Origin of the sequence: Xanthobacter variabilis, from assembly GCF_043831965.2 — a bacterium.
GTDB lineage: Bacteria > Pseudomonadota > Alphaproteobacteria > Rhizobiales > Xanthobacteraceae > Xanthobacter.
On the sequence record NZ_CM195533.1, the window covers coordinates 1,526,640 to 1,639,895 of the forward strand.

Annotated in this window: 97 protein-coding genes, 1 tRNA gene and 1 pseudogene (1 of these 99 cut by a window edge); 62 read left to right on the forward strand and 37 right to left on the reverse strand. The window is 67.1% G+C overall.

The window, feature by feature from the left end:
* Window positions 1-1,663 precede the first annotated feature (1,663 nt).
* The 12 genes from V5F26_RS06700 to V5F26_RS06755 all read left to right on the forward strand — a co-directional run bounded on the left by V5F26_RS06700 (window position 1,664) and on the right by V5F26_RS06755 (window position 16,702).
* The gene (locus V5F26_RS06700) at window positions 1,664-3,325 is read left to right on the forward strand and encodes a lipid II flippase MurJ (protein WP_394946970.1); all 1,662 of its coding nucleotides are present in this window, start codon (window positions 1,664-1,666) and stop codon (window positions 3,323-3,325) included.
* A 417-nt stretch (window positions 3,326-3,742) separates the two neighbouring features.
* Window positions 3,743-4,780 carry a tryptophan--tRNA ligase gene (gene trpS, locus V5F26_RS06705; RefSeq protein ID WP_394058993.1) on the forward strand — a complete coding sequence of 346 codons (1,038 nt, stop codon included), beginning with the start codon at window positions 3,743-3,745 and terminating at the stop codon, window positions 4,778-4,780.
* Between the two features lie 479 nt (window positions 4,781-5,259).
* Window positions 5,260-6,882, forward strand: coding sequence for a cytochrome-c oxidase, cbb3-type subunit I (gene ccoN / locus V5F26_RS06710; RefSeq protein WP_234054091.1), 1,623 nt, complete (start codon window positions 5,260-5,262; stop codon window positions 6,880-6,882).
* A gap of 14 nt (window positions 6,883-6,896) precedes the next feature.
* Complete coding sequence (ccoO, locus tag V5F26_RS06715) at window positions 6,897-7,643, forward strand: cytochrome-c oxidase, cbb3-type subunit II (RefSeq protein WP_234054093.1); 747 nt, start codon at window positions 6,897-6,899, stop codon at window positions 7,641-7,643.
* A 3-nt stretch (window positions 7,644-7,646) separates the two neighbouring features.
* Window positions 7,647-7,808 (forward strand): cbb3-type cytochrome c oxidase subunit 3, encoded by a 162-nt coding sequence (locus V5F26_RS06720; RefSeq protein WP_234054098.1) that lies wholly within the window; start codon window positions 7,647-7,649, stop codon window positions 7,806-7,808.
* A gap of 4 nt (window positions 7,809-7,812) precedes the next feature.
* Window positions 7,813-8,697 (forward strand): cytochrome-c oxidase, cbb3-type subunit III, encoded by an 885-nt coding sequence (gene ccoP, locus V5F26_RS06725; RefSeq protein ID WP_234054100.1) that lies wholly within the window; start codon window positions 7,813-7,815, stop codon window positions 8,695-8,697.
* A gap of 435 nt (window positions 8,698-9,132) precedes the next feature.
* Complete coding sequence (ccoG, locus tag V5F26_RS06730; RefSeq protein WP_394058996.1) at window positions 9,133-10,608, forward strand: cytochrome c oxidase accessory protein CcoG; 1,476 nt, start codon at window positions 9,133-9,135, stop codon at window positions 10,606-10,608.
* Between the two features lie 199 nt (window positions 10,609-10,807).
* A complete protein-coding gene (locus tag V5F26_RS06735; protein WP_370640800.1) occupies window positions 10,808-11,314 on the forward strand; it encodes a FixH family protein in 507 nt (168 codons plus the stop codon).
* A 417-nt stretch (window positions 11,315-11,731) separates the two neighbouring features.
* Window positions 11,732-13,939 (forward strand): heavy metal translocating P-type ATPase, encoded by a 2,208-nt coding sequence (locus V5F26_RS06740; RefSeq protein ID WP_394946971.1) that lies wholly within the window; start codon window positions 11,732-11,734, stop codon window positions 13,937-13,939.
* Window positions 13,936-14,085, forward strand: a complete 150-nt coding sequence (gene ccoS / locus V5F26_RS06745) for a cbb3-type cytochrome oxidase assembly protein CcoS (protein WP_394059000.1) — start codon at window positions 13,936-13,938, stop codon at window positions 14,083-14,085. The genes V5F26_RS06740 and ccoS overlap by 4 nt, the downstream gene beginning before the upstream one ends.
* Window positions 14,082-15,236: a hypothetical protein gene (locus tag V5F26_RS06750; RefSeq protein ID WP_394059001.1), complete on the forward strand. Its 1,155-nt coding sequence runs from the start codon at window positions 14,082-14,084 to the stop codon at window positions 15,234-15,236. Before ccoS ends, V5F26_RS06750 begins: the two co-directional genes overlap by 4 nt.
* A 707-nt stretch (window positions 15,237-15,943) precedes the next feature.
* Window positions 15,944-16,702 (forward strand): SDR family oxidoreductase, encoded by a 759-nt coding sequence (locus V5F26_RS06755; protein ID WP_394946972.1) that lies wholly within the window; start codon window positions 15,944-15,946, stop codon window positions 16,700-16,702.
* A 62-nt stretch (window positions 16,703-16,764) separates the two neighbouring features.
* Here the strand turns inward: V5F26_RS06755 and V5F26_RS06760 are convergent, their stop codons facing one another.
* From V5F26_RS06760 to V5F26_RS06770, 3 genes are all read right to left on the reverse strand, one after another.
* Window positions 16,765-18,261: a TrkH family potassium uptake protein gene (locus V5F26_RS06760; RefSeq protein WP_394946973.1), complete on the reverse strand. Its 1,497-nt coding sequence runs from the start codon at window positions 18,259-18,261 to the stop codon at window positions 16,765-16,767.
* 124 nt (window positions 18,262-18,385) lie between these two features.
* On the reverse strand, window positions 18,386-18,778 hold the full coding sequence (apaG, locus tag V5F26_RS06765; RefSeq protein WP_394946974.1) for a Co2+/Mg2+ efflux facilitator ApaG/CorD: 393 nt from the start codon (window positions 18,776-18,778) through the stop codon (window positions 18,386-18,388).
* A 230-nt stretch (window positions 18,779-19,008) separates the two neighbouring features.
* Window positions 19,009-19,353 (reverse strand): carboxymuconolactone decarboxylase family protein, encoded by a 345-nt coding sequence (locus V5F26_RS06770; protein ID WP_234054116.1) that lies wholly within the window; start codon window positions 19,351-19,353, stop codon window positions 19,009-19,011.
* Between the two features lie 132 nt (window positions 19,354-19,485).
* Here V5F26_RS06770 and V5F26_RS06775 point away from each other — a divergent pair, with 132 nt between their 5' ends.
* Window positions 19,486-19,863, forward strand: a complete 378-nt coding sequence (locus V5F26_RS06775) for an ArsR/SmtB family transcription factor (protein WP_394946975.1) — start codon at window positions 19,486-19,488, stop codon at window positions 19,861-19,863.
* 223 nt (window positions 19,864-20,086) lie between these two features.
* Here V5F26_RS06775 and V5F26_RS06780 read toward each other — a convergent pair whose 3' ends face one another.
* The 4 genes from V5F26_RS06780 to V5F26_RS06795 all read right to left on the reverse strand — a co-directional run bounded on the left by V5F26_RS06780 (window position 20,087) and on the right by V5F26_RS06795 (window position 25,284).
* A complete protein-coding gene (locus V5F26_RS06780; RefSeq protein WP_394946976.1) occupies window positions 20,087-22,027 on the reverse strand; it encodes an acyltransferase family protein in 1,941 nt (646 codons plus the stop codon).
* 346 nt (window positions 22,028-22,373) lie between these two features.
* On the reverse strand, window positions 22,374-23,192 hold the full coding sequence (locus tag V5F26_RS06785; protein WP_234054121.1) for an ABC transporter permease: 819 nt from the start codon (window positions 23,190-23,192) through the stop codon (window positions 22,374-22,376).
* Complete coding sequence (locus V5F26_RS06790) at window positions 23,189-24,106, reverse strand: ABC transporter permease subunit (protein ID WP_394059008.1); 918 nt, start codon at window positions 24,104-24,106, stop codon at window positions 23,189-23,191. Before V5F26_RS06790 ends, V5F26_RS06785 begins: the two co-directional genes overlap by 4 nt.
* Window positions 24,107-24,117: 11 nt before the next feature.
* Window positions 24,118-25,284 (reverse strand): ABC transporter ATP-binding protein, encoded by a 1,167-nt coding sequence (locus V5F26_RS06795; protein ID WP_394946977.1) that lies wholly within the window; start codon window positions 25,282-25,284, stop codon window positions 24,118-24,120.
* Window positions 25,285-25,639: 355 nt separating this feature from the next.
* On the opposite strand from V5F26_RS06795, the gene V5F26_RS06800 reads away from it, so the two are divergent.
* From V5F26_RS06800 to V5F26_RS06810, 3 genes are all read left to right on the forward strand, one after another.
* A tRNA-Thr gene (locus V5F26_RS06800) sits at window positions 25,640-25,714 on the forward strand.
* A 92-nt stretch (window positions 25,715-25,806) separates the two neighbouring features.
* Complete coding sequence (locus V5F26_RS06805; protein ID WP_394946978.1) at window positions 25,807-27,417, forward strand: DUF6538 domain-containing protein; 1,611 nt, start codon at window positions 25,807-25,809, stop codon at window positions 27,415-27,417.
* 2 nt (window positions 27,418-27,419) lie between these two features.
* Complete coding sequence (locus V5F26_RS06810; protein WP_394947101.1) at window positions 27,420-28,016, forward strand: hypothetical protein; 597 nt, start codon at window positions 27,420-27,422, stop codon at window positions 28,014-28,016.
* A gap of 61 nt (window positions 28,017-28,077) precedes the next feature.
* On the opposite strand, the pseudogene V5F26_RS06815 reads toward V5F26_RS06810, so the two are convergent.
* Window positions 28,078-28,338, reverse strand: a pseudogene (locus V5F26_RS06815) (BRO-N domain-containing protein); the annotation flags it as partial.
* Window positions 28,339-30,224: 1,886 nt separating this feature from the next.
* Between V5F26_RS06815 and V5F26_RS06820 the strand changes: the two are divergent.
* The 13 genes from V5F26_RS06820 (at window position 30,225) to V5F26_RS06880 (ending at window position 39,350) form a co-directional block, all read left to right on the forward strand.
* A complete protein-coding gene (locus V5F26_RS06820) occupies window positions 30,225-30,731 on the forward strand; it encodes a hypothetical protein (RefSeq protein WP_509210542.1) in 507 nt (168 codons plus the stop codon).
* A 314-nt stretch (window positions 30,732-31,045) separates the two neighbouring features.
* Entirely contained in the window at window positions 31,046-31,759 is a 714-nt protein-coding gene (locus tag V5F26_RS06825; RefSeq protein ID WP_394946980.1) for a DUF3102 domain-containing protein, read from the forward strand.
* 497 nt (window positions 31,760-32,256) lie between these two features.
* Window positions 32,257-33,198: a major capsid protein gene (locus tag V5F26_RS06830; RefSeq protein ID WP_394946981.1), complete on the forward strand. Its 942-nt coding sequence runs from the start codon at window positions 32,257-32,259 to the stop codon at window positions 33,196-33,198.
* Window positions 33,199-33,660: 462 nt separating this feature from the next.
* Window positions 33,661-34,137 (forward strand): hypothetical protein, encoded by a 477-nt coding sequence (locus tag V5F26_RS06835; protein ID WP_394946982.1) that lies wholly within the window; start codon window positions 33,661-33,663, stop codon window positions 34,135-34,137.
* Window positions 34,137-34,436, forward strand: a complete 300-nt coding sequence (locus V5F26_RS06840; RefSeq protein WP_394946983.1) for a hypothetical protein — start codon at window positions 34,137-34,139, stop codon at window positions 34,434-34,436. The genes V5F26_RS06835 and V5F26_RS06840 overlap by 1 nt, the downstream gene beginning before the upstream one ends.
* Before the next feature lie 337 nt (window positions 34,437-34,773).
* Window positions 34,774-35,031 (forward strand): hypothetical protein, encoded by a 258-nt coding sequence (locus V5F26_RS06845; RefSeq protein WP_394946984.1) that lies wholly within the window; start codon window positions 34,774-34,776, stop codon window positions 35,029-35,031.
* Window positions 35,028-35,225, forward strand: coding sequence for an AP2 domain-containing protein (locus V5F26_RS06850; protein WP_394946985.1), 198 nt, complete (start codon window positions 35,028-35,030; stop codon window positions 35,223-35,225). The genes V5F26_RS06845 and V5F26_RS06850 overlap by 4 nt, the downstream gene beginning before the upstream one ends.
* A 181-nt stretch (window positions 35,226-35,406) precedes the next feature.
* Complete coding sequence (locus V5F26_RS06855) at window positions 35,407-36,000, forward strand: Rha family transcriptional regulator (RefSeq protein WP_394946986.1); 594 nt, start codon at window positions 35,407-35,409, stop codon at window positions 35,998-36,000.
* Between the two features lie 484 nt (window positions 36,001-36,484).
* Window positions 36,485-36,925 carry a hypothetical protein gene (locus V5F26_RS06860; protein WP_394946987.1) on the forward strand — a complete coding sequence of 147 codons (441 nt, stop codon included), beginning with the start codon at window positions 36,485-36,487 and terminating at the stop codon, window positions 36,923-36,925.
* Window positions 36,926-36,942: 17 nt separating this feature from the next.
* Window positions 36,943-37,272 (forward strand): hypothetical protein, encoded by a 330-nt coding sequence (locus tag V5F26_RS06865; RefSeq protein WP_394946988.1) that lies wholly within the window; start codon window positions 36,943-36,945, stop codon window positions 37,270-37,272.
* Between the two features lie 130 nt (window positions 37,273-37,402).
* Window positions 37,403-37,672 (forward strand): hypothetical protein, encoded by a 270-nt coding sequence (locus tag V5F26_RS06870; protein ID WP_394946989.1) that lies wholly within the window; start codon window positions 37,403-37,405, stop codon window positions 37,670-37,672.
* A gap of 19 nt (window positions 37,673-37,691) precedes the next feature.
* Entirely contained in the window at window positions 37,692-38,255 is a 564-nt protein-coding gene (locus tag V5F26_RS06875) for a recombinase family protein (protein ID WP_509210543.1), read from the forward strand.
* Window positions 38,256-38,351: 96 nt separating this feature from the next.
* Complete coding sequence (locus V5F26_RS06880; RefSeq protein WP_394946991.1) at window positions 38,352-39,350, forward strand: pentapeptide repeat-containing protein; 999 nt, start codon at window positions 38,352-38,354, stop codon at window positions 39,348-39,350.
* 616 nt (window positions 39,351-39,966) lie between these two features.
* On the opposite strand, the gene V5F26_RS06885 is transcribed toward V5F26_RS06880, so the two are convergent.
* Entirely contained in the window at window positions 39,967-41,646 is a 1,680-nt protein-coding gene (locus V5F26_RS06885; RefSeq protein ID WP_394946992.1) for a methyl-accepting chemotaxis protein, read from the reverse strand.
* A gap of 420 nt (window positions 41,647-42,066) precedes the next feature.
* Between V5F26_RS06885 and V5F26_RS06890 the strand changes: the two genes are divergently transcribed.
* The 3 genes from V5F26_RS06890 (at window position 42,067) to V5F26_RS06900 (ending at window position 44,838) form a co-directional block, all read left to right on the forward strand.
* On the forward strand, window positions 42,067-43,737 hold the full coding sequence (locus V5F26_RS06890) for an FMN-binding glutamate synthase family protein (RefSeq protein WP_394059024.1): 1,671 nt from the start codon (window positions 42,067-42,069) through the stop codon (window positions 43,735-43,737).
* 361 nt (window positions 43,738-44,098) lie between these two features.
* The gene (locus V5F26_RS06895) at window positions 44,099-44,527 is read left to right on the forward strand and encodes an Hsp20 family protein (RefSeq protein WP_394059025.1); all 429 of its coding nucleotides are present in this window, start codon (window positions 44,099-44,101) and stop codon (window positions 44,525-44,527) included.
* A gap of 41 nt (window positions 44,528-44,568) precedes the next feature.
* On the forward strand, window positions 44,569-44,838 hold the full coding sequence (locus V5F26_RS06900) for a BQ00720 family protein (protein WP_234054149.1): 270 nt from the start codon (window positions 44,569-44,571) through the stop codon (window positions 44,836-44,838).
* Between the two features lie 420 nt (window positions 44,839-45,258).
* Here V5F26_RS06900 and ptsN read toward each other — a convergent pair whose 3' ends face one another.
* Both ptsN and hpf read right to left on the reverse strand, forming a co-directional pair.
* Window positions 45,259-45,723 carry a PTS IIA-like nitrogen regulatory protein PtsN gene (gene ptsN / locus V5F26_RS06905; protein WP_234054139.1) on the reverse strand — a complete coding sequence of 155 codons (465 nt, stop codon included), beginning with the start codon at window positions 45,721-45,723 and terminating at the stop codon, window positions 45,259-45,261.
* A gap of 71 nt (window positions 45,724-45,794) precedes the next feature.
* Window positions 45,795-46,388: a ribosome hibernation-promoting factor, HPF/YfiA family gene (hpf, locus tag V5F26_RS06910; protein WP_234054141.1), complete on the reverse strand. Its 594-nt coding sequence runs from the start codon at window positions 46,386-46,388 to the stop codon at window positions 45,795-45,797.
* A gap of 254 nt (window positions 46,389-46,642) precedes the next feature.
* Here hpf and ribA point away from each other — a divergent pair, with 254 nt between their 5' ends.
* Together ribA and V5F26_RS06920 are read left to right on the forward strand one after the other, a co-directional pair.
* On the forward strand, window positions 46,643-47,785 hold the full coding sequence (ribA, locus tag V5F26_RS06915; protein ID WP_394059027.1) for a GTP cyclohydrolase II RibA: 1,143 nt from the start codon (window positions 46,643-46,645) through the stop codon (window positions 47,783-47,785).
* Window positions 47,786-47,899: 114 nt separating this feature from the next.
* Window positions 47,900-48,658 carry an SDR family oxidoreductase gene (locus tag V5F26_RS06920; RefSeq protein WP_234054143.1) on the forward strand — a complete coding sequence of 253 codons (759 nt, stop codon included), beginning with the start codon at window positions 47,900-47,902 and terminating at the stop codon, window positions 48,656-48,658.
* 390 nt (window positions 48,659-49,048) lie between these two features.
* Here V5F26_RS06920 and V5F26_RS06925 read toward each other — a convergent pair whose 3' ends face one another.
* The 3 genes from V5F26_RS06925 to pdxR all read right to left on the reverse strand — a co-directional run bounded on the left by V5F26_RS06925 (window position 49,049) and on the right by pdxR (window position 53,626).
* Window positions 49,049-51,109, reverse strand: a complete 2,061-nt coding sequence (locus V5F26_RS06925; protein ID WP_394946993.1) for an ATP-dependent helicase — start codon at window positions 51,107-51,109, stop codon at window positions 49,049-49,051.
* A 108-nt stretch (window positions 51,110-51,217) separates the two neighbouring features.
* A complete protein-coding gene (locus V5F26_RS06930; RefSeq protein ID WP_234051672.1) occupies window positions 51,218-51,778 on the reverse strand; it encodes a hypothetical protein in 561 nt (186 codons plus the stop codon).
* Window positions 51,779-52,165: 387 nt separating this feature from the next.
* Window positions 52,166-53,626 carry a MocR-like pyridoxine biosynthesis transcription factor PdxR gene (gene pdxR, locus V5F26_RS06935; protein WP_394946994.1) on the reverse strand — a complete coding sequence of 487 codons (1,461 nt, stop codon included), beginning with the start codon at window positions 53,624-53,626 and terminating at the stop codon, window positions 52,166-52,168.
* Window positions 53,627-53,771: 145 nt separating this feature from the next.
* Between pdxR and V5F26_RS06940 the strand changes: the two genes are divergently transcribed.
* On the forward strand, window positions 53,772-54,419 hold the full coding sequence (locus V5F26_RS06940) for a pyridoxamine 5'-phosphate oxidase family protein (RefSeq protein WP_234051690.1): 648 nt from the start codon (window positions 53,772-53,774) through the stop codon (window positions 54,417-54,419).
* 420 nt (window positions 54,420-54,839) lie between these two features.
* On the opposite strand, the gene V5F26_RS06945 is transcribed toward V5F26_RS06940, so the two are convergent.
* The gene (locus V5F26_RS06945) at window positions 54,840-55,652 is read right to left on the reverse strand and encodes a ferredoxin--NADP reductase (RefSeq protein WP_394946995.1); all 813 of its coding nucleotides are present in this window, start codon (window positions 55,650-55,652) and stop codon (window positions 54,840-54,842) included.
* A gap of 26 nt (window positions 55,653-55,678) precedes the next feature.
* Window positions 55,679-56,014: a ferredoxin FdxA gene (gene fdxA / locus V5F26_RS06950; RefSeq protein WP_394946996.1), complete on the reverse strand. Its 336-nt coding sequence runs from the start codon at window positions 56,012-56,014 to the stop codon at window positions 55,679-55,681.
* Window positions 56,015-56,144: 130 nt separating this feature from the next.
* Between fdxA and V5F26_RS06955 the strand changes: the two genes are divergently transcribed.
* The 9 genes from V5F26_RS06955 to V5F26_RS06995 all read left to right on the forward strand — a co-directional run bounded on the left by V5F26_RS06955 (window position 56,145) and on the right by V5F26_RS06995 (window position 65,194).
* The gene (locus V5F26_RS06955; RefSeq protein WP_394946997.1) at window positions 56,145-56,495 is read left to right on the forward strand and encodes a gamma-butyrobetaine hydroxylase-like domain-containing protein; all 351 of its coding nucleotides are present in this window, start codon (window positions 56,145-56,147) and stop codon (window positions 56,493-56,495) included.
* A gap of 59 nt (window positions 56,496-56,554) precedes the next feature.
* Window positions 56,555-58,294, forward strand: coding sequence for a fumarate reductase/succinate dehydrogenase flavoprotein subunit (locus V5F26_RS06960; protein ID WP_394946998.1), 1,740 nt, complete (start codon window positions 56,555-56,557; stop codon window positions 58,292-58,294).
* Window positions 58,295-58,343: 49 nt separating this feature from the next.
* Window positions 58,344-58,577: a 4Fe-4S dicluster domain-containing protein gene (locus tag V5F26_RS06965; protein ID WP_234051665.1), complete on the forward strand. Its 234-nt coding sequence runs from the start codon at window positions 58,344-58,346 to the stop codon at window positions 58,575-58,577.
* An 8-nt stretch (window positions 58,578-58,585) separates the two neighbouring features.
* Window positions 58,586-59,539, forward strand: a complete 954-nt coding sequence (locus tag V5F26_RS06970; protein WP_394946999.1) for a HEAT repeat domain-containing protein — start codon at window positions 58,586-58,588, stop codon at window positions 59,537-59,539.
* Between the two features lie 197 nt (window positions 59,540-59,736).
* Window positions 59,737-60,648: a GntR family transcriptional regulator gene (locus V5F26_RS06975; protein ID WP_394947000.1), complete on the forward strand. Its 912-nt coding sequence runs from the start codon at window positions 59,737-59,739 to the stop codon at window positions 60,646-60,648.
* A gap of 474 nt (window positions 60,649-61,122) precedes the next feature.
* Window positions 61,123-62,475, forward strand: coding sequence for an ABC transporter substrate-binding protein (locus tag V5F26_RS06980; RefSeq protein ID WP_394947001.1), 1,353 nt, complete (start codon window positions 61,123-61,125; stop codon window positions 62,473-62,475).
* 142 nt (window positions 62,476-62,617) lie between these two features.
* Window positions 62,618-63,526 carry an ABC transporter permease gene (locus V5F26_RS06985; RefSeq protein ID WP_394947002.1) on the forward strand — a complete coding sequence of 303 codons (909 nt, stop codon included), beginning with the start codon at window positions 62,618-62,620 and terminating at the stop codon, window positions 63,524-63,526.
* Between the two features lie 53 nt (window positions 63,527-63,579).
* Window positions 63,580-64,431, forward strand: a complete 852-nt coding sequence (locus V5F26_RS06990; RefSeq protein WP_234051660.1) for an ABC transporter ATP-binding protein — start codon at window positions 63,580-63,582, stop codon at window positions 64,429-64,431.
* Between the two features lie 28 nt (window positions 64,432-64,459).
* Window positions 64,460-65,194 (forward strand): Crp/Fnr family transcriptional regulator, encoded by a 735-nt coding sequence (locus V5F26_RS06995; protein WP_394059049.1) that lies wholly within the window; start codon window positions 64,460-64,462, stop codon window positions 65,192-65,194.
* Between the two features lie 15 nt (window positions 65,195-65,209).
* Here V5F26_RS06995 and V5F26_RS07000 read toward each other — a convergent pair whose 3' ends face one another.
* Window positions 65,210-66,769, reverse strand: a complete 1,560-nt coding sequence (locus V5F26_RS07000) for a DHA2 family efflux MFS transporter permease subunit (RefSeq protein WP_394947098.1) — start codon at window positions 66,767-66,769, stop codon at window positions 65,210-65,212.
* A gap of 56 nt (window positions 66,770-66,825) precedes the next feature.
* Complete coding sequence (locus tag V5F26_RS07005; RefSeq protein ID WP_394947003.1) at window positions 66,826-68,004, reverse strand: HlyD family secretion protein; 1,179 nt, start codon at window positions 68,002-68,004, stop codon at window positions 66,826-66,828.
* A 140-nt stretch (window positions 68,005-68,144) separates the two neighbouring features.
* Here V5F26_RS07005 and V5F26_RS07010 point away from each other — a divergent pair, with 140 nt between their 5' ends.
* Window positions 68,145-68,804: a TetR/AcrR family transcriptional regulator gene (locus tag V5F26_RS07010; protein ID WP_394947005.1), complete on the forward strand. Its 660-nt coding sequence runs from the start codon at window positions 68,145-68,147 to the stop codon at window positions 68,802-68,804.
* A 46-nt stretch (window positions 68,805-68,850) separates the two neighbouring features.
* Here the strand turns inward: V5F26_RS07010 and msrA are convergent, their stop codons facing one another.
* Entirely contained in the window at window positions 68,851-69,507 is a 657-nt protein-coding gene (gene msrA / locus V5F26_RS07015; protein WP_394947006.1) for a peptide-methionine (S)-S-oxide reductase MsrA, read from the reverse strand.
* 130 nt (window positions 69,508-69,637) lie between these two features.
* The gene (locus V5F26_RS07020) at window positions 69,638-69,952 is read right to left on the reverse strand and encodes a hypothetical protein (RefSeq protein ID WP_394947007.1); all 315 of its coding nucleotides are present in this window, start codon (window positions 69,950-69,952) and stop codon (window positions 69,638-69,640) included.
* A 205-nt stretch (window positions 69,953-70,157) separates the two neighbouring features.
* Between V5F26_RS07020 and V5F26_RS07025 the strand changes: the two genes are divergently transcribed.
* From V5F26_RS07025 to V5F26_RS07040, 4 genes are all read left to right on the forward strand, one after another.
* A complete protein-coding gene (locus V5F26_RS07025; protein ID WP_394947008.1) occupies window positions 70,158-70,667 on the forward strand; it encodes a GNAT family N-acetyltransferase in 510 nt (169 codons plus the stop codon).
* Between the two features lie 51 nt (window positions 70,668-70,718).
* A complete protein-coding gene (gene ppa / locus V5F26_RS07030) occupies window positions 70,719-71,252 on the forward strand; it encodes an inorganic diphosphatase (protein WP_234051652.1) in 534 nt (177 codons plus the stop codon).
* Between the two features lie 211 nt (window positions 71,253-71,463).
* Entirely contained in the window at window positions 71,464-72,273 is an 810-nt protein-coding gene (locus V5F26_RS07035) for an SDR family NAD(P)-dependent oxidoreductase (protein ID WP_394947009.1), read from the forward strand.
* Window positions 72,274-72,500: 227 nt separating this feature from the next.
* Window positions 72,501-73,088 (forward strand): MarR family winged helix-turn-helix transcriptional regulator, encoded by a 588-nt coding sequence (locus tag V5F26_RS07040; protein WP_234051650.1) that lies wholly within the window; start codon window positions 72,501-72,503, stop codon window positions 73,086-73,088.
* Between the two features lie 33 nt (window positions 73,089-73,121).
* Here the strand turns inward: V5F26_RS07040 and fae are convergent, their stop codons facing one another.
* Complete coding sequence (gene fae, locus V5F26_RS07045) at window positions 73,122-73,631, reverse strand: formaldehyde-activating enzyme (protein ID WP_234051649.1); 510 nt, start codon at window positions 73,629-73,631, stop codon at window positions 73,122-73,124.
* 101 nt (window positions 73,632-73,732) lie between these two features.
* Entirely contained in the window at window positions 73,733-74,974 is a 1,242-nt protein-coding gene (locus V5F26_RS07050; protein ID WP_394947011.1) for a glycoside hydrolase family 2 TIM barrel-domain containing protein, read from the reverse strand.
* A gap of 323 nt (window positions 74,975-75,297) precedes the next feature.
* Here V5F26_RS07050 and V5F26_RS07055 point away from each other — a divergent pair, with 323 nt between their 5' ends.
* From V5F26_RS07055 to V5F26_RS07070, 4 genes are all read left to right on the forward strand, one after another.
* Window positions 75,298-76,221: a metallophosphoesterase family protein gene (locus V5F26_RS07055; protein WP_394947012.1), complete on the forward strand. Its 924-nt coding sequence runs from the start codon at window positions 75,298-75,300 to the stop codon at window positions 76,219-76,221.
* A gap of 114 nt (window positions 76,222-76,335) precedes the next feature.
* Window positions 76,336-76,926, forward strand: coding sequence for a Spy/CpxP family protein refolding chaperone (locus tag V5F26_RS07060; protein ID WP_234051646.1), 591 nt, complete (start codon window positions 76,336-76,338; stop codon window positions 76,924-76,926).
* 201 nt (window positions 76,927-77,127) lie between these two features.
* Complete coding sequence (locus V5F26_RS07065; protein WP_394947013.1) at window positions 77,128-78,381, forward strand: MFS transporter; 1,254 nt, start codon at window positions 77,128-77,130, stop codon at window positions 78,379-78,381.
* A 159-nt stretch (window positions 78,382-78,540) separates the two neighbouring features.
* Window positions 78,541-79,011 carry a hypothetical protein gene (locus tag V5F26_RS07070; RefSeq protein WP_234051644.1) on the forward strand — a complete coding sequence of 157 codons (471 nt, stop codon included), beginning with the start codon at window positions 78,541-78,543 and terminating at the stop codon, window positions 79,009-79,011.
* 574 nt (window positions 79,012-79,585) lie between these two features.
* Here V5F26_RS07070 and V5F26_RS07075 read toward each other — a convergent pair.
* The 3 genes from V5F26_RS07075 to V5F26_RS07085 all read right to left on the reverse strand — a co-directional run bounded on the left by V5F26_RS07075 (window position 79,586) and on the right by V5F26_RS07085 (window position 86,022).
* Window positions 79,586-80,533, reverse strand: coding sequence for a LysR family transcriptional regulator (locus V5F26_RS07075; RefSeq protein ID WP_394947014.1), 948 nt, complete (start codon window positions 80,531-80,533; stop codon window positions 79,586-79,588).
* A gap of 79 nt (window positions 80,534-80,612) precedes the next feature.
* On the reverse strand, window positions 80,613-83,282 hold the full coding sequence (locus tag V5F26_RS07080) for a DUF2339 domain-containing protein (RefSeq protein WP_394947015.1): 2,670 nt from the start codon (window positions 83,280-83,282) through the stop codon (window positions 80,613-80,615).
* Window positions 83,283-84,324: 1,042 nt separating this feature from the next.
* On the reverse strand, window positions 84,325-86,022 hold the full coding sequence (locus tag V5F26_RS07085; protein WP_394947099.1) for a tetratricopeptide repeat protein: 1,698 nt from the start codon (window positions 86,020-86,022) through the stop codon (window positions 84,325-84,327).
* Between the two features lie 298 nt (window positions 86,023-86,320).
* Between V5F26_RS07085 and V5F26_RS07090 the strand changes: the two genes are divergently transcribed.
* Together V5F26_RS07090 and V5F26_RS07095 are read left to right on the forward strand one after the other, a co-directional pair.
* On the forward strand, window positions 86,321-87,190 hold the full coding sequence (locus V5F26_RS07090; protein WP_394947016.1) for a 4-(cytidine 5'-diphospho)-2-C-methyl-D-erythritol kinase: 870 nt from the start codon (window positions 86,321-86,323) through the stop codon (window positions 87,188-87,190).
* 1,042 nt (window positions 87,191-88,232) lie between these two features.
* The gene (locus V5F26_RS07095; RefSeq protein ID WP_394947017.1) at window positions 88,233-88,556 is read left to right on the forward strand and encodes a YnfA family protein; all 324 of its coding nucleotides are present in this window, start codon (window positions 88,233-88,235) and stop codon (window positions 88,554-88,556) included.
* Between the two features lie 12 nt (window positions 88,557-88,568).
* Here V5F26_RS07095 and V5F26_RS07100 read toward each other — a convergent pair whose 3' ends face one another.
* Complete coding sequence (locus V5F26_RS07100; RefSeq protein WP_394059072.1) at window positions 88,569-89,576, reverse strand: polyprenyl synthetase family protein; 1,008 nt, start codon at window positions 89,574-89,576, stop codon at window positions 88,569-88,571.
* A 139-nt stretch (window positions 89,577-89,715) separates the two neighbouring features.
* On the opposite strand from V5F26_RS07100, the gene V5F26_RS07105 reads away from it, so the two are divergent.
* The 4 genes from V5F26_RS07105 to V5F26_RS07120 all read left to right on the forward strand — a co-directional run bounded on the left by V5F26_RS07105 (window position 89,716) and on the right by V5F26_RS07120 (window position 93,948).
* Window positions 89,716-89,943 carry a putative signal transducing protein gene (locus V5F26_RS07105; RefSeq protein ID WP_234051637.1) on the forward strand — a complete coding sequence of 76 codons (228 nt, stop codon included), beginning with the start codon at window positions 89,716-89,718 and terminating at the stop codon, window positions 89,941-89,943.
* Window positions 89,940-90,713: a tRNA1(Val) (adenine(37)-N6)-methyltransferase gene (locus V5F26_RS07110; RefSeq protein ID WP_394947018.1), complete on the forward strand. Its 774-nt coding sequence runs from the start codon at window positions 89,940-89,942 to the stop codon at window positions 90,711-90,713. Before V5F26_RS07105 ends, V5F26_RS07110 begins: the two co-directional genes overlap by 4 nt.
* Window positions 90,714-91,349: 636 nt before the next feature.
* Window positions 91,350-92,219, forward strand: a complete 870-nt coding sequence (locus tag V5F26_RS07115; protein ID WP_394947019.1) for a S49 family peptidase — start codon at window positions 91,350-91,352, stop codon at window positions 92,217-92,219.
* A 40-nt stretch (window positions 92,220-92,259) separates the two neighbouring features.
* Entirely contained in the window at window positions 92,260-93,948 is a 1,689-nt protein-coding gene (locus V5F26_RS07120; RefSeq protein ID WP_394947020.1) for an NAD+ synthase, read from the forward strand.
* 290 nt (window positions 93,949-94,238) lie between these two features.
* On the opposite strand, the gene cydC is transcribed toward V5F26_RS07120, so the two are convergent.
* From cydC to V5F26_RS07135, 3 genes are all read right to left on the reverse strand, one after another.
* The gene (gene cydC, locus V5F26_RS07125) at window positions 94,239-95,951 is read right to left on the reverse strand and encodes a thiol reductant ABC exporter subunit CydC (RefSeq protein WP_394947021.1); all 1,713 of its coding nucleotides are present in this window, start codon (window positions 95,949-95,951) and stop codon (window positions 94,239-94,241) included.
* Complete coding sequence (gene cydD / locus V5F26_RS07130) at window positions 95,948-97,807, reverse strand: thiol reductant ABC exporter subunit CydD (RefSeq protein ID WP_394947022.1); 1,860 nt, start codon at window positions 97,805-97,807, stop codon at window positions 95,948-95,950. Before cydD ends, cydC begins: the two co-directional genes overlap by 4 nt.
* A 159-nt stretch (window positions 97,808-97,966) precedes the next feature.
* On the reverse strand, window positions 97,967-98,269 hold the full coding sequence (locus V5F26_RS07135) for a YARHG domain-containing protein (RefSeq protein WP_394947023.1): 303 nt from the start codon (window positions 98,267-98,269) through the stop codon (window positions 97,967-97,969).
* Between the two features lie 245 nt (window positions 98,270-98,514).
* Here V5F26_RS07135 and pyk point away from each other — a divergent pair, with 245 nt between their 5' ends.
* Window positions 98,515-100,029 (forward strand): pyruvate kinase, encoded by a 1,515-nt coding sequence (pyk, locus tag V5F26_RS07140; protein WP_394947024.1) that lies wholly within the window; start codon window positions 98,515-98,517, stop codon window positions 100,027-100,029.
* Window positions 100,030-100,294: 265 nt separating this feature from the next.
* Window positions 100,295-100,771: a CYTH domain-containing protein gene (locus V5F26_RS07145; protein ID WP_234051629.1), complete on the forward strand. Its 477-nt coding sequence runs from the start codon at window positions 100,295-100,297 to the stop codon at window positions 100,769-100,771.
* 21 nt (window positions 100,772-100,792) lie between these two features.
* On the opposite strand, the gene V5F26_RS07150 is transcribed toward V5F26_RS07145, so the two are convergent.
* Window positions 100,793-101,683 carry a uracil-DNA glycosylase gene (locus V5F26_RS07150; protein WP_394059086.1) on the reverse strand — a complete coding sequence of 297 codons (891 nt, stop codon included), beginning with the start codon at window positions 101,681-101,683 and terminating at the stop codon, window positions 100,793-100,795.
* A 234-nt stretch (window positions 101,684-101,917) separates the two neighbouring features.
* Here V5F26_RS07150 and V5F26_RS07155 point away from each other — a divergent pair, with 234 nt between their 5' ends.
* Entirely contained in the window at window positions 101,918-103,591 is a 1,674-nt protein-coding gene (locus tag V5F26_RS07155) for an electron transfer flavoprotein-ubiquinone oxidoreductase (RefSeq protein WP_234051627.1), read from the forward strand.
* 312 nt (window positions 103,592-103,903) lie between these two features.
* Here V5F26_RS07155 and V5F26_RS07160 read toward each other — a convergent pair whose 3' ends face one another.
* The 7 genes from V5F26_RS07160 to V5F26_RS07190 form a co-directional block, all read right to left on the reverse strand.
* Window positions 103,904-104,758 carry an FkbM family methyltransferase gene (locus V5F26_RS07160; protein ID WP_234051626.1) on the reverse strand — a complete coding sequence of 285 codons (855 nt, stop codon included), beginning with the start codon at window positions 104,756-104,758 and terminating at the stop codon, window positions 103,904-103,906.
* 393 nt (window positions 104,759-105,151) lie between these two features.
* Window positions 105,152-106,861 (reverse strand): carbamoyltransferase C-terminal domain-containing protein, encoded by a 1,710-nt coding sequence (locus V5F26_RS07165; RefSeq protein ID WP_234051625.1) that lies wholly within the window; start codon window positions 106,859-106,861, stop codon window positions 105,152-105,154.
* A 314-nt stretch (window positions 106,862-107,175) separates the two neighbouring features.
* Window positions 107,176-108,543 carry a hypothetical protein gene (locus V5F26_RS07170; RefSeq protein WP_394947025.1) on the reverse strand — a complete coding sequence of 456 codons (1,368 nt, stop codon included), beginning with the start codon at window positions 108,541-108,543 and terminating at the stop codon, window positions 107,176-107,178.
* Window positions 108,540-109,376: a WecB/TagA/CpsF family glycosyltransferase gene (locus tag V5F26_RS07175; RefSeq protein ID WP_394947026.1), complete on the reverse strand. Its 837-nt coding sequence runs from the start codon at window positions 109,374-109,376 to the stop codon at window positions 108,540-108,542. Before V5F26_RS07175 ends, V5F26_RS07170 begins: the two co-directional genes overlap by 4 nt.
* Before the next feature lie 96 nt (window positions 109,377-109,472).
* Window positions 109,473-110,291 (reverse strand): polysaccharide biosynthesis/export family protein, encoded by an 819-nt coding sequence (locus V5F26_RS07180; RefSeq protein WP_394055135.1) that lies wholly within the window; start codon window positions 110,289-110,291, stop codon window positions 109,473-109,475.
* Between the two features lie 476 nt (window positions 110,292-110,767).
* Window positions 110,768-112,888 carry an exopolysaccharide transport family protein gene (locus tag V5F26_RS07185; RefSeq protein ID WP_394947027.1) on the reverse strand — a complete coding sequence of 707 codons (2,121 nt, stop codon included), beginning with the start codon at window positions 112,886-112,888 and terminating at the stop codon, window positions 110,768-110,770.
* Between the two features lie 185 nt (window positions 112,889-113,073).
* Window positions 113,074-113,256, reverse strand: partial view of an oligosaccharide flippase family protein gene (locus V5F26_RS07190; protein WP_234051620.1) — the 3' portion only. 1,134 nt of this gene lie beyond the right edge of the window; only the last 183 of its 1,317 coding nucleotides appear in the window; its start codon lies beyond the right edge, outside the window; the stop codon is at window positions 113,074-113,076.

The following is a 113,256-nucleotide window of genomic DNA, read 5'->3' on the forward strand; positions in this document are numbered from 1 at the left end:
AGCGTGTTGGCCAAGGTGCGGTGGTGCGCTGCTTCAGCAGGGGGCGGGCGTGGAACGCAGCTCGTCCCGGAGCAGTGGACGAATGGTGTTCGCGAGGCGCGGGTTGGGGACCGCGCGTGCCGCTGGCCGCGGCTGGTGAGCGAAGGGCCCGCGCCGTAACAGCCAAACGGAACGGGCCCTCAATTGCGATGCTGCTGGCAGGTGCCCCCACTTCGCGGTGCTGCTGCGTTGGTTTCCCCTTTTCCTTCCGCCAGTGCCCTCGCGGAGGTGGCCGAGGACCGGCGGACATTTGGCGCCCGAGGCGTGGCTTATGGCCGACCGTCGGGGGCGCCTCAGGTCGCGGCTCCCCTGTCCAATGCGGCAGGGCGAGGCGTGGGACGCTAAGTGCGGCGCAGCAGCGAAAGGCAGCGCCGGGGAGAGCCACAAGGTCACGACACGTTCCGCGCTGAGCTTCGGCGGGACCGGTGCGGTGCTGGCGCCCTCCCTCATCCTCCCCGGATGGGGCGGGCGAATGAGGCGCCTGCCAGCCCCAGTTTCATGAATGCTGATTCGTCCTTGCGGAAAGGGGGCAGGCCGAGTGGGCCGGACGAGCGCCGTCACCACAGGTCGAACGACTGAAGGAAGGCACCGGCAGCCGCCCAATGCCAATGAGGCAGCGTAGCCGGGTGGCGGCATCGTGGCCCCGTCATCGCTCCGCACGCCTCAGCCGGCCCCGAGGCCGCGTGTCCCAAGGCTGCATGTCCCTCAGGCGTGCGTCACTTGGAGGGAGCGCCTCTGATGCCGAGGGGCGAGATGCTCTCCCGTCCAGGTCAGGGGCCGCCGGGGGCGGTGTGTCCGGGTGGCCCTCTGGCGAGGCGCTGAGGCCGGGGGCGACCCGGGGGCCGCATTGTGGAACCGCCATCGCTGCCGCTCGCCTCGGCCGGCGCCAAGGCTGCGTGTCCCTCAGGCGTGCGTCATTTGGAGGGAGCGCCTCTGATGCCAAGGGGCGAGATGCTCCCCTTTCATGCCAGGGACCGCCGGGAGCCGTGTGTCCAAGCTGTCCTCTGGCAATACGCTGAGGCCGGGGCTGCGCCTCGGCCGGCCTGTGTCTTCCGCCTCTGGCATGCGTCTCCACGCCGAATCTCGGGCGATGCAGCCCCGCAGGTGGCAAGTGCCTAGAAAGGGAAGAAGAACTTCCGATTCCAAGGGTCGAGTTGATCTCTCAATCGCACCACGGGGCGGCAGTGCCCGCCGTCCATGCTGTCCCCTGGTGATGTCGATGATGCGGGTGAGCGGGCTGGACCTGTTGGGGCACCGCCGTTGTACGCCTCTGCCACCGGCTCCGGGGCGAGGTCGCGCCCGGCAGCCGGTGCGCAGAGAAGAGCCGGAGCGGCGCTCCTGGTTCCCTTGGGGGGGAGGCGATCCAAGAGCCCCGCCAGCGGTTGGCGCCGCCGTGTGTTCTCGCCAGCCTCTGGCAACGCCGCATTTTGGCAGCAGCGGGCGGCAAGAAAACCCCTTGCTCCGCAGCACAGGCATTGTCCGCGCGGCGCGCGTGGGAGCCACATGCAATTCCTCGCCGCTGCCCGCCGCACGCGATTCCACCGGAACAGCCACCCGTTCCGGGCCTGCGATCAAGCGGGAGCGATCCCTCGACATCGGGCGAGGGTGGGGGCATAGGCGTGCCATGTCGTCTCCCGTGCAAGCCGGCTCCGAGGGGCCCGGCGCCACCACCCCCATTGCCGCCCGCACGTCCATGGTTGCGGCGGCGACGCTGGCGTCGCGGGTGCTCGGCTTCGTGCGCGATGCCGCCACGGCCGCTATTCTCGGCGTCGGCCCGGTGGCGGATGCGCTCACCGCTGCCCTCTCTTTGCCCCTGCTGGCGCGGCGATTGTTGGCGGAAGGGGCGTTCAACCTCGCCTTCATTCCCGCGTTGGTGCGGGCGGAGCGCGCCGGCGGACCGGCTGCCCGGCGGCTGGCGGGGGCGACGCTGGTGCTGCTGGCAGGCGTGCTGCTCGCCCTCGCCTTGCTGGCGGTGGCGTTCATGCCGCAGCTGATCCGCCTCCTGGCGCCGGGTTTCCAGCCGGATGGAGATCGCGCCGACGTTGCCATCCTGTGCGGGCGGGTGGCCGTGCTCTACCTGCCGCTGGCGGGGCTCGCCGCCATCTACGGGGGTATCGCGAACAATGCCCAGCGTGTGCTGCTGGCCGCACTGGCGCCGCTGGCGGCCAACCTGACCGTGCTGGCCGCCATTTTCGTGCTGCTGCTGCGAGGGCTGGTGGCCAGTGATGTGGCTGCCTTCGCCATTGCCGGCGCCACGGTGGCTGCGGGCGTGAGTCAATGGGCGTTGATGATGGCGGCGGCGCGCGGATGCCCCGCCGCCCCCGCCCTTGGAAGGCGGGCCTTCGGGACCCACGCCGCCGACGCGGCGCCGCGCCGGCCCTTCCATCCGGCGGCGCATGGAATGCCGGCCTTGCGGGCAGGGCTGGCCGCACTGCCCTGGCGGGCGGCCTGGGCTGTGCTGCGGGCGGCGTCTCCTGCTTTGCTGTTCGCGGGGCTCAGCCAGTTCCGAATCATCATCGCCACGGCCTTCGCCTCGGGCACCGAGGGGGCGGTGGCGGCACTCAATTACGCTCAGCGGCTGATGGACCTGCCCCTGGGGCTGGTGGGGGCCAGCGCCGGTGCGGTGCTGGTGCCTCTGCTGGCCCGCCACGCGGCGGAGAAGAGCAGGGCCGGCGCCGAGGCCGCCAGCAATGCCATGCTCACCGCCCTGGCCTTCGCCCTGCCGGCCGCCATCGGGCTGGCCGTCCTGGCCCATCCCATCGTGGTGGTGCTGTTTCAGCGCGGCGCTTTCGATGCGGAGGATTCCCGCCTCACCGCGACCCTGCTGGCGGTGCTGGCCATCGCCCTGCCGGCGCAGGGGCTGGAGCGCATCCTGTCCGCCACGGCGGCGGCAGCTGGCCTCGTGCGCGGCGCTGAGCGCATCGCGCTGGCCTCGCTGGCGCTGTGTCTGGCCGCCGCGGCGCTGGCGACGCCGCTTGCCGGTCCCGTCGGGGCCGCCGCGAGCGTGGGGCTCTCCGCCTTCGCCTCGCTTGTCGTGTTCACGGCGCTGCTGGCGTGGCGCGGGGCCCTGAGCCTCGACCGGCGGGTGGTCGCCACCGCGGCGGGCCTCCTGGCCGCGGCTCTGCTCATGGGCGCGGCGGTGGGGACGAGCGCCGCGTGCTGGGTCGCACCGGCCAGCGAACTCGCACGCGCGGGCCGCCTCGCGGTCCTCGTGGGGCTCGGCGTGGTGGTCTATGGCGCGTGCGGGCTGCTGCTGAAGCGCCTGATCCGCCGCCTGGCGGCATGACGAAGCCTCTCGCGGCTTGAGCGGCGGGCGGCTCCCTTCAAGCGGCCGGGGCAAAAGATCCGGTCGGGTCGCGCGCCCGGCGATGGGCCCACGCGGCGGCTGCCGGCCACACCAACAGATGTTTTGCCGCGCCTGGGTGCACATCCATGGGCCTGCGTCCCTTGCATCGGCGCGAGAGGGGTGGCATGACGCGCCGGTTCCGTATGGGGCTGCGGCGCGGTGTCTCTGCCGCGCTTGGTTCCGTGTCCCGGCCGGCTTGGTCCGGCGGCGGTCTTCCGCCTTGGTGTTCGTCTGGCGCTGGCGCGGGGATTCCCGGCCGGCATGGCGGGTGCGGCGGGGCTCATGCGGGAACGGGGCGGTTTCTCCGCCCCTTGATCCAGGAATAGCGGGGCGCGCGGCGCCCTTCAGGAGGTCGCCATGGCGGCGGTCGCAGAACGTGTCTTTTCCGGCGTGCAGCCCACGGGCAACCTGCACCTCGGCAACTATCTCGGCGCCATCAAGCGCTTCGTGGAGCTGCAGAACAGCCACGAGTGCATTTATTGCGTGGTGGACCTCCACGCCATCACCGTCTGGCAGGACCCCGAGGAGCTGAAGCGCCACACCCGCGAGGTGACGGCCGCCTTCATCGCCTGTGGCATCGACCCCAAGGCGCACATCGTGTTCAACCAGAGCCAGGTGTCCGGCCATGCCGAGCTCGCCTGGATCTTCAATTGCGTGGCCCGCATGGGCTGGTTGAACCGCATGACGCAGTTCAAGGAAAAGGCCGGCAAGGACCGCGAGAACGTCTCGGTGGGCCTGTTTGCCTATCCCACCCTGATGGCCGCCGACATCCTGCTCTACCGCGCCACCCACGTGCCGGTGGGCGAGGACCAGAAGCAGCATCTTGAGCTGACGCGCGACATCGCGCAGAAATTCAACACCGATTTCGCCCCCACCATCGCCGCCTATGGCCATGGCGAGGGCTATTTCCCGCTCACGGAGCCGCTCATCGCCGGCCCCGCCACGCGCGTGATGAGCCTGCGCGACGGCGCCAAGAAGATGTCGAAGTCGGATGCCTCCGACTTCTCCCGCATCAACCTGACCGACGATGCCGACGCCATCGCCGGCAAGGTGCGCAAGGCCAAGACCGACCCCGAGCCTCTCCCCTCCGAGGAAGAGGGCCTGAAGGGGCGGCCAGAGGCCGAAAATCTGGTGGGTATCTATGCCGCCCTCTCGGATGGCAATAAGGCGCAGGTGCTGAAGGATTTCGGCGGCGCCCAGTTCTCCGCCTTCAAGGCGGCGCTGGTGGACCTGGCGGTGGCCAAGCTTGGCCCCATCGGCGCGGAAATGCAGCGCCTGATGGGCGATGTGAGCGCCATCGACGCCATTCTCGCCGACGGCGCCGAGCGCGCGCGGGTGATCGCCGACCAGACCATTCGCGATGTCAAGGACATCGTTGGCATGGTTCGTGCGTAGCGGCGCGCGCGAAGGTCGAATGGCCTCTTTGCGTCGGATATGAGACGCGGAGGGGTCCATTCCATGATAAATGGAGAACGCGCGCGCGGCCTGCCGCGTGCCGGAGTGGCGCCTGCAACGGTGCCGCCAAGACGACGAAGAACACTCTCGCGCTCCGGCGCGAGGTGGTCCGGCGCCAGGGGTACCCGGCGCGCCGGGCATGGCATGCCAAGGTAACTGGTGCTGGGGCGGCCCGCATTCTTGCGGCGAACGTAAGGTCATGACTGCCGAAAATGGTGGAAAAACGCCACCGTGGCGCGACGCGCCGCCGCAGTGCTCATGACCCCCGGGACATCACGTACCTTTGACATGTATCAAGGAGAAAATGGGCCTCGTGCGCATGGTGCGCTGGAGGCCGTGCGAGTGCAGTGTCACGCCTCGGCGCAAGGGGTTCTGCAATGTCGACAATTCAAGATCCAATCCCAGCCCCGGCGAAGTCCATGCGGTTTGGGGAGGCCGCGCTGCTCGTGGTCTTCGCTGCGTTGGCCTTCCTTTCGATCATCGTGGCGGCGAAGGCCTATTCGTCGGCCTACGCATTTCATGCCTATCTTTTTGCCGCGGGTTCGATTGCCGCTGTCTTCGCCATCGGCAACCGTTACATGGACCGTCCGGCCGGCGCGACGCCGCAGCTGATCGACGGCAAGCCCAACTACAATTTCGATGTGGTGCGATTCGGCGTGATCGCCGCCGTGGTCTGGGGTGTGGCCGGCTTCCTCGCCGGTGACCTGGCGGCCTGGCAGCTCGCCTTCCCCGCCTTCAACTTCGAAACCTCCTGGCTGTCGTTCGGCCGCCTGCGCCCGCTGCACACCTCCGCGGTGATCTTCGCATTCGGCGGCAACGTGCTGATCGCCACCTCCTTCTATGTGGTGCAGCGGACCTCGCACGCCCGCCTCGCCGGTGATCTGGCGCCGTGGTTCGTGGTGCTGGGCTACAACTTCTTCATCGTCATCGCCGGTACGGGCTACCTGCTGGGCATCACCCAGTCCAAGGAATATGCCGAGCCGGAATGGTATGCCGACCTGTGGCTGACGGTGGTGTGGGTCACCTATCTGCTGGTGTTCGTGGCCACCATCTGGAAGCGCCGTGAGCCCCATATCTATGTGGCGAACTGGTTCTACCTGGCGTTCATCATCACCATTGCGATGCTGCACCTGGGCAACAACGTCACCATTCCGGTGTCGCTGTTCTCGGACAAATCCTACATCTACTGGTCGGGCGTGCAGGATGCCATGTTCCAGTGGTGGTATGGCCATAACGCGGTGGGCTTTTTCCTGACCGCCGGCTTCCTGGCCATCATGTACTACTTCATCCCGAAGCGCGCCGAGCGGCCGGTCTATTCCTACCGTCTGTCCATCGTGCACTTCTGGGCCCTGATCTTCATCTACATCTGGGCCGGTCCCCACCACCTGCACTACACCGCGCTTCCCGATTGGGCGCAGACCCTGGGCATGACCTTCTCGGTCATCCTCTGGATGCCGTCCTGGGGTGGCATGATCAACGGCCTCATGACCCTGTCGGGCGCGTGGGACAAGCTGCGTACCGACCCGGTCATCCGCATGATGGTGGTCTCCGTGGCCTTCTACGGAATGTCCACCTTCGAGGGGCCGATGATGGCCGTGAAGGCGGTGAACTCGCTCAGCCACTACACGGAGTGGACCGTCGGTCACGTGCATTCCGGTGCGCTGGGCTGGGTCGCCTACATCTCCTTCGGCGCCATCTACTGCCTGGTTCCCTGGCTGTGGAACAAGCCTCAGATGTATTCCGTGAAGGCCATCGCCTGGCACTTCTGGATCTCGACCCTCGGCATCGTGCTCTACATCTCGTCCATGTGGGTTGCGGGCATCATGCAGGGCCTGATGTGGCGCGCCTACACCAGCCTCGGCTTCCTCGAATACTCGTTCATCGAGACGGTTGAGGCCGTGCACCCGCTCTACGTGATCCGCGCCACCGGCGGCCTGCTGTTCGTCACCGGCGGACTGATCATGGCCTGGAACGTGTGGAAGACCATCACCATGCCGCAGGCGGTGGCCGAGCAGAAGCTCGCCCTCGCCCCCGCGGAATGAGGGAGAAACGACCCATGGCGTCGCAAGGCACGTCCATCTGGGCCAAGCACCAGATCTTCGAAAAGCACACCTACTGGCTGATGCTGGGGATCCTCATCGTGATCTCCATCGGTGGTCTGGTGGAAATCGCTCCGCTCTTCTACCTGAAGGGCACGGTTGAGACGGTGCAGGGCATGCGGCCCTACACCCCTCTCGAGCTGATGGGGCGCAACATCTACATCCGCGAGGGCTGCTACAACTGCCACTCGCAGATGATCCGCCCCCTGCGTGACGAGGTGGAGCGCTACGGCCACTATTCCCTGGCGGCCGAGAGCATGTACGACCACCCCTTCCAGTGGGGTTCCAAGCGCACTGGTCCGGATCTGGCGCGCGTGGGCGGCAAGTATTCCGACGTGTGGCACCAGGAGCACCTGCACAATCCGCGCTCGGTGGTTCCCGCTTCCATCATGCCGGCCTATCCCTGGCTGTCGCAGACCAAGCTCAACGCCAAGCATATCCAGCAGGATATGAAGGTGCTGCGTCTGGAAGGCGTGCCCTATACGGATGAGGACATCGCCAACGCGCAGGCGGACATCCTCACCCAGTCCACCACCGATGCCGACGCGGAGGCGCTGCAGAAGCGCTATCCCAAGGCTCAGGTGCGTGATTTCGACGGAAACCCCGCCGAGCTGACCGAAGCCGACGCGCTCATCGCCTATCTGCAGATGCTGGGCACGCTGGTGGACTTCAAGCTCTACGACAACAAGGCGAACGTGAGGTGAGCCATGTCAGCGAGCTACGAATCCGTGGCGAGTTTTGCGCAGACGTGGGGCTTGGTGCTGTTTGTCATCGCCTTCGCGCTTGTGGTGGCCTACGCCTTCTGGCCCGGCAAGAAACGGAAGAAGGAAATCGAGGACGCCGCCAATATTCCGCTCAAAGAGGATTGATCCCGTGAGCACGACCGAAAACTCTCATCAAGGCCGGCTCGACACGGTCACCGGCGTCCGCACCACGGGCCATGAGTGGGACGGCATCGAGGAGCTGAACAATCCTCTGCCGCGTTGGTGGCTGTGGGTCTGGTATGCCTGCATTGTGTGGTCCATCGCCTATTGGATCATGTACCCCGCGTGGCCGCTGATCTCGACGGCCACGCCGGGCCTCCTGGGCTGGAACTCGCGCTCCGCGGTGTCGCAGCAGATCGATGACCTGCGGGCCCTGCGCGCGGAAAGCACCGCGAAGCTGGCCGACGCCTCGCTTCAGCAGATCGAGGATACCCCGGCTCTGCTGACGCTGGCGCGGGCCCAGGGTCGCGTGGCCTTCGCCGACAATTGCGCGCCCTGCCACGGCCAGGGCGGCGGCGGCGCCGTGGGCTTCCCGAACCTGAACGACGACGATTGGCTGTGGGGTGGTAGCCTCGACCAGATCTACCAGACCATCAGCTACGGCATCCGGTCCGGTGACGATCAGGCCCATGTGGGCAACATGCCGGCCTTCGGTCGCGACGGCATCCTCACCCGGCCGGAGATCTCCGCGGTTGCGGGCTATGTGCGCACGCTTTCCGGTCTGGATAAGCCCGGTGCGGATTATGCGAAGGGCAAGGAAGTGTTCCTCGCCAATTGCGCCGCGTGCCATGGTCCCGAGGGCAAGGGCAATCAGGAAGTCGGCGCGCCCAACCTGACGGACAACATCTGGCTCTATGGTCCCGACAAGGCGACCATCGAGTATGCGGTGACCAATGGTCGTGGCAACGTGATGCCGGCTTGGCATGGCCGCCTCGACCCCACAACCGTCAAGGTGCTGACCGTTTACGTCCACTCGCTGGGCGGCGGCCGCTGAGGTCTGGCCGATCGGAATGGGCTCCCCGGACGCGCGACGTCCGGGGAGCCTTTTTGCGTTCCAACGTGCGGCTTTTGTAGATGCAGCTTCGCCTTCGGGAGCGAGGTCGCGCCACCGCCAGGGACCATACTCAGGTCTGGTGTTGGCACCCGCGGCTGATGCGATGGGCGAGACATTACGGCGGAACGCCGGCTGCCGCCGCGACGAAATGTCGGTGTGGCTTTTAGACCAACTGACATTGTTCTATATTCTAGAGCATGAATGTTTGAACGCTCCCAAAGGCGTGGCCGCCGTGGGGGCCGCGTCCTTCCCCGATCTGCAGACCGCCAGTGGCGGGCCCCGGGGGAGATGATCGGCGGGGGCATCCTCCGCGTCGCCCCGTGGTCTTGGACCTCATGGTCTTGGTCTTGGGGTCAAACTTCGGCGATCGAATAAATGACTGCCCTGACGAAGCCAGAAGCCAACTCGCAGGCGTCCGATCCCGGCCCCAATGTGGTCGGGCCGGATGACGATATCCCGCTGTACGAGAGCCGGAAGAAGATCTTTCCGCAGGCCGTGCACGGGCGCTACCGCACCATCAAGTGGGCGGTGCTGATTGTCTCGCTGGCCATCTATTATTTCCTGCCCTTCGTGCGGTGGGATCGCGGCGCCGATGCGCCCAACCAGGCAGTGCTGCTGGATCTGCCGGCGCGGCGCTTCTATTTCTTCTTCCTGGAGATCTGGCCGCAGGAATTCTACTACGTCGCTGGTCTCCTGATTCTCGCGGCGCTCGTGCTGTTCCTCATGAATGCACTCGCTGGCCGCGTGTGGTGTGGCTATATGTGCCCGCAGACGGTGTGGACCGACCTTTTCATGGCGGTCGAGCGCCTGGTGGAAGGCGATCGCCGGGAGCGGATCCGTCTCGATGCCGCCCCCTGGAACCTGGAAAAGATCGTCCGCCGTACGCTGACGCACTCCATCTGGCTTCTGATCGCCTGGTGGACCGGCGGCGCCTGGGTTCTCTACTTCGCCGATGCCCCCACCCTGGTGAAGGAGCTGGTGACCTTCCAGGCGCCCATGGTGGCCTATATCTCCATCGGCATCCTGACCTTCACCACCTATGCGCTTGCGGGCCACATGCGGGAGCAGGTGTGCACCTACATGTGTCCCTGGCCCCGCATCCAGGCGGCGCTGACGGACGAATACGCCCTTAACGTCACCTATTGCTTCGACCGCGGCGAGCCGCGTGCTTCCGTCAAGAAGGCTGCGGCCGCGCGCGCGGCGGGCCAAGCGGCGGGTGACTGCATCGATTGCGGCCAGTGCGTCAATGTCTGCCCGACGGGCGTGGACATTCGTCAGGGCTCCCAGCTGGCCTGCATTCAGTGCGGCCTCTGCATCGACGCCTGCAACACGGTCATGAAGAAGATCGACCGGCCCGGCGAGCTCATCACCTATGAGAGCGAGGCGAACATGGAGGCGCGGCTTGCGGGCAAGCCGTTCGTTCAGCGCCTCATCCGCCCGCGGACACTGCTTTATGTGGCGCTGATCGGTGCGGTGTGCGCGCTCATGCTCACCACGCTGGTCAACCGGGCCACCGAGGGTGTGTCCGCCCTGCATGACCGCAATCCGCTGTTCGTGCGGCTCTCCGATGGTTCGGTGCGCAACGCTTACACGCTGCGGCTGACCAACAAGCAGCTCCAGGACCGCACCTTCGCGCTGTCCATCTCCGGCGTGCCCGGTGGACGCCTTGATGTGGTGGGCGATCAGGCTGGCGCGCTGACCATCGGCCCCGACCAGACCCGCGAGTTGCGCGTGCTGGTGACGACCCAGGACAAGCTGCCGGCCGCTGCCTCACTTCCGCTCACTTTCCAGATACGGGATGTGGCGACGGGGCGCGAGGCGTCGGTCACCGACCACTTCATCGGCCCCTAGGGAAGCGCGAGACAGCTGGAAGCCAGGCGGGAGCAAGAGCATCCGCCCGGTCTCCGGCGCCTCAATTGGCGTAGGCTTGCCTGCGCCATCAAAGCTCGCGACTTGATGCCTTCCAGCCCCGGCGCTCCCCTCGGAGCATCGGGGTTCGGGATCAGAGCAAGTGGCCGCATCGCGGCCGGGAGCGGGTGAGGAGCGATCGATGGTGGCAGCGGAACGTGGGCAGAGGCCCCCGCGGCGAATCACCGGCACCATGGTGCTGCTGGGGCTTTTGGCCTTTTTCGCTGTCGTCATGACCGTCAATGTCATTATGGCGCGGTACGCCGTCAGCACCTTTGCCGGGCTTGAAACCGAGAGCTCATACAAAGCGGGCCTCACCTTCAGCAAGGAATCGAGCGCCGCGGATGCGCAGGAAGCCCGCCACTGGTCAGTGGACGTGGATCTGGAAACCCCCGCAGGCACGGCCAGGACCGTCGACCTCAAGGTGATGGACGCCAGCGGCACGCCGCTGACCAATCTCGTCGCGGATGGCCGTTTCGCACACCCCACCGACGCCCGGCGGGACGTGGTGCTCGATCTGGTCCCCCTCGGCGGCGGGCGCTACGAGGCCAAAACCGACGCCGGGCCGGGCCAATGGGACCTGGTGATTGATTTCTCGCAAGGCGGGGAGCGGCTGTTCCGGTCCAAGAATCGGGTGCAGCTTCCGTAAGCGGCATCGTTGCGCGCGAACCTGCCTTATGCGGGGAAACGGGTGCGGCGCCGAGGCTGCGGGATGGTCGCTTCCGGTGGAGGGCCATCTCTGCCTGGAGTACGATGGCGCCGCCGGTTCGTTGCACCGGATGGGCCGTCGTACTCACTTCTATTTGAGGCCTGGGCGGATTCTCGCGCCGCGGCTTGCGGTGCGGCGGCCAAGCTGCGATGCAGAGGCGGCCGGCGAGGGGGCAAAACGTGTCGCAACCCTGCGCGCGGCCTGCCGCCACATTGTCCCGCAGGGCGTTTAGCCGGAAAACACGGCTCGGCCGCAGCGGTCGGCTGGCGAAGTTTTGGCCGTTCAGGCAACGCGCAGCGCGAAGGCCCCGAGGGGTGCCACAGGTGCGCGAGAACGCAGGCAGGTGCCGGGTGGGTCATGGCTGAGGCTGTCGATTATTCCATCTTCGTGGCGAAGGGCGATGACGGTCTCTCGCAGATGAGCCTCGCCATCGACGGTATCGACTGCGCGGCCTGCATCTCCGACATCGAAAATGGCGTGCAGTCGCTTCCCGGCGTGGTGCGCGCGCGGCTCAATTATTCCACTCACCGTCTTTCCGTGGCCTGGGGCGCGCAGGCGAGCGCGTCCGATGTGGTGGCCAAACTGGAGCAGCTGGGCTACCGCGCCCACCCCTTCGCCGGCCGGGTGGAGGAGGAGGAGGCCCGCCGCGCCCAATGGCTGCTGCGCTGCCTGGGTGTGGCCGGCTTCGCCATGATGAACATCATGCTGCTGTCCATCTCCGTATGGTCCGGCAACGTCACGGATATCACGCCCGAGACGCGCGACTTTTTCCACTGGCTCTCGGCGCTCATTGCCCTTCCTGCAGCGGCCTATGCGGGCCAGCCCTTCTTCCAGAGCGCGCTGCGCGCTATCCGCTCCGGCAAGCTCAACATGGACGTGCCCATCACCATCGGCGTCACGCTGGCGCTGGGCATGAGCGTGTTTGAAACCGCCATGAGCCGGCCCGATGCCTATTTCGACAGCGCCATCATGCTGCTGTTCTTCCTGCTGGCCGGCCGTTACCTGGACCACGAGGCGCGCCGGCGCACCCGCGCCGTGGCGGGCAATGTGGCGGCGCTGCGGGGCGAAATGGCCCACCGGCTCGATGCGGAGGGCAATCCCGTGCTGGTGCCGGTGCAGGCCCTTCAGCCGGGAGATATGTTGCTGGTGGCGCCCGGTGAGCGCGTGGGCGCTGACGGGGTGGTCGCTTCCGGCCGCTCCAGTGTCGATGAAAGCCTGGTGACGGGCGAAACCCTGCCGCGCGAGCTCGCGGCCGGTGCCGTTGTCTATGCCGGCAGCCTCAATGGCGATGGCGCCTTGCATGTACGCGTGACCGCGGGTGGCCAGAACACCCTGGTGGACGATGTGCAGCGGCTGCTTGACGGCGCCCTGGCGGCACGCGGCGCCTATGTGCGGCTGGCCGATCGTGTGGCGCGGCTCTATGCGCCGGTCGTGCATCTCACGGCTCTGGTCTCGATGGTCGGCTGGCTGATCGCCGGTGCGGATCTGCATTTCGCGGTGATGATCGCGGTGGCGGTGCTCATCATCACCTGCCCCTGCGCGCTGGCGCTCGCGGTTCCGGCGGTACAGGTGACGGCCACCGGGCGCCTGTTCCGCGCCGGCCTCCTCATCAATGCGGGCGACCTTCTGGAGCGCCTCGCGTCAGTCGACACGGTCGTGTTCGACAAGACGGGCACCCTCACGCTGCCCGAGCCGGCCTTGCGTCTACCCGAGGGGGTGGAACCGGCCCTGGTGGGGCTCGCGGGGCGGCTTGCCTTGTCCAGCCGCCACCCCCTTTCCCATGCCGTGGCGGCCCACGCGAATGGCGGTGCGCTCGCCGATGTGGTCGAGGTGCCCGGCCAGGGCGTGCGCGCCATGGTGGACGGTGTCGAGCTGCGCCTCGGCAGCCTCGCTTTCTGTCGCGCCGAGGCCCCCCACGATCTCGAACCGGATGTGTCCCTCATCGCCTTCAAAGCGGGGGAGAAAGTGCTCGTGATCGGCGTGCAGCAGGCACTGCGGCCCGATGCCGCGGAGGTGGTGGCCGCGCTCCGGGCGCGAAAGCTCGACATCCGCATTCTTTCCGGCGATCGGGCTGAAGCCGTGGCGCCGGTGGCCGCGGCCCTGGGCATCACCGAGGTCGGGGCCGGCCTGAAGCCTGCCGACAAGATTGCGGCCCTGGACGCCCTGAAGGCGCAGGGCCACCGGGTTTTGATGGTGGGCGACGGGCTCAATGACGCGCCAGCCCTGGCGGCCGCTACGGTTTCCCTTTCGCCAGCCACTGGCGCGGCAGTGACGCAGGCCCACGCCGATGCGGTCTTCCTGGGGCGGCGTCTGGCCCCGGTGCTGGCGGTTGTGGATGGGGCGCGTATCGCCTCTCGGCTGATGCGGCAGAATCTCGGCATCGCCGTCATCTACAACCTCGTTGCCGTGCCGCTCGCCATTTGCGGAGTGGTTACGCCGCTGGTGGCGGCTCTGGCCATGTCCGGCTCGTCCATTCTCGTCACCGTCAATGCCTTGCGCGCGGCGCGGCCCGGGCGCAAGGATGAGGCCCTCGACGCGACCCAGCTCAAGGAGGCCGTCGCATGAACGTCCTCGTCTATCTCATCCCGATCGCTCTGTTCCTGGGCCTTCTGGGACTCGCCGGCTTTTTGTGGAGCCTCAAGAGCGGCCAGTTCGAGGATCTCGACGGCGCCGCCGTTCGCATCCTCAATGACGATGATCTGAAGACATGAGGCCCCAGGCACAGGCTCCCGAGCCCCGGGCGGGCATGCTGGTCTGCGTGTGTGATCCGCAGTTCGATCCGCCGGCCAATGATAACGGCCCCAAGGCCATTCCCACCCTTGGGTTGGCGCTGGGCTTCGCCTTCGCCGTGCTGGCGCAGACCGTGGCCTCTGCCGCGCTGCCGCTGGCGGGGGCGATGCTGGCGCCGCCCATGGCCTCGCCGATTCCCTGGCTCACCACCTCTCCGCTCGCCACCTGGCCGTTTGCCGCCATGCTGCTCGGGGCCGCGCTCGCGTCGTTCCCGGCCTCGTTCCTGCGGGATGCGTTCGGGCGGCGCACGGGCTTTGCCCTCGGCGCTTCGCTGGGGCTGGCGGGCGGTGCGCTGCTGGTGGCGGCGCTGCTGCAGCGCCAGTTCGCCTGGGCCTGCCTGGGTGCCCTGTGGCTCGGCATGGCGCAGGGTTTTTCCTTCTTTTATCGGCATGAGGCCGCCGCCGCGAGCGGTCGTCCGGCGGCAGCGACGGCGGGCGTGCTCGCGGGCGGTGTGCTGGCGGCCCTGGCGGGACCGACCCTGGCCGGCTTCGCGGAGAGCTTGGCCGCCCCCTATTTCCTCGTGGGTGCGGCGGGCCTTGCCGCTCTGGCCCATGCGCTTTCCCTGGGCGTCGCGGTGACCCTTGCGCCCGATCCACCGCCGGTGTTCCGGCCGAAATCAGTCGCGCCGCTGGCCGCCGTTGCGGGGCCGACCCTGCTCGGTGCGCTCGCTTGGTTCGGCATGAGCGCGGTGATGTCCGGGGCGCCGCTGGCCCTGATGGGTTGCGGCATCGGCGAGGCGGCGGTGTTCGGATTCATCGCCCTGCACGTGGCCGCCATGTATGCCCCGGCGGTGCCGCTGGCGTTGGTGGGTGACCGCGTGTCTCCGGTGCTGCTGGCGGTGGCCGGCCTCGCGCTGGTGGCGGTTGCCGTGCCGCTTCAGTTGTCCGGCTCGGCGGAAGGAATCACCGCGGCGCTGCTGGCCGTGGGCGCGGGCTGGTCTGTGGCCACGGTGGGCTGCACGGCATGGCTCTATCGGGCGGGGCGACCCGGGCGGCTTGCGCTGGCGGTGCACGATGGATCCCTGTTCTCCTGCGCCATTCTGGGCGCTTTGGCGGGCGGCTTCCTGTTCTAAGGGAAGCTCTCGCCCCTGCGCCCCTTGCCGCATTCGCTCCCGACCTGTCGGACGGAGGACCGTGGCGCGCGGGCGCGGCGTGTAGCCGACTGATCGAGCGGGGCGAAGGGGGCTGCGTGCGCTGGCGGCGCAAAATGGATCCCTGTTCTCCTGCGCCATTCTGGGCGCTTTGGCCGGCGGCTTCCTGTTCTAGGTGAAGCTTTCGCTCCTGCGCTCCCTGCCGCATTCGCTCCAGCCCCATGGGCTGGAGGATGGCTGCAGGCGGGCGCCGCGTGTAGCCGACTGATCGGGCGGGGCGACGGGGCTGCGTGCGCTGGCGGCGCAAAATGGGGCCCTGTTCTCCTGCGCCATTCTGGGCGCTTTGACCGGCGGCTTCCTGTTCCAAGAGAAGCTTTCGCGTTTCCGATCCTTGCCGCGTTCGTTCCCGACCGGTCGGCCGGATGGTGGCGGCGCGCGGCACAGAGCGCAGCTGGCTCAATCGGGCGGGACGACCGGGCAGCTTACGCTGGCGGGGCATGATGACTCCCTTTTCTCCTGCTCCATCCCGGGCGCCTTGGCCGGCGGCTTCCTGTTCTGTGCGATCCTCGCGGCTGCACTCCTTGCCGCGGTTGCTCGGCCAAATCCGGCGGGAGGATGACGGGGCGGTCGGCGGCGTGTAGGAGCGGACAGAGGCCTGCGCCGGCGGGCTGCACTGCGCGGAGGTGCCCATGTCCCATCCCTCCTTTTCCCTCAGCGGCTCCACCGCGCTCGTGACAGGGTCGGTCGCGGGGCTCGGCTTCGAGATCGCGGCCGCGCTGGCGCGGGCAGGGGCCCATGTGCTGGTGAATGGGCGTGATCGCGACCGGCTCGCGGGCGCCGTCACCGCGATCATTCGCCAGGGCGGGCACGCCGAGCCGCTGGTGCTCGACGTGTTCGACGAGGCGGCGGTGAGCGCGGCCATCGCTGGGCTGGGGCCTGTCCATATCCTGGTGAACAACGCCGGCGCGCGGGACCGGCGCGGCTTTCTCGACATGGAGCAGTCGGACTTTCGCCGGCTGGTGGAACTGGACCTGATGGCGCCGGCCCACATCACGCGCGAAGTGGCGAAGGGCATGGTCGCGCGCGGCGCGGGCGGACGCATCATCAACATTACGTCCATCGCCGGACCGCTGTCACGGGCTGGGGATGCGGCCTATACGGCGGCCAAGGGAGGGCTTGAGGCCCTCACGCGCGCATTGGCAGCGGATCTGGGGCCCCATGGCATCACGGTGAACGCCATCGCCCCCGGCTATTTCCTCACCGAGCCCAATGCCGAGCTGGGCCGCGACCGGGCGGTGTGCGAATGGCTTTCCCGCCGCACCGCCCTTGGGCGCTGGGGGAAGCCGGAGGAGGTGGCGGGCGCGGCGGTGTTCCTGGCCTCGCCGGCCGCGTCCTACGTGACGGGTCACGTGCTGGCGGTGGATGGGGGCTATCTCGCCCATTTCTGAAGCGCAGTTCGCCTGGGCGCGTTGGCGCGCGTCCCCGCATGTGAGCCGGGATCGACTGCGTGCTAGCGCACCCAGAAGCGCGGCAGCAGCAGCACCAGGGCGGTGATGATCTCCAGGCGCCCCAGCATCATGGTGAGGGTGAGCAGCCAGATGGCGCCGTCGGGCAGGCTGGCGAAGTTGCTGGATGGCCCGACCACCGGGCCAAGGCCCGGGCCCACATTGGCGAGGCAGGCGATCGCCGCCGAGAAGGCGGTGGTGAGGTCGAGCCCCATGAGATTGAGCGCCACGCCCACCAGCAGGAAGGTAAAGAAGTAGAGAAAGACGAAGCCGAGCACCGAGGCCACCACATCGTCCGCGACCGGGGCACCGCCATAGCGCAGGGGAAAGACGCCATGGCGGAAGGCGATGCGCTTGAAGTGCTGGCGGATGGCCTTGCCGGTGATGGCCACGCGCATGGCCTTGAGCCCGCCGGACGTGGAACCGGTGCAGCCCCCGAGGAACATGAGCACGAAGAAGATCGTGTTCGAGAGCGCGCCCCAGTTGGAATAATCCACCGTCATGAAGCCGGTGGTGGAGATGATGGACGCGACGGTGAACAGGGCGCCGCGAAAGGCGGTTTCACCAGTGGCGATGCCCTGGAAGGTCTGCTGCAGGAAGGACGCGGCGGTGAACAGCGCCACGATGGTGAAGAACACCCGCACTTCGGAATTGGTGAACAGCCGCCGGACATCGCCGCTCAGCGCGCGCACGTAGAGGGGGAAGGGCAGGGCGGCGGCCAGCATGAACACAATGGCCACATAGTCGACCACCGGGTTCTTGAATACCATCATCGAATAATCGGAATTGGCGAAGCCGCCGCTCGACAGGGTGGACATGGCAAGGGTGACGGAATCGAACAGATTCAGCCCCGCTGCCCGGTAGCAGATGGCGCACACGGCGGTGAGCAGCACGTAGGCGACGATGAGGCCCTTGGCGATGGCCTCCGCGCGCGGCAGGAATTTCTCCGATTTGTCGGAGGATTCCGTGCGGAAGAGCTGCATGCCGCCGATGGAGAGCACCGGCAGCACGGCGATGGCGATGCCGATGATGCCGATGCCGCCGAACCAGTGCAGCAGCGCCCGCCACAGCAGGATGCCGCGGGGCTGCGCATCGAGCCCGGACATCACGCTGGCCCCGGTGGTGGTGAGGCCGCTCATCGCCTCGAACACCGCCTTGGTGAAGGTGAGCTGGGAGGCGCCCCACATCAGCGGCAGGGCGGCGAAGATGGTGAGGACGACCCACACGCTGGTGGTGAGCAGGAAGGCCTGGCGAAGATCCAGCTTCTGCGTGCCGGTGGTGCGGCCCGAGGTCCACAGCAGCACGCCCACGAAGATGGTGATGGCGGCGGAGCCGACGAAGGCGCCCCGGCTGGTGGTGCCGGAGGCGAAATCGACCGCGGCCGGCAGCAGCATGCTGGCGCCGAGAATGGCCAGCAGGATGCCGAGGGTCGCCGCCACCGGGCGCAGATTGAGAACGGAGAGGGCCTGGGCCTCCACCGTCGGAATACGCGCCGCGTGCATGTGGCCCCCGCCTAGAGCGTCTTCGCGCGAAGAAGGCGCATCAACTCAATAAACTAGTGCATTTCCCCAGTTTCGCGAAACAGGGAAATGCTTCAGCTGCGCGCCGGGTCGGGCCCGCCGGTCTTCAGTTCAGAACGCGCCGGGCGTCGGGCACGTCCAGGGAGAAGGCCGGAACCTCGATGGAGAAGGTCTCGCCGCTCTCGGTCTGCATGTCATAGCTGCCGCGCATGATGCCGGTGCCGGTGTTGAGCGGCACGCCGCTCGTATATTCGAACCGGCCGCCGGGCGGAAGCAGGGGCTCCTCGCCCACCACGCCGGCGCCGTGCACTTCCTCCACCTGCCCGTGGGCGTCGGTGATGACCCAGTGGCGCGCCTTCAGCTGCACGGTCTCGGAACCGAGATTGGCGACTTCAATCGTGTAGGCCCAAAAATAGCGGCTGTGTTCGGGCTCGGACCGTTCGGCCACGTAGCGCGGTGTCGCGGTGACCTGGATCTGCCGTGTAATGGCGCGGTACATTCCCGCTTCGCTCCCCTCAAGGCGGGGGTGGCCCCCCGCAGCCAAAAATGAATTCGCGATCTGCCTCGCGGACATAAGAACGCGCGCAGCATATCGCGCGCCGCCGCCATGTGCACGCCTCTCGTGAGTGGCAGCGGGATGCCGGCGCGGATGCGAATCGAAGGGGAAAACGAGAAGGGGCCGCCGAGGCGGCCCCTTGCAAAGCTTCACGGCGGCTGCCGCGGGGCCGATCAGGCGGCGCTGAACTGGTCGTAGGCGCGCAGGGCGTCGGCGGCATACATGAGGGCCGGGCCGCCGCCCATATAGACGCACATGGACAGCATCTCAGACACCTCGGCGCGGGTCGCGCCCAGCTCCTTCAGGGCCTTGGCATGGAAGCCGATGCAGCCGTCGCAGCGCTGGGTGACGCCAATGGCGAGCGCGATCAGCTCCTTGGTCTTCTTGTCCAGCACGCCGTCGGCGCTGGCGGCCTTGGCCATGCTGTAGAAGCCCGCCATGGCATCCGGCACTTCCTTCCGCAGCTCGCCCGTATAGCGCGAGATGTCGGCGATCAGCTCCTTGTAATCCTTGCTCATTGGCAACCCCTGACATATGATGAAGTTCTAATATCAGCTCATCATGATATGTCAATCGCGGCCATATGCTGTATGGGTGTTGCGAGGCCGGGGGCCGGAGCGAAGAGCACAAGGGTGCAAGGGCGAAGCGGGATGAGCGAGGTCGACCAGACCGAAATCGAGGGGGGCGCGGGCGGCGAAAGCGGGCGCGCGTTTGCCGACGACCGCTCGGAGGCGGCGGCGCAGTTTCTCAGCGGGCTCGCCAATCCCCGCCGGCTCCGCATTCTCTGCCAGCTCTCATCCGGTGAGAAGAGTGTCTCCGAGCTCTCGGAGGCCACCGGCATTTCACAGACGTCCATGTCCCAGCATCTGTCGAAGCTGAAGAGCGAGGGGATCGTCTCCTTCCGCCGCGAGCATCGGCATCTGTATTATTACATCTGCAATCCGGTCGTGACCGACGTCATGGCCGCGATCTACACCAACTTCTGCGCACTCGCGGCGGACGAGGAGCGGCCCGGCGCCGCGTCCTGACTGTGCGGAAGGCGGTCGCGCTGAGGCGCGGCGGGTGCGGGGCCTTCTCGCGCCCCGGGGCCCGCCGGTGTCGGGCCGCGCCCCTCTCTCGCGTAAAGACCAAGCGCGCGGGCCGCAGGCCTGCACCATGGGCAATAAGCAGCACCCCGTGGGGGCAAGCCCCGGTGCGTGACGCTGATCGGCCTTGATATCCCCCCAAGGGGCGCGGCGAAGGGCGCCGGGCTCAGTGGGATTTGATGGCCGGCAGCAGGCTTTCCACCGCCTTGTCGATGTCATCCCGCAGAACCATGGAGCCGGCCACGTTGAGATGGCCGCCATCGGCCATCACCACCTTGCCGTTGAGCACCGGGCTGCACTGGTCGCCGTCGCAGAAGTGTTCGCGGGGGATCACGACGCGCACCAGCGGGTTGCCTTCCGCCATGCGGGCAAGCGCCTGTTCGGTGGGGATGACGTGTTGCGCCCACTTCTTGGCGTCTATGCCGCAGTGCTCGGGGCTGTTGCCCAGGAAGCTTTGCTGGATCACGCAGCGTCCGCCGCCGGTCATGAAGGCCACGGGCGGCGCGATCAGCACCACCGCCCGCCCGGTGGCGGTGAACTCCTTCACCGCGGCGGCAAGGGAGGCGAGGGTTTCCTCAGGGTCGTGCGCCGCGCGCCAGTTGCCGCCGAGCACCACCAGTTTGATCTCCGGATTGTCGAAGATCGCCTTGAGAGAGCGCTCTCGGAACGCGTTGCACACCTTCTCATCCCGGGTCCTGGCCTTGTCGTCGGGCAGCCGCGAGAAGCAGCCGGAGCGCGTCATCTGGACCAGGCCGAAGCCGAGGTCGCGCGCCACGTCATCAACGGCCGGGGCATGGTGGTTGGCGAAGGAGTCACCCCAAAGCGCCATGAGCGGGGCATGCGGATCGGTGGAGCCGAACCGGCAGGTCTCGTCGGAAACGGGGACGTCACGGCCGTTCGAGCCGAGCAGGCAGGCGTCCGTGCCCTTCCACAGGGTCTTGGTCTGCCGCTCCACTTCCTCGGCCACGGCCGATGAGCGGCTGGGCAGGCCGTGGGTCCACTTCAGAATGGATCCCACGCCGATCAGGATGAGGAGGGCGCACACGCCAATGCCGATGCTGCGCATCTCGGAGCGGAACGAGGAGAAGGCGGAACGCCGGAAGGGCGCCTCCACGAACCGCCATGACAGGAAGGAGCAGAGCAGCATCACGGCGATCGCCGCCACCAGCATGAGGGTGGAGGGTTCCCGCCCGGTCACGAGCCAGAGGAACACCAGGATCGGCCAGTGCCAGAGATAGAGCGAATAGGAGATCAGCCCCACCCACACCAAGGGGGTGATGGACAGCAGGCGGCCCGCCCATGTCACCCGTCCCTGCTCCCCCGCCCACAGGATGAAGAGCGCGCCAAGGGTGGGGATGAGGGCCATGGCGCCGGGGAAGGTGGTTTGCCGCGTGAAGAATGCGGAGGCGCCCAGGATCATCAGCACGCCGGCCGCCGCCAGGAGCTCAGCGATGATCGGACGGCGAATGCGCGGCAAGAGGCCGAGCGCAAGCGTGGCCCCCAGCAGCAGTTCCCAGATGCGCCCCGAGAGATTGAAATAGGCCCGGTTGGGCTCAAGGATCGCATTACGCGTTGAATCGTAAAGCGAAAAGGCCATGAGGCCGAAGATGAGGTAGGGCCGCAGGCGCTTCAGGCGCGGATGGGTGAACGCCGCCAGCAGCAGCGGCCAGAAGAGATAGAATTGCTCTTCGATGGAGAGCGACCACATGTGCAGCAGTGGCTGCTCATGGGCATCCGGCCCGAAATAGAAGACCTTGGAGCGGAAGTAGTCATTGGCGAAAAAGACCGAGGCTGCCCGCAGCTGCTCGCCATACCGGGCAAGCACGGCCGGCGGCAGGATGATCAGCGCCGCCACCGTGGTGACCACCGCGACCAGCACGTAAGCGGGCAGGATGCGCCGCACGCGCCGGTCATAGAAACGCGTCAGGCTGAAGCCCTCTTTGTCGAGGTCCGATGCGATGATGGTGGTGATGAGGTAGCCGGAGATGACGAAAAAGACGTCGACACCCACGAAGCCGCCCGGCACCGCCGTGAAACCCGCATGGAACAGAACGACAGGAAGCACCGCCAGCGCGCGAAGGCCGCTGATATCCGCCCGATATCGCATAAACCAGGTCCGCTCCGTGGACCCGTTCCCCGCTCCGCCTCCTGCCAGAGGAACGCACGAGAATGTCCAGGGTCCCTAGAGCGCCCTCCGCTCGCACCAGCTTACGGATAACGCTCTAATGTATTGAGTTGACGCGTCTTCTTCGCGCGAACCGGCATCGACTTCGCGCGAAAACGCTCCATAATCCTTGCCGCGGAGGAGGCATTCGCCCTAACGCCGAGACCCACGGGCGCGGTCCCCTCGAGGGCCGCTCGCGTGTGCTGTCGGAGTTAGGTCAACAGCCCTTGTCGGTCAAGCCGCAGCCCTGCAGGGGATGGGGCCGCGCGCCGGAGCGCGGCCCGGATGCTCAGCCTTGAAGGGCCGCGCGCTCCTCCGCCTGCCGCAGGTTTTCGGCCCTCTTGGTGACGATGGAGGCGACGATGACCACCACCGTCACGATGGCGATGAGGATGGTGCAGACCGCGTTGATTTCCGGCGTCACGCCCAGCCGCACCTGGGAATAGATGCGCATGGGCAGGGTGGTGGCCCCCGGGCCCGTGGTGAAGCTCGCGATCACGAGATCATCCAGGGACAGGGTGAAGGCCAGCATGAAGCCCGACACCACCGCCGGCAGGATCAGCGGCAAGGTGATGGTGAAGAAGGTTTTGAATGGCGGGCAACCCAGATCGAGGGCCGCTTCTTCCAGCGCACGGTCGAAGGTGACGAGGCGCGATTGCACCACCACCGCCACGAAGCACATGGTGAAGGTGATGTGGGCCAGCAGCACCGTCCAGAAGCCGCGGTCGAAATTCACCGCCACGAACAGCAGCAGCAGCGACAGGCCGGTGATGACTTCCGGCATGACCAGCGGCGCATAGATCATCCCTGAGAACAGGCTGCGCCCCCAAAAGCGCCCATAGCGGGTGAGGGCCAGAGCCGCCATGGTGCCGAGCACCGTCGCCACCAGCGATGAGAAGAAGGCGATGCGCAACGTGACCCACGCGGCATCGATCAGCTGGTCGTTCTCCAGCAGCGCCCAATACCACTGGGTGGAAAAGCCCGCCCACACCGTGACAAGGCGTGACGCGTTGAAGGAGTAGATGACCAGGATGAGGATCGGGATGTAGAGGAACGCGAAGCCCAGGGCGATGGACGTCACGTTGAACCAGGTGAGGCCCTTTCTCATTTTCCGGCCTCCAGTTCACGCTGCTGCACGTTCTGATAGATCACGATGGGTACCACCAGCACCAGGAGCAGCAGCACCGCCACCGCCGAGGACACGGTCCAGGAGCGGTTCACGGTGAACTCGGTCCACAGCGACTTGCCGATCATCAGCGTGTTGGAGCCGCCCAGCAGATCGGGGATCACGAACTCGCCCACCGCCGGAATGAAGCACAGCAGGGCGCCCGCCGCCACACCGGGCAAGGAGAGTGGGAAGGTGATGGTCCAGAACGCCTTGGTGGGCGGGCAGCCGAGGTCCGCCGCCGCCTCCAGCAGGGTGAGGTCCAGCTTCTCCAGCGCGGAATAGAGCGGCAGCACCATGAAGGGCAGGTAGGAATAGACGATGCCGATATACACGGCGATGTCGGTGTTCAGGATCTCCAGCGGCTCGTTGATGATGCCGAGCGCCATCAGTCCCTGGTTCAGCAGCCCTTCCGGCGAGAGGATGCCGATCCACGCATAGACGCGGATCAGGAACGAGGTCCAGAAGGGCAGGATCACCAGCATCAGCAGCGTGGGCTGCATGGAGCGCGGCGCCCGCGCCATGCCATAGGCGATGGGGTAGCCCACCAGCAGCAGCAGCACCGTGGAAATGGACGCGATGATGAGGGAGGAGCCGTAGGCCTGGATGAACTCGTTCGAGAAGTCCAGCACATAGGCGTAATTGTCGAAGGAGAGCTGGGACAGGTAATCCGTGAAGCCGGCCCAGCCGTCCGAGAGATCCAGCAGCGGCGTATAGGGTGGCTGCGCGATCGCGTCCTGCGACAGCGAGATCTTGAACACGATGAGGAAGGGCGCCAGGAACAGCGCCACCAGCCACAAATAGGGAACCGCGAGGACCAGATACCGGCCGCGCCCCTTTTCTCCCGCCATGGCCATGAGCGCCTCCTTCAGCGGGTGAGCATGACGCCGGCATGGGGCGCGAACGTCACCCACACCTTGTCGTCCCAGGTGATGGGCCGCTGCACCACGCGCGAGAGATTGGGCTGGGACACCTTGATGCGCTGCCCGCACTCCAGCTCCACATGGTAGATGGAGAGGTCGCCCAGATAGCCAATGTCCCAGATCTCACCACGGAAGCAGTTTTCCGAGGTGTCGGCCGGCTCGTCCAGGGAGATGCGCAGCTTCTCCGGGCGGATCGCGATGCAGGCTTCCTCGCCCGGCTTGAGGCCCAGGCTTTGGCTCACGCGCAGGGGATGGGGCGTGATGGGGGAGGACAGGCGTGTCTCCTCGCCGGTGGCGGAGATCACCTTGCCTTCCACGAGGTTCACCTCACCGATGAAGTCCGCCACATAGCGGGTGGCCGGCTGCTCGTAGATCACGGCCGGCGGGGCCACCTGCATCAGCACGCCGTGGTTCATCACAGCGATGCGGTCGGCCACCGTCATGGCCTCTTCCTGGTCGTGGGTGACGATGAGGAAGGTCATGCCCAGGTCCATTTGCAGGTCCATGAGCTCGAACTGGGTTTCCTCGCGCAATTTCTTGTCGAGCGCGCCCAGGGGCTCGTCCAGCAGCAGCACCTTGGGTCGCTTGGCCAGGGAGCGGGCCAGGGCGACGCGCTGGCGCTGGCCGCCGGAAAGCTGGTGCGGCTTCCTCTTGGCGAACTTCTCCAGCTTGGTGAGCTTGAGCATCTCCTCCACGCGGGCGGCGATGTCGGCCTTGGGCATCTTGTCCTGCTTCAGGCCGAAGGCGATGTTGTCCAGCACGTTCATGTGGGGGAACAGCGCGTAGGACTGGAACATCATGTTCACCGGCCGCCGATAGGGCGGAACGCCGGAAATGTCCTCGCCGGCCAGGGTGAGCCGGCCCTCGGTTGGCTCCTCGAAGCCGGCCAGCATGCGCATCAGCGTGGTCTTGCCGCAGCCGGAGGGGCCGAGCAGGGCGAAGAACTCCCGCTCGTAAATGTCGAGGCTGACATTGTCGACGGCGGTGAAATCGCCGAATCGCTTCACCACGTTTTCGAAGCGAATGAGCGGCTTCTTGTCGGGATCGGCCCAGGGCTGGAATGTCCGCCGGACGGCACCGATGGTTTGATTGCGCGGTTTTTCCGCAGCCATTGAGTCCCCCGCACTGGCCTTGCTGAGAGAAGGCTATAGAGGGAACTCGCAACGCTCAAGACGTGTGCACGCGCAAAAAAGAAGCGTGCCCCGCGCAATGGCGGGGCAAAACGCCCTCCTTTTGGCCCTTCCTCCGGCGAAGCGGCTTTCCGATGAGGCGCGGCAGAGCGGGAGAGGGTGCCTGCTGCGTGACCTGTTCATAACTCCGCCTCTGGTGGGGGTGAATGAAAAAGGTGTCGCCAACACCCTTGCACTCCCCGAATCCATGTGGCAGATGAAGCCGCCTGACGGCGAGCAATGCTTCGCCGGCGTTCGAGGCGGGGATGACTTTTCCCTCCCCTCCCTTGGACGAGATGCTGCGGTAGCTCAGTGGTAGAGCACTCCCTTGGTAAGGGAGAGGTCGAGAGTTCAATCCTCTCTCGCAGCACCAGCCTATGGCGTTGACGCTCCAGAACATTTGGAAATAGAAGGGCTTCGGGTCGCTCCACTGCTACACAGGAGCGCTACACAGTGGCTCTTCCCATGCCTCGTCCAACGCACCGTCACGGCTCCTCCAACCTGACCTTTCGCAAGCGCATTCCCGCCGATCTTCGTGGCAGGGTCACGGGCCAATCGGTCCTGATCCACTTCCCCGCCCACGGCCACGAACCGGAATGCACCGTCGCGGCCACCCTTGGCGCCTCCGAGGTCACCTTCTCCCTGCGCACCCGCGATCCGCAAACAGCCAAGGCACGCACCGGCATTGCCGAGGATCACCTACAGCGCCTCTTCGTCAGCCTGAGAACCGGCCCGACGCGCCTGTCGCAGAAGCAGGCGGTGGCCCTGGCGGGGGCGTGGTATCGGGGCTTCGTCGCGCGGCTGGAGGATAACCCCGGCAAGTCGCTGGTGTTCGAGAAGCTCCAACAGGCGGTTGGCGAGCGGCTCGACGACAGCTCCGCGCTTCGAGCGGAGATGGCCCCATTCGTGGATGACCTGCTATCGGCCCGTGCCCTCGTGGTGGATGACGACAGCCGGGAGCTGCTTGCCACCGCCATGAGAGGAGCGATTAGGGATGCGGCAGGGACGCTCCTGAGGCGGGCTGAGGGCGATTACGGGCCGGATGCTGTTGTGCAGCGGTTCCCATCGGAAGCCGCTCTGCCCCGGCCGGAAATCGGTGGAGCCGCAAAGACGCCTTCAACGGGCAAGGGTGTGACCCTGACCGGCCTTGCAGAGGCGTGGGGGCGGGAGCGGCAGCCGCGAGCGAAGACATTGGAAGAGCACCTCCGGGTGGTGAAGGCGTTCGTCGCATTCGTGAAGCATGACGACGCCACGGCGATCACTCCAGAGGATGTGGTCGGTTGGAAGGATGCCCTTGTTGCCGAGGGCCGCCTTGCCGCCAAGACCATCAACGCCAAGTACCTCACGCCCCTGGGCACCGTCCTCAACTGGGGGAAGGCGAACCGCAAGATCACCAGCAACCCGGCTCAGGGCATCCGCTCCAGCGGCAAGGCCCCGCCACGCACCCGCGACCGCTCCTTCACTCACGAGGAAGCCACCACCATCCTGAAGGCTGCGCTTCACGCCTATGATGCTCCTGGCAGGAATGCCCCGGAGATGCTGGCGGCCCGGCGGTGGGTGCCCTGGCTTTGCGCCTACTCCGGCGCTCGCGTCTCCGAAATCACCCAGCTCCGTGGGCAGGACTTCCAAGAGGTCAATGGTGTTTGGGTCTTGCGCATCTCGCCCGAGGCCGGGGCCGTGAAGACGGACAAGCCGCGCATGGTCCCCGTCCACCCCGACTTGATCCGGCAGGGGCTCTTGGAGTTCGTGAAGGAGCGCGGGGATGGGCCGCTCTTCTATAAGGAGGCTCCCTCCCACCAGAAGGGCCCTGCCAAGGCTCACCCGGCGAAGACGATAGCGGGGCGGCTCGCCGGATGGGTCCGCGACATCGGCGTGAACGATCCCCATGTGCAGCCGAACCACGGCTGGAGGCACCTCTTCATGACGCTGTGCCGCGAGCACCAGGTGGCGGAGGAGGCCCGCTATTTCATCGTCGGCCACACGTTGCGGGATACCGGGCAGCGCTACGGGGAGGCATCGGCTGCGGCGCTGGCTGGGGAACTGTCGAAGCTGCCGGCCTTCGAGGTGGAGGAATAGCCATGGCCTATCTCGTCAAGGCCGCTGAAGAACACGCTCGAGCCCTGGCGCCCATCCTGCGGCTGGCTGACCGGGCCGAGATCGAGGCGCTCACTGGCCTAGAGCCCTTGGAGGTGCTCCTGCGGCACATCAAGTTCCACGAGGCAGAGGCCGTCTTCTCCGATGCGGGGGAGCTGGCGGGAATGTGCGTCGTGGGGGTGTGCTTATCGCCCATTCCCGACCATCCGCATGGGGCTTCTGTTGAGGTCGGGCGACTGTGGGGAGTCGGGACCCATATCCTTGAAGAGCGGCCAATCGAGTTCCTCCGTGCCAGCCGGAAGTGGATAGGGGCACAGCTCCAGCGTTTTCCCTCTCTCTACTGGGACATTGATGCGCGGCATTCAAAGGGGATCGACTGGCTCGAATGGCTCGGTTTCTCCGTCTATTTCGAGCCTCAGCCTTTCGGCATCCACGGCCTCCCGTTTCACTCAGCCCACATGCTGCGCCACGAATTCCACGACGGTGCACACCGGCCACCGCGCTCTTGGCGAGAGTCAAATAACGCCCGGCTGCGTCGCTGGCTTGCGTCTCGCCGGTGCGGACCTTCTCCTCGCCCATGACATAGGCGCCGTCCTTGTCACTCCGGCGTAGCCGGAGCCTCGGGATGGCGGGGAGCACCACGCGCGTCACCCAGTCCTGCCGCGCCAGCGGCGCATGGAAGGGCCGGGCCTGCGCCTTGTCGGAGCGGCCGGCCAGCCGATAGAGGCCGGGCTCGGAGATGACGGTGACGTTGGGGTTGCCGCGAGTACCCCGAGGCAGCTTCTGGGTATTCTTCTCGTCTGCGGACAGGCCCCGGAGCCACTGCCAGACGCCGTTGGACACGTCCATGCCCAGCGCCCGGCAGACGTCGGCCGCCACGAACCAGGGGGAGCCGTCGATCATCACCACGCGCACGTCGTGGCCGTTGAAGTTGAGCTGCCGGGAAACATCTCGCCAGCAAGATGGCCCATTCAGATACCGCTTCAGGGCGCTGGAGGCCTCTCGATGGGGTCTGAAATACGTTTATTTTCAATGCTTTGACTTTTCCGCCACTCTAGCCTAACTCGCACCGCCAAGCCGCAGCGTCCTGCTGTTGTTTTGGTGACAGCCACGACAGGCCGCCCAACGCTGGCGATACAGCGAGAACCTCCGCCCGTGTCCCCCGAAAGGGCATATGGCATTGGCGGAGCGGTGCGTAGCGGCACCAGTCCTCCGGCTTGCTTCCCCCTCGACGGGGAGGACCGACCGGAGACGAGGCATAAAATACGCTGGGGGCATGCAGGTGATTATCTGCTTTCCGTCCTCCTGAGAGATTCACGAACGCACACCACCGAGAGAAATTGGCAGGTCATCACTGATGGCTCGCTCGGTGTGCGTCCGTGAGTCCCTTGGGGGGTAGGGGGGCATGCAGGTGTTTCTGTAAGCGTTTCTTCAAGCTTCAAGGAAGGCTTTCCGTCAGCTTTATGGAAGCGTTCCCTCCACCGACCACCATCCTATGACCTCCTGAAATCTCCTTCCGGGGCCTGTAGGTGGTCCTCAGTGTCGTCTCGTCTTCGACCTCCTGAAAGGTATCACGCGTGATACCTTTGACCTCGTGGTCTCGACCAATCCAAAAGTGTCCGATCGGACACCTCTGCCCCTCGTGGTCTAGACCAATCCAAAATGCTCGTCGACGAGCAGTTTGACCTCGTGGTCTCTGGAAAGTTGCGCATGCGCAATTTTTGGCGACCCCCGAAAAATGTGGACCTCCACACCTTTGACCTCGTGGTCTCGACCTCCCGAGAAAGGGCTCACCGGTGAGCCTTTTGACCATCGTGGTCTCGATCCCCTGAAAAATCTAGCACGCTAGACCTTTGACCATCGTGGTCTTGGTCTCCCGAAAAAGTGTCGTTGACGACACATTTGACCCGTGGCCTCGACCTTCCCTGAAAAGTCTCACCGGCGAGACTTTTGCCCCATTGGTCTCTGAAAAGGGGAGCACGCCCCCTTTTTGGCGACCTTCCGAAAAGGGGTGGAGCTCCACCCCTTTGACCTCGTCTAGGTGGTCTCCTGAAAAAGTTCGCATGCGACCCTTTTGATCCCGTGGCCTCGACCTCCCGAAAAGTGCAACGCGCTGCATTTTTGCCCTCGGGCTCCTCCCTGCCGAGAACGGCTGATCGCTCATGTTTTGGTGACAGCCCCGACAACCCATCGCGTGAAGGATCACCCCCATGCTCGATAGCGCAGCGCCTTTTGAGGACGCCGACACCCCGGCTTGCTCCTATCAGCCCGTGACCTTTCACGAGGCATTCCGTCCGTGCCCCTCGCATCGGTCGCTCTATGACGAACTCTTCCCGGCTGACGACGATGGCGAAGACGTGCCAGGGGAAGAAGACGAAGCCCCAAGCGTCGCTGGCGCGACTGCCAAAGGCGACCAGCACAACGCCCACGTCATCGCCTACATGGCCCGTCGAGAGCGCTGCCAGCACCTCGCGACCCTCACCCGTGCCCTTCTCAAAGCCCGTCAGCATCTCGACGGCTCCCCGGGCTGCACCCGGATGGGCTTCAGCGAGGAGTGGTGTTCCCCAAGGTGGTCTTCCTCTGAGGAAGAGCTTCTAGCCCTCCCCCCAGCGGGCCTTGCCCGCCCTGACGAGCCCCTGACCATTGACGAGTTCCAGGCCATCAACCCTTGCCATGACGGACGATGGGTGCGCTATCCGAGCTGCAGCTTGCCTTGGTATGGCTGGCCTCCCGTCTTCGGTCATGACGACCCGGTTCTCTTTCGCCTCCGTGTCTGGCAGGGGGCCGCCATGGTCCGCTCTCAGATCGCTGAGGCTGGTGGTCTCGACGATGACCATGGGTGGATCAGCCGGCCGACAGGCGCCTACCGTCCCGAGTGGTGGAATGACCAGCTCCAAGCCGCCTTCATGCTCCCCTCGGAACGTGCCGCAGCCGCCACGGCCCGGAAGAAGACCGCCAACACCGAAGCCAAGCGCCGCAGCCGGGCTACGCAGAGGGTGAAGGCCGGCAAGGCCCCCACGCCCAAGAAGACCGGCCCCCGCCCTGTGGTCATGGACGGCGACTTCGCCTTCGTGCCCCTGACGAGGGGCTACACGGCCCGCCTTCCCGCCGCCGACGCGCCCCTGGTGGAAGGCCACGACTGGCATGTGTGCATCCCCGGTCCCGGCAAGAAGCCGTTCGCGCGGCGCCTCGTGGCCGGTGACGGATGCAAGCAGAAGGCCCTGCGAATGGACAAGGTCGAGGGCCTCACCGGGCCGGTGGTGGTCATCCCGCCTACAGAATTTCAAGTTTCCTGAGGGATGGCGTCAGTCACTCGCTGTTCCTTGAATGCGAGAGGATGACCTTCCAGCGGGCTTTGCCCGCCCTGATCATCCCACCTTGCGGGCACCCTGACCGGCTGAGGTCGGATAGGGGTGCCCGCATCCTCTCCCTATTGCGCCCGTCCCCATGGGCTCCCTGTCCGCGCTCCGACCGTTAGCAGCGGTCGTTGAGCGCCTCGCCACCTCTCCCCATGCCCTGGCTCGCTTCGCGTCTCCTTTCCGCGAGACGAGCGATTGCATGGGGAGAGGTCGGCATTCCGTTTCCTCACCCGCAACGAAAGGACCCGCCGATGTCATCCACCAACGCCGTCGTCATCGTTGAAGACCCCGCCTACCTCGCCCGGGAGATCAACTACAACCATCAGCAAGTGGTCGAGCACGGCAAGTCCATGCTGGCCTACGCGGCGGATGCCGGAAGGGGCCTCATCTCTGTGAAGGGGATGCTTAAGCACGGCGAGTTCAAGCCGTGGATCAAAGCGAACTGCGCGTTCTCATACGAGATGGCAGCCCGCTATATGCGTGTCGCGAAAAATGTCACGCGTGACACTTTTGACCTCGACACCAGCCTCCGCCAGTTCCTGGGGGTTGAGAGCAAGCCCGCCACCCCTTGCCCCACCCCCACCGACCTCTCCCAGGACGACGCTTCCCACGCCCTGAAGCTCCAGGCCCTGGTGGAGCGTGGTGCCACCGAAGGCGAGCGTGACGTGGCGTGGAACAAGCTGAACGCCTACGCAAAGGGGTTCGGAATGGGGCCGGAGGAGCTTGTCATCAAGGCCCAGGACATCCTCCCGGACTGGCAGAAGTCCCCCGACTTGATCGAGAAGGAACGCTACCGGGCCGAAGCCGCCACCCTCCGCGCCCAGCTTGAAGCCATCCAGGGCCGCATCAACCAGCTCCGCACGGACTGCATGAGCATGACTCGGGAGGCTCTGGAAGAGGCTTACATCGGCCTCATGCTGGAGCGGGAAGGTCTCACCAAGATCAACGAGAAGGCCGCCCGATGAACGACACGCCCCGCCTGTCCTGCACCGCAGGGTAGGCTCCTGGCGACGTGCCGCATCCGCTCGTGCGGTGCACTCGCAGGTCCGAACCCTGCCACGCCGCGCCACCACCCCTTGATGATGTCCCCAGCCGCCCAATCGCGGCCCCTCGAATGACGCGCCATCGCTCTCCAGCGAGACGCCCGAGGCCCCCCAGGCACCCACTACGTGGGCTGCATATGCGGGGTTAACATGCCCTGCGAACTCCGGTCCTGTGGTCTCCCTTCCCCGCGCTGAGGTGCGGCGGGAGGCCCTTGGCTGGAACTACTCCTTGAGCGTGTCGGGACCCATGGCAAACGCCGCCAGCCACCGCCGGCTCTCCTGTCCGCCTTTCCAGCAACCCCCTGCGACTCCACTGAGGTGGAGCCTCCAGGCCCTGGAACAGGCGCCCCAAGAGAACTACCGGCCGCGCTCGCGACGCCACGCCATAACCCTCCACATCATCAAGGAATTTTCACACCATGGCTTATGGTGACACCACTGTTTCGCGTCTCGGTCAGGTCAATCAGGCCGGCGCCACCGACGCTCTCTTCCTCAAGGTCTTCGCTGGCGAGGTCCTCACCGAGTTCGAGCGCAACAACGTTTTCAAGAAGCTGACGTTCGTCCGTCAGATTCAGAGCGGCCGATCTGCCCAGTTCCCGCTGGTCGGCCGTGCCAGCTCCGCCTACCACACCCCCGGCACCTGGATCGACGGCAGCGCCATCGACCACGCCGAGAAGGTCATCACCATTGACGACAAGCTGGTGGCGACCTCCTTCGTCGCGGATGTTGACGAGGCCATGAATCACTATGACATTCGTGGCGTCTATTCCAAGGAGCTGGGTCAGGAGCTGTCCTACCAGTACGACACGCACCTTGCCGCCGTCCTGGCCCTTGCCGCGCGTGCGTCCTCACCCATCACCGGCCGTCTTGGCGGCTCCCGCATCGCTCATGCGGACATGCTGACCGATCCGGCACGTCTGGAAGCGGCCCTGTTCACCGCCACTCAGACCCTGGACGAGAAGAACGTCACGCAGAGCGACCGCTATGCCGTGTTCCGTCCGGCGCAGTATTACCTGCTTGCCCAGCGCGACCGGCTCGTGGACACGAACCTTGGCGCTCAGGGCTCCGTGGCCTCCGGCATCGTGCAGACCATCGCCGGCCTGCCCATCGTGAAGTCGAACCACGTCCCGAACACCCAGGTGACGACCGGCCCGACCAAGTACCAGGGCGACTTCACCACGACCGTGGGTCTCGTCTTCAACAAGATGGCCGCCGGCACCGTGCAGCTCATGGACCTGTCCATGGAGAGCGACTACGAAATTCGCCGTCAGGGCACCTTCCTGATCGGCTCGTACCTCTGCGGACACGACGTTCTGCGCTCCGACTGCGCCATTGAGCTGGCGACGGGCGCGGTGGCGTAAGCCCGCCGCATGACCTGCGGTGCCCGATGATCGCCCCATCTCCGGAAGCTACGTTCATCGCGACATGGTCCCTGCCGCTCCTGTGGCTGATACCACTGGTGGCGAAGACTTTGTCGCTCAACTGAACGCCCTCATGGCGTCCCTTCGCGCCGCCGGCATCCTGTTGACCAGCGACAGCGAAGACGCCCCGGCGGAATAGCTCTGCCCCTTTGCCGTCTCCTCTCAAGGAGCCCTGAAGCCCATCCCTCAGATTTGAGGGGTGGGTGAACAGGGCGTTTACGGCCTCGACATGGCTTTCCCCATGGCGGGTTCCACCAAGCCCCTCAGGACCTATCACAGGGCCCCGAGGGCACCCCCTTTTGCGGACACCCCTACGCTCGCGTAGCTCGCCCAACACCTCGCCCGACCTCTTCAGGAGGCTGCTTCGCAGCTTACAGGGCGCCACCACCAGAAAGGATTATCATGCCCCTGCACACCATCATTACCGCTGCCATCTCGTACAGCCGAGAAGTTGGAGACATCGTCTCTTTCGCCATGCGGATCGAACACCCTGACGGAACCGTCGAGGAAGCCACCGGGCCGATTTCGGCGGCCACTTGGGGCTCCGTAGCGAACCTATATGCGGCCGCCTATGCGCTCTCTCAGGTCGATCCCGAAAGCGCTGGCACGGTCATCCTCAAGACCGGATCAACCGGCGTGGCGGATGCGATCCACGGTGTTCCTCTCGACTGGTCGAACACAACCCGCATCTCTCAGATCGAGGGGCATCACGAGCTTTCCCAGGTCGCCAAGCGGTTCCCGGATTTGCGCGTGGAAGTTCTCCACCGCTACGACCCCTTCCTCATGGAAATGCAGAGCCTCGCGAAGGCCGATGCTGTCGCTTATGGCCGGGAGCGTCTTGCCTCCTGCGGCATTATCCTTGACGCGGAGGCCGCGTGATGACGGACTTAAGCACCTGCACCTTGCGCGACATTCCCGGTTCCTACGGCACCGCTCCGGCCTCCCGCATCCCGGCTCCGATGATCGCCGCCGGCCTCTATGACCTGTCGCCCGGCACCCTCCGGCACGACGGCTCCCGCCCGCGCACCATCTTCGACATGACCACCGAGGACGGCCGGGCCGCCCATGCCGCCCTTCTGGCGGACCGCGACCGCTCTGAGGCGGCCAAGGAAGCCGCGTTGGAACGCCACGCCGCGTCCCAGGGTGCCGCTGAAGGCATGAACGGCGAAGGCATCTGACATTGGCCGTTCACCAGGAAACCGCCGATGATTATGGCCGGGTGCTGGTCTTGCTCAATGACCGGTGGCGCGTGGCCGTGTGCTCAGATGGCGTTCAGTATCTCTTGCAGCGGCGTTGCGCCGGCGCCAAGGAGCGCCCGTGGTCCTCGCAATCCTTCTGCGTGACGAAGAGCGCCCTTGAACGGTGCATCCATGAGAAGGTCGTGGTCGGCGGATTTTCAGTCGGGGCAGAGGCCCACGCCGCCATTGAGCTACTGCCTGTCCGTGCAAGCCTTGTCGCGGCTCAGCCCAGCCCGCTTGCGCCTCTGACCCGGCTTCTCCCCGAGGAGGCCGCCTGATGCCCTCACTTCAAGACATGAGCCTCGTGGACTTCCACGACGGCAAGGGGCCTCGGCACGTTGAGGGGCTGGTGTGGTCGCCCGTCTCCCGCCTCTGGGAAGCGACCATGACCGACCCGCAGGGGAACAAGATGTTCTTGGGGAGCTTCGAGACGCCTGCACGGGCTATCGAGGCCGTCGAGAGCATGACCAAGACCTTCGCCAAGCTGAAGGCGTTCACGGGCACCAAGGTGGGCGGACCAAGGCCAACCGAATGAGCGTGAAGCGCCCCTTTCGCGGGGTTTCGTGGGATGCGCTCTATAAGTGCTGGACGGCGACCATCACCGTGAACGGCAAGCGCCTCTGGTTGGGCTCCTTCGAGCGGCCGGAAGATGCCGCCCGGGCCTATGACGCCGCTGCCCTTCAGCACCACGGCAGCAAGGCGAAGCTGAACGGCCTGACGGCCTCCTGAGGGCGCATAGCGCCGTTCTGAGCACGCCTTCCCGTTCGCCCTCGCGACGCGTGCCCGGTCCAATCCCGGCACGGTGCCGCCCCCATGCGACCCGCTGACAGGTCCGATCCCTGTCCGGTGCCGCCTTCCTCTCACCAACCACCGCGATCCCGCCGATACGCGGCTTTAGAAAGGAAGGATCATGCCCACCAAAGGCGCAACTGAAATCCACCGGGAGCTTCGTGACGAAGGCATCCCGAATCCTTGGCGGCCCCGGCGAAAGCCATTACCGAACCCTTGGGCAGGCATCATTGGTGCCCCCGATGACGACCCGACCAAAATCCCCATCCTCGTGGTGGGGGCAGACGGGATGGGGCGGGCCAATAGCCGGGACGTGGCTGCCTACTTTGGGAAGCAGCACAAGAACGTGCTTCGCGACATCGAAGCCCTGCTCGCTGATGACCCATCATGTCGGCTCAATTTTGAGCTTACATCGGAAACCGTTGCCATGCCTCGCGGCGGCTTCCGACAAGAGCCCGCTTATCTCATGGACCGCGACGGCTTTACCCTCTTGGTCATGGGCTATTCCGGGAAGAAGGCTCTCGCCTTCAAACGTGCCTACATCAAGGCTTACAATGTCCTTGAAGCGGAGGCCATCGCGACCCGTGAGCAAGAGGTGAAGGCACAGCGCTACGTTGATGCCATCTACATGGCGAAGGCTGCGGGGCTTTACGGCCCCGACACGAAGGAGCCCCTTCACAAGATAATCGCCCGCATCCTGGACGGGATCGACTGACCACCAGCGACCATTGGCAGGTCCCACCCCTGCAATGTGCCGCCCCCTTTCAAGTTCTCTGCAAGATCGCGCCACGCCTCACCAAGGCGGACGCTCCCGGCGAATATTGCCCGCCCCGGCGATATTTGCCGGAAATTTTCGAGCCCCCCTCAATAGATAAAAAGAACGCGCGGTTCCCCCGGTGCCCCTCGCGCCTGAGAGGGAACACCGCGCGGCACGCGAGCGAACGGCAAGTTACGCCCACCCACGCGCAAGCACAGGCGCCCGCAACGCATGTACACGCGCCCACATGCTCGCGTTATTCCGCTTCGGTCGTAAGTTTAGTGTCGGACAAAATATGTATTGAGCATCAACAGCTTCTGAGAAAAATCAAGAAATTCTCAGAATTGTGCTTGACAGTTCCAGCGAGACGAATCAGTCTTTTCTCATGTTCGGAGCGGCGATCGGCCCACGAACACTTCCAAACAACTTGAGGAACACTGAGATGCTCACGATTGACTCGGCTATTGCGCTTGTCACCGACACCTTCGCCCCTGAAGAAGTCCTGTCCGCCGTCTGGTCCGGTGACGGCATGGAGGTGCTGGTGATGGCGACCGAGGCGGGAGAAGGCTTCGTTGCCACCGTGTGGGAAGGGGAGGACATCGACGGCCGGCCCGTCCTGTACTGCGATGCCGGCGACAAGGGCCTTGACGACTTCACCGACGCCCTTGCCCGCGCCAACGGCCTGAAGCCGTGGGCCAATCAGGACACCGTGGGCGACATGACGTGGCACACATGGGCGGGGAAGGTCGAGACAATCGACGCCTACGCCTCGGGGGAGCTTGAGCCAGGGCGGGCCGTGGCCGCTGAGGCTTGGTCGGTGGAGCGCATGGCCGCTGCCAAGCGGGACGCGGACGCCTTCAACGATGCGCCAGAGCTGGTCTGAGCCGAGGGGGACAGGACATGAGCGAGACCATGACCTTTGACGAAGCCAAGGCCCTACAGGCCGCCCTTGAGGCGAGTGTGGCCCGTGCGGGGGCGTGGCTGGACCATCTGCGGGGCGACCATCGCACCGTCCTTGGCCTCACGCCCGACGAGGTGAAGTTCTCTCGGGAATGGCAGCGGGGGAAGGCGGTCTATGACGCGGCCTTCCGGCGCCTGCGGGAGTTCAACCGGGTGTTCGTGAAAGCCTACGCCAAGGAGCTTCGGGCCGAACGGCGGGAGCGGGACCGGGTGCGCAATGCCCGCATCACCCAAGCCGCCAGAGAAGCCGCACAGGCGATGCCTCAATAGGGCTCAAGGCCCTGTGAGACGAGGCGTCCGAAAAGCCGGAATGGACCCTATCGGACGCCCTCCACACCGTCTCGCAGGGGAGGTGTTCAATGGGACCCGCCCCGGCGGGCAACGGGACAGGGGATTGGTGATGACCGCCCACATTGCAGCTTTTCCGATGGCCGCCGCAGGGGAGGCGCCCGCACCCTCGCTGCCGAGCGCAGCCGAGCCGTCGCCACAGGGGCCATGGGAGATCGAAGGGGGCCGTATCGTCTTCGCGGCCGACGATCCGATGAGCGACGAGACGCTGACCGCCGTGACGGCCGCTCGCATCACTATCGGCACCGACGAATGGTGGTCGGACGCATCGCGGGCTGAGGAACTGAGCTACGCCGTCCGCAACGGCATCGTGTTCGGCTGAGACGGGGGGGAGGATGACGATGCTGGTGGGATATGCGCGGGTGAGCACGGACGGGCAGGATGCGGGCTTTCAGAGCCAGCTTGACGACCTCAAGGAGGCCGGCTGCGACAAGCTCTTTCAGGAGCACGTCAGCGCCGTTGCCGCGTCCCGGCCGGAGCTGGAACGGGCCTTGGAGTTCCTGCGGGAGGGCGACACGCTGGTGGTGACCAAGCTGGACCGCCTCGCTCGGTCGGTGCAGCACCTGTGGACCATCGTGGAAGCCCTCGACGCTAAGGGCGTGGGGCTGGTCATCCTCAACCTGGGTGGGGAGAAGCTGAACACGTCGTCCGCCTCAGGGCGCTTGATGCTCTCGGTCTTCGGCGCCGTAGCGGCCTTCGAGCGGGAATTGCTCCTTGAGCGGCAACGGGCCGGCATCGCCAAGGCGAAAGCTGAAGGCAAGTACCGGGGCCGCAAGCCCACAGCACGGGCCAGGGCGGACGAGGTCAAGCGGCTGAGGGGTGAGGGCGTAAGCCCCACGGCCATTGCGGAGCGGCTTGGGATCGGTCGTGCGAGTGTGTATCGGTGCTTGCAGGGGGTGGGGTGAGGAGCGGGACTTTCCGCGCGGCTGTGTCGCTATCTGTGACGTTTGGATAGATGTCGGGTGCGACTTGGGGTCAACGTGAGCTTGAGATACGGTAAGATGCAGGAAATCCATGCCGATGATCAGGCAGAGAAGCGAATGCGATTAATTCAAATCCTGGCCGGGCTTCTTTCTGCGGCCGGCGCGGTTGCGGCAGCTATCGGCGTTTGGCTTCAGTTCGCCGCATACAGGGAAGAGGGGTTCGTTCGCCAATATGGCGCCTTCTCTCTGGCGTGGACGATAGTGAAAGATGGAAATGGCATAGACCATGACATTGGCCAAGGCGCGGCGCTACAATTCCTGTTTGATCAAGGCCAGTTATATGGAGATATCTCTCTAGTTAATTCATTGATTTTGTCAGTTATTCTTGGATCTGCGGATCGAGAGGCTAGACTATCCTCATCTACATTTTGTGGAACCCATTTTCTATTTGTTAGTATGATAAATGCGAATATTAGGCAATCAAATTTCACAAATGCGCATATGTCAACTGTATTTTTGCATGGAGTGCATGCCTATGGCTCGCATTTTGATAATGTATATTTTATGAAAACGTACGCCGATGACGCGTCGTTCGTGGCTGCATCATTTGTGCGGGCCGTTGTCCATGGTGGAAGCTTTAAGGGGGCGGATTTTTCGGGGGCTGATCTAAAGGGGCTGCTCACGATGCCGCTATTAGGCTCCTCCAAAAAAGGGGGCGGTGCACCTGCGTTTGATCGACCGTTCGATCAGAATATATCGAACGCCGAAGCACTGTCGGCCATTGAGCTGGATCTTCCCTTGGCTCCAGCTGATGCTATCGAAACTCCGGTGGATTTTACTGAAGCAAAGTTCGATCATGCCGACATCAGGGGGGCCGACCTGCGAAGTAGTAATATCACCCAGCGGCAAGTCGATGTGGCGTGTGCCGACGAGACGACCCAGCTCCCTGACGGGGTGAGGCCGAAAGCTGCGTGTGGTGGCGAAGAGTGGGTGGTCTCAAGGAGAGCTTTCCTTCAGGAGACTGGAGGGAGGCGAGCGGACCTGCCTGCGTGCTCCACACCAGCCCGACCCGAATAACAGAACGCATCCCGTGATGCTTGCTTGCTCGCCACTGGACTGCTACACAGAATCCATAACGGACTCGAAATTCTCTTTTATATACAATGCGTTCTGGTCGAGGATCACGTTTTCAATCCTCTCTCGCAGCACCAGCTTTCAGATCAATCAAATCTCATGTGGTCGTGCCGACGTGTCTTGGCGCGCGGTGTTAGGTGCGGTTGGGGCTCTTCAGCGGTTCGCGCAGGAGGGCGCGTCGTGCGCGCAGGGGCTTGGGAATAGGCGCAGCGGCCTTCCGGGAGGGGGCGTGCCGTTCATGCGTGAATCGGCTGCCATTTCACTCCGGGGCGCTTCACGTTGAAACGCTTGGTGAGGCTGCGTGGTCGACGATGCGCGCCTCCGGTGACGGCGTCGCGCCGGAGCGGGGGCGTGTCGGTGTGGGGCTGAGGCTTGGTTCTGCCGCCGCCTTGGCTGGTGGCCGGTTCGACGAATGTCCCGCTGGCGGTGGCCGCGGGGCCGTTACGGTTCATGCCCGCGCCGGCTTGCCGCAGACGTGGCCGCGTGCCGCTGTATCAGATGCGCGCGGCGCTGAGCGCTGCCCGTGGGCTGCTCAGCGCCGCGCGCTTGAGGTGTGTCCTCAGGCGGCCGCGAAATCGGCGACGAAGGTGTCGACCACCTGGCGCAGTTCCCGGGCCTGACCCGACAGGCCCGATGACAGCGCCATCAACTGGGACGAGGCCGCCCCCGTCATGCCCGCCGCCTGGCCGACGCCGGAAATGCTTTCCATCACCTGATGGGTGCCGCTGGCCGCCCGCTGGCAATTGTGGGCGATTTCCGCCGTGGCCGCGCTCTGCTCCTCCACGGCGCCGGAAATGGCCGAGGCGATCTCCTTGATGGAGCTGATCACACGCGCGATGCCGCCCATGGACTGCACCGAGCTTTCAGTGGCCTTCTGGATTTCCGCCACCTGCTCGGCGATGCCTTCGGTGGCCTTGGCGGTCTGCTGGGCCAGCTGCTTGACTTCCTCGGCCACCACCGCGAAGCCCTTGCCCGCCTCGCCGGCCCGTGCCGCCTCGATGGTGGCGTTGAGGGCGAGAAGGTTGGTCTGGTCGGCGATGGACTTGATGAGGTTGATGACGTCGCCGATGGCGGAGGCGGCGGCCGCGAGCTCGGAAATGCGGGCGTTGGAGGTCTGGGCCTCCACATAAGCGGAGTCCGCGATCTGCACCGAATGGGCGACCTGGCTGCTGATCTCGCGGATAGAGGCCGCCATCTCCTCGGCCGAGGCGGCGACGGTCTGGACATTGGCCGATGCCTCATCGGCGGCGCCGGAGACCACATGGGCCTGTTGCGACGTCTGCTCGGCGGTGGCGGAGAGGTTGCGGGCGGCATCGGCCACCTCGCCCGAGGAGCCCGCGAAGTTGCCCGCAAGCTGCTGCATCCGCTCCACAAAGGTGCCGGCCAGGGACTCGCGGCGGGCGAGGATCTCGCGTTCAGAGGCCTCGCGCGCCTTCTGCTCTTCCTTCAGCCGCTCGCCCTCCCGCATGCGGTCGCGCATGTAGATGACAGCCTTGCCGATGGCCCCGAATTCGTCGGTGCGCTCTGCGGTGGCGATCTCCATGCCGAGGTTGCCGTCGCCGATGGCGTGCAGCTCGGAAGAGAGATGCTCCATGGGCTGCATGATCGAGCGGTAGAGGAAGAATGCGACGATGGCCAGTACAGCGAGAACCACCGCGATGACGATGACGAGCCGGACCACCTGCGCATAAAATTCGTTTTCGATGTCGTCGATATAGACGCCGGCAGAAACAACCCAGTTCCAGGGCTTGAACATGAGGTTGTAGGAAATCTTCTCGAGCGAGGTCGAGTCGCTTCCGGCCTTTGGCGCGTAATAGCTGGTGAAGCCGCCGCCAGCCTTGGCGCTGGCCAGCTGCATCTGCACGAACAGGTTGCCGTGGGAGTCGCGGTCCTGGCTCCGGTCGCGGCCCTCCACCTCGGGTCGCGCGCCGTGAAACACGGAAACACCCTCGCCGTCATTGACGAAGAGGTAGTTATTTCCATCGAACCGCGTCCGGTGGATGATGTCGCCGGCCAGCCGCTTGGCCTCCGCCTCGGTGATGAGGCCCTTCTGCGCGGCCGCGTGAAGGCCCTGGATTTGCGTGTACGCCGCCTCGACGATCTGGCTCACGCCGGCTTTGCGCTCGTGCAGCATGCTGTCCTTGAGTGCGGACAGGAAGACGGCGCTGATCGCGACCAGGCCGATGATGAACGCCCCAAAGAGAAGAAGAAGTCGCGACCGGATCGAGAATGAGAACATAGCGTGCCCCCAACTTATTGGTGTTCCTTTAACGGGAACCCTTAATCAGAAGTGCCGGAGTTGCGCTTCTGAATCCCCTTCCAGAGATACATTTGCTGCTCCGAAATGGAAGCGTTTCCCTTGTCTTGTTTGGGGACGAGGGATGGATACACGCCTGGGCAAATCTCGCGCTGAGATGCACTGCGCGATTGTCCCCCCGCGGACTGCAAATCCGTGACGTCGGGCGGCAAAACAGGGCACGGCTTTCGCGCCCCTTACGCCCGGCTGTCCCCCGCCCATGAGCGGCTCGCCTTTGGCGCAGCCCTGCGCGCTGCCGGGTGTGGATGGGACGGGGGACAGGCCAGGGGCGGCGGGGAAGCGGGGTCGCATTCGCCTGAAAATGCTCTAGCTTGGCGCTTGTCCAAACGGGAGACCGCCATCATGACGGGCAATACCACCCCAAGCGCATGGTTGACGCCAGGGACCAAGAAGCTGCTGAGCCGCTACAGCGTCTTCATCGCCGTCACGCTCGGGGCCGTGATCAGCGTGATCTTGTCGTTCACGTCCCACCAATGGTGGCTGATCGTCTTCTGCGTGCTGTTTCCGCTGGTGCTGCTCGGCGTGTTCGACGTGACCCAGCCGGACCATTCGCTGCTGCGCAATTATCCGGTCATCGGCTCCATGCGCTGGCTGTTCGAGGCCATCCGGCCCTATCTGCGCCAGTATCTGATGGAGGACGACCTTTCCGAGAAGCCCTACAATCGTGACGAGCGATCCCTGGTCTATGCCCGCTCCAAGAACGAGGAGGACCGCCAGCCCTTCGGCACCGAGCTCGATACCTATGCCGCCGAGTATGAATGGATGACCCATTCCCTCGCGCCGACCCCCGTCAGCAAGGAGCCGTTCCGGGTGATGGTGGGGGGCGCGGATTGCAGCCGGCCTTATTCCACCTCGGTGCTCAACGTGTCGGCCATGAGTTTCGGTTCGCTCGGCGGCAATGCCATCGAGGCGCTGAATCTGGGCGCCAAGCGGGGCGGCTTCTATCACGATACCGGCGAGGGCAGCCTTTCCAAGTACCATCGCATCCATGGTGGCGACATCGTGTGGGAGATCGCGTCCGGCTATTTCGGCTGCCGCAATCCCGATGGCACCTTCTCCGCCGAGCGGTTCCGGGAGCGGGCCGCCGACGATCAGGTGAAGATGATCGAAATCAAGCTCTCGCAGGGCGCCAAGCCCGGCCATGGCGGCATGCTGCCGGGCGCCAAGGTGACGCCCGAGATCGCCGAGGCCCGGGGCATTCCCGTGGGCAAGGATTGTATCTCCCCGGCCCGCCATTCCGCCTTTTCCACGCCCGCCGAAATGATGGAGTTCGTCGGCCGGCTGCGGGAATTGTCCGGCGGCAAGCCGGTGGGCCTCAAGCTGTGCGTCGGCCATCCCACCGAGGTCTTCGCCATGGTGAAGGCCATGCTGAAGACCGGCATCCACCCGGATTTCATCGTCGTGGACGGCTCGGAGGGCGGCACCGGCGCCGCGCCGCACGAGCTGGCGGACCATGTGGGCATGCCGCTGCGCGAGGGGCTCATCATCGTGCGCAACGCGCTGGTGGGCACCGGGCTTCGCTCGCAGGTGCGGCTTGCCGCATCGGGCAAGGTGACGTCCGGCTTCTCCATGGCGGCGAACATGGCCATCGGCGCCGACTGGTGCAACGCGGCCCGCGCCTTCATGTTCTCCCTCGGCTGCGTGATGAGCATGCGCTGCCACACCGGCGAGTGTCCCACCGGCGTCACCACCAATGATCCGCACCTGCAGCGCGGCCTGGTGGTGGAGGAGAAGGCGGAGCGGGTGCGCAACTTCCAGCAGCACACGGTGGCCGCCTTGGCCGAGCTGGTGGCGGCCGCCGGCCTTTCCCATCCCAGCGAGCTCGTGCCCAGCCACATCTGGCACCGCGTGAGCCCCAACGAGGTCAAGCGCCTCGACCGCATCTATCCTTTCCTGCCTGCCGACATCCTCCTGTCGGCGCCGGATTCGACCCACTATGCGGGGGATTGGGCGGCGGCGGACCCGGACAGCTTCAGCCCCCGCCTCGCCGTGGGTCCGCGGCGGGTGGCCTAGGCACCGCCCCGCGCCCCGGCCGGCTCAAGCCGCTGGGGCGCACGGAGCAGCCCCCTAGTCTGAACCGCGTGGCTGATCCCTGCCGGGGCCTCCTCCGGGAGTGCTCCGGCATGTGTCGGCGATGGCCTGTGGCATCTCCGACACGGGGCGGAGACCTGTCCTCGCAGTCGCTTCCCGCGCTGCGGTCGGGGTTGCCCGCTCGGTTCCTTCGGCGCGGCGGCTGGCGTCTTGCGCGGGGGCAGGGTGCGCACCATATCCCCATCGTCGGGATGCCGTTGAGGGTCCCGGTGGGCGCGGCCGGATAGGTGCGCGTCCGGCAAGCCAGATTGCTTGACCAAGTCGCTTGATGAGGACTTGAGGCATGTCGCGAGTGTCTTCGTTGTCGAGCCCGTTTCTCCTGGGTTTCGACGAGGTCGAGCGGGTGCTCGACCGGGTGACCAAGAGCGCCGACGGGTATCCTCCCTACAATGTGGAGAGGATCGAAGCGGCGGCGGGGGAGCCGCTCTGCCTGCGAATCACGCTGGCGGTGGCGGGGTTTGCCGCCGATGAGCTCGAGATCACCCTCGAAGAGAAGGAGCTGACCATCCGCGGCCGGCAGATGGATGACGGGCAAGACCGCGTCTTCCTGCACCGGGGTATCGCGGCGCGGCAGTTCCAGCGCACCTTTGTCCTTGCGGAAGGCATGAACGTGCTCGGCGCTGAGCTGCGCAACGGCCTGCTTTCCGTGGACCTGATCCGCCCCGAGCCGGAGCGGCAGGTCAAGCGGATCGATATCGTCTCGCGGCCCTGAGGGCGTGGAACGGTGGCGTGCCAGAGTGAGGAGTTGAAATGATGATTGCGAATTCGGCACACGGGACGACCCCTGAAGCGATGACGCCGGAAGCCCTGGCAGGCCTGGGTGGCGGCGAGATCGCCTATGTCCGGACCATCCGCTCGGAGGACGTGAAGGCCCTCTTCCCGCAGGCGCCCCAGATCGCGCCGGGAATGACCCTGTTCACCCTCCATGCGGCGGACGGCACGCCCATTATGCTGACGGACAGCCGCGAGGCCGCGCTGGCCAATGCCATGGAGCATGAGCTGGTCACCGTGAGCGTGCACTGAGCCAGGGGCGACGTGCACTGAGACAAGACCAATCGGGAACGCCGCGCGCAAGGCGCGGCGGACCTTTGTGACATTGCCGGGCGAAGCTGCGCCTTTGCGCGCGTTGCGGAGCCGCACCGCTGGCGCGGATGGTGTGCCCTGACGTCGGCCATGCTCGCCTGATCTGCAAGCGTAGCCTGACCGGAACGCGGCTGGCGGGATAGCGGCCGCGCGCGGCCGCAGCTAAAAGCCTTCACAAGAAATCGCGCGTGCGACCCTGCGCGCGCAAGCCCTTTGCCCTCTGTACGCGCGACGGTGATTCGCCGGGGATGTGGGGGTTTGGCTGGGAGTTCGCGTGCGGACGCCGACGGGTGGCGCTGCCCCATCATGTCACCCCTGCGAGCGCTGGCTTGGCTCAGAGCTGCTCTGGCCTCGAGCCGCTCAGGCGGCGTTCGAGGCGGAGGTGGCGGTCAGCAGATTGTACATCAACGTTGCGTCGCGGGTGGCGCGCAGCTTTTCCACCACATCGGGGTCCCGCAGCATGCGGGCGACGCGGGCGAGCGCCTTCAGGTGGTCCGCCCCTGCCGCCTCGGGTGCGAGCAGGAGAAAGACGAGATCCACCGGCTCGCCGTCCAGCGATTCGAAATCGATGGGTTTTTCGAGCCGCGCGAACAGGCCCACCAGCTTGTCGAGATTCGGCAGCTTGCCATGGGGAATGGCGATGCCATTGCCCACGCCGGTTGAGCCGAGACGCTCCCTCTGCAGGAGCGTCTCGAAGATTTCCCGCTGGTCCCGGTCCACCAGCTGGCTCGCCTGCTGGGCAAGCTCCTGGAGCACCTGCTTCTTGCTGCTCGCCCGCAACATCGGGAAAACCGCGTTCGGTACGAGGAGATCGGCAAGGGGCATAGATCGGTTCCCTGCGGCTTAGGCCCGGACTTCAAGAAGGCGCGGACGCTAATCTCAAGCCGGGTTGAGGGTCAATGGACTTCCTCGGCGGAAGCGTCGATCCACCCGACATGGCCATCCGGCCGACGGTATACCACACTGACGCGCCCGTGGCCTCCGTGACGGAAGACAACCACCGGAGCACCGGTAATGTCCAGCTCCACCACCGCATCGGCCACCGACATGGTGCGCAGGCGGGTGACCTGCTCGGCCACCACGGTGGGGCTCCAGGCGTCGAGCTCCTCCTCGGTTTCCGATTCGGGCACGGCGCTCAGGACATAGCTTTGCGCCTTGGAGTTTTCGTCCGCGACCGAGGCGGCGGACAAGCGATCCTTCAGCCGCATCTTGCGCTGCTTGTAGCGCCGCAGGCGCTTCTCCAGCTTTTCCACAGCGGAGTCAGCGCAGGCGTTGGCCTCCTGCGCGTTGCCCTGGGCCTGGATGTTCACGCCCGAATCAAGATGCAGCAAGCATTCCGACCGATAGCCGGACCCTTCCGGAGACACCGTCACGTGCCCCGACCATCCGCCGTCGAAATATTTTGCGATAACTTCGGAGACACGCTCAGTGAGCCGGGCCCGAAGGGCCTCTCCGACGTCCATGTTCTTTCCCGACACGCGTAGGGCCATGCGATTTGATCCTCTTTGAGCGGGCCTTCTCGAGACGGGCCCGCTCTGTTTTACAAACCGGCCGGCTTAACAGGAGTAGGTGTCGTTTGCCGGCGTGTCAACGGAGGGGAAGGTCACGCTTCCGGGGCTGGGGATGGCGCGCCGCCCACCTTCCCCAGCGTGCCGCCTGCGACGCCGGGCAGCCGCGCGCGTCGCGCCCTTGTGCGCGGCCTGGAGGCTCGCCATTTCTGGTGTGGGAACAAAAGGGTGGCCGGGTGGCCGGATTGTGGGGGTGCATGGTGTTCGCGGCGGATCAATTCGGCGTGGTGGGCGGCGCGGAGGTCGCGGTTGAGCGCGCCATCGCCGAGTTGCGCGCCGGCCGCCCGGTGCGGATCATGGCCGGCGCGGGCTCCGATGAGGCGGTGCTGCTGCTGGGGGCAGAAGCGTTGGATGCGCATCTGGCCGAAGCGTTCGCCCGGGTGGGCGGGACATTGCGCCTGGTGCTGCCCGCCCCGCGGCTGGAAAAGCTCGGCCGGCCGGCCGCCACGGCCGGGCGCATCCCCCTCTCGCTGCCGGCGGTTCCGCAGGTGGCGGCGTTTGCGCTGGACGTGGAGGCGCGCCTGCCGCCGGGCGTCGCCGTTCAGCCTGCCCGAGACCTCGATGTTGCCGGGCTCGATCTGCTGGGGCTGGCCTTGGTGCTGCCGGCGGCCGTGATCGCCGATGTCGCGCCCGAGGCGGCGCCGGGCCTGCTGAAGGTGGAAAAGGCCGACATCGCCGCCTATCGCAAGGCGCAGGTGGCCAAGCTTCGCGTGGTGGGCCGCGCGCGGGTGCCGCTGGAGGGGGCGCCGGAGACGGAATTCGTGGTGTTTCGCGGCGGCGAGGGGCTGCGCGACCAGGTGGCGATCATCGTGGGCCGTCCGGACCTTTCGGGGCCTGTGCCGGTGCGCCTGCATTCGGCCTGCCTGACCGGTGATCTGTTCGGCTCACTGAAATGTGACTGCGGCGACCAGCTCCGCGACACGGCCCGCCTGATGGCGGAGGGGGACGGCGGCATTTTGCTCTATCTGGACCAGGAGGGGCGGGGCAACGGCATCGCCAACAAGATGCGCGCCTATCATCTCCAGTCCGAAGGCTACGACACGTTCGACGCCGACGCGGCGCTGGGTTTCGGCCTCGATCAGCGGCGCTTCGATTTCGCGGGCGAGATGCTGCGGCAGCTGGGCGTGCGGCGGGTGCGGCTTATCACCAACAATCCTCAGAAGATCGCGGCTCTTGCGGCGGCAGGCATCGAGGTGGCGGGCGACGAGCGGGTGCTGGGGCGGCCCACGGCCGAAAATGCCGGCTATCTCGCGGCCAAGCGGGAGCGCGCCGGCCATCTCATCGACCTTGAGGCGCTCGCGCAGCGGGCAGGGGGGTGAGCGTGCAATTTCCTGCGGTCCGGCGGTGCCCTTCTGTGTCATTCTGAGGGCTCGGTCAGGGCCCGGACCCGCCCCTTGAGAATGGCGGGCCGGCGGACTGGGGAGGATGCGCCGATGAGTCCAACTGCCAACAGGAAGGTTGCCATCGTCACCGGGGCCGGATCGGGCATCGGGCGGGCGGTGGCGGTGGCGCTTGCGGCGGCCGGCTACGGGGTCGCCATTGCCGGCCGGCATGGGGAAACGCTGGCGGAAACGGCCGATGCCATGGGCTCGCCCCATACCATCACCGTGCCCACCGATGTGACCGATCCCGCGCAGGTGGCGGGTCTGTTCGCCGCGGTCCGCGACAAGTTCGGCCGACTCGATCTCCTGTTCAACAATGCGGGCATCGGCGCTCCGCCGGTGGAGCTGGAGGAACTGACCCTCAGCCAGTGGCGGGCGGTGGTGGACACCAACCTCACCGGCCCCTTCCTGTGCACGCAGGAGGCGTTCCGGCTGATGAAGGCACAGAATCCGCGCGGCGGTCGCATCATCAATAACGGCTCCATCTCCTCGGAGGTGCCGCGGCCCCATTCTGCGCCCTACACCGCCACCAAGCACGCCATCACCGGCCTCACCCGCTCCACTTCGCTGGATGGGCGGGCCTTCGACATCGCCTGCGGGCAGATCGATATCGGCAATGCCGACACCGACATGGCAGGGCCCATGCGGGCGGGCATTCTGCAGGCGGATGGATCGGTGAAGGTCGAGCCGGTGATGGACGTGGCCCATGTGGCGAGTGCCGTGCTCTACATGGCGAGCCTGCCCCTCGACGCCAACGTGCAGTTCATGACCGTGATGGCCACCAAGATGCCCTTCATCGGCCGGGGCTGAGGGGCGGGGGCGTCTCGACTTCAGTAGATAGGGTTTGCCGGGGGGGGGGGGGCTCGCTCCCTCTCCACCTGCGGGAGCGGGCCTGGACCGCGTGAGCCAAAGTCACCTCAGTGGCGCAGACGCTGGAAATTCAAGACTTTTGTGACTTTCGGGGGCGTTGGGCCTTGCCCGGCTGCCGGGGCTCACATTTCCAACGTCGTGCCCCGTCCCCAGCAAGCGGGAGGAGGAGCGCCAAGGGGGCCCACGTGGGTGATGGGGCCTAAGCCGTGCCGCGTGCGCTCAATGTCTTGCTGTCAGAGCATCCGCTGGTTTAACGGAATCCAGGAAGCCCTCACGCTCATTGCATTAAGGCGCATTCCTCGCGCGATCGTGGACCTGCCTTCGCAGCCGCTATCCCCACATGCCGCGCAGGCGGGCGCGCACGTCCACCATGGCGGGGGCGAGCGGCGCGGCTCCGGTGATGGCCTGGGGCGGGGGCCAGGAATGGGCCTCGAACAGGTTCAGCATCCGGTCGGGAATGAAGCGGGTGCGGCTGGCATAAACGTGCCGGTCCCCCCGGGCGTGCTGGCCGTGGACGAAGAAGCGCTGCGGCACCATAAGGTCGAGGTCGTCCTTCGCCCGGGTCATGGCCACATAGAGCAGGCGGCGCTCCTCCTCGATCTCCTCGCTCGATCCGGCCCCGAGATCGGACGGCAGGCAGCCATCCACCACATTGAGCACGAACACGGATTTCCACTCCTGCCCCTTGGCGGAATGGATGGTGGACAAGATGAGGTAATCCTCGTCCTTCAGCGGCGGCCCGGCCTCGGCGGAGGTGGCGTCGGGCGGGTCCAGTGTCAGCTCGGTGAGGAAGCGCGCCCGGCCCGGATAAGAGGCGGCAATGGCCTCCAATTGCACGAGGTCGGCCCGGCGCATGTCCGCATCCTCGTGGATGCGCTCCAGATGGGGCTCATACCAGCGCCGGGCGCGGCCAAGCTCCGCCGGCCAGTGGGCGTCGGCGGTGCCGAGGCTCTCCATGAGGATGACGAAGGCCGCCCAGTCCGCCCCCGCGCGCGGCGGAGCGGGCAAAGCTGCCAGCGCCTGGAGCGGCGTGGGGCTCTCAGCCATGGCATCGAGGATGCGGGTGGCGGAGGCGGTGCCCACCCCTGGCAGCAGGTTCAAAAGGCGGAAGCCGGCCACCTTGTCGCGCGGGTTCTGGGCGAAGCGCAGCACCGCCAGCAGGTCTTTCACATGGGCGCTGTCCAGGAACTTCAGCCCGCCGAACTTCACGAAGGGAATGTTGCGCCGGGTCAGCTCCACTTCCAGCGCGCCGGAGTGGTGCGAGGCGCGGAACAGCACCGCCTGCTGCTTCAAAAGGGTGCCGGCCTCGCGGTGGGCCAGCACTTCCTCGGCCACGAAGCGGGCCTGGTCCGCCTCGTCGCGCACATTCACGAGGCGCGGGCGGCGGGCGGAAGCGCGCTCCGACCACAGATTTTTGGTGAAGCGCTCCTTGGCCTCGCCGATCACGCTGTTGGCGGCTGCGAGGATGGGCTGGGTGGAGCGATAATTGCGCTCCAGCGTCACCACCCGCGCCGGCGGCGAGAAGGCCTGCGGGAAGTCCAGGATGTTGCGCACGGTGGCGGCGCGGAAGGAATAGATGGACTGGGCATCGTCCCCCACCACGGTGAGGCCGCGCCCGTCCGGCTTCAGCGCCAGCAGAATGGCGGCCTGGAGGCGGTTGGTGTCCTGGTACTCATCCACCATCACATGGTCGAAGCGCGCGCCCATGTGGGCGGCCAAAGCCGGTTCGCGCAGGGCCTCGGCCCAATAGAGCAGCAGGTCGTCGTAATCGAGTACGTTCTGGCGCTGCTTGGCCTCCACATAGGCTGCGAACAGGCGCTTCAGCTCCTCGCTCCAGGCGATGCACCAGGGAAAGGACTGGCGCAGCACGGTGGTGAGGTCCGCCTCGGCGTTCAGCGCGCGGGAATAGAGGGCAAGGCAGGTGCCCTTGGCGGGAAAGCGCGTCTTGGTGGCGCTGAGACCCAGCTCGTGGCGCACCAGATTCATGAGGTCGGCCGAGTCTTCCCGGTCATGAATGGTGAAGTCGGGCGTGATGCCCAGCTCGCCCGCATATTCGCGCAGCAGCCGCGCGCCCATGGCGTGGAAGGTGCCGGCGAAGGTGAGCGCCTCGCCCACCGGCCCGGCCTTGGGGCCCAGCACCTTGGTGCAGATGCGCTCCACCCGCCGCGTCAGTTCCTCCGCCGCGCGGCGCGAGAACGTCATGAGCAGGATGCGGGCGGGGTCAGCGCCGTTGAGGACAAGATGCGCCACCCGATGGGCCAGGGTGTTGGTCTTACCCGATCCGGCACCCGCAATCACCAGCAGGGGACCGCCCACGCCGCCTTGGGCCAGCTCCGCGCTGCCATGGGCGGCGGCATGGCGCTGGCTGTCATTCAGCGTGTCGAGATGCACCCCGCCGGCTCCCATCGTCCCGTACGAATCGTTCGGATGGGAACAAATATTGAACAAGATGCCCCCGGCGGGCAAGCTGCCGCCGAGGGTGGTATCTTTGTGTGTCTCTCAATAAGTATCGCGCTCGCGGAAATGGTACCAGGCCAGAGCGAGCACCATGGCGCCCAGCACCATGGCCACCAGGGCCAGCACCAGGGCCGAGCGATCGAGCCACGCCACGGCGGGCACGCTGGCGCCCATCACCACCCCATTGAGCGCCATGCGCCAGGACGGCGCGTGGACACCGGCCACGAAAGTGCCGAGCGCCAGCAGCAGCAGGACCACGAGATTGGTGGAATCCACGTCCGCGATGGCCTGCACCGAGGGCAGGAAGACGAGGCGCATGGTGATGAGGAAGGCGGCCCAATGGAGCGCCTGGGTCCACACCAGCCGCCAGCGCTGCTTGTCGCTCTTCGCCTGCGGCCAGCCCGAATAGATGGAGACGCTGGCGATGACGACCGCCACCACGTCCCAGTAATATTCCAGGGGCCGGCGCATGAGGCTGATATAGGCGACGCCGCCGATGGTGAGGGCGAGAATCACCAGATGGGGGATCTCGCCGATCAAGAACGCCTTCCAATAGCTTCCCGAGGGGGAGGGCAGGGGATCGAGCTCGTTCACCGGCGCCATCGGAAGGGTCCTTTCTTGCGGGAGCGCGGCGCGAAAGCGGCCGCCGGGGGGGCTGGCAGTTGTCTCGCGCGCGGAGGCTTCCGGCAAGGCCTTAGAGCATTTCCCTGTCTTGCGGGCACAGGGAAATGCTCGAAATCATCGGGCCGGCGCATTCCCTGCACGCGAGCTGGTGTCCATCTTGCTCGAAACTGCTCTCGCCGGTCAGCGGTTGTGTTCCTCGCCCGCGTAACGCGTTCCCGCCAGCCTCCGTGTGAGCTTTGCGGAGGGCGCGCATCGGACAACGCCCTGCGCCAAGCGGGCGCATTGGGCATGCCAGGGGCGCGCGCCTTATGCCTGCGCGAAGGGCCATGTGCATCGCACCGGGGCTGCCGGCACCCTTCATGCGCCTCAGCGGTCGCCGCATGGGCGCGCGGCAGCGGGCGCAAGGGCTTGGCGCAGGCGGGTGAAGGCGAGCGCGAGTTCCTCCGGTGTCAGGCCGCCGAAGCCGATGAGAAGGGTGCGGGACAGGTCCCGCGTTGCGCTGTGCACGCCGCAGGCTTCGGCCGGGTGCAGGCCCACCCCCACGGCGAGCGCCGCGGCGGCGAGCCGGGCCGCGTCGGGCGCGCCATCGGGCAGGGTGCAGTAGAGGTGGAGCCCGGCGGCGCCTCCGGATACGGCCACTGTATTTCCGAAGGTCTCGCGCAGGCCGGCGAGGGCCGCATCGCGCCGGGCGCGGCAGGCGGTGCGCAGGCGGTTCAGGTGGCGCTGGTAGCGCCCCTGGGACAGGAAGGCGGCGAGAATCTGTTGGTCGAGCCAGGATTGGCCGTAGCTCATCAGGCTCTTGGTGGCCTCGGCGGCGGCCGCCAGATGCGGGGGCACAACCATGTAGCCGAGCCGTAGTCCGCAGCCGAGGGTCTTGGAAAAGGTGCCGACGAAGATGGTCCGGCGCCCCCCGTCCAGAGCCGCGAGCGCGGCGGCCGGTGGCCCCTCCAGCAGGATGTCGCCGTCATAGTCGTCCTCCACCACCAGCGCGTCATGGCGGGCGGCGGTGGCGAGCAAAGCGGCGCGCCGGGCGGGGCTCATCACCACGCCGGTGGGAAACTGGTGGGCGGGCGTGACATAGATGAGGCGCGGGCGAAGCCCCGGGGCGAGCGCGGGCACCAGCCCTTCTCCGTCCACCGGGGCGGTCACGATCCGCGCGCCGTGGGCCTCGAACACCTGGGCGGCGGCTTCATAGCCGGGATCCTCCACCACCGCCGTGTCCCCGGGTTCGAGCAGCAGGCGGGCGATGAGGTTGAGCGCTTCCTGGGCGCCGCTCGTCACTACCACCTGTTCAGGTCGCACCGCGAGGCCGCGATGGATCGCGAGATGATCGGCGATGGCCTGGCGCAGGCGCGGCTCGCCGCCCACCGGGCCATAGGTGCTGAGCCCCACCGCGCAGGCGCCGAGAGCCGCATGGCCGAGCTGCCGCCACGCATGGGCCGGAAACAGACGCGGGTCCGGCCGCGCATACCATAGGTCGAAGATGGGGCGCGCATCCTCCCGGGTGATAAGGTGGGGGCCGGCGGCGCCGGTCGGCGCCTCCGCCGGTGCCGGCAGCGGCTCCGCCATTGGCGGCGCGCCCGGTGGCGGATTGGCGACGAACACGCCCCGGTGGGGGCGCATTTCCACGAAGCCCTCGCTCGCCAGCCGCTCATAGGCGAGCACCGCCGTATTGCGCGACACGCCGAGCGCGCGCGCCAGCTCCCGCGTGGCACTGAGCTGCGCGCCGCCCGGTAGGGCGCCGCAGGCGATCCGCGCGCGCAGGGCCTCGCAGATCTGCTCCTGGAGGGTCACGGCGGAGTGTCGGTCGAGGGGGATGGGCAGCATGGCAGGGAAATCGCGGGAAGAGCGGCGACAATGAACGCAGCCCCCGCGCGCTGGCACCATCCGGCGTGAGCGCGGCGGACCTATGCGCGTGACGGAGCGCGAGGCAATGGTGCGCCATTCCTGTCGCGAAGGCGAGTTTCCCGTGATGTCCGATGCCCCGAGCGAGCGCACCCGCGTCAAGCGCTACCACTGGCTGGCCAACTACGAGCCGCAGACCATCCACGCCATCCTGGATGCCATGCCGGTCTGCAACGTGGCCTATGTGCATGAGGGCCGGCCCATCGTCACCCCCACCCTGCAATGGCGCGACGGCGACCGCATCTATTGGCACGGCTCGGCCGCGAGCCGCATGCTCCGCGCGGTGGAGGGGCAGGAGGTGTGCGTCACCGTCTCCCTGTTCGACGGGCTGGTGCTCGCGCGCTCGGCCTACAATTACAACATCAACCACCGCTCGGTGATGATCTTCGGCAAGGCCGAGATGGTGAGTGATCCGGAAGAGAAGCGCCACCAGCTCCAGCGCTTCGTGGAGGGCTTCATTCCCGGCCAGTGGGACCGCCTGCGGCCGGTGAAGGACAAGGAGCTGAAGGCCACCACCCTGCTTTCGCTGCCCATCACCGAGGCGTCCGCCAAGGTGCGCACCGGCCAGCCGGAGGACGAGGCGGAGGACTACGACTTCCCCGTCTGGGCGGGGGTGGTGCCCGTGCGCATGGTGGTCGACCCGCCGGTGGCTGATCCGAAGAACATGCCCGGGGTGGAGATGCCCACCGAGGTTCTCTCCTTCAAGATCGGCTGAGGGCGCCGCGCGGCTCGGGGCCGCGCGGGCCATGGACAGGTCGGGGCCGTTCCTCGGCGCGAAGCGGGGCGCCTCCACGCAAAGGCGCCTCAAGTCATTGATTGAGCGCGTTTTCTTCACGCGAGGTGGTTTCCTCTCGCTCGAAAGCGCTCCAGGCAACGTGATGGCGGTGCAGAAACCGCCGCCAAGCATCGCCGCCATCACGTGCACGGCGGCCCGGAGACGATCCGGGCCGCCGGCGATCTCTTCGCCCTCATCCGAGGCGTGGTGTGCGGGCGGGAGCATCGTCCGCCACACCGAAACGGTGACATGCTCGAACTGGTCGAGCCGACGCGTTCCAGCCGCGCGAACCAGCGCCACGCCGCACGAACAGGTTCCAGGGCCACGCGTGTCGGGCGCGCCAACTCTGTTGCGGGGCGCCTATTCGGCGAAGGCGCGCTCGGTGACGAAGGCCCCGGGGGTGGCGTTCGAGCCCTCGTCCAGGCCGGCCGCCAGCAGCAGGTCGCGCGTGTCGCGGAGCATGGCGAGGGAACCGCAGATCATGCCGCGATCCACCGCCGGATCGAGCGGCGGCACGCCGAGATCGGCATAGAGCTTGCCGCTGGTCATGAGATCGGTGATGCGCCCGGTGTGGGCATAGTCCTCGCGGGTGACGGTCGCATAATGGCGCAGCTTGCCCTGCGCATATTCGCCCACCAGCGGGTCGCCGAGCGCCTCTTCCACGATGTCGAAGCCGTATTTCAGCTCCGCCACCTCGCGGCAGGTGTGGGTGAGGATGACCTCGTCGAACTTCTCATAGGTCTCCGGATCGCGGATCAGGCTCGCGAACGGGGCGATGCCGGTGCCGGTGGAGAACATGTAGAGCCGCCGGCCGGGGGTGAGGGCATCGAGCACCAGGGTGCCCGTCGCCTTCTTGCGCATCAGCAGGCCGTCGCCGGGGCGCACCATCTGCAGGCGCGAGGTGAGGGGGCCGTCCGGCACCTTGATGGAGAAGAATTCCAGCTCCTCCGCCCAGGAGGGGCTGGCGATGGAATAAGCGCGATAGAGCGGCTTTCCCTCCGCCAGCAGGCCGATCATGGCGAACTCGCCGGAGCGGAAGCGGAAGCTCGCCGGTCGCGTGGTGCGGAAGCGGAACAGGCGGTCTGTGTAATGGGTCACGCTGGTGACGGTCTCGATGAAGATGCCGTCGGGCGCCTGCTCGGCGAGGGCCTCGGCGGAAAGGGGCAGGGTCATGGCTGTGTCCGTGGGGCTGGCGGATGTCAGCGGGCGTCGGCGGCCTTGTCGCTGAGGAGGGGGAGCTTGTCGGGGCGGCCGTTCCAGTCCTCGGCATCGGAAAGGGGCTCGATGCGGGCTTCGATGGAGGGCCACAAAGCGGCGTATCTGCGGTTGATCTCCAGCCAGGGGTCCGCCCCCTCCGCGCTGTCGGCCACGATGGCGTCGGCGGGGCATTCGGGCTCGCACACGCCGCAGTCGATGCAGGTTTCGGGATTGATGACGAGCATGTTCTCGCCCTCGTGGAAGCAGTCCACCGGACAGACCTCCACGCAATCGGTGTATTTGCAGCGGATACAGTTCTCGGTGACGACGAAGGCCATGATCGCGTCCTGAAATGGTGATGATGGCTCTCGGTCTAGCGGCGGCCGTGCGCGGGGTCTGTCAAGTTGTTGCTATCGGCGCCGTCGGGCGTGGTGCTGATCTTGCGCGATCCTGCACGGAGACGCGCCCATGACCCCGCCCAACCCCAATCCCCCGGTGGAGATTCGCCTGTCGGCGGACAAGAGCCGGCTCACCCTCGTGTGGGAGGATGGCACGCGCGAGGCGCTGGCGGCTCCGCTCTTGCGCGCCCATTCCCAATCGGCCGGGGAAAAGCGGCTGCGCCTCATGGGCATCGACGCGCCGGTGCGCGCCGACATCGTCCTCACCGACGTCAGCCTGCTCGGCAGCTACGGCCTCAACCTCTCTTTCTCCGACGGCCACGACCGGGGCATTTACCCCTGGGCGCTCCTCAAGGAAATCTCCCATCTATCTGATATGGAAGGAAGAAATGACTTTTCTCCGGCCAATGCAATTCCTTGACCGACGCCCCGGCTGGAACTGTTCAAGTTCAGCCCAACACGGAATTGAAGGAGGCTCGCGTGGACGAGATCACGGCCGGACTTTCGGAAATCGACTGCGATGTGCTGGTTATCGGCGGCGGCACGGCGGGCCCCATGGCGGCCTACAAAGCCAAGATGAAGAATCCCGACGCCAAGGTGGTGTTGCTGGAAAAGGCCAATGTGAAGCGCTCCGGCGCCATTTCCATGGGCATGGACGGGCTCAACAACGCGGTTATTCCCGGCCACTCGACGCCTGAGCAGTATACGAAGGAAATCACCATCGCCAATGACGGTATCGTCGACCAGGCGGCGGTGCTGAAATATGCGGAAAATTGCTTCGAGATGATCCAGGAGCTGGATCGCTTCGGCATCCGCTTCCAGAAGGACGAGAACGGCGATTACGACGTCAAGAAAGTCCACCACATGGGTACTTATGTGCTGCCCATGCCCAATGGCGAGACCGTGAAGAAGGCGCTTTATCGCCAGCTCCGCCGCGCCCGCATCCTCATTTCCAACCGCTACATGGCGACCCGCCTGCTGACGGGCAAATCCGGCCGCATCGCCGGCGCCATCGCGGTGAACACCCGCACCGCCGAATTCCTCGTGGTGCGCGCCAAGTCCGTCATCATGAGCATGGGCGCGGCCGGCCGCCTGGGCCTGCCCACCTCGGGCTATCTGTTCGGCACCTATGAGAACGCCGCCAATTCCGGCGAAGGCTATGCCATGGCCTATCATGCCGGGGCGAAGCTCGCGAACCTCGAATGCTTCCAGATCAACCCGCTCATCAAGGATTATAACGGTCCCGCCTGTGCCTATGTGGCCGGGCCCTTCGGCGGATACACCGCCAATGCCAATGGCGAGCGCTTCATCGAGTGCGACTACTGGTCGGGCCAGATGATGCAGGAGTTCTACAAGGAGCTCCAGTCGGGCAATGGCCCGGTGTTCCTGCGCCTCAACCATTTGAAGAAGGAAACCGCCGACCATATCGAGCAGATCCTGCACACGGTGGAGCGCCCCTCGCGAGGGCGGTTCCATGAGCAGCGCGGCACCCGCTATGCCGAGACCATGATCGAGATGCACATCTCGGAAATCGGCTTCTGCTCGGGGCATTCGGCGTCCGGCGTGTTCGTGGACGAGTTCGCCCGCACCACGGTGCCCGGCCTCTATGCGGCTGGCGACATGGCCAGCGTGCCGCACAATTACATGCTGGGCGCCTTCACCAACGGCGCCATTGCCGGCGAGCATGCCATCGACTTCATCCGCGACGTGGATTTCGATGACTATGACCGCGCCGACGTGCTGGCGGAGCAGGAGCGCGTTCTGGCCCCCACCAAGCGCGAGGATGGTATTCCGCCCAACCAGATCGAGTACAAGGTGCGCCGCCTGGTCAATGATTACCTGCAGCCGCCGAAGGTGACCAAGAAATACGAGCTGGCCCAGCAGCGTTTCGCCGAAGTGCGCGCGGACATGGAAGAGGCCATGGTCGCCCGCGATTCCCACGAGCTGATGCGGGCCATGGAAGTGGCCTCCATCCTCGATTGCGCGGACATGGCGGCCTGCGCCTCGCTCTATCGCCAGGAAAGCCGCTGGGGCCTCTACCACTGGCGCACCGACTTCGCCGAACGCAACGACGAGGACTGGAAGTGCCATGTGCTCCTGGGCAAGCAGGAGGACGGCTCCATGGGCTGCGAGAAGCGCGCCATCCAGCCCTATGTCATCCCCATCTCCGACGATGAGAAGGACGCCTATTACAAGCAGCGCATCACGGCCAAGGCGTGATCGAAGGCGCATCGGTAAGAAAAACGGAAGTCATTGAAGGATCTGCCCCATGCCTTTGGCCAATACGTCCACCTCGGTCCCGGTCATCGTCGATGAGGATAAGTGCATTGCCGACAAGGGTTGCACCGTGTGCGTCGATGTGTGCCCGCTCGACGTGCTGCGCATCTCCGAACTCACCGGCAAGGCCTATATGAAGTTCGATGAGTGCTGGTACTGCATGCCCTGTGAGGCGGACTGCCCCACCGGCGCCGTCACCGTCAACATTCCCTATCTGCTGAAGTGAGGCGCGCCATGACCTTCGAGCCCTTCGAGGCGTTCAGCGACCTCGACGACCTGGCCGAAAAGCTCCGTGATCCGGATCCCAGCGTGCGCCGGGTGGCGGTGATGGAGCTGGCCGACACCGCTGAGCAGGATGCGGTGGCCATTATCGGCTCCGCCCTGAAGGACGTGGTGCCGGAAGTGCGGCTTCAGGCGGCCATCGCGCTCGGCGAGTTCGACGGCCGCGAGACAGCGGAAATGCTGGTGATCGGTCTGGTGGATCACGACCACCGGGTGGCCCGCGCCTCGGCCGACAGCCTGGCCGAGCTGAAGGACCCGGCCGCGGCCGATCCCATCTTCCCGCTCATCGCCCATGACGATCCGCTGGTGCGCGCCGCCGCCTTGCGTGGCATCAAGGAGCTGCGCCGTCCCGATGCGCTGCCGCTCGGCCTGCGGGCCCTGGAGGATGCCGACCCGCGGGTGCGCGTGGAGGCGCTGGGCGTCGTCGGCTATCTGAAGGTGGAAGAGACGCTGCCCGCGCTCATCGCCTGTTCCCGCGACGCCCATGCGGACGTGCGCCGCACGGCGGTGGGGGCGCTCGGCTTTTCTCGCTCGACCCATGCGGGCGAGGCGCTCATTCGCGCCCTCGCCGATGCCGACTGGTCGGTGCGGGAAGTGGCGGCGGAGATCCTGGGCAAGGCCCGCTTCACCCGCGCTGTGTCCCCCTTGCTCGCCGCCATCGGCGATCCGGAATGGCAGGTGCGGGTGAAGATCATACGCAGCCTCGGCCTGCTCAAGGCGGTGGAGGCCGTGCCGCAGATCGGCGCCGCTTTGGGAGACGAAATCAGCAATCTGCGCAAGGAGGCCGCCGCCGCTTTGGGCGAGATCGCCGATGTCTCGTGCCGGACCTATCTGGAAGGCTATGTGGACGATCCCGATCCGGACGTGCGCAAGAATGTGCGCTGGGCCCTCGGGCGCATCGGCTGAGGGAAGTTGTGATGACGCCGCGTCCGCCTCGGGACCCTTCGCGTGAGCGGGGCTCCGGCGTGGACGCGGACGTGCGGCCGGCGCCCGGTGCGGGCGGCGGGCGGGTTGCCATGGCTCGTGGGGCGGCTAATGTTGTCCTCACTGCCCATGCCCCGCGAGGGGATGACGCGCCCCGTTGGGCGGACGACCCTTATTGGGTGAAAGTCGGGAGACCCGCCATCGCGCCCGCTGGAACGAAGCTGCCCTCTCCCCGCGTGACGCCTGGAACGCGCGTCGCACTCGCGCCCGCCGCGCCGCCCTGTGCGGACCCGCGGCACGAGGCGGAGGGCGCCCTCGGTCCGCTCCCGGGCCGGGCGGCGCGCGACGCGGGCAAGGCAGCCGGCGCGCCCAAGGCGCCGAAGGTTCCCAAATATCTCGAGCTGAAAGACTGGCTGCTCGGCGCCGTGCTGGAGGGGCGCTTTAGCCCCGGCACCGCCTTGCCCAGCGAGAAGGAGCTGGCACAGCAGTTTCAGGTCAGCCGCATCACCGTTCGGCAGGCGCTTGACCTGCTGCGCGAGAGCGGGCTTGTCACCTCCCACCAGGGCAAGGGCTATTTCGTCCGCGCCATCAGCGCCATGCAGGACCTTGGGCGGCTCCAGGGCTTCGGCGAGATGATGGAGCCGCTGGGCATCGCCACCCGCTCGGAGGTGCTGAGCGCAGCCATCGTGGAGGCGCCCGCCCAGGTGGCCCGTGCCTTCAATGGCAAGCGCGGCGAGGAGGTGGTGAAAATCGAGCGGCTGCGCATCGCCGCCAGCATCACCATGTCCATGGATGTGAGCTATTTCCCGCTGGACGTGGGCCGTGTGCTGCTGGATCTCGACTTGCAGCGGGTGGACATCTTCAAGCTGATCGAGACGGCTCTCAACATCGAGATCGGCTTCGCTGACATCACCATGAGCGTGATGGAGGCGGACGACGACCTGTGCCGCCACCTGCCCTTGAAGGCGGGGGCGCCGGTGATCCACATCGAGCGGCTGACCCATGCCATGGACGGGCGGCCCATCGATTTCGAGAATCTCTACGCCCCGGCCGGCAACCACCGCTTCAAGGCGCGTATCCCGCGCTGGTGAACGCGGCCTGCGCGCTCATTTGCGCACTTATTGTGCATTAAATTTATCAAAATAATTGAATTAAAGGATGCGCCGCGCCATGATCCCGGCGTCGGGTGCGTCGCCTTGCTGCCTTGGCGCATCTGGCCCGTGCGGGCGCCCCGCTCTGGCCCTTTCGCCCGCGTGGCGGGTGGGCGCTGCTGAAGGGCCACGGCTGGCCCAGCACCCGCGGCGGACGGAAGGGGTTTGGCGAACTTGTATTATTGCGGCGCGAGCCGACCTGCTCACGCGGGCACCAACTGCGGCATGCTTGTGCAGCAGGCAGCGATGAAATCGCGGGCAGTGGCTGCCGGCCACTCCATGGGGCCTAGGCGCTTCGCCTTGTTTTCTGGACCTTTTCCAGCTCCAGCCTCGGCATGCAGATGGCCTCTGGCACGGCTGTTGCGCCCCTTGAAGGGCAATTTAGGACAAGTGGCAGCTTTCGAGGGATCAGACATGCGACATCATTCGATGCTCTTCGGTGTAGCCCTTTCGGCGCTCATGAGCGCGCCCGGTTTCGCCGAGACGATCGAGATCGGCATCGGCCATCAGAGCACCGTGACCAACACCGTTCCTGGCGGCATCATCCTGGAGAAGCTGGGTCTTCTCGAAAAGCACTTGCCCCATGACGGCAAGTACAAGGATGCAACTTACAAGGTTGTCTATCAGGACTACACGTCCGGTCCTCCCATCACCAATCAAATGCTGGCGGGCAAGCTCGCCTTCGGCGTGATGGGCGACTATCCGCTGATCGTGAACGGCGCCAAGTTCCAGGCCGGCGGCAATGCGGAAACCCGTTTCATCGCCGTCACCGGCTACAATCTGAAGGGCACGGGCAACGGCATCGTGGTTCCGGTGAAGTCGGATGTGTTTTCCCTGGAGCAGCTCAAGGGCAAGACCATCTCGGTGCCGGTGGGCAGCGCCGCCTGGGGCATGACCCTGAAGGCCCTGCGCGACGCCAAGATGTTCGACGAGGTGAAGATCCAGAACCAGTCGCCGCCGGTGGGGGTCGCCGCCATCGCCCAGGACAAGGTGGACGCCCATGCGGACTTCTGCCCCTGGTCGGAGGTGATGGAGTTCCGCGGCACCGGCCGCAAGATCTACGACGGCAGCGAGGCGGACATTCCCACCTTCCACGGCACCGTGGTGCTCAAGTCGTTCGCGGACAAGTATCCCGAGCTGGTCCAGGCCTATATCGAGGCCGCCATGGAGGCCCAGGACTGGATCGCCAAGGACCCGGTGGAGGCCGCCACCAAGGTGTCCGAATGGACCGGCATCGAGAAGGAGGTGCTCTACCTCTATTTCAGCCCCGGCGGCATCTCCACGTTCGAGGCCTCCATCAAGCCCGAGTGGGTCAAGGCGCTGAAGTATGACCACGCGCTGCTGGCCAAGGAGACCAACCTCTCGCCGCTCGACTTCGACCGCTGGGTGGACCCCACCTTCGTGAAGGCCGCCTTCAAGGCGCGTGGCAAGGACTATGATGCGGCGGTGAAGGAGGTGGTGTCCTCCAAGCCCGGCGCGCCCGGCCTGAAGCCCGCTGAAATGTGGGTCGACGGTGCCGGCGTCACCAAGTTCGACAGCATCAAGGCCATGACCGAGGCGGCCAAGAAGGCCAAGGCCGACGGCAAGAGCGTGCTCGCCACCTATGTCTATGACCAGGCCACCGGCCTCAAGCTGTTCGGCAAGGTCGCCTTCTTCGTGGAAGGCAAGGACGGTGCCCTCGTCGCCTTCATGAAGAAGGGCGAGGCCGAGGCCTTCGCCAAGAGCTCCGGCGGCAAGGTGGTCGGCTGGGAAACCATCGCCTCGTGAGGGGCGGAGCGGCGCGAGCTTCGCGCCGCTCCCCCATGCCCGTTCTTGAACCTTTGCCCGCAAATTCTGCTTCAGGACTCGTCGTTCCATGCAAGAGGCGTTGAAACACAAGGTGGCCTATGCCGTTCCGGCGGGAGCCGCCATGGAACCGGCCCCGATGGCCGCGGCCGCGCCCCGCGCGGCTGTCGCGGGGCAGGGGGCCCGGGACATCAAGGGCAATGGCCAGCCGCCCAGCGTGGGTCTTGCGCGCGCGGGGGTGCATGCGCTGGTGGCCTGGTTCCAGGCCAAGGCCTATGGGCTGGTGGTGGGCACCATCGGCCTCGCCATCGGCATCGGCCTGTGGCACGTGATGAGCGTCAACAAGGTCGACTTCTTCATCAATTTCTCGAACGTGCCGCGTCCGGGCCTCGTGTTCGCGGCCTTCGCCAAGCATGTGTTCGACCCGGTCTTCTATGTGCACATCGAGGTGTCGGTGCTGCGCATCGCCGCCGGCTTCCTCACCGCGGCGGTGGTGGGCATCGCGCTGGGCACGCTGATGGGGCGTTCCAAGTTCGGAGCGGCGCTGTTCGCGCCCTATATCGAGATCATGCGTCCCATTCCGGCCGTGGCCTGGATTCCCCTCGCCATCCTCATGTGGCCCACGGACGAGGCCTCCATCGCCTTCATCACCTTCCTGGGCGCGCTTTTCCCCATCGTGATCAACACCATGCAGGGGGTGGAGCAGACCCCGGCGGTGCTGATCCGCGCCGCCAAGTCGCTGGGCGCCTCGCGCTTCCAGATCTTCTGGAACGTCATCCTGCCGGCCGCCCTGCCCAGCATCGTCACCGGCCTTGCGGTGGGCATGGGGGTGAGCTGGTTCTCGCTGCTGGCGGGCGAGATCATCTCCGGTCAGTACGGCATCGGCTACTTCACCTGGAACGCTTATTCGCTGGTGGACTATCCGGACATCATCGTCGGCATGCTGGTGACGGGCGCCCTCGGCACGGCCTCCACCGCCTTCGTGCGCCTGGCCGCGCGGCCGTTCCTCAAGTGGCAGCGCCGGGCGCGCTGAGCGCTCCGGATTCGCTCGAAAACGCTTCAGCAACGCAATTCGGAGCCAGGACCATGGAAGAAGTGGTGTCCTTCAGCGAGCGCCTCACGGCGCTTGGCGGCCGGCGGTCCAGCGCGGGGCGGGGTCATATCCGCGTGGACGGGGTGGCCATCACCTTCGGCAGCGGGCGCAAGGCCCATACGGCCGTGATGGAAACGAGCCTCGACATCAAGCCCGGCGAGTTCGTGTGCATTCTCGGCCCGTCGGGCTGCGGCAAGTCCACCCTGCTGTCGTCCATCGCCGGCTATGTGCGCCCCTCCACCGGCGAGGTGATCGTGGACGATGTGCCCGTGCGCGGGCCGGGGCCCGAGCGGGGCATGGTGTTCCAGCAGTATTCGCTGTTTCCCTGGAAGACCATTCGCGAGAACATCGTGTTCGGCCCCAAGGTGGCCGGGCGCCCGGCGCGGGAGCTGGAGACCATCGGCTCCACCTTCCTGGAAATGGTGGGCTTGGCCAAGTTCGCGAACGCCTATCCCGCCGAGCTTTCGGGCGGCATGCAGCAGCGCGTGGGCATCGCCCGGGCGCTCGCCAACTCGCCCAGCGTGCTTTTGATGGACGAGCCGTTCGGCGCCCTCGACGCCCAGACCCGCCTGATGATGCAGGAGAGCCTGCTGGAGATGTGGAGCGCTTTCGGCATCACCGTGGTGTTCGTGACCCACGACGTGGACGAGGCCATTTTCCTCGCCGACCGCATCGTCATCATGAGCGCCAGCCCCGGCTCGGTGATCGCCGACCTCAAGGTGACCCTGCCGCGCCCGCGCGACTCCGAGATGGCGACCACGGACGCCTTCATGGAGCTGAAGCGCGCCTGCCATGAGCATATCCGCGCCGAGAGCCTCAAGGCCTTCGCGCAGCAGAGCCAGTGAGGGAACGGTGAGCGACATGGAGCGCCGCATGGGCGCACTCAAGGACAGCGAGGCCAGCCTCTCCGCCGTCTTCCTCAGCGACGAGACGGACGAGCTCAATGCGGGCGCCGATTTCCTCCAGCGCCTGACGCCGGAGGAGATCAGCCGCTTGCGCGCGGCCGGTGTGCCGCGGAAGCTCACCGCCGGGGAGCAGCTGTTCCGCCAGGGCGACACCCATGGCGGCATCTGGCTCATCGAGAGCGGCACGGTGCGCACCTTTTATGTGAGCCCCGCCGGCCGCGAGATCACCCTGGCTTTATGGACGCCGGGCCATTTCGTGGGCGGGCCGGAAGTGTTCGGCGGCGGCAGCCATGTCTGGTCGGCGGACGTGCATGACGACGCGGAGGTGCTCTACCTCACCGGCGCCAAGATCCGCAGCCTGGCGGAGACCATGCCGCGCTTCGCCATCTGCCTCATCGAGGGGCTGGTGGCGAAAGGCAAATGCTATTCGGCTCTGGTGCAGATGCTGGGTACCCGCTCGGTCACCGAGCGGCTGGCGCAGCTCCTCATCATCTTCGCCGACACCTCCAGCCGGCGCGAGGGCAACCGGCTCGTCATCGAGCGCAAGCTCACCCATGACCAGCTCGCCGCCATCGTCGGCGCCACCCGGCAATGGGTGACCATGACCCTCGACAAGTTCCAGAAGCGCGGCCTCATCTCCGTCAGCCGCCAATGCATCGTAGTGGAGAATTACGACCTGCTCTCCGCCGAGGTGCGCGGCTGAGCCGGCCGGCTCCGCTCAATGGCCGCCGCCCCCGCCGCCGCCGGGCTTGGGGCGGCGCATCAGCGGCGCGGCCAGGATCAGCGCCAGGAACAGCACCGTCAGCAAGGCGAACACGTCGGCGAAGGCCATTACCAGCGCCTGCTGGCGCACGATCAGCGCCAATTGCTTCAGCGCCGCATCGGCCGCATTGGAGCCGAGGCCGGAGAAGGTGGCGGTGAGCCCGTCCAGGCGCTCGATGGCGGTGGCGCTGCCCCATTGCACGCTCTCGTGCAGGCGCGCCAGATGCAGATCCCAGCGGTGGTTCATCACCGTGTTGATGAGGGCGAGACCCACCGCGCCGCCAAGATTGCGGGTGAGGTTGAACAGGCCCGAGGCATTCTTGAGCTGGTCCGGCGGCAGGGTGCCCAGCGAGATGTTGTTGATGGGGATCATGGCCAGCATCAGGGAGGTGCCGCGCAGGATCTGCGGGATCAGCAGCTCCCAGAAGTCCCAGTCCTTGGTGATGAAGGTGATCCACCAGGTGCCGAGCGCAAACCCCGCGAACGCCACGCCCATCATCACGCGCGGGTCGAGCTTGGTCATCAGCCGCCCGGCAATGGGCGCGGTGAGGAACATGGCGATGCCGGTGACGAACATGGTCTCGCCGATCTGCAGCGCCGAATAGCCCCGCACCCGGCTGAGGAAGATGGGATAGAGATAGGTCAGCCCATAAAGCCCGATGCCCAGCACGAAGCTGAAGGCCGAGCCGATGGCGAAGTTGCGGTTCACGAACGCCTTGATGTCCACCACCGGATGGGACGCCATCAGCACCCGCGCGAAGAAGGCTACCGACGACACCGCGCACACGATGGCGAAGAGAAGGATGGCGTTGTCCTCGAACCAGTCATTGGTGGGCCCTTCCTCCAGCACATATTCCAGGCTGCCGAGGAAGCCGGCCATGAACAGCAGGCCCCACCAGTCGAACCGGTCCAAGAGGGCGAAGTCCGGCTCGTCGAAATCCACCAGCGTGATGGTGGCGATGATGACGAAGATGCCCGGCACCACGTTCACCAAAAACAGCCAGTGCCAGGAGAACAGGTCGGTGAGATAGCCGCCGACCGTGGGGCCGATGGTGGGGGCGAGCGTCGCCACCAGGCCGATGAGGGGGGCGACGATGGGCTGCTTCTCGCGTGGGAAGACCGAATAGGCCGCCGCGAACACGGTGGGGATCATGCCGCCGCCCAGAAAGCCCTGGAGCGCGCGATAGATGATCATCTGCTCGATGGAGGTCGCCGTCGCGCACATGAAGCTCATGATGGTGAAGCCGGCGGCGGAGGCGGCGAACAGCCAGCGGGTGGACAGCGCCCGCGACAGGAAGCCCGACAGCGGGATCATCACCACCTCGGCAATGAGGTAGCTGGTCTGCACCCAGGAGATCTCGTCCGACGAGGCGGCAAGCCCCGCCTGGATCTCCGCCAAAGAGGCCGAGACGATCTGGATGTCCAGGATCGCCATGAACATGCCGAACACCATGGAGATGAAGGCGAACATGCGCCTTGCCTCCATGCCGTGAGCAGGGGCGGCTGTGGTGGCCATGGACATGGGTCAGCCTCCGGCCTTGGGCGCGGCTCGGGTCCTCACCGCCCCGGGCCTCAATGGGTGTCCGAGCGGGTGTCCACCACGGCGGTCACGGACATGCCCGGCCGCAGCCGGTGGCCTTCCAAAGTGTGGGCATCAAGGGCGATGCGCACGGGAATGCGCTGCACGATCTTGGTGAAGTTGCCGGTGGCATTCTCCGGCGGCAGCAGGGAGAACACCGCGCCGGAGGCCGGCGACACGCTCTCCACGGTGCCGGTCAGGTCGCGGTCCGGATAGGCGTCCACATAGATCTGCACCTTCTGGCCCGGATGCAGGCGGCCGAGCTGGGTTTCCTTGAAATTGGCATCCACATAGACGGCGTCGAGGGGCACGATGGCGGCGAGCCGCGTGCCGGGCTGCACCAACTGGCCCACCTGCACGGCGCGATTGCCCACCACCCCGTCAATGGGGGCGCGCACCACCGTGAAGTCGAGGTTGCGCTGGGCCTGGTCGCGGGCGGTGCGATATTCGGCCAGCACCCGCTCGGCCTCGATGCGCTGCGCCTTCAGCACCGCCAGGGAAGCCTCGGCGGAGGCCACGGACGCCGTGGCGGAGAGCTCGTTGGCATTGGCCTTGTCGCGGTCGGCGCGGGCATTGTCGAGCACCGAGCGGCTGGCAAAATTGGAGCTGGCGAGCTTGTCCTGCCGTTCAAATTCCAGCTCGGCGCGCTGCTTGTCCGCCTCGGTGGCGGCAAGCTGGGCCTTGGCCTGGGCGACGGCGGCCTCCGCCGCCTTGCGCTGCTCGTCGAAGCGGGCGAGGGCGGCTTCCTGGGTGGCGATCTTGTCCGCCGCGGCCTGTACGGCCAGCACATAGTCGCCGTCATCGATGCGGGCGATCACGTCGCCGGCCTTGACGCGCTGGTTGGTGGAAACGTCCACGCTCTTCACATAGCCGGCCACCTTGGCGGCCAGGATGGAGGTGTCGGCGCTCACATAGGCGTCGTCGGTGGAGACCTCGAACCGGCCCACCTGCCACCATTGCACCCCATACCAGCCGCCCGCCGCCAACAGGAGGGCCAGCACGCCCCCCAGAACGAGGCGCTTACGGCTGGGCTTGGCGGGGCCGGCCGCCACCGGGGCCTCGGCCGCCGGGGCGGGGGTATCGGCCGGGCGGGTCTTGAGAACGGTGACGCCGGGCGGCGGCGGGGAGCCCGTTTCGTGCTCGGCTGCTTCAAACTTGGTGGCCTGGGACACGGAGCCTCTCCACACTGGAACGCTTGACCAGACAGTTCAGTCCTGGCGGCTTCTCAATTAGACTGAACCAAACCGTTCAGTCAATTTCTTTGACAGTCGGCCGCGCTGCCCCTAAGCAAAGTGAGGGCAGGAAGGTGGACATGAGGCAATCGAGTACGAGTGAGTTCCAGGCCTCGCGCATGGCGGCCTGCACCGAGCCCGAGACCGGCAAGCGCCGCACCATCATCGATGGCGCCCGCCGCGTATTCTTCGACAAGGGTTTCGACGGCGCCAGCATGGACGAGATCGCCCGCACCAGCGGCGTCTCCAAGGCGACGATCTATTCCTATTTCGCCGGCAAGGTCGAGCTGTTCCAGGCCCTGGTGGAGGTGGACCGGCGCAAGTCGGCGGAACGCCTGTTCGAATACGGCCCGGCCGACAGCGATGCGGAAAGCCTTCTGAAGCGCATCGGCGAGAGCTTCATGTCGATGATGGTGTCACCGGAGCACATCCGCCTTCTGCGCATGGTGATCGGCGCCGCCGAGCAGTTTCCCGCCATCGGCCAGACCTTTTTCGAGGCTGGCCCCTGCCAGGGGGGCCAGCGGCTCGCGGCTCTGATCGCCCGGCAGGTGGAACTCGGCCACCTGAAGGTGGACGACTGCGAGATGGCGGCCTTCCAGTTCTTCAATCTGTGCCAGGGCAAGCTGGCGAAGGGCCTGCTGTTCGGCACCAGCCAAGCTCCTTCGCCCGACGAGCTGAAGGCGACCGTGGACGGCGCGGTGCGCGTTTTCCTCGCGGCCTACGGCACAGCGCCACGCTGAGCGGAAGCGGCCTTCGGAAAGAGGCGGCCGCTTCCGCAAGCCCCTGTTATTGCGCCGCGATCCCGGTGCCGATGGGGCAGGACACGCCGGTGCCGCCCAGCCCGCAATAGCCGTTGGGGTTCTTCGCCAGATATTGCTGGTGGTAATCCTCGGCGAAGTAGAACGGGCCCAGCGGCGCGATTTCGGTGGTGATGGGGCCGAAGCCCCGGGGCTTGAGCACCGCCTCATAGGCCGCCTTGGCCGCCTGTGCCGCGGCCATCTGCTCCTCGCCCGACACATAGATCCCGGACCGGTACTGGGTGCCCACGTCATTGCCCTGGCGCATGCCCTGGGTTGGGTCATGGGCCTCGAAGAACAGCTTGAGCAGGGTCTCGAAGGTGACCACGGCCGGGTCATAGACCACCAGCACCGCCTCGGTGTGGCCGGTGAGCCCGGAGCAGACCTCCTCATAGGTGGGGTTGGGCGTCAGGCCCGCTACATAGCCCACGGCGGTCACCCACACGCCGGGCTGCTGCCAGAACTTGCGCTCCGCGCCCCAGAAGCAGCCCAGCGCGAACACGGCGCTTTGAAGCCCTTCGGGGTCGGGCCCCTTCAGCGGGTGGCCCGAGACGAAATGGGTGGTGGCGGTGGGCAGGGGTGCCGGCCGCCCCGGCAGCGCCTCGGCGGCGGTGGGCAGGTTGAGTGGCTTCCTCATGAAGAGCATGGCGAGGCTCCCGCGTGCGCCGGACCCGTCCGGCTCCGCCGGCGCGTGGGTGCGGCGCTGTTGCTGTGTGGGCCCAATATGGGGTCTCGCCGCCGCCGGCGGGAGGCCCTTCGCCAGTTGGCCGCGCGTTTCAGCTCGCCTGGAAGCGGGAGCGCTCCCGCGCCCGCCCTAGGCCGAGCAGGACGAGGCCGACCACCACCAGCATGACCGAGGCCGGCAGCCCCAGCAGCGGTTCCACCAGCTTCGGCCAGAGCCAGGGCGCGGCGGCGGTGGCGCTGGCCTGCGCTTCATCGAGCTTTTCCGGGGCGATCACGCCCCAGGCGTCGCCCACGGAGGTGAACAGGACCTGCGAGGCCGCGATGGACCGCGTGCCGTCGACGATCAGCGCCACGAATCCGCCGGCCATCAGCCAGAAGCCGACGAAGCGGAGAAGAAATCGGAGCATGCGCACGGGGCGGCCAGACCTCGGGGATCACGATGCGGCGAGGCGACCCCGCCGGAACACCTCCGGACGATTCCTTCGGCGGCGCGATGCTAGCGCCCGTCCCACGGCGGGGAAAGGCCGGCCCGCCTGTCATCTGAAAATGACGTTACCGTGCCCGGTTCCGAAATGTCTTGAAGGACGGGTGAAGGTTTGCTTCCATTCATCCATGAGCACGCTCGTCATCGAAATCCGAAGAGCGAAACCCGCCGATGCCATGGACATTTCGGCGGTTCACGACGCGGCTTGGCGCGCCACCTATCGCGGGCTCATCCCCGGCCTGGAGCTGGAACGCATGGTGGAGCGGCGCGGCCCCGCCTGGTGGGAAGCCGCCATCGCCCGCGGCAGCCGTCTCAACGTGCTGAAGGTGGGCAACGAACTCGCCGGCTACGTGAATTACGGCGGCAACCGCGCCAAGGCGCTGCCCTATGGCGGCGAGATCTACGAGATCTACCTGCATCCCCAGTTCCAGGGCCTGGGCTTCGGCCAGCGCCTGTTCGCCTCCGCGCGCAGCGATCTGGCGATGGCGCGCCTGGGTGGTCTGGTGGTGTGGGCGCTGGCGGAAAACGAAGCCGCTGTGGGTTTCTATACGGCGCTGGGAGGGCAACCGGTCGCATCGTCCAATGAACGGTTCGGCACGAAAACGCTGGACAAGATCGCCTTCGCTTGGCAGCGGTAGCGCCCGCGCGGAGTCATTCCCGCGCGACCCCAAGCTGGAAGCGAGACTGACATGCGCATCGAAGCCATTCCAACTGGCAAGAAAGCCCCGGAGGAAGTCAACGTCATCATCGAAGTGCCGATCGGTGGCGAGCCGATCAAGTACGAGATGGACAAGGAGTCCGGCGCCCTGTTCGTGGACCGCTTCCTCTATACCTCCATGCGCTATCCGGGGAATTACGGCTTCATCCCCCACACCCTTTCCGGCGATGGCGACCCGGCCGACGTGCTCGTGTGCAACACGCGCGCCCTGGTGCCCGGCTCCGTGATCGCGGTGCGCCCGGTCGGCGTGCTGGTGATGGAGGACGAGAGCGGCCAGGACGAGAAGATCGTCGCCGTGCCCGTCTCCAAGCTCACCAAGCGCTATGACAAGGTGGCCGAATACACCGATCTGCCCGAGATCACGCTGAAGCAGATCGAGCACTTCTTCGAGCACTACAAGGACCTCGAGCCCAACAAGTGGGTGAAAGTTCTGCGCTGGGGCGACAAGGCGGAAGCCCACAAGCTGATCGTCGAGGCCATGGAGCGCGGCCAGGCCAAGGCCTGAGGATCGCCTTTTTCAATGCGGGTGCTCCCCCGAGGATTTCCCCGGGGGAGGCCCCTTGCGGCCAGCGTGCCCGGATCGCGCGGCCTGATTGCTCGGCCTTCATGGCGCCCTTTTCGAGCGGTGGCGACGCGCCCGGCTTGATATCCACCCATTGACAGCGACGCGGAAAGGACCCATCCGCCTCTCTAAGCAAAGGTGAGGGAGGAAAGACATGTCCATTTTAAAAAGCGAGCGCTCGATTGGAAATGTCGCGCCCGTGGTGGTGGTGACCGGTGGCGCCAGCGGCATCGGTGCCGCCTGTGTGCGCCATTTCGCCCAGGCGGGGGCCCGTGTCGCGGTGCTCGACCGCAGCCTGGAGCCGGCCGAGCAGCTCGCCGCCGAGGTGAGCGGCCGGGCATACGCGGCCGATGTCGGCGACGCGGAGGGCCTTGCCGCCTGCGCCGCGACCATTGAGGCCGACTTCGGCCCGGTGGCGGTGCTGGTGAACAGCGCCGGGGTGCTTCAGCCGCCGGAGCGGCCCCACGACCTGCCTTTGTCCCGCTGGGACGACGTGATCCGCATCGACCAGCGCGGCACTTATGTGGCCTGCCTGGCCTTCGCGCGGGCCATGCTGACCCGGCGCGGCGGCAGCATCGTCAACATCGCCTCCATCACCGGCCTGCGGTCGGTTCCCCTCCACGCCTACGGCCCTGCGAAGGCCGCCGTGATCGCCATGACCGAGTGCCTGGCGGCCGAGTGGGGCCCTCAAGGGGTGCGGGTGAACGCGGTTTCGCCCGGCTACACGCTCACGCCCGCTCTGCGGCAGGCCATCGCGCGCGGCGAGCGGGACGTGTCGGCCCTGGAGGCGAACGCGGCGATGCAGCGCCTGGTGGAGCCGGACGAAGTGGCCCGGGCGGTTGCCTTCCTGGCGGGGGAGGCGGCCTCGGCCATTACCGGGGTGAACCTGCCGGTGGATTGCGGGTGGCTGGTGGCCACGCCGTGGAACACGTATGGCGGCCTGCGTCCCGCCGGCACCGAATGAGCTTTGCGTAACCCGGCTGCGCGCGCCGCATTTTTTCGGCGGGCTATTTCCCGGCCCCGCCCGCGCGCAGCCATTACCCGAAGGTTGGGCGGCCCTGACCGTCTGGCGGATGCTCACTCGACCGGACCGGTGATATCATATAGCTATCGCAAATAGCTAATACCGGGGATGGAAGCGCGCCGCATCCGCTGCGGGGCGGCGCGCAGTTGCCGGAGGAGTGCCGTGTCATGTCGTTGAAGCCAGCCAAGGGTCGCAAGCCTCTGCCGCTCACGGTCTCGCGGCCGGCCCTCCTGGTGGACAGGTCCGATGTCACCTTTCGCGACCTGTTGCACGACATGCTGGCGTTCGCCGCGGTCATCGAGGAAGTGCGGGACCGGCTGGGGGGGCTGATCGGCCTGTCCGGCACGCAATACACGATCCTGACCTCCATCGCCCGGCTCAGCGACCGCATGACCAATCTGGGCGTGAACCAGGTGGCGGAGCATCTGCATCTGTCCGGCGCCTTCATCACCCTGGAGGTGAACAAGCTGGTCACGGCGGGCCTCGTCACCAAGACCGTGAACCCGGAGGACCGCCGCCGGGTGGTGCTGGCGGTGACGGCGGAGGCGGAACGGCGCCTCACCGAGCTGGTCAAGGTTCAGGTGCCCGCCAACGACTCGCTGTTCGAGCCCTTGTCGGCGCAGGAGTTCAAGGCGCTGCGCGGCATTATCGCCAAGCTGGCCTCCCCCGGCGACCGGGCGGTGCAGCTCATCAAGTTCCTGGCCCCAACCGGCAAGCTGGACGAAGTGCCGGCGGACGTGCGCGCGCCGGTGTAATCGCGCGCCGGCCGGCAGCCGCTGGCGGCGGGATCAGCGGGCGGCGAGCGGGTGCTGGGCGCTGTGCGCGCGGGCGATGGCGTCTGCCGGCCGGGGCGAGCCGGTCACGGCGCGGTGGATGGCCTGCCGGGTCGCCTCATAGTTGAAGTCCTGGATGCGGGCGTCGTCCTCGGCGTCCCAGTGGATGAACACCCCCACGCAGATAAAGATGTCGTCCGCTTCCTCGATGGGGATGATGCCTTCGGCCACGCTGTCGGTGACCGCCTTGGCCACCGCATATTGGGCGGGGCCGAACATCTGCACCGCCTGGCGGGCGTCCTTGATGGTCACCTTGTTGAACAGCACCGTGTTCGGCTTGGCGAGCAGGTTCGGCTCCACCACGGCGAGCAGGGTGGTGAAGCCGTCCTTGTTGTTGGTGAGGGCGCTGACGAACGCATATTCGGCGGACGAGCCGCGCGGGCCCATGATGAGGTCGATATGCGCCACCTCGTTGCCGTCGCCCACCAGGGCCTCGCCCACCAGCAGCCTGTCAATCTTGGCCATCAAAAGCTCTCCGCAAGAAAATCACCAATGAAAATGGCTTCCGCAATCGCGCCCTCCCGCTGATGCCCGGCAATGGGGAGCATGGGGCGCGGGGGCCGGGGTCACCGCACCAGGATCGGGACGTTGCCGGTGGCGGCGGCGCCTCGGCCGTCGCGCACGGTAACGAACACGCGGTAGGCGCCTGGCTGGAGCGGGCCGATGCGGACCATGTTCGGCCCCGCCTCGTGCACGGCTTCCGGAAAGCTGGGCGGAACTGGCTCGGGATCGCCGCCGAGGCTGGGTGCTGTGCTTTCGGCCATCACCTGCCATTCCACCTTCAGCGGGTCGCCATCGGGATCGGTGGCGTTGACGCGGAGCTGGGTCATGCCGTTGCGCTTCAGCAGCACCGGGCCATCGAGCTGGAGCGAGAGGATGCGCGGGGCGTGGTTGTCGCCGCCGGGGGGAGTGCCGTCCCACTGGTCCGCCATCACCTCCACCGTCTCGCTCCAGTCGCCGTTGGGCAGCAGCAGCGAATACCAGGTGGGCGTCACCTCCTGCTTCTGGCCCCAGAGGAAGACGATTGTGCCCACGCCCGAATGGCTGGCCATGGACAGGTAGCGGCGCATGAGGTCCGCCTTGGTGGACGAGGTGGGTTCGATGCGGGCGCCCCAGGGGGTCTTGGGGGCCTCCCAGTGGCCGACCGGGCCCATTTCCGTCAACACCACGGGGCCGGCCCAGCCCTGGGCGCGGGCGCGGGTTTCCGCCGTCAGCAGGCCGTCGCCATAGCCATTGATGCCGAGTACGTCGATGGAGGGGGCCAGCTCCTTCAGCTGGCGGGCCTTGTCGGTGCCCACCTCCGCCAGCACCGCGAGGGTGGGGTGGCTCGGATCGAGGGTCTTGACCATGCGCGCGGCCTCCTCGATGGCCGGCCACACGGTGGCCTGCACCTCCGCCGGCGGAAGCTCCACCTCCACCTCGTTGCCGATGCCCCACATGAGCAGGGCCGGGTGGTTCCGGTATCTTTCCACCATATGGCGCAGGTTCTCGAGCTGCGCATCGACTGCCTGACGGTTGCGGTAATCAAAGCCGAGGCGGGGCTGCCCCATCCAGAAGCCGACGATCACCTTCAGCCCGGCCCGCTGCGCCGCATCGAGGATCTCGCCGGGCTCCTGGCCATAGGTGCGTACCACATTGGCCCCCAGCGCCTTCAGCTCGGCCAGGCGGGTTTCGCCCGCGGCGCCGTTGGGAATGAAGGGGCGCCCGTCCACCAGAATTTCATTGCCACGCACGGAGACATGGGCGGCTTCCGCGCGCAGGGGCAGCAGGGCAAGGGCGATGAAGGTGATGAAGCGGAATGCGCGCACGTCGTGACAAGGCTCCTGACCGGTCCCCCCGGGCGGGGCATCGAGGCATAGCGCGGCTTGCCGCGCCGCACCAGGATTGTTGCCCCCGATGCGGGAGGCAAATGAATTCTCAGTCCCGCCCGCGCCGGCACCGAGGTTGCGCGGCCCACGGGATGCTCTAAAGGAGGGGCGCGAGGGTGGCGGGCCTTCCTCGCGCGCGTGCGTTTTCGAGTAAGGTGGGGCCCGGTTCACCTGAAGAAAACGCGTCAACTCAATAGGCTGGAGCGTTCCCGGATCGTGTGGAGCGGGGATGCTCAGGAAAGCTCGAGAGGCTCGCCGCCGTCATGTTCGTGCTCGCCCATTTGTCCGATCCCCATCTTGGCCCGATTCCAGAGGCGCAGCTGTCCGAGCTGCTGGGCAAGCGCTTCTTCGGCATGATGAATTGGATCGGCGCCCGGCGGCGCAATTTCGGCGCCTCGACCCTCGGCCCGCTGATGGACGACCTGCAGGAGCAGAAGCCGGACCACATCTGCGTCACCGGCGACCTGGTGAATGTGAGCCTGCCGGCCGAGTTCGATACGGGCGCCGCCTTCCTCACCTCCCTCGGCGCGCCCGAAACGGTGAGCGTGGTGCCCGGCAATCACGATGCCTATGTGCGCTCCGCCATGCACTACCACCTGGAGCATTGGGCGCCCTTCCTGCGCGGCGATGAAAGCCACCCCCATACGCCGGTGGACGTGGACGCCTTTCCCTATGTGCGGCGGCGCGGGCCCGTGGCGGTGGTGGGCGTTTCCACCGCCGTGCCGACGGCGGTCTTCCTTGCCAGCGGCGAGGTGGGCAAGGCCCAGCTGGGCCGCCTGCGGGCGCTGCTCGCGGCGCTGGGGACGGAGGGGCTGTTCCGCGTCGTGATGATCCATCACCCGCCGGTGGGCCACCGGCCGTTTCACCGCGATCTCAAGGATGCGGCGGCCCTGCGCGCGGTGCTGGCCCAATCCGGGGCGGAGCTGGTGCTGCACGGGCACGACCATCGCGCGGCTCTCGGCCAGGTGGAAACCGGGGAGGGGGGCTCCATTCCCGTGGTGGGCGTGCCTTCCGCTTCCGCCGGGCCGAACGACGACCGTGGCGCGGGAGCCTATGCGCTCTATCGCGTTTCCGGCAGCCCGGGCATGTGGCGCTGCGAGATGGAGCGGCGAGGCTACGATCCGGTGGACGGCGCGGTGGCTACCCGCAAGACGCAGGTCCTGTGGCCGCGTCCCGCCGCTGCGTGAGGGGCCGGTCAAGGCGCTATTCAAACCCAGTCGCGGGAAGGATAATTACCGAACTTTAAGTTGAGGTGCGGGGTCGGTGGGGCCATGGTGCGGCCATCCTTTAAGGAGGATCTGATGAAGAGAGCCGTTATCGCCGCCGCCACCGCCGCGCTTCTCGCCGGCTCGGCGATCGCCCATGCCGCCGGTCCCGCCGATGCGGCTGCGCCCCAGAGCACCCAGCAGGCTGCGCCCCAGACGGCTGCACCTCCGGCTGCCGCGCCGGCGAACCCGCAGGCCACGGCCGCAAAGCGGGCTGCGGTGTTCGACGCCCGCATTGCTGATCTCAAGGGCGCGCTGAAGCTGACGGCCGATCAGGAAAAGCTGTGGCCCGCGTTTGAAACCACGCTGCGCAATGTGGCCCAGGAGCGCGCCGCGCGGATGGATGCCCTGCACGCTGCGCGCCAGGCCGCCCGCCAGTCTGGTCAGCGTCCCGCCCGTCCCGACATGGTGACCCGGATGCGCGCCGCCTCTGACCGCATGGCCACCGCTTCCGGCGAGCTGCGCCAGGTGGCGGATACGCTGGATCCGCTCTACAAGACCTTCGACCCCGCCCAGAAGAAGGTTTTCGAGCAGGCTGCCCGCAAGGATCTGCGCAGCTTCTTCGGCACGCCTCACCCCCGCCGCGGGGATGGCCCGCGCCGTGGTGAGGGCCCGCGCGGGGGCTGACCGATGGGCTCGCAGGGGCGGAGCGGGTCTCTCCGCGTCGCCTCGAAGCGGGCTGCGATCCGGTACGGACGGTCCCATGAGGCTTCCATTCGGAAGTCTCATGGGTTTCTTTTCTATTATTGATTTTTCACAGCCCTCGGGCGGGCATTAACATGACCTCGAATCGCGGCGGACGGTCTTGCCGCGCGGAAAGAACGGGTCATGTCCGCCTCACCTGCCTCATCCTCTCCGGTCTCGGCTCCCGGGCGTCATTTGCCGGCGCTGCTCATCATCGTCGCCGGCTGCGTCATCGCCATGGTCACGTTCGGGCCGCGCTCGGTGTTCGGCCTGTTCCTGGTGCCCATGTCGCGGGAATTCGGCTGGGGGCGCGACGTGTTCGGGCTGGCGGTGGCCATCCAGAATCTCCTGTGGGGCCTGGGCTCGCCCTTCGCCGGCGCCATCGCCGACCGGTTCGGCACCGTGCGGGTGCTGTGGGCGGGCGCGCTCATCTATGGCGCCGGCCTCGTGCTGATGGCCTATTCCAGCACGCCCGGCGCCCTGCAGCTCACCGCCGGTGTGCTGGTGGGGTTCGGCCTTTCCGCCGCCTCGTTCAATCTGGTGTTGGCGGCGTTCGGCAAGCTGTTGCCGGACCGGCTGAAGTCGCTGGGCTTCGGTGCCGCCACGGCAGCAGGCTCGTTTGGCCAGTTCCTGTTTCCACCCCTCACCACCGGGCTCATCCAGGCGGTAGGCTGGCAGGAGACTCTGATCGTTTTCGGCATCTCGCTGCTGCTGGTGATGCCCTTCTCGCTGGCCCTCGCCACCCGGGGCGCCGCGCGCCCGGCCGGCCCGGCGGCGGTGCATCAGCAGAGCGTGGGCGCCGCCTTGTCCGAGGCGTTCCGCCATCCGAGCTATGTGATGCTGGTGCTGGGCTTCTTCACCTGCGGCTTCCAGCTGGCCTTCGTCACCGTGCACATGCCGGCCTTCCTGGTGGATCGCGGCATGAGCCTTTCGGTGGGCGCGGTGACGCTGGCACTGATCGGCCTGTTCAACATGGCCGGCTCCATCGGCGCCGGCTATCTCACCGGGCGCGTGTCGCGCAAGTGGCTGCTGGCCTGGATCTATGCGGGGCGCGGCGTGGCCATCGCAGCCTTCATCATGCTGCCGGTGACGCCGCTGAGCTGTTACCTGTTCGGGGCGGTGCTGGGGCTGCTCTGGCTGTCCACGGTGCCGCCCACATCTAGCCTCGTCATGCTCATGTTCGGCACCCGCTACATGGCCATGCTCTACGGCTTCGCCTTCTTCTCGCACCAGGTGGGCGGCTTCATCGGCGTCTATCTGGGCGGAGAGATCTATGAGGCGGTCGGCTCCTATGACCTGGTGTGGTGGCTCGCCGTCGCGCTCTCCTTCGCTTCCGCCGCCATCAACCTGCCGATCCGCGAGGAACCGGTGAAGCGGCCGGTGGTGGTGAGTGTGTGAACGCAGGGTTAAAATCGCGCGTCCCGGCGGGCACAGTGCCGGGAAAAATGGCTCGGGAATTGCGTTTTCCGGGCCGGGTGGCGGAGCTGGCCCTTGACAGTGCCGGGGCGGGTCTGCGCAAGTGGACGGCTGAAACGACAAGCATTTAGCGAACCAGCCATGCGCAAAACTCTTCTTGCGGCTGTCGGCTTCGCCACCATCGTGACGGGGCCGGCGCTGACCACCGCCGCCCGGGCCGAGGAACAGCTCAGCGCTGAACAGGCGCGGGCGTTCGTTGTCGGGCGTGATTTCTCCTTCACCTGCTTCGAGGGCTCCAAGGGCTCCGGGCGGGTCAATGCTGACGGCTCGGTGGCCGGGATCATCTCCCTGCGCGAGGCGCCGGCCCGCTTTGTGCGCCTGCCGGCCAACACCCTTCGTGTGCGCAGCGGCGCAGTGTGTGGCGCCGTGAAGGGCATGAGCTTCGAGCCGTGCTTCGATGTGGTGAAAACCGGGCCCGGCAGCTTCCGCGGCACCCTCTCGGGTGTGCAGACCATGTGGTGTGACTTCCAGCGGACGGGGCGCGACCGCCCTCAGGTGGCCTCGCGCCGCAGCCGTTCGCGCACCGCCGCCCAGGAAGCCTCGGCGGAGTGAGTCTCTTCCAAATGAGCCTCTGCTGAGAGAGGCTTTTGGCAGCTGAGGACGGGGGCCTGAACGGGCGCCCCGCCCAGTGGGCGCGGAAGGCCGCTGTTTCACATTCATCCTTCTGGCGCTCGTCGTCGCTGTCCCGATCTCCGGTCGGGTTGCGCGCGGCTCCGCCGCCGCGATGGGCGCGCTTTCGGGACCCCGCTGATCCACAATGATGCTCCTGCCTCGATTTGAGAGCGCCCGGTCCTCTGGCACCGGCCCGGGGGTGATGCCTTAAGGCGATGGGTTGGCCTGCCCCGCCCCAGGACGTCGCCTCCCTCCCACCCGAAAAAGCTCCGGGTTCCGCGTGGCGCGCTGTCGGGCGCCCCTGTCCCACTTTGCGCGGAACAGCTCCGGCTTCGTCTCGCGCTGAGCTGGACGCCTAGCCTCGGCGCGTCGTCATTTGGGGGAGGACCAACGGCCGCGCGGGAAGCGCAAGCTGCGGATCTCGGTCCTGGCCTGAGGGGCGAGCCTTAAGGAGGCGGTCTCGGCCGTCTCCCCAGCGGCAATTGGGCTGCGGAGAAGGGCGTTCCGGACGACCTTAAAGGGCTGGCTCCCCCGCTGGCCCCGTGCCGGCCTGCAGCTCCGGGGATGAGGGCTCGTCCTCCGCCTCGATGCGCGCGCGCTGGCGGTGCAGCTCGTGGCCCACATGTTCCATGAACACGCGGACGCGGGCCGTGGCTCGGATGTCCGGGTGTGTCACCAGCCAGAGGCCCGATGCCATTTCCGGCTCGGGGCCGAGGAAGCGCCGCAGGCCGGGGGTGCGGGCGCCGATGAAGCAGGGCAGCACCGTGAGCCCGATGCCGGCGGCCGCCGCCTCGGCAAGGCCGAGCACTGAATTGACGCGATACACCAGCCTTTCTTCGCCCACCCGCTCCCGCAGCCATTTGGCCGGCTTGATGCCGCCGAGGGCGTCGGAAAAGCCGATCCAGTCGTGCCGGCGCAGCTCGCCCGGTTCCAGACGGCCGCCGGGGACCATGTCCGGGCGGGCATAGACCCCCCAGCCGATGCTGGCGATGCGGCGGCCCACCAGGGCGTCACCGGGCCGGTCGCTGGCGCGGATGGCCACATCCGCGTCGCGCTTGGACAGGCTGAGGGATGAATTGCTGACCACCACCTCCAGCCGGATTTCCGGATAGGCCTCCCGAAAGCTGGCGAACACCGGCGTCAGCAGGTGAATGAGCATGGAATCGTTGGTGGTCACCCGCAGCTCGCCCGAAGGCCGCAGATCCTGGCCGGTGATGCGGCGTTCCACGGCCGCCACTTCCTCGCCCATCCGCTCGGCCAGGCGCACCATCTCCTCGCCGGTGGGGGTCGGCACGTAGCCGGAGCGGGAACGGTCGAACAGGCGGGTGCCGATATGCGTTTCCAGGGCGCCAAGCCGCCGGAAGATGGTGGAATGGTTCACCGCCAGCTGCTCCGCCGCGCCGGCGAGGGAGCCCGTTTCGGCGATGGCCCGCACCAGCCGGAAATCATCCCAGGCGATCATCCGTGTTGCACCCGTGCCGGTTGCTGAACGCCGGTGACATTACGCCATTGCATCGCGGAAAGCGCGAATGAATGCGCGCTTACTCTTCGCTGTCCTCGCGCCGGCTAGCGCCGCGCTCTCCCTTATGGGCCAGCAGGCGCTGGTAGAGCCAGCCCATGGCTACCAGCACCACGCCGAGCCCGATGAAGGACACCGCGCGCAGCATGCCCTCAAGGTCCGCCATGTCGGAGATGAACACCTTGAGCACGGTGGCGATGGTGACCGCGGCTGACGCCAGGCGCAGGCTGCGCGAGCCCTGCCACAGGCCGAGGCCCAGCAGCACGATGCCGAAGGCGAGCCAGGTGGCGGAATAGGCATACCACTCCATGGCGCCGATGCGGTCGGCCGACAGGACGGGCCCCTGGAACAGGCGGCTGACCTGGAAGGTGGCATAAGCGAGCGCCAGCACCACCGCGAGGGCCGAGGCGCCGAGCCGCAGCCGCCGGCGCTCGGGCGGCAGGCCCGCCGCATAGAGCAAGGCGAGGCCGGCTGGCAGGGCATAGGCCACGAGCAGGTCATTGAATACGACGCCACCGACGCTCTGGCCGGTCATGAATGGATTGTCCGCCGTCAGCGCCGCAAGGGCGCAGACCGCCGCCAGCGCGGCCACCAGATCCGCGAACAGGCGGTAGAAGGCGCGCCCCGTCACCGTGGCAAGCCGCGACAGCCCCACCGCATAGGTTCCGTAGAGCGCGGCGAGCAGCCCGGTCTCGAACAGGCGGGTTCCGGCGGCAAAGACATCGCCGCCATGGGCGAGGTGGCGCACCTCCAGGGCCGCCAGCAGGATGGCGAAGACCAAGGCGAGGCTTTCCAGCACCCGCCGGCTCCAGTCGTCGCCCCCACGCGCCAGCAGGCGCGCCGCGCCGGCGAAGGCGAGCGCGGGCACCCCATAGCCCCACAGCAGCCAGTTGAGAATCGGCAGGGTCCCGAGGTCCGTGCCGGCAATGGTCGGGTCCCAGCCCACCCGCGCGAGCACCACGAGGCCCAGCCCCGCCGAGAGCTGCCGCAGGCCCGGCAGGGGGCGCTGCGTGGAGGCCCAGGCGACCCCCAGGGCGGCCAGGGCGAGCCCCACCGTCAGCCACCCCTTCTCCAAAGCGAAGGCGAGGGCGAGGGCCAGGCTCACCACGCCGCCGGTGGCGAAGGCGGCTGCGGCGGGCCATTGCCGAAGGCGGGAAAGACCCTCGGACGCGGCGGTGAACAAAGCGGCGAGCGCCAGGGCCAAAACGGCGAAAGGCAGGCTTCGGTCCAGCTCCGTGAGGCGGCCGTAGGCGGCGATCAGCAGCAGCAGGGGGCCGGCCGTGCCCGCTGCCGCCCACCCGAGCCCGAACAGGTCGCGCCGCGCGCGCCAAGCCCCCGCGACGCCGATCCCCGCCAGCAGCAGCCCCATTAGGAAGCCATAGAGAGCGAAGGAGGCCAAGGCGAGCGGGGCCGGCTCCGGCACCGCGCCCGCCAGCGGCCCGGCGGGGGCGATGCTGGTGGCCGGCAGGGGCGGAAACGCCCAGGCGGCAAGGATCACCGGAGCCGTCAGCGCCGCCGCCAAGGCGGCGAAGGTGGCGGCCGGGGCGCGCCACGCCAGCGCCAGGGCTCCAAGTGCGGCGATGATGAAGACGAGAAGCGGCAGCGCTGCCGTTTCCCCCTGCTGCGCGGCGAAGGCGGCGATGGCGAGGGCCAGGGCAGCGCCCAATGTGGCGACGGGATCCGGCCGCTCGCCGCCCGGTGGGCCCAGGAGATGGTCCGGCGTCAGCAGCCCGGCGGTGAGCGCCAGCAGCGCCAAGGCGAGCGCGCCGGCGGCCGCCACCGCCTGGGGCACGGCGAACAGCAGCAGCGTGAAGCCCCACGCCCCCATGCCCGCGACCGCCAGCACCGCGAACCACCGCCACAGCCGGATGCGCGCCACCACCAGCGCCGCCGCCCCCACCATGGTGATGAGCAGCGCCACGCCCCAGGCATTGGGTTCGTCCGAACCGACGAGGAACGGGGTCACCGCCGCGCCGGCAAAGCCGAGGGCCGCCAGCGCCGGGCCGTGCAGCAGCGCGGCCAGCACGGTGCCGGCGCCGGTCAACCCCAGAAGAGCCACCGCCACGGGAGGGGAGATGAGGTGATAGAGCTCGTGGGCCGCATAGAGGCTGCCGAAGGCGGTCATGGTGCCGATGGCGGTGAGCAGGCCGGGAACCTGGGGCCACCCCTGTGGCGGCGTGGCGGCGGGGCTCTGCCGCAGGTCGAGGCGCCGCAGGGCTTCACCCGCTGCCAACAAGGCCAAAGCGAGGGCAAGGCCAAGGCCGATGCGTCCGGCGGGCCCGATCAGGTTCTGCTCCACGGCGAAGCGCACCAGGAACACGCCGCCCAGCGCCAGGGCCAGACCACCCACCCAGACCGCCCATCGCGCGCCGATCTTCTCCTCGATCCCACTGAAATTCTCCCGCAGCCGACCGAGATTCCACTGCGTGCCAAGCCGCGCGCGAGGGGGCCTTGCGGCTCTTGTCACCTGCTCCGGCGCGGGTGGGGATGGCTGGCGCACCGGTGCCGCGCGAGCCGGCTCGGGGATGACCGGCTCCGCAACGGTTTGTGTGGCCATGGCTGCCTCGAGCTGCGCCACCCGCGCTTCCAGCAGGCGCAGGCGGCTGCGCTGCTTGAGGCTGAGGATCAGGCCCACCAGCGCCATGACCGGAAAGGCGAGCAACACGACCACCAGCCAAGCCAATTCATCCATGCCATCTCATCCTTGCGGAGGCTCGCGCCCATTCCGCCTTGGCTTTTCGTGTTCGCCCTCGCGCCAAGCTACCGCGCCGCACGGCGCCACGCCAGGACACGTCTGCCGCGCTGGTCGCGCCGTGCCGGTCGTGTTGGGACAGCCGCGCCAGGGCAGCCCCACCAGGACGTCCCCGGCGACTCCCCTGCCAGGACTGCCGCACCGGACCGTCGCACAAGGACCGTCGCACAAGGACCGTCGTGCCGGGACGGGCGCACCAGGGCAGTCGCACAGCTGCGGTCTTGCCAGCACGGCGCTTGCCAGCACGGTCTCGCCACGACGCAGGCGTCGGGGCTGTGGCGCCGGGTCTCCCCTGCCAGGGCGGCCGCGTTGTCGGTGCGTGGCGCTTGTCCGGGGGGCGCTCGGGCTCCCGCTTTCTCAGGACGGTGCCGATAGGTCGGTTTCCAAAAGCTTGAGCGGGAAATGGGGCCGGCGCGATGGTCTCATCGCGCCGATGACCGGCCGGATCCCGCGCGCAGGGGGGCGCCTTGGGGGAGTGGGGAGTGGGGAGGGGTGCCGCGGGGGCGTCCGGAACCGGCATCGACCCCCGGGGCCATCGCTCTCCGTTAACGCTGATAATTACCGCTCTTCGCCCGGCAGCGCTCTGCGCTCCGTCGCCGTCATGGTCGGCGCGGGGCGGGGGGCGGTGCCCTTCAACCATATGGTGAAGTTGAAGGCGCCCAAGTGACGCTTGGGACGAAGGGGGCGCTTGGGACGAAAGGACCGCTCGAGGCGAGAGGGCCGCTCGGGGCGAGAGGGCGCTCGAGGGAGGTGCTCTCAGCGGTGGCACGGGCATGCGCGCTACCAAGGCGCTTGCTTCCTCAGCCCTGGGCCGGTGGAGTCGTGGTGGGGAGCTGTTTCCTCCCCCTGCCGCCTGCGGGGCCGGCCGCACCGGCCCGCAAGCGAGAACGCGGCGCGGGCCGGGATACGTCGCACCCAGTCCCAGGCCGCACCCAGTCCCAGCAGGCCCGCCGCAAGGCGGGCCGCGTTGTGGGTGGAAGGCTCAGTTGGCCTTCTTGTCTTCCTCGGCCTTGCGCACGGGGGCAGGCTGGTCCACGGTGTCGAGACCGCCCTGGATCTTCTTCTCAATCTTCGCGAGATCGTCGGGTTCGGGCTTCATGTCGCGGGCGTGGTTCCACTGGAAGCCGGCCTCCAGCGGGCGGCCGACCTTCCAATAAGCATCGCCCAGATGGTCGTTGATGACCGGATCCTGCGGCATCAGCTCCACCGCCCGCTCCAGCTCGTTCACCGCGTCGTCATAGCGGCCGAGGCGGTAATAGGCCCAGCCCAGGCTGTCCACGATGGGGCCGTCGTCCGGGCGCAGGGAGACCGCCTTGCGGATCATGTCCAGCCCCTCGTCCAGGTTCACGCCCCGGTCGACCCAGGAATAGCCCAGATAGTTCAGCACCTGGGGCTGGTCTGGATTGAGGATGAGCGCCTTCTTCAGGTCAGCCTCGGCGGCCGGCCAGTTCTTGCTGCGCTCGTTGCAGATGCCGCGGAAGTAGAACAGCGCCCAGTTGCCCTTGTCCGGATTCGGAACGAGGTCGATGGCCTTGCTGTAGGTGCCCGCGCACTCCGGGAACATCTTGCGCGACTGCTGGATGCGGCCCAGCGCCACGATGGCTTCCAGATCCTTCGGATTGGCGGCGATCAGCTCCTGAAGGTGCTTGCGCGCCTCGGCCGACTTGTCCACCGCGTCGAGATTGAGGGCGAGCTGCACCTCCGCATTGTTCCACAGCGGCGAGGTGGACGGCACCTTCTCATAGACCTGGATGGCCTTGAGCGGCTGCTTCAGCTGCTCGTAGAGGTCGGCCAGGGTGAGGGTGGCGAAGGGGTGCTGCGGGTCGAGCCAGTGGGCAAGCTGGAGATAGACCAGCGCGAGATCCTCGCCGCCCTGCCGGCCCAGGGTCGCGCCCAGGCCGTAGAGCACCTCGGCGGACCCCTCCTGGGCGGTGGTGACGAGGGGCGGAAGGGCCTTTCCGGCCTTCAGCTCCTTGATCTCCGCCAGCACCATGGGGTGGTTCGGCATGGCCTTCTCGAACTCGGCCAAGGCGGCGACCGCCTGTTCCTTGCCCTCGTTGCGCGACAGCCAGCGGGCATAGGCATCCGCCGTGCGCAGGGAGCCGGGGTCGAGCTTCACCGCTTCCGCGAGGCGCTTGCCCGCTTCCTTACGATTGCCGGCGGCGTCGAGGATGAGGCCCGAATGCAGCGCCTTCAGCGGCGCATACCAATCCGGCCCCTGCAGGTGGTCGATGAGCTCCACCGCGCCCTTGGTGTTGCCAGAGCCGAAGAAGGTCCAGGCGGCGAGCAGCGTGGCGGTGAGATCGCCGATGGGGCCGCGCACCGAAAGGGAAAGGTTGGTTCGCGCGGTCTGGTACTGGCTCTTCTTGATGGCCTTCACCGCCAGGGCGAGGCGGGCGATGCGGTGGGTGCGGTCCACCTTCACCAGACGCTCGGCCAATTTCATGGCCTCGTCCATCTGGCCGTCCACCAGGGTGGCGAAGAAGGTGCGCTCCACCACTTCCGCATTGCGCGAATCAAGGCGCAGCAGGTTGCGCAGATAGGTCACCGCGGCGTCCGTATCGCGCTCGGAGCTGGCGAAGCGCGCGGCAAGGTAGCTGCCCGAGACGGTGGGATCCTCATCCACGGACAGGTCCGCCGGGGCCTCGGCGCGCGCCGTGACGGGCAAAGCAAGGTGCATCACCGCGGCAAGGCCGACAGCCAGGGCCACGGAGGAGGAGAGGCGGGGAATCTTCACCGATCGAGAATCCTGAAGAGCCTGTGCGGCCGTTGCAACGCGCTATTCAAGCGCGGCGAGATGGCGGGAGGATGGCCGCTTTCCGCGTGCGCCGCAAGTTTGCGTGCCGTCACGCGGTCTTGATGCTATGGCGAGGGGGCGGCGGAAGGTGTTCCGCCGCCCCCCAATGCCCCGTGGGTCGTCCGCTTCCGGCATGGGCGGAACCTTGCGGCCCCTCCTGCGGCGCGGCATAAGGGCGGCCATGCATCCGCTCGTCGACAAGGCTCCGGCCAAGATCAACCTGACCTTGAGGGTCACGGGCCGACGGCCAGATGGGTATCATGATCTTGTGAGTCTCGTGGCCTTCGCAGGCGCGGCGGATCTCGTTTCGCTCGATCCCGGAGCGCCGCTGGGGCTTGACGTGGCCGGCCCCACAGCCGTGGATGCGGGCCCCGACGCGGAAAATCTGGTGCTCAAGGCCGCATCCGCCTTCGCGCGGGAAGTGGCCGGTGCAAGGCTTGGCGCCTTCCGCCTGGTGAAGCGCCTGCCCGTGGCCGCGGGGCTGGGCGGGGGCTCGTCCGACGCGGCCGCCGCACTGCGCCTTCTGGCCGGTCTCAACGGTGTCGCGGCCGATGATCCCCGCCTGTTCGCGGCGGCCCGCGCCACCGGCGCCGACGTGACCGTGTGCCTCGACCCCCGGGCGCGGATCATGCGTGGCGTCGGGCATGATCTGTCCGCGCCTTTGGATCTGCCGCTTCTGCCAGCGGTGCTCGTGAACTGCCGGGTGGCGGTGCCCACGGCGGATGTGTTCCGCACCCTGGGCCTGCGTGCCGGGGAAGTGCTGCCGGGGCCGGAGCATCCGGCCACCCTCCCGCGCGAGGCCGGGGCGCTCCGCGCCGCCTTGGCCGCTCTACCCAATGATCTGGAGCCGCCGGCCCGTGTGGTGGCCCAGCGCATTCAGGATGTGATGGAGCATCTGGCCAGCCTGCCCGAAGCCTTGCTGGTGCGCATGTCCGGTTCGGGAGCCACCGTTTTCGCCCTCACCCAGAGCTGCCGCTCCGCCGTTGCTTTGGCCCGGCGGGTGACGGCCGCACACCCGGACTGGTGGGTGCGATCCACGGTTCTGCGCTGAGGCGGCCGCGTCTCCGCCGGAGATTGCCTTCGCCCGAGATGACTGGGAGGGGTGACGGGCTTACGCGCTGCGAAAGCTGGGGCGATCCTGTTCCTCCGCAGCCGGGCAGAAGCCGTTTCAGGCGGAGCGCGATCGCCATCCGACGGGTTGGGCGCGTTTCCCCTTTCGCCTAAGTGGCGGCCGCTCCGGGGGGCAAGAGATCGGGCGTGTCCGAGCGCGGTGGGCGCCGGGATGTCAAAAGGCATGTTCATTCAAGGAACCATGCGCGCCCCGCTCTCCGAGACCCACGGAGATGGTTCCGGCTTTGAACCCGCAATGGCCTTCGCGGTCCTTCCCTCTGGTCCGGAACGTTTCCCAGCGAAGCGGGAAGTGATTTACGTTACGGAAACTTGTAAAAGCAAATCGATAGCCTGTTCCAGCGTCCACATAAGAGCTGAAGCGCATATCGCGGGCGTGATTTTCTATTCTGCATTGTGGGCGCTCGGCCGCGAATGGGCGACGCGGCGCTATCGGGAGCATCTGGGTGGCATGCATGGGCCTCTCCCTTCGCGGCGCGCAGATCGTCGCAGGCACATCGAGTCGAGGCCCTTTCTTCGCGCCCGGATTCTTCGCGCCCCGAAGACTTGGGGTACCGGATCGCCGGGGCGGGCCGCGCAATCCTGCCCATGATGGCGCGGGCCGATCCGCACCGCTCATCCGCGACGGCTTAACGGTAAAGGGGCGGCCTCCGCATGGAGAGGCGGTCACAGCGCTGGGGGCACCCGAAGGGCGCGGCCCCGGGGCCGCGTGGGGGAGGCCGTCAGTGCCGTTCTCCATCCTCGGTGCGTGTTCGGGGCGAGGCCCCAAGGGCGCGTGGGATAAGGGCGCGTGGGATAAGGGGCATGCCGTAAGGGCATGCGCAGGAGGGGCGTATGCGGGCGCGTGTCGGGCCGCGTCCCACAGGGCTGGGGTGGTGGTACAACAGGCGTCTTGCCCGGCCCGGCCGAAGCCTTGTCGCTCGAAGCGGCGATCGCCGCAGGCCCCGACCGCCCATGAGGACGACATGACCTTGCCCGCTTTTCTGTTCGCGGCTCTTGGCGAAATTGCCGGCTGCTTTGCCTTCTGGCATGTGGCGCGCCATGGCGGGTCGCCGTGGTGGCTGCTGCCGGGGCTTGCCAGCCTCTCCGCCTTCGCCGTCGCGCTCACCTTCGTCGATGCGCCGGCGGCGGGGCGGGCCTTCGCGGCCTATGGCGGCATCTACATCGTGGCGTCGCTGGCGTGGCTGTGGGCCGTGGAAGGCGTTCGGCCCGATCGTTGGGACGCGGCCGGCGCGGCTTTGTGCCTCGCCGGCGCGGCCGTCATCGTGTTCGGCCCGCGCGGAGCGTGAGCCGGCGCGGGCTCAGTGGGCGCGGGCGAGGCAGAAGTCCACGGCCTGCGACAAAGCGGACTTGGCCGGGCTTGCCGGGAACAGGGCCAGCGCATCCTTGGCGATGGCGCCGTAGTGGCGGGCGCGCTCCACCGTGTCGGCCAGCGCCCGGTGCTTCATGAGCAGGGCAATGGCCTGCTTGAGGTCCGCGTCGGTCACGTCGCCATGCTCCAGGCATTTCTGCCAGAAGCCGCGCTCGCTCTCGTCCCCCCGGCGGAAGGCGAGCAGCACGGGCAGGGTGATCTTGCCCTCGCGGAAGTCGTCACCCACGTTCTTGCCGAGCTTCTGCTGGCTGCCGCCATAGTCCAGCGCGTCGTCCACCAGCTGGAAGGCGATGCCGAGATTCATGCCGTAGGAGCGGCAGGCGGCCTGCTCGGCCTTGGGCCGCTCGCCCAGCACCGCGCCCACCTCGCAGGCGGCGGCGAACAGCTCGGCCGTCTTGCCGCGGATGACGGCCAGATAGTCGTCCTCCGAGGTCTGGGTGTTCTTGGCGGCGGCGAGCTGCATCACCTCGCCCTCGGCGATGACGCTGGCGGCGTTGGACAGGATGTCCAGGCAGGTGAGCGAGCCCACTTCCACCATCATCTTGAAGGCCTGGCCCAGCAGGAAGTCGCCCACCAGCACGCTGGCCTCGTTGCCCCACAGCTTGCGGGCGGCCAGCTTGCCCCGGCGCATGTCGCTCTCGTCCACCACGTCGTCGTGGAGGAGGGTGGCGGTGTGCATGAACTCCACCGAGGCGGAAAGCTTGATGTGGCCGTCGCCCTCATAGCCGCTGAGCGCGGCGCAGGCGAGCGTCAGCATCGGCCGCAGCCGCTTGCCGCCGGAAGAGATGAGGTGGTTCGCCACCTCCGGGATCATCGCCACGTCGGAGCCCGTGCGCGCCAGAATGGCGGCGTTCACGCGTTCCATGTCCGCTTTCACGAGACGCACCAGGGCGTCAATGGACGGCTCGTTGGGCTCGAACGGAAGAACGATGGCCAAGAAACGCCCCCGCTTGTCAATCTTGCGGGCGCACCATAGGGATGCCCAGGGGCTTGGCGCAAGGGGTTCGCAACAGTTCGGCCCCAAGGGCAGGGGCCGCATCCACATGGATGCGGGTTCAAGGCGGGAGCGGGTGAGGATGCGGGAGCTGCTGCGAACCAATGACTTGGTGTTGCTCGGCGCCATCGAAGCCCTGCTCGATGCGGCGGAAATCGGCCATTTGGTCGCGGATGCGCATATCAGCGCCCTTGAAGGCTCCATCGGTATTCTGCCCCGCCGCCTGCTGGTGGTGGACGAGGATGCCGACCGCGCCCGGCGCCTGTTGATGGAGGCCGGCTTCGGCGCGGCCCTGCAGGATCCGCCATGATTCCCCCCTTGGGCAAAAATCCACCCGCCGATGTCACCCGCGATGCCATTCTGGGTGGCCGCGTGGCGCTGCGGCAGCCGGCCCGTGGCCATCGGGTGGGGCATGATGCGGTGCTGCTGGCGGCGCTTGCGCCGCAGGCCTGCCGCGCGATGGTGGACCTGGGAGCCGGCGTGGGCGGGGCGGGGCTGTCCTTCCTCGCGCGGGTGTCGCAGGCGCGCGGCACGCTGGTGGAGATCGATCCGGACCTCGCGGCCCTGGCCCTTCAGAATGTGGACGTCAACGGCTGGGCGGCGCGCTGCACCGTCGTGGCGGGGGATGTGCTCACCCTTGCCCGTCCATCCGGACCGGCGGAGCCTCAGCCGGGGGCGGCGGACCTCGTGCTGATGAACCCGCCTTTCAACGCGAATGCCGCGCACCAGATCTCGCCCCATGCGGGCCGCGCCCGCGCCCACATGGCGGCGGGGGAACTGCTGGGGGCATGGGTGAAGGCGGCCTATCGGTGCCTCGCGCCGGGGGGCGTGCTGTGTCTCATCCACCGACCGGAGGAGCTGGGGGCGATTCTCGACGCGCTTGCCGGGCGCTTCGGCGCGGCGGAGCTTCTGGCGGTTCATCCCCGGCCGGATGCGCCGGCGGTGCGCCTGCTGGTGCGGGCGGTGAAGGGCCGGCGCACCCCATCGCGTCTCCTGCCCGGCCTGGTGCTCGCCGATGCACACGGCCACCCCACCGCCGCCGCCGAGGCGGTGTTGCGGGATGCGCAGGGCCTGGGCTGAGGCGGGCGCGCCGCGCGGCCGCTTGGCCATGCCATCGGGCGGCTGGGGCGAGTTGCCCTGTGGGGCGACGATCGGGCCAGGATCTCCATCCCCGAATCCGGTTGGCTGGACGCCAGCCTTGTTCAACGAACGGGGTTTGGCCCGCGGGGCGTCGCCTCTGCGCCAAGACTGATGCGCGGCGGGGACCGATAGGCGGTACCAGATCGATGGGCGTGGCCGGGGCATGATCGGCAAGGCCGGAGCCGATAGCCCCCGCCAGGACGGATCGTTGGGGCCAGGACGGATCGTTGGGGCCAGGACGGATCGACGGAGTTCGGCCTGATCGTCAGTGGCCAGAGGGATCATCAGGGCTAGAACTGACCATCACGGCTAGGATAATTCCCTACGGTAAGGCTGGATCTCCAGGGCTAGGATAGATTGTCAGCGCGAGATCGGATCATCCGGGCCAAGACGGATCGGCGGCGGCAAGACAAGTCGGCAGGGCTTGGGCTGAGCGAGGGCGGGGCGCTCTGCGTGGCTCCGGCTCGCCTGCGGGCTCGTCCGGCGCGGCGGGGGTGCCGCGCGTCTTTGGAAAGATCCTGGCGGCGGGCTTCGCGGTGCCTTGAGGCCGTCGCCCGCGCGGCTTACATCTCAAGCATGGCCGATCCCCTCTCCCTCCTCCCGCGCCGCCTGCGCGCCCTTCTGCCCAAGAGCTGGCGCCCCGAGGCGCCGGTGGTGCCCGTGGTGCGCCTTTCCGGCGCCATCGGCATGAGCTCTCCCTTCTCCGCCTCGCTCACCCTCGCGGGCTGCGCCAAGGCGCTGGAGAAGGCGTTCGCGATGAAAGAGGCGCCGGCAGTGGCGCTGCTCATCAATTCGCCCGGCGGCTCGCCGGTGCAGTCGCACCTCATTTTCAAGCGCATCCGGGCGCTGGCGGAGGAGAAGGAGAAGCACGTCTTCGCCTTCGTGGAGGATGTGGCGGCCTCCGGTGGCTACATGATCGCCTGCGCTGCGGACGAGATCTTCGCCGATCCGTGCTCGGTGGTGGGCTCCATCGGCGTGGTGAGCGCTGGCTTCGGTCTGGACAAGGCCATTGCCCGCTTCGGCATCGAGCGGCGCGTCTACACGGCCGGCGAGCGGAAGGTGACCCTCGATCCCTTCCAGCCGGAGCGCCCGGAGGATGTGGAGCGGCTCGACACCCTGCTGAAGGAACTGCACGTGGTGTTCGCGGATCTGGTGCGTTCGCGCCGGGGCGTGACGTTGACGGCGGATGACGCCACCCTGTTCTCGGGCGAGTTCTGGCTGGCCACCCAGGCGCTCGGCCTGGGGTTGCTCGACGGGTTGGGCGATGTGCGCTCCACCCTGCGCGCCCGCTATGGCGAAAAGGTTCAGACGCCCTTGATGGAGGCGCCGAAACCCTTCTTTTTGCGCCGCTCCGGCGGCTTTTCGGCCAGCCTTGCCCATCACGCGGCGGCCGGTGCCGTCGCCGCCGCCGAGGAGCGCGCCCTGTGGGCCCGCTACGGCCTGTGAACGCCCCCCTGCCTTTCCCCCCTTCCCGCCGGCCCGGTAGATGAGCACGATGAACACGCCCGCCAGCACCCCCGCGAACACCCTCTTCATTGCCGTCGCCCAGCTGAACCCCACCGTGGGCGATGTTTCCGGAAACCTGGAGCTGGCCCGCCGCACCCGCGACGCGGCGCGGCTTTCCGGCGCCGACCTCGTGGTGTTCTCCGAACTTTTCATCGCCGGCTATCCGCCGGAGGACCTGGTGCTGAAGCCTTCGTTCCAGGCCGCCTGCCGCAAGGCCATGGAAGAGCTGGCAGCGGAAACGGTGGAGGGCCCGGCGCTGCTCATCGGCTCGCCCTGGGTGGAGGGCGGCAAGCTCTATAATTCGGTGCTGCTGCTGGAGAATGGCGGCATTTCCGCGGTTCGCCACAAGGTCGACCTGCCCAATTACGGCGTGTTCGATGAGAAGCGCGTCTTCGCCGCCGGCCCCATGCCGGGGCCGATCCCGTTCAAGGGGGTGCGCCTGGGCGTGCCCGTCTGCGAGGATATCTGGGGGCCGGACGTGGTGGAGTGCTTGGCCGAGACCGGGGCCGAGATCCTGCTGGTGCCCAATGGCTCGCCTTATCGCCGCTCGGTCTATGAGGAACGGGAGAACGTGGCGGTGGCCCGGGTGGTGGAGAGCCGCCTGCCGCTGCTCTATGTGAACCAGGTGGGCGGCCAGGACGAACTGGTGTTCGACGGCGCCTCCTTCTGCCTCAACGCCGATCGCTTCCTGGCGCTCCAGTTCCCCAGCTTCGAGGAGCGGGTGCGCGTGACCCGGTGGGAGCGCCTGCCCACCGGCTGGGCCATGACCGAGGGCGGCATCACCGACCGCACCGAGGAGGACAGGGCCGATTATGCCGCCTGCGTGCTGGGCCTGAAGGACTATGTGAACAAGAACCGTTTCCCCGGCGTGGTGATCGGTCTTTCCGGCGGCATCGACAGCGCCCTGTGCGCGGCCATGGCGGTGGATGCGCTGGGGCCGGAACGGGTGCATTGCATCATGCTGCCCTACCGATACACCTCCGGCGAGAGCCTTTCCGACGCGGCGGCGGTCGCCGATGCGCTGGGCGTGCGCTACGACACCCTGCCCATCGCCCCCGCCGTGGAGGGGCTGGAGGCGGTGCTTCAGCCCGTGTTCGCCGGCAGGGAACGGGACGTGACGGAGGAAAATCTTCAGTCGCGGGTGCGCGGCACCTTGTTGATGTCCATTTCCAACAAGTTCGGCGGCATGGTGGTGACCACCGGCAACAAATCCGAGATGTCCACCGGCTATGCCACCCTCTATGGCGACATGAATGGCGGCTACAATCCCATCAAGGATCTGTACAAGACCGAGGTGTTCCGCCTCTCCCGCCTGCGCAATGCCTGGAAGCCGGCCTGGGCGCTGGGCCCCGGCGGCACGGTGATCGCCGACCGCCTCATCGACAAGCCGCCCACCGCCGAGCTGCGCGAGGACCAGAAGGACGAGGATTCCCTACCGCCTTACTCCATTCTGGATGCCATTTTGTTCCGGCTGGTGGAGCTGGAGGCGCCGGTTGCAAGCGTGATCGAGGAAGGGTTTGACCCGGCGGTGGTGAAGCGGGTGGAGCGCCTTCTTACCATTGCCGAATATAAGCGCCGTCAGGCGGCACCGGGCGTGAAGGTGACGCCGCGCAATTTCGGCCGCGACCGCCGCTATCCCATCACAAACCGCTTCCGGGATGAGGGTTGAGGCCCATTTTCCTACCCCGGGGGGCAAAAAAACGTCAGCCTGACGATCCGCGGGGGAAGATCGTCAGGCTGAGCGCGATTGGAAACGTCCGGTCGCCTCGCGCGCTTTTTTCATCTCATGGATGTGGCGTGGGCAACATCCCCAAGATGGAGGAGATGTGCGCCCAATTTGCATTACAACCCCTCGTTGCCCGGTAGATGTGAACCTTTTTCGCCACGCAGCTCATCATTTTTACCACATGAGCCGGCGCAGCATGCGCATTCCTCAACGGAATATGCCCGCCCTGGGGCTCAGGGGGCTGGTGCGCCGTCGAGGTCCCGCAGGATGCTCGCGGGTGCGCCGCGCGCGGTGATGCGCCCTTCCGCCATCACGATGATCTCATCCATGGCGTCGAGCCGGGCGCGGCGATGGGAGATCAGCAGCAGGGCACGGCCCTCGGTGTCCTCCAGCACGGCGGACATCACCCGCCGCTCGGTCTCGGTGTCGAGTCCCTCGGTGGGCTCGTCGAGAATGAGGATGGGCGCATCCTTCAGCAGGGCGCGGGCAAGGCCGAGGCGTCGCGCTTCGCCGCCGGAAACCTTCGCGCCATGGGCGCCGACGAAGGTGTCGAGCCCCTCGGGCTGGCTCTCCACGAAGGCGAGGATGCCCGCCTTGGCGCAGGCGCCCTTCAGTGCCGCGTCGTCGGCGCCGGGCGCGGCAATGGCGAGGTTCTCGCGAATGGTGGCGGAGAACAGGTGGTCGCCTTGCGCCAGCACCGCGAGCCGGGCGCGCAGCGCATCGGTGTCATAGGCGGCGACGGAGTCGTCCGCGAAACGCACCTCGCCGGTGCCGGACGCCCGGAAGCGCAGGGCCAGGGCGACCAGGCTCGATTTGCCCGAGCCGCTCTCGCCGATGATGCCGATGCGCCGGCCCGGCTCCAGGGTGAAGCTCACATCCTCCAGCGCCGGCGCGTGCGCGCCTGGATAGGTGAGGCCGACATGGCTGAAGGCAAGGGCACCCCGGGCCGGCACCGGCTTCGGCGCGGCGGGCTCGGCCACCGGGGCGGGACGGTCCACCAGGGCGAAGATGCGGCGGGCGGAGGCCAGCGTTCCCGGCAGGGTCTGGAAGGCCAGCGGCAGCGGCGCCACCGCCTCGAACAGAGCCAGGGAGAACAGGGCCAGCATCACCAGGTCCGGTCCCGGCAGGCTGCCGCCAAGCACGCGCGGCGCGCCGATCAGGATGACCGCCAGCAGGGCCGCCTGGGCCGCAAGGCCAACCCCCGCGCCGGCAAAGCCCGCAATGCCGGCCAGCCGGCCCTCTGCGGCGATGAGGGTGTTGGAGGTGGCGTCCACGGCGGCGCGGTGGCGCCGGTCCGGGTCATAGATGTCAAGCTCGGCGCGGCCTTCCAGGTGGTCCACCAAGGCGGCGTTCAGCTCCGCGCCATGGGCGGTGACGGCGCGGGCGGCGGGCGCGGCGAGCCGCTGCACCAGAAGTGGCAGCACAAGGCCGGCGAACAGCGCGGCGCCGGCCACCGCCAGCGCCATGGCTTCATCATGCCCGGCGATGAAGGCCAGGCCCACGGCCAGCACGATGAGCGCGGCCGCCACCGGCGAGATCACCCGCAGGAAGGCGAATTCCAGTCGGTCGATATCGCCTTTCAGCCGGGCCAGCAGGTCGCCGCTGCGCTGGTCCTGCAAGGCAGCCGGGGCCAGGGGCGTGAGGCGGACGAAGAACCAGGGGCGCAGGCTCGCCACGAATTTCAGCGTCGCCTGGTGGCCCACCAGACGCTCGATGTAGCGCGAGAGGGTGCGGGCGATGGCGAAGCCGCGAATATAGGCCGCCGGCGCGAAAACATCGATGGCGATGCCCGCCGCGCCCGCCAGCGCCATGGCGGTGATGAACCAGCCCGAAGTGGCCATGAGCGCCATGTGGGCGAGGCTCGCGAAGGCCGAGAGCAGCACCGCGACGCCCATCCACAGGGCCTGGGGTCGCATGAGCGCCACAAGGCGCAGGAAGTCCTTCATTGGGCCGCCTCCCAGAAATCGGCGTCGCCACCGGCGGCGAGGCGCGCATAAAGGCCGCCCTGGGCGAGGAGGGTGGCGGCGTCGCCCTCCTCGACGATGCGGCCGCGGTTCAGCACCACGATGCGGTGGGCGCCGGAGATGCTGGAGAGCCGGTGGGCGGCGATGAGCCCGCCGCGCCCCGGCAGAAGGCGGGCCAGGGCGGCTTCCACCTTGGCCTCGTTCTCGCTGTCGAGATGGGCGGTGGGCTCGTCCAGCACCACCATGGGGGCGTCGCGATAGAAGGCGCGCGCCACGGAAAGGCGGTGGGCCTCGCCGCCGGAGAGGCCGGCGCCACCTTCGCCCACACGGCCCTGGAGCCCGCCGGGCACGGCCGCCACCACGTCCGCAAGGCCGGCCTCGGCCACCGCCACCTCAAGCCGCGCGGCATCGGGCGCGGCCTCGCCGGGGGCGATGTTGGCGGCGAGCGTGCCGGCGAACAGGCGCGGACGCTGGGGCACATAGCCGATGGCACGCCGCCATTGGGCAAGGTCGAGCTCCGCCAGCGGCACGCCATTCACCAGCACCCGGCCGGAGGTGGGCGCCACGAAGCCGAGCAGCAGGTGGATGAGGGAGGACTTGCCGGCGCCGGAAGGGCCCACCAGGGCCACGGTTTCACCAGGCGCCAGGGCGAAGCTCACCCCATCGAGGGCCATGCGGCCATCGGGAAAGGTGAGGTGCACATCCTCGAACCGCACCTCGATCCGCTTGGGCGAAGGCAGGGGGGTGGCCCCGCCCGTTTCGGCCAGAGCGGGCACGTCCTCCAGGGCCACCATGCGCTCGGCGGCGCCCAGCGCCTCCATGCGCGCGTGGTAGGCGGTGCCCATGGCGCGCAGGGGCGCGTAGAATTCGGGCGCCAGCAGCAGGATGAACAGGCCGGTGAAGAAGTCCATCTCGCCCCAAAGCAGCCGGAAGCCGATGAACACCGCCACCATGGCGATGGAGACCGTGGCGAAGAATTCCAGCACCAGGGACGAGAGGAAGGCGATGCGCAGCACCGCCATGGTGTCGCGCCGGTAGCCGTCCGCCACATCCGCCACCTGGCGCGCCATGCGGCCGGCGGCATTGAAGGCCTTCAGCGTGGCCAGGCCCTGCACCGCGTCCAGCAGGTGTCCGGACATGCGGGCCAGCCGGCGCCATTGCTTCTGGTTGAGCCGCTCCGCCCCCTTGCCGATGAAGATCATGAACACCGGGATGAGCGGCGCCGTGAACAGGAAGACGAGCCCGGAGACCCAGTCCAGGGGGAACACCACGACGAGGATGGCGAGCGGCAGCACCACCGCCAGGACGGATGCGGGAATGTAGCGGGAATAGAAGGGCTCCACCGCCTTCACGCCTTCGGCCAGGGCGGCCACCAGTTCGCCGGTGCTGCGTTCGGCAAGGCCCACGGGGCCGATCTTCTCCACGCGGTCGAGCAGGGCGGCGCGCATGGCGCGCATCACCCGCGCGGCGGCGGCGAAGCCGAAGCGCTCGGTGGCCCACTGGGTGGCGAAGCGCAGCGCCATGGCGGTGGCGAGCGCAGCGATCTCCGGCGTAAAGGCGAGGGCCGGGCGACCCTGGAACAGCACGCCATCCAGGATGCGCGCCACCAGGAAGGCCTGGAGAATGATGATGAGGCCCGTCGCCACCGATGCCGTCATGGTGACGTTGAGATCGCGCCGGGCCGATCCGCGAAAGCGGGAGAGGAAAGCGGACAGGCGCTTTTTGTCCGGCCGCTGATCGGTGTCGGGAGAGGTGGTGATGGCGCTGCCTCCGCTGGGCCGACGTGCCCGCTTGTCGGCGGGGCGTGTTGGGGGCTCCCGGGGAAGCAATGGAGCCATCACCCCCGCCCGCGCACATCGGCGCGCGGCCAAGGAGCGTCCTCACCGCCGGGGGATGCCTCGGATGCGGGGAGCGATAGCATACAATCCGGCGCGCATCACTGCGATGAAACGCCCGAATCCCGTTGCGGAAGGCGGGTCGGAAGGCTCAGGCCGGCGTCATTTGCAGCCCTTGCGGGCTTCCCAATAGCGCACCTGGTCCACATAGCGCTGCTGTTCGGGCGTGAGCTGGCCATAGGGCGGATAGCAGCGCTCGCCAAAAGTGGCGATGGCGTCCGCCGTCTTGAAGCAATGGCCTTGCTCGGCATAGACGGCATTGCGCTGATACCACAGGGCGCGGCAGGATAATTGGCTCAGCTCCTGCGCCATCGCCGGCCCGGACGCCAGCACAGGCGCCAGCGACAGGGCAAGCGCCGCCCATGCCGGACGAAGGGCGAGCACTCTCTTCCGGGGCATCCTCATTGCAGGTCTCCCGCGCCGGGACGGCTGTCCGCTGGGTATCATGACGCGGGGACAGACTAGCCGAAGCCCGTGGCGGCCGGGAAGGCGAAAGCGTTCCCGGCGCTGGGGGCTAGGGCGGGAAGGGCAGGGGTGCTGTCCCTTATGCGACTTTATGCGGAGACGCCCCTGTCGCATGATGTCGTTAAGCGTGAAGCTGCCGCGCGCCAATCCCGAGGGCCAACCCCGGAACCGGAGGAACACCCGTCATGCCGCACAAGCGAGCGCTCACGAAGCGCGACCGCGCCACGAAAATCGTGGCCACCGTGGGCCCCTCGTCCAATTCGCAGGAGAAGCTGGAGGCGCTGTTCCGCGCTGGCGTGGACGTGTTCCGCCTCAATTTCAGCCACGGCACCCAGGCCGACCATGGCGTGGTGCTGGAGCGTATCCGCCGGCTGGAAAAGGAGGTGGGCCGCCCCATCGGCGTCATCGCCGACGTGCAGGGGCCCAAGCTGCGCATTGGCCGGTTCAAGGAAGGCGCCATCGCCATCACGCCCGGCGACATCCTGCACTTCGACGCCGACACGGACCGGCTGGGCGAGGGGCGGCGCGTGCCCATTCCCCATCCCGACATTCTGGAGGCGCTGCCGGTCGGCTCCACGGTGCTCTGCGACGACGGCAAGGTGCGCCTGAAGGTGGTGGAGAAGGGGCCGGGCTATCTCGAAGCCCAGGTGGTGGCCGGTACGCGCCTGTCCAACACGAAGGGCTTCAACATTCCCGACGTGGTGCTGCCGCTCTCCCCCCTCACGGAGAAGGACCGCGCCGACCTGGAATTTGCCTGCGCGGCGGGGGTGGAATGGATCGCCCTTTCCTTCGTGCAGAAGCCGGAGGACATTCACGAGGCCCGCGCCCTCATCCAAGGCCGCGCCTCGGTGATGCTGAAGATGGAGAAGCCCTCGGCGGTGGAGCACCTCACCGAGCTGGTGGAGCTCTCCGACGCCATCATGGTGGCGCGCGGCGACCTGGGGGTGGAAATCTCCCTGGCCGAGGTGCCGGCGCTGCAGCGGCGCATGATCGCGGAGGCGCGCAAGTTCGGCCGGCCGGTTATCGTCGCCACCCAGATGCTGGAATCCATGATCCTCGCGCCCGTCCCCACCCGCGCGGAGGTCTCCGACGTGGCCACCGCCGTTTACGAGGGGACGGACGCTGTCATGCTCTCCGCCGAGACCGCCGCCGGCCAGTATCCGGTGGAGGCGGTGCAGGTGATGGATGACGTCATCCGCCACGTGGAGCACGACCCCGGCTACCGCAAGGTGCTGGGCGCCTCCGAGGCGGAATGGGGCAACAATATCGGCGACGCCGTCATCAAGGCCAGCTACGAGGCGGCGGTGGCGGTGGATGCGGCGGCCCTGGTCGCCTTCACCCTCTCGGGCACCACCGGCCTGCGCGCCGCGCGGGAGCGGCCGAAGCTCGCCATCCTGGGCCTCACGCCCGAGATGGAGACGGCCCGCCGGCTCGCCCTGTCCTACGGCGTGCACGCGGTGCACATGAAGGAGGACATCCACTCCTTCGGCGAGATGGTGGACACGGCGGTGCGCACCACCGTGCGCCACGGCCTTGGGGCGCCGGGGGACCGGCTCGCCATCTGCGCTGGCGTGCCCTTCGCCCAGCCCGGCACCACCAACATCATGCGCATCACCATCATCGGCGCCGATGATCCGCCCTCGCGCTACGATATCGACGCCGCGGCAGCCCCCAAGGGCGGCCGGAAGGAACAGGTGTAGAAGCTGTATTTCAGTGAAAACAGGAAGTTGCCCCCTCGGCGCGCGGGGGCGGTGGCTGCATTGTGTCGGCAGGCGAAAAGTATTTGCCTGCCGTGCGCCGTGCATGCGTGGTATCCATTTGACGCAGGCCGGGATAAGCGGCAGGAATAACTCGGAAAAATAGGATCTCGTCGATAGTTTTGCCGGCTCATAACTTGTAGGTGGCTAGACGTGCGTCGCCTGGCTGCCGATATTATGTGCATCCAAACTGATGCGATGCAGTGCCATGGGCGTCGAAGTCGAGCGAAAATTTCTCGTGGTTTCAGAGGCTTGGCGTGAAGGTGCCAAAGCCTGCGCGATCCGGCAGGGTTATCTGTGCCTGGGGGCGGAAACCACGGTGCGTGTTCGTGTGGCCGGCCCGCGCGCCTTTATCACCGTCAAGAGCAAGACGGAGGGAATCTCCCGGGCCGAGTATGAATACGACATTCCCCTTGGCGATGCCGAGGCCATGCTCGACGATCTCTGTGCCCGCCCGCTGATCGAAAAAACCCGCTATTCGATTGTCCATGCGGGCAAGCTGTGGACCGTGGATGTCTTCGGCGCCGACAATGCCGGCCTCGTGGTGGCCGAGGTGGAGCTGGAGCATCCCGAGGAAAAGGTGGCGCTGCCGCCATGGGTGGGCAAGGAGGTGACCTCCGACCCGCGCTACCGCAATTCCTCCCTCGTCAACGCGCCGCTCGGCGGCGGCTGCCTCGTCGGCTGAAACCGCTGCCCGAGGCCGGCATCAGGCACTGCCCGGCGCCGGCGGCCTTTCGCGCGGCGCGGATTTGGCCAAAGCGCCTTCGATGGCGAGCAGGTCGCGCCAGGCGAGGCGCTTGCCGATGGGCGTGCGCAGCAGATAGGCCGGGTGGAAGGTGGCCAGCGCCTGGATGGTGCGGGTGCCGGTTTCGTAATCCATGAAGCGGCCGCGCAGTTTGGTGATGCCCTCGGTGGTGGCGAACAGAGCCTGCGCGGACTGGCCGCCCAGGCATACCAGCACATCAGGATCCGCCAGCTCGATCTGCCGGGCGATGAAGGGCAGGCAGATGGCCGTTTCCTGCGGGGTGGGCGTGCGGTTGCCCGGCGGGCGCCAGGGAATGATGTTCGCGATATAGGCGCTGGACCGGTCGAGGCCGATGGCGCCCAGCATCAGGTCGAGGAGCTGCCCGGCCCGGCCCACGAAGGGAAGGCCCTGCTGGTCCTCGTCCCGTCCCGGCGCCTCGCCCACGAACATCACCCGCGCCGCCGGGTTGCCGTCGGCGAAGACGAGGCGGCTGGCGGTGCGTTTCAAGGCGCAGCCCTCGAACGCCTCCAGGAGGGCGCGCAGTTCCTCCAGGCTGGCGGCGCCACGGGCGGCTTCCCGGGCCGCCATCACCGCCTCGTCCGGCGAATGGGGGGCGATGGTGGGGCTGTGCGGCTGGGGGCGCGGCGCGGCGGGGCGCGCGGCCGGCCGCGCCGCAGGCGCCGGCGCGGTTTCGAGCTCGTCTTCCCCGCCCCGCGGGGCGCGGGCCTTCTGCTCGGCGGCGCTCTGGGCGAACCGATCGACCGGCTCCTCGCCCACGGCGATGTCCACCCCCGCTTCCAGATGGAAGGCGAGAAGGTCGGACCAGTCGTCGGGCGGAAGGAAGTCGGTCATGGATGTCCAGGCCGGGAGCGGCGGCGCCCCTCACGCGTTCTGCATGGCGAACCTATGGCACGGGCGGGCCCGCCGGTGAAGCAGTGCATTGCGGTATGTGCCTTCACGGACATGGGGACAACCACCCGATCGGTCAAGTCGTCGCACCCGGAAGGCATCTCGCGAATTGTCAGAACGGCCCAACCGTGGAAGAACTCCAACGAAAGCACGATGACGTAAACGGGAGCTTCACGGATGAGCGAGGCGGAACTGCCTGAACGCGAAGGCATGGATTATGACGTGGTGGTGGTGGGCGGCGGGCCCGCCGGTCTGGCCACGGCCATCCGCTTGAAGCAGCAGGCCGCCGAGCGCGGCGCCGAGATTTCCGTGGTGGTGGTGGAAAAGGGCTCGGAAGTCGGCGCCCACATCCTGTCCGGCGCGGTGGTGGACCCCTCGGGCCTCGACCAGCTTCTCCCCGGCTGGCGCGAGGATGACGAGCGCCCCCTGGTGACCGAGGTGATCGAGGACCACTTCTTCCTGCTCGGCCCGGCCGGCGGCGCCAAGCTGCCCAATTTCGCCATGCCGCCGCTGATGAACAACCACGGCAACTTCGTCGGCTCCCTGGGCAATGTGGCGCGCTACCTCGCCAAGAAGGCGGAAGAGCTGGAGGTGGAGATCTATCCCGGCTTCGCCGCCAACGAGGTGCTGTATGACGAGAAGGGCGCCGTGCGCGGCATCGCGACCGGCGACATGGGCATCGGCAAGGATGGCCAGCCCAAGCCCGAATTCACCCGCGGCATGGAGCTGCGCGGCCGCTACACCGTGTTCGCCGAGGGCGCGCGCGGCCAGCTCTCCAAGCAGCTCATCGCCAAGTTCGGCCTGGGCGAGGGGCGCGAGCCGCAGAAGTTCGGCATCGGCCTGAAGGAATTGTGGAAGGTCAAGCCGGAGAAGCACAAGCCCGGCCTGGTGCAGCATGCTTTCGGTTGGCCGCTCGATTCCAAGACCGGCGGCGGCGCCTTCCTCTACCACATGGAGGATGAGCAGGTGATGGTGGGCTTCGTGGTCCACCTGAACTACCAGAATCCCTGGCTCTCGCCCTTCGACGAGTTCCAGCGCTTCAAGACCCACCCCATGTTCCGCGACACCTTCGAGGGGGCCAAGCGCATCAGCTACGGCGCCCGCGCCATCACCGAGGGCGGGTTCCAGAGCGTGCCGAAGCTCAGCTTCCCCGGCGGCGTGCTGGTGGGCTGCGCGGCCGGCTTCGTCAACGTGCCGCGCATCAAGGGCAGCCACAATGCGGTGCTCTCCGGCATCCTGGCCGCCGACCATCTGGCCGAGGCGCTGGTGGCCGGGCGCGGGCATGACGAGCTTTCGAGCTATGAGAATGCCTGGCGCACCTCCGCCGTGGGCGAGGACCTGAAGAAGGTGCGCAATGTGAAGCCCCTGTGGTCCAAGCTCGGCACCTATGTGGGCATTCCGCTCGGCGCGCTGGACATGTGGGCCAACACTTTCGGCTTCTCGCTGTTCGGCACGCTGAAGCACGGCAAGGCCGACTATGCCAGCCTGAAGCCCGCCGCCAAGTGCAAGAAGATCACCTATGCCAAGCCCGATGGCGTGCTGACCTTCGACAAGCTCTCCTCGGTGTTCATCTCCAACACCAACCATGAGGAAGACCAGCCGGTTCACCTCAAGGTGGCGGACATGGCCCTGCAGAAGTCGTCGGAGCTCGACGTGTTCGGCGGCCCCTCCAACCGCTACTGCCCGGCGGGCGTGTACGAGTGGGTGGAGGAGGGCGGCGAGGGTCCGCGCTTCCAGATCAACGCGCAGAACTGCGTGCACTGCAAGACCTGCGATATCAAGGACCCCAACCAGAACATCACCTGGACCGCCCCCGAGGGCGGCGGCGGCCCGAACTACCCCAATATGTGAGAGCATACGGCCCAGGGGCGGCATTCGGCCCAGTCCCGGGGCCGGTGGCGCTTTCGCCAAGACGCAGAAAAAGGCCGGCACGCAGGGCGCGCCGGCCTTTTTCTTTGAATGTTCTCTGCTGTCTTGAGCCGGGCTCTGGGCCATCGGCCCCGGCCTTTGACCGGCGCCGAATGGGTGCCCTCAAGCGCGGCCCGGTCTTGACTCATGGCCACTGAGCCTCTGGCCACTGAGCCTCTGGCCACTGAGCCTCTGGCCACTGAGCCTCTGGCCACTGAGTCTCTGGCCGGTGAGCCTCGCTCACCGGCTTCGGCCTCACGCCGCGGCGGCGCCCGTGGGGTGGCGGGCGACGATGTTGCAGAATTCCGTGGGCCGGGTGGACAGGGCGGTGAGAGAGCCGTCCCACTTCAGCCGGAAGAACTGGTAGCCAAGCCCGGCCAGGGTGTTCCAGGGCGCGGCCGGATCGCCGCCGCTGGACAGCAAAGCAGGGCAGTTCATCTCGAAGATGATGGTGGGCAGGCTGGCGGAGATGGTCTTCATGCCGCCGGCCAGCACCCGCTGCTCGGCGCCTTCCACGTCGATCTTGATGCAGTCCACCCGCGGCAGGCCGAGGTCGGCCACCAGGGCGTCGAGGGTGGTGATCTCCACCTCCTCCGCCTCGGTGGCGGCGCCGTCATTGACGAGCGAGAAGGCCTGGGGATCGTCGCCCACCGGATTGTGGAACAAGGTGGCCTTGCCGGCCGCGTCGGCGAGGCCCTTGCGCACCAGCGTCACGTTCTGGAACGCGTTGAGCGCGATATTTTCCGCCAGCAGGTCGCCGGCTTCCTTGCCGGGCTCCACCGCCACCACGCGCCCGGCGTGGGGGGCGACCTTCAGGCTGAACAGGCCGATATTGGCGCCCACATCCACGAAGATGTCGCCCTTGGCGACGAAATTGTTGATGTGCTTGAGCTCCGGCTCCACCTCATCGCGCAGGAGAAAGGCGGACACGGTGGTGTAGCGAAGGTCGGCCGGCACCTCCATGCGCGCGCCGCCGGGCACCAGATGGAATGCCGGCTTGCGGCCGAGCCCCACCAGGGCGGCCAGGCACGCGACCCGTCCGAGAACCGCGACAGGTGCTTCCTTGAACGCCTGTTCGTTCAGAAGCTTCTTGATCCGCTTTAGCATCATGGCCCCCGCCGTCGTGTCCGGCGCGAAAATCGCGTTGAGATGGGTCCTTGGACGAAAGTCGCCTGCGAAGGCCGATCCGCCATCCAGGAAAAAGAAGTGGCAAGCGCGGGGGCGACGCCGAATTCGCCCGGGCGGAAGACATGGGAAGAAACAAAGGATGTCAATGCAAGCAAAAGCATGGCTCCGCCTGCATGAACACATGGGGTTCAGCTGTCACGTTTGCGTGCCCCCCGTCAATGTGCCCGCGCCGGCACCCGCTACCATGGTGCAAAAGGCCGGATACGCGCGCAGGTGCTGGTGCGGGATGCAGCTGCTGCGGGCCGCGCCCGCCAGGCGCCAGGGTCTTGCATTCGCCCATAATTTTTTCCGCCCCCGGCAGCCGGGCCCGACACCTCAGGCGGCGGGCTTGGTGATCAGGTACGGGCCCACGGCGAGCCAGTTCAGGCCCGAGTTCAGCAGCACATGCACCGCATCGCGCGGGCGATGCACCAGCGGCAAACCGTGGAGGTTGAGGGAGGTGTTGAGAAGCCCGCCCACCCCTGATCGCGAAGCGAAGCGGTGGATGAGATCCCAGTATTCGGCGTTGCTCTCCTGCGTCACCACCTGGGGCCGGCAGGTGCGGTCATAGGGGTGGGTACCGGCCTTCAGCTGCTCGCCGCCCGCTTCGGTGGTGTCGAAGGAGAGGATCATGTAGGGCGCGGCAACATTCTTCGGGTTGCGCAGATAAAGGTCTGCATGCTCGGCCGCCACGGAGGCCGCGAACGGCATCCAGAAGTCGCGGCTCTTCACCATTTCGTTGATCTCGCGGATCACGTCGGGGTTGCGCGGATCAGCGATGATGGCCCGGTTGCCCAGGGACCGTGCGCCGAACTCCTCGCGCCCGGCGAAGCGGCCCACCACGTGGCCCTGCATCAGGAGCTCGACCACGGCATCGTTGATGGAGTCGGGCTGCGACAGGACGATGTCGCCGCGGTCGACCCATTCGGAGAGATCGTCGCGGATCTCGGTCGCCGACCATTCCGGCCCCAGATACATGGAGGACAAAGGTGGCACCGCCGCGCCGCCTTCATGCTCCGCGCGGGCGAGATAGGCCGCGCCAATGGCGTTGGTCTCGTCGCCGCAGGAGGGGAAGATGAACAGGCTGTCCACCTCCTCCATCTCCATGATCCGCTTGTTGGCCTTCACGTTCATGAAGACGCCGCCGGACAGGCACAGGCGCCGGATGCCCGTTTCCGCGATGGCGCGGCGCACGAACTCGCAGAGGATTTCCTCGGTGAAGAGCTGCACGCCGCCCATGATGTTGTCGAACCGCTGCTCGAAGAACAGCTTCTCCAGCACCGGCTGGATGTGCAGCGTGTGCGGCACGCCGGGCGCGCGCCGCCACACCGGCGTGCGCTCGTCCACCCAGCGGAACAGGGTGTGCAATCGGTCGGCGATGCGTCGGCTGCCGGACATGGCCGCATAGGGCGCCATGCCCATGATCTTGTATTCGTGCTCCAGCGGCACCATGCCGAGCATGTAGGTGACCACGGCATAGAGCGTGCCGAACGAGTCCGCATAGGGCACCTCGTGCAGCAGCTTCAGCTTGTTGTCCTGGCCGATGCTGACGCTGGCGCACAGGCCGTCGCCGCCGCCGTCCACGGTCAGCACCAGCACGGGCTCGGTCCGCTCGCTCTGGCCGTAATAGGCGGTGGCGGCGTGGCAGGCGTGGTGGCCATAGACCTTGATCGCCTCGGGGCGGAAGCCCAGGGCCACATAGGCATCAAGCCGCTCCTGCGCCCGCTTGCGCTCCACCGCTGCCCGCAGCGGGGTCTGGCCGATGGCCGTGCGCAGACGGCCCTGCCAGTGGGCGGAACGGCGGAAGACGTCGATCCAGCCGGCGCGATCCAGCGGCACCGTGGGCATTCCGGCCAGGGCGAGGACCGAGACGTCCTGCGGCGCCACGCCAGTATGGGTCACGAGCCATTCCAGCCCCATGGTGGGCACGTTGTGATAGTTCTTGACGCGCCGGAGCCGCTCCTCCTGCACCGCGGCAATCGTTCCATCCTGGCACAGGGCGGCAACCGCCGAATTGTGAGAATCGCTAACGCCGATGACGGTCACATTCAGGCTCCGAAAGACAATCCGCGCCAAGCCGAGGCGGTCTTGCCGATGACAGGGGTGTAAAGGCGATATCGCAGGGGCGGGACGATGCTTTGAACGCGGCTTTCCGGGGCAGCCTAGTTCCGCAAGAGTTAAAAAGCCATTCTTTTGTGGTCGCGACATTTCGCCTATCGCCAGCTTGTTTAAGCGGGCGGCGTGAATGCCATTAGTTCAAGTATAGTGGCTTTCGAGGTAAGAGTTTTTCCTTCAGTGCCCGTTCAGCCTAAGTGGATACCGTTTCTCTGGAAAGATGAGGCGGCAGGGCGGCTCCGATGTCAGGTGATCGGCTTCGTTCGCCGGACCCAGCTGCGCGTGCGCCGCATGGGGGTGAGGGTCGGGGGCGGATCGGGCAGCCGTGCCGCCGCCGACATATAGAAGGCCAGCGCCAGCGCGGCGCCCAGCTCACCCGGTTGCAGCACCAGGGAATACACCGCGGAGGTCAGGAGCAGGTAGAGCACATAGTCGGAAAGGGCCAGCACGAAGGGGTCGCGCAGGGCCATGCCGCGCCGTGCGATGGCGACATAGGCCCACACATGCACCACCAGCACCAGGATGGCGCCGACGAGCCCATACTCGAACACCACGCCCAGCCAGCCGAGATCGGACACGAAAAACTGGCTGTAGCCGAAAATGTCGGCCAGGGTGACCGAGCCGAAGCGCGTGGTCGCCCCCACGCCGAAGATCCAGCGCAAGGTGTGGTCGCCCAGGAAGCGCACCGCCAGGGCGCTGGAGTTCTGCCGCACTGAGAGCGAGCCGCCCAGGCTCTGCTCCACGCTGTCCCAGCCGGACCCGCCGAACAGGCCGAGCTTGGCCGCCACCAGAACCAGCATGGGCACCAGCATGGCGAGCCCCACGCCGATGGCGAGCCGGCGCATGCGGCCGGGCATGGACATGACGATGCCATAGGCCGAAACCAGCACCGCCACCGCGATGGCGGTGCGCTGCTTGTAGGTCAGCACCTGGATCAGCAGGCATATCGGAATGGCGAACAGGCGAAAGCGCTTGTGCTCGAGCACGAAGCTGCGGCCCAGGTAGAAGATGAAGATCATGCCGAAGAACATCGACATGTAGACGCGCCGGCCGCGGTCGGTGTCGTACTGCAGCAGCTTGCCGTTGATGGGGTCGGTCACATACCAGGAGCGCGGCGCCAGCCCATAGAGCAGCACCAGCAGCACGAAGGTGGCCACGCCATAGGCAAGGCACACCGCCCGCACCCGCTCCGGCGGCAGCCCCAGCAGCGACAGCACCGCCGCGAAGGCGAAATAATAGGTGAAGGGCCAGGCCTTCACCGTGGTCGCCATGGCGTCGAGCAGGCCGTTGCCGAGCTGGATGATGGAGATGAGCGGCGTGAAGCCGAGCAGGTAGGCCAACAGCAGCAGGAACATGTTCCGCCCCGGCAGCCGCAGGCGGATGGCGGCATAGAGGCTGAACGGAAACATGAGGAACGGCCACGCCTTGGAGAGGAAGTACGGCGGTGGCAGCTCGTTCAGATAGTGGAAGACCTGCGCGAAGAACGGCATCACGAAGATGAGCGCCAGGGTGCCCACCATCGAGATCTTGGTGCTCCGGGACGCGCGGGCGCGAGGTAGCTGCCGCAGCGGCATGACCACCTTTCGCCGGCGCGTCGGGGCGGCAAGGCTCATGGGGTCGGTCCCCGGCCATCCGTGCCGTCTGCGGCCATGCCATAGGCGGCCGGGTTCAGGCGCGCCTTCGCGGCGGTGAGGAAGATGGGCATGGAATCCACGAACACCCGCTTCACCTGGATCTTGGGATCCTGAATCAGCCGGTGCAGCCACTCCACCCCCAGGCGGCGATAGGCGTGGGGGGCGCGGGTGGAAAGGCCGGTGAGGAAGTTGAGCGAATTGCCCACGCACAGGCCGGTGCCAACGGCTGTGCCGCGCTGCCAGACAAGGCGCGTGACATATTCCGAGCGCGGCGAGCCGGTGACGAAGAACACGTAGCGCGCCGGATGGTTCAGCACGAAGGCGACGCAGCGCTCCACTTCCTCCGGCTTGTTGATGAAGCCCATGGGCGGCACGTGCATCGCCACGTTGGCGAGGTGGTAGCGCGCCTTCAGGCGCTCCAGCATCTCCTGCGATCCGCCGATGATGGTGATGGCGTCGTCGGGCTTGATGTGGTGCTCGAACAAAGCGGTGGTGATGTCCGAGCCGGGCGTGCGGGGAATGTCGAGGCCGAACAGCTGGCGCGCGAGGGCCCGGGGCACCGAGCCGTCCATGGTGTGCAGCCAGGCGTTCTTGTAGATCTCGATGAAGATCGGATCCTTCAGCTCATTGAGCCGGGTGAGGTTAGAGGCGTTGGGCGTCACCACATAGGCGAAGGGGGCGCCCGGCGGCCGCGAGGCGATCAGCGCGGCGGCGCCCTCCACATCGAGGTCCGCGAACGGCACGTTGAGGAAGGTCACGGTCTTCACGTCGGCCGGAAGGGACACCTGCGGCGGGGTGACTGGCTGCGGCATGACTTCGATCCGTCCTTCTGGCTCTGCCGGTGCGGCTGGGTCCTTCCGGCTCCGCCAGGCCGGTTGCAGGCGCCACCGGGGCGGCGCCTGCGCGCGTCAGGGCAGGACGGTGGTCGAGCCGCCACCGTATTGCGTGTAGCTGCCGAGGGTATAGCTGAACGTGCGCTGGAACGGCACCACGCGGTTGATGAACTGGTCGATCCACAGATCGATTTCGGCGATGGAGCTGCGCGGCACGAAGATGATGTCGCCGCTCATGAGCGGCACATCGTCCTCGGAGAAGCCGGTCTCGATGATCTGGCGCACGTCGATCAGCTTCAGCATGGGCAGGTTGTCCGGCCCGCGGCGGATGAGCGCCACCTGGCCGGTCCGGGCCTCGGAGTTGAGGCCGCCGGCCATCATGAGGGCCTGCAGCACGCTGGTGCCGGAGCTTTCCAGCTTGATCATGCCGGGCTGGGTGACCATGCCGCCGATATAGATGCGGGGGCCTGCTGCGGCTTCCAGGGACACCACCACCTTCTGGTCCACCAGCTCCTTGCGGGAGGCGCGGCGGATCTGCTCCTCGATGCCGCCCAGGGTGGCGCCCTCCACCCGCATCTGGCCGATGGCGCGCGGCGCGATGGTGCCGTCTGGGCTCACCGTGAGCTCTTCGTCCATGTCGCGGGTGATGAAATACTTGATCTTCAGACGATCACCGGGATTGACCCGATAGGCGGGCGCGGCGTCGCTCCAGGGGCGGAAGCGGTCGGCATTCACCTCGGTGAAGCGCACTTCCTGGCCGGTGGTGAGGGGCGGCGTGTTGGTGCTCGGCGCGTTGGAGAGCGTCACGCAGCCGGTGAGGGTGGCGCCGCCGAGCAGCAGCATCAATGCGGTAGGGGCCGCGGACAGGGGCGCGCCGGGCCGTCCCCGCACCATATGGCGAGCGGATGCAATCCAACCGCACCGGGGCAAGACCATCGACGACTCCCAAAGTGACACGTTCGCAACGCGCGCTCAGCCTCGCTCCGGAAGTCCGGCACAGTGAAGTATGCCGAAGGCGCGAGCTGAACCGCAATTCTTGGTTAACCGACGCTAAAGCCCCGTGGTTAAGAAAGTCCTTAACGGACGCGTGCGGCGCAAGATGTTCACGGGTCAAGTCATTGGTTTTGCGATGCTGAGGGCGTTGCACTGTGGCAGAGCAGCCACTTTTTATGGAGGTAGCGCGAGAGGTGCCCGATTTTCGCGGCCGAACCGCGCGGCGCGGGGGGGCATGGCGGGGCCGTTTGGCGACGAGAACGAATCAGAACGGGCGGGCGCGACCGCGGCCGAAGCCTGAGGTCGCGCCCGCCCGTCTGTTTTCTCGAGCGGAGAATCTTGCCGGGGTCCCGGAAGGCGGGGTGATTCGCCGCCCGTCAGGCGCGGCGATAGAGCCAGTTGGGCAGGTAGTAGCGGCGGCCGAAGAAGATCAGGCCCAGCAGGGTGCCGCCGGCCTCCGCCACCGTCTCGCTCAGGTGCATGGCGGCCGGCTTGCGGGTGATTTCCGCGTGCACGGCCAGGATGTTGCCGTCCACCAGCTGGGTCAGGCGCTGGGTCACCAGCGAGGAGCCCTGGAGGCTGGAGCAGATGACGATGCAGTCGAACGAGGACTTCAGCGCCTTCATCATCTCCTCGCCCTCCACCACCGGCAGGCGGACCGAGAGCAGGGGAGAGGTGTCGACATCCGCCGCCGCCCACAGGAGCGGCACCGGCGTGGTGGTGACCGCGAGGCCGCCGATGACCTCCGCATGGCCGGTGTGCAGCGGATAGGGCATGCGCGAGCTCAGATCCACCAGCAGGGTGCGCATGCGGCGCTGGGTGGCGAACTCCTCGGCCAGGCGCCGGCAGAACCAGGGCAGCGTTTCCTCGCGCTCGGCGGTGAGGAAGTGCATGGCCCGCAGCGGCTGGTCATCGATGCGTGTGTCGAGCAGCAGGGTGGCGCAGCTGCCGATGGCCTGATCGACGGCGGCGTTGGTGCGGTGCTCGGCGCCGTCGTCGAAGGTCGCGAGGTTGGGCAGGCCGAGCAGGCGCTCCGGCTCGCTGGGCATGATGAATGTGGTGCGCAGCACCGAGGCGATGGCGCCGGCCGCCGCGCCGAACAGGATGCCGCCCAGGAGGCCGCCCGCCAGCATGGGCAGAAGCAGCGAGCGCTTGGTGACGGCGGCCCCAGCCTCCTGCACCAGGCGCACATTGGACTGGCGCGTGCGGGCGGCGGTCTCTTCGATATTGGCAGCCACGGCGCGGCGCAGATATTCGCGATAGCCCTCGCTGAGGGTCTCGCGCTGGCGGGTCAGCTCGATGAGGCGGGTCTCGGCGCCGCGCAGGGTGTTGATGCGCTGCTGCGCGGCCACGCGCTGCTCTTCCAGCTCGGCCCGCTGGCGGCCCAGGGAATCCTTCTCCACCTTCAGGTTGAGGATGAGATTGTCCACATAGTTGATGGACGGGTTCCGCGAGGCGCGGTCCGTATAATAGGGGTTCTGGCCCCGATCGGCGACGCGCTTGCGCATCGTGTCGATCTTCTTCTGCACTTCCTTCAGCAGCGGGCTGCCGGGGGCGTATTGAGCGGCAAGGCGGTCGCGTTCCAGCAGCAGGCCGGTGAGAAGGTTGGTGCTGTCGTCGCCGGACAGGGCGTCGGTCTTCTCCGAGAAGTCGAACACCGAATCGGGCAGCGCCTTGCGCTGGGCTTCCGCTTCCTTGAGCTGGGCGCCCAGTGTGGCATCGCGCTCGTCCACCTGGCGGATGCGCTGCACCACGCTGTCCATCTGGTTGGAGGCGAGGATGGCGTCCTGATTGAAGTCGATGACGCCCACCTTGGCCTTCAGCGCCTCAATGTCGTTGTCGGCGGTGGTGAGATCACGCTTGAAGCGCTCCACCTCCAGCATCAGGATTTTCGCGGTGGGGTTCTCGAACACCTTGCGGCGGCTGGCCAGATAATTCTGCACCAGCGCATCGGTGGTCTTGATGGCGATCTCGCGGTCCGGGTTGGTGAACTGGACTTCCATGATGTTGGAGTCCGCGACCACGGTGGCCCTGAGATTCTTGCGGAAGCGCTCAATGGCCAGGTCCATTTCGTCCTGGTCGGAATTCAGCCAGCGCGTGACCGGGGTCAGCAGGCCCGGCGGGAACAGCCGGTCCATGCCGATCTGCTCGATGGTGGTGCGGATGACATCGGCGCTTTCGATGATCTGCACTTCCGATTCCACCTGCTTCAGGCCTTCCACCGTGAGCACGGCGGGGCCGCTGTCGGTGACGTTGCTGGACGTGGACACCTCGCGGTTCACGATCACCAGCAGCAGGCTGGATGCGGTGTATTCGGTTTTCGCCAAGGCGGCGGCGACGATGCCGATGACCAGCGGCACCAGGGCCGCCACCATGACCACGCGGATGTGGAAGAAGGTGGCGATAAGAAAATCGCGCAGCGTGAAGCTCGATCCTTCCGCGGCAGCCGGTGCGAGTGCGGTCTCGTCCGCGGTGCCGGCCTGTTGCGCCATCGACATGCTTCCCCCTGCAGCCTTCGCCTCTGCCCGTTCACGCCGCTGCGGCGTCATCCATCCGGCGTCGGCTTCCCATCGTCCGCGCCGGCGTGCTCGCTGCGCGAGCCGCGCCTGTCGGAACGCGCCGGCGAATCATGGCGGGAGCCGATTACTTTGCCGTTAAGTCGCCTCTCGCGCGCCGGGGCAGATCAATAGGCGCGGGGCATCAGCTTCACCACGGCGAGCGTGGTGCCGATGCCGCCCTGGGCGATGAAGAGCGAGGTGGCGATGGCCGCCCCCACCATCCCGTAGGGTGGGATGAGCGTGAAGCACAGCACGATGCAGCTGGCGAGCTGGGCGCCATTCAGCCAGCGCAGCACCCGGCCATGGCC

Excerpts from the sequence above, each read along its gene's own strand:
- V5F26_RS06700 (WP_394946970.1), top strand. The coding sequence starts at position 1,664 with ATGTCGTCTCCCGTGCAAGCCGGCTCCGAGGGGCCCGGCGCCACCACC.
- trpS (WP_394058993.1), top strand. The coding sequence starts at position 3,743 with ATGGCGGCGGTCGCAGAACGTGTCTTTTCCGGCGTGCAGCCCACGGGC.
- ccoN (WP_234054091.1), top strand. The coding sequence starts at position 5,260 with ATGCGGTTTGGGGAGGCCGCGCTGCTCGTGGTCTTCGCTGCGTTGGCC.
- ccoO (WP_234054093.1), top strand. The coding sequence starts at position 6,897 with ATGGCGTCGCAAGGCACGTCCATCTGGGCCAAGCACCAGATCTTCGAA.
- V5F26_RS06720 (WP_234054098.1), top strand. The coding sequence starts at position 7,647 with ATGTCAGCGAGCTACGAATCCGTGGCGAGTTTTGCGCAGACGTGGGGC.
- ccoG (WP_394058996.1), top strand. The coding sequence starts at position 9,133 with ATGACTGCCCTGACGAAGCCAGAAGCCAACTCGCAGGCGTCCGATCCC.
- V5F26_RS06735 (WP_370640800.1), top strand. The coding sequence starts at position 10,808 with ATGGTGGCAGCGGAACGTGGGCAGAGGCCCCCGCGGCGAATCACCGGC.
- V5F26_RS06740 (WP_394946971.1), top strand. The coding sequence starts at position 11,732 with ATGGCTGAGGCTGTCGATTATTCCATCTTCGTGGCGAAGGGCGATGAC.
- ccoS (WP_394059000.1), top strand. The coding sequence starts at position 13,936 with ATGAACGTCCTCGTCTATCTCATCCCGATCGCTCTGTTCCTGGGCCTT.
- V5F26_RS06750 (WP_394059001.1), top strand. The coding sequence starts at position 14,082 with ATGAGGCCCCAGGCACAGGCTCCCGAGCCCCGGGCGGGCATGCTGGTC.
- V5F26_RS06755 (WP_394946972.1), top strand. The coding sequence starts at position 15,944 with ATGTCCCATCCCTCCTTTTCCCTCAGCGGCTCCACCGCGCTCGTGACA.
- V5F26_RS06760 (WP_394946973.1), bottom strand. The coding sequence starts at position 18,261 with ATGCACGCGGCGCGTATTCCGACGGTGGAGGCCCAGGCCCTCTCCGTT.
- apaG (WP_394946974.1), bottom strand. The coding sequence starts at position 18,778 with ATGTACCGCGCCATTACACGGCAGATCCAGGTCACCGCGACACCGCGC.
- V5F26_RS06770 (WP_234054116.1), bottom strand. The coding sequence starts at position 19,353 with ATGAGCAAGGATTACAAGGAGCTGATCGCCGACATCTCGCGCTATACG.
- V5F26_RS06775 (WP_394946975.1), top strand. The coding sequence starts at position 19,486 with ATGAGCGAGGTCGACCAGACCGAAATCGAGGGGGGCGCGGGCGGCGAA.
- V5F26_RS06780 (WP_394946976.1), bottom strand. The coding sequence starts at position 22,027 with ATGCGATATCGGGCGGATATCAGCGGCCTTCGCGCGCTGGCGGTGCTT.
- V5F26_RS06785 (WP_234054121.1), bottom strand. The coding sequence starts at position 23,192 with ATGAGAAAGGGCCTCACCTGGTTCAACGTGACGTCCATCGCCCTGGGC.
- V5F26_RS06790 (WP_394059008.1), bottom strand. The coding sequence starts at position 24,106 with ATGGCCATGGCGGGAGAAAAGGGGCGCGGCCGGTATCTGGTCCTCGCG.
- V5F26_RS06795 (WP_394946977.1), bottom strand. The coding sequence starts at position 25,284 with ATGGCTGCGGAAAAACCGCGCAATCAAACCATCGGTGCCGTCCGGCGG.
- V5F26_RS06805 (WP_394946978.1), top strand. The coding sequence starts at position 25,807 with ATGCCTCGTCCAACGCACCGTCACGGCTCCTCCAACCTGACCTTTCGC.
- V5F26_RS06810 (WP_394947101.1), top strand. The coding sequence starts at position 27,420 with ATGGCCTATCTCGTCAAGGCCGCTGAAGAACACGCTCGAGCCCTGGCG.
- V5F26_RS06820 (WP_509210542.1), top strand. The coding sequence starts at position 30,225 with ATGGTCCGCTCTCAGATCGCTGAGGCTGGTGGTCTCGACGATGACCAT.
- V5F26_RS06825 (WP_394946980.1), top strand. The coding sequence starts at position 31,046 with ATGTCATCCACCAACGCCGTCGTCATCGTTGAAGACCCCGCCTACCTC.
- V5F26_RS06830 (WP_394946981.1), top strand. The coding sequence starts at position 32,257 with ATGGCTTATGGTGACACCACTGTTTCGCGTCTCGGTCAGGTCAATCAG.
- V5F26_RS06835 (WP_394946982.1), top strand. The coding sequence starts at position 33,661 with ATGCCCCTGCACACCATCATTACCGCTGCCATCTCGTACAGCCGAGAA.
- V5F26_RS06840 (WP_394946983.1), top strand. The coding sequence starts at position 34,137 with ATGACGGACTTAAGCACCTGCACCTTGCGCGACATTCCCGGTTCCTAC.
- V5F26_RS06845 (WP_394946984.1), top strand. The coding sequence starts at position 34,774 with ATGCCCTCACTTCAAGACATGAGCCTCGTGGACTTCCACGACGGCAAG.
- V5F26_RS06850 (WP_394946985.1), top strand. The coding sequence starts at position 35,028 with ATGAGCGTGAAGCGCCCCTTTCGCGGGGTTTCGTGGGATGCGCTCTAT.
- V5F26_RS06855 (WP_394946986.1), top strand. The coding sequence starts at position 35,407 with ATGCCCACCAAAGGCGCAACTGAAATCCACCGGGAGCTTCGTGACGAA.
- V5F26_RS06860 (WP_394946987.1), top strand. The coding sequence starts at position 36,485 with ATGCTCACGATTGACTCGGCTATTGCGCTTGTCACCGACACCTTCGCC.
- V5F26_RS06865 (WP_394946988.1), top strand. The coding sequence starts at position 36,943 with ATGAGCGAGACCATGACCTTTGACGAAGCCAAGGCCCTACAGGCCGCC.
- V5F26_RS06870 (WP_394946989.1), top strand. The coding sequence starts at position 37,403 with ATGACCGCCCACATTGCAGCTTTTCCGATGGCCGCCGCAGGGGAGGCG.
- V5F26_RS06875 (WP_509210543.1), top strand. The coding sequence starts at position 37,692 with ATGCTGGTGGGATATGCGCGGGTGAGCACGGACGGGCAGGATGCGGGC.
- V5F26_RS06880 (WP_394946991.1), top strand. The coding sequence starts at position 38,352 with ATGCAGGAAATCCATGCCGATGATCAGGCAGAGAAGCGAATGCGATTA.
- V5F26_RS06885 (WP_394946992.1), bottom strand. The coding sequence starts at position 41,646 with ATGTTCTCATTCTCGATCCGGTCGCGACTTCTTCTTCTCTTTGGGGCG.
- V5F26_RS06890 (WP_394059024.1), top strand. The coding sequence starts at position 42,067 with ATGACGGGCAATACCACCCCAAGCGCATGGTTGACGCCAGGGACCAAG.
- V5F26_RS06895 (WP_394059025.1), top strand. The coding sequence starts at position 44,099 with ATGTCGCGAGTGTCTTCGTTGTCGAGCCCGTTTCTCCTGGGTTTCGAC.
- V5F26_RS06900 (WP_234054149.1), top strand. The coding sequence starts at position 44,569 with ATGATTGCGAATTCGGCACACGGGACGACCCCTGAAGCGATGACGCCG.
- ptsN (WP_234054139.1), bottom strand. The coding sequence starts at position 45,723 with ATGCCCCTTGCCGATCTCCTCGTACCGAACGCGGTTTTCCCGATGTTG.
- hpf (WP_234054141.1), bottom strand. The coding sequence starts at position 46,388 with ATGGCCCTACGCGTGTCGGGAAAGAACATGGACGTCGGAGAGGCCCTT.
- V5F26_RS06920 (WP_234054143.1), top strand. The coding sequence starts at position 47,900 with ATGAGTCCAACTGCCAACAGGAAGGTTGCCATCGTCACCGGGGCCGGA.
- V5F26_RS06930 (WP_234051672.1), bottom strand. The coding sequence starts at position 51,778 with ATGGCGCCGGTGAACGAGCTCGATCCCCTGCCCTCCCCCTCGGGAAGC.
- pdxR (WP_394946994.1), bottom strand. The coding sequence starts at position 53,626 with ATGCTGCCCATCCCCCTCGACCGACACTCCGCCGTGACCCTCCAGGAG.
- V5F26_RS06940 (WP_234051690.1), top strand. The coding sequence starts at position 53,772 with ATGTCCGATGCCCCGAGCGAGCGCACCCGCGTCAAGCGCTACCACTGG.
- V5F26_RS06945 (WP_394946995.1), bottom strand. The coding sequence starts at position 55,652 with ATGACCCTGCCCCTTTCCGCCGAGGCCCTCGCCGAGCAGGCGCCCGAC.
- fdxA (WP_394946996.1), bottom strand. The coding sequence starts at position 56,014 with ATGGCCTTCGTCGTCACCGAGAACTGTATCCGCTGCAAATACACCGAT.
- V5F26_RS06955 (WP_394946997.1), top strand. The coding sequence starts at position 56,145 with ATGACCCCGCCCAACCCCAATCCCCCGGTGGAGATTCGCCTGTCGGCG.
- V5F26_RS06965 (WP_234051665.1), top strand. The coding sequence starts at position 58,344 with ATGCCTTTGGCCAATACGTCCACCTCGGTCCCGGTCATCGTCGATGAG.
- V5F26_RS06970 (WP_394946999.1), top strand. The coding sequence starts at position 58,586 with ATGACCTTCGAGCCCTTCGAGGCGTTCAGCGACCTCGACGACCTGGCC.
- V5F26_RS06980 (WP_394947001.1), top strand. The coding sequence starts at position 61,123 with ATGCGACATCATTCGATGCTCTTCGGTGTAGCCCTTTCGGCGCTCATG.
- V5F26_RS06985 (WP_394947002.1), top strand. The coding sequence starts at position 62,618 with ATGGAACCGGCCCCGATGGCCGCGGCCGCGCCCCGCGCGGCTGTCGCG.
- V5F26_RS06990 (WP_234051660.1), top strand. The coding sequence starts at position 63,580 with ATGGAAGAAGTGGTGTCCTTCAGCGAGCGCCTCACGGCGCTTGGCGGC.
- V5F26_RS06995 (WP_394059049.1), top strand. The coding sequence starts at position 64,460 with ATGGGCGCACTCAAGGACAGCGAGGCCAGCCTCTCCGCCGTCTTCCTC.
- V5F26_RS07000 (WP_394947098.1), bottom strand. The coding sequence starts at position 66,769 with ATGGCCACCACAGCCGCCCCTGCTCACGGCATGGAGGCAAGGCGCATG.
- V5F26_RS07010 (WP_394947005.1), top strand. The coding sequence starts at position 68,145 with ATGAGGCAATCGAGTACGAGTGAGTTCCAGGCCTCGCGCATGGCGGCC.
- msrA (WP_394947006.1), bottom strand. The coding sequence starts at position 69,507 with ATGCTCTTCATGAGGAAGCCACTCAACCTGCCCACCGCCGCCGAGGCG.
- V5F26_RS07020 (WP_394947007.1), bottom strand. The coding sequence starts at position 69,952 with ATGCTCCGATTTCTTCTCCGCTTCGTCGGCTTCTGGCTGATGGCCGGC.
- V5F26_RS07025 (WP_394947008.1), top strand. The coding sequence starts at position 70,158 with ATGAGCACGCTCGTCATCGAAATCCGAAGAGCGAAACCCGCCGATGCC.
- ppa (WP_234051652.1), top strand. The coding sequence starts at position 70,719 with ATGCGCATCGAAGCCATTCCAACTGGCAAGAAAGCCCCGGAGGAAGTC.
- V5F26_RS07035 (WP_394947009.1), top strand. The coding sequence starts at position 71,464 with ATGTCCATTTTAAAAAGCGAGCGCTCGATTGGAAATGTCGCGCCCGTG.
- V5F26_RS07040 (WP_234051650.1), top strand. The coding sequence starts at position 72,501 with ATGTCGTTGAAGCCAGCCAAGGGTCGCAAGCCTCTGCCGCTCACGGTC.
- fae (WP_234051649.1), bottom strand. The coding sequence starts at position 73,631 with ATGGCCAAGATTGACAGGCTGCTGGTGGGCGAGGCCCTGGTGGGCGAC.
- V5F26_RS07055 (WP_394947012.1), top strand. The coding sequence starts at position 75,298 with ATGTTCGTGCTCGCCCATTTGTCCGATCCCCATCTTGGCCCGATTCCA.
- V5F26_RS07060 (WP_234051646.1), top strand. The coding sequence starts at position 76,336 with ATGAAGAGAGCCGTTATCGCCGCCGCCACCGCCGCGCTTCTCGCCGGC.
- V5F26_RS07065 (WP_394947013.1), top strand. The coding sequence starts at position 77,128 with ATGTCCGCCTCACCTGCCTCATCCTCTCCGGTCTCGGCTCCCGGGCGT.
- V5F26_RS07070 (WP_234051644.1), top strand. The coding sequence starts at position 78,541 with ATGCGCAAAACTCTTCTTGCGGCTGTCGGCTTCGCCACCATCGTGACG.
- V5F26_RS07075 (WP_394947014.1), bottom strand. The coding sequence starts at position 80,533 with ATGATCGCCTGGGATGATTTCCGGCTGGTGCGGGCCATCGCCGAAACG.
- V5F26_RS07080 (WP_394947015.1), bottom strand. The coding sequence starts at position 83,282 with ATGGATGAATTGGCTTGGCTGGTGGTCGTGTTGCTCGCCTTTCCGGTC.
- V5F26_RS07085 (WP_394947099.1), bottom strand. The coding sequence starts at position 86,022 with ATGCACCTTGCTTTGCCCGTCACGGCGCGCGCCGAGGCCCCGGCGGAC.
- V5F26_RS07090 (WP_394947016.1), top strand. The coding sequence starts at position 86,321 with ATGCATCCGCTCGTCGACAAGGCTCCGGCCAAGATCAACCTGACCTTG.
- V5F26_RS07095 (WP_394947017.1), top strand. The coding sequence starts at position 88,233 with ATGACCTTGCCCGCTTTTCTGTTCGCGGCTCTTGGCGAAATTGCCGGC.
- V5F26_RS07105 (WP_234051637.1), top strand. The coding sequence starts at position 89,716 with ATGCGGGAGCTGCTGCGAACCAATGACTTGGTGTTGCTCGGCGCCATC.
- V5F26_RS07110 (WP_394947018.1), top strand. The coding sequence starts at position 89,940 with ATGATTCCCCCCTTGGGCAAAAATCCACCCGCCGATGTCACCCGCGAT.
- V5F26_RS07115 (WP_394947019.1), top strand. The coding sequence starts at position 91,350 with ATGGCCGATCCCCTCTCCCTCCTCCCGCGCCGCCTGCGCGCCCTTCTG.
- V5F26_RS07120 (WP_394947020.1), top strand. The coding sequence starts at position 92,260 with ATGAGCACGATGAACACGCCCGCCAGCACCCCCGCGAACACCCTCTTC.
- cydC (WP_394947021.1), bottom strand. The coding sequence starts at position 95,951 with ATGAAGGACTTCCTGCGCCTTGTGGCGCTCATGCGACCCCAGGCCCTG.
- cydD (WP_394947022.1), bottom strand. The coding sequence starts at position 97,807 with ATGGCTCCATTGCTTCCCCGGGAGCCCCCAACACGCCCCGCCGACAAG.
- V5F26_RS07135 (WP_394947023.1), bottom strand. The coding sequence starts at position 98,269 with ATGAGGATGCCCCGGAAGAGAGTGCTCGCCCTTCGTCCGGCATGGGCG.
- pyk (WP_394947024.1), top strand. The coding sequence starts at position 98,515 with ATGCCGCACAAGCGAGCGCTCACGAAGCGCGACCGCGCCACGAAAATC.
- V5F26_RS07145 (WP_234051629.1), top strand. The coding sequence starts at position 100,295 with ATGGGCGTCGAAGTCGAGCGAAAATTTCTCGTGGTTTCAGAGGCTTGG.
- V5F26_RS07150 (WP_394059086.1), bottom strand. The coding sequence starts at position 101,683 with ATGACCGACTTCCTTCCGCCCGACGACTGGTCCGACCTTCTCGCCTTC.
- V5F26_RS07155 (WP_234051627.1), top strand. The coding sequence starts at position 101,918 with ATGAGCGAGGCGGAACTGCCTGAACGCGAAGGCATGGATTATGACGTG.
- V5F26_RS07160 (WP_234051626.1), bottom strand. The coding sequence starts at position 104,758 with ATGATGCTAAAGCGGATCAAGAAGCTTCTGAACGAACAGGCGTTCAAG.
- V5F26_RS07170 (WP_394947025.1), bottom strand. The coding sequence starts at position 108,543 with ATGAGCCTTGCCGCCCCGACGCGCCGGCGAAAGGTGGTCATGCCGCTG.
- V5F26_RS07175 (WP_394947026.1), bottom strand. The coding sequence starts at position 109,376 with ATGCCGCAGCCAGTCACCCCGCCGCAGGTGTCCCTTCCGGCCGACGTG.
- V5F26_RS07180 (WP_394055135.1), bottom strand. The coding sequence starts at position 110,291 with ATGGTGCGGGGACGGCCCGGCGCGCCCCTGTCCGCGGCCCCTACCGCA.
- V5F26_RS07185 (WP_394947027.1), bottom strand. The coding sequence starts at position 112,888 with ATGTCGATGGCGCAACAGGCCGGCACCGCGGACGAGACCGCACTCGCA.